This window comes from Streptosporangium becharense (assembly GCF_014204985.1).
GTDB lineage: Bacteria > Actinomycetota > Actinomycetes > Streptosporangiales > Streptosporangiaceae > Streptosporangium > Streptosporangium becharense.
The window spans coordinates 5,504,316-5,617,622 of record NZ_JACHMP010000001.1 but is presented as its reverse complement, the minus strand read 5'-3'; the positions used below and the strand labels follow the sequence as shown (position 1 = coordinate 5,617,622).

At 72.2% G+C, this 113,307-nt stretch carries 108 protein-coding genes and 1 pseudogene (2 of these 109 running past the window's edge); 72 read left to right on the top strand and 37 right to left on the bottom strand.

Features of this window, described 5'->3' with window-relative positions; genetic code table 11:
• Positions 1-846, bottom strand: partial view of a carbohydrate ABC transporter permease gene (locus tag F4562_RS24670; protein ID WP_184540920.1) — the 5' portion only. Its footprint begins 105 nt before the window's first position; only the first 846 of its 951 coding nucleotides appear in the window; it begins with the start codon at positions 844-846; its stop codon lies off the left edge, out of view.
• Between the two features lie 580 nt (positions 847-1,426).
• On the opposite strand from F4562_RS24670, the gene F4562_RS24665 reads away from it, so the two are divergent.
• On the top strand, positions 1,427-3,535 hold the full coding sequence (locus F4562_RS24665) for a prolyl oligopeptidase family serine peptidase (RefSeq protein ID WP_184540921.1): 2,109 nt from the start codon (positions 1,427-1,429) through the stop codon (positions 3,533-3,535).
• An 11-nt stretch (positions 3,536-3,546) separates the two neighbouring features.
• Here the strand turns inward: F4562_RS24665 and F4562_RS24660 are convergent, their stop codons facing one another.
• Entirely contained in the window at positions 3,547-4,446 is a 900-nt protein-coding gene (locus F4562_RS24660) for an ADP-ribosylglycohydrolase family protein (RefSeq protein WP_221206766.1), read from the bottom strand.
• Positions 4,447-4,703: 257 nt separating this feature from the next.
• On the opposite strand from F4562_RS24660, the gene F4562_RS24655 reads away from it, so the two are divergent.
• The 4 genes from F4562_RS24655 to F4562_RS24640 all read left to right on the top strand — a co-directional run bounded on the left by F4562_RS24655 (position 4,704) and on the right by F4562_RS24640 (position 9,682).
• Entirely contained in the window at positions 4,704-5,618 is a 915-nt protein-coding gene (locus F4562_RS24655; protein ID WP_184540923.1) for a LysR family transcriptional regulator, read from the top strand.
• Positions 5,619-5,917: 299 nt separating this feature from the next.
• A complete protein-coding gene (locus F4562_RS24650; RefSeq protein WP_184540924.1) occupies positions 5,918-7,336 on the top strand; it encodes an FAD-binding oxidoreductase in 1,419 nt (472 codons plus the stop codon).
• Between the two features lie 126 nt (positions 7,337-7,462).
• Positions 7,463-9,079 carry an MFS transporter gene (locus F4562_RS24645; RefSeq protein WP_311733943.1) on the top strand — a complete coding sequence of 539 codons (1,617 nt, stop codon included), beginning with the start codon at positions 7,463-7,465 and terminating at the stop codon, positions 9,077-9,079.
• A 234-nt stretch (positions 9,080-9,313) separates the two neighbouring features.
• A complete protein-coding gene (locus F4562_RS24640) occupies positions 9,314-9,682 on the top strand; it encodes a YybH family protein (protein WP_184540926.1) in 369 nt (122 codons plus the stop codon).
• Positions 9,683-9,966: 284 nt separating this feature from the next.
• Here F4562_RS24640 and F4562_RS24635 read toward each other — a convergent pair whose 3' ends face one another.
• The 3 genes from F4562_RS24635 to F4562_RS24625 all read right to left on the bottom strand — a co-directional run bounded on the left by F4562_RS24635 (position 9,967) and on the right by F4562_RS24625 (position 13,102).
• Entirely contained in the window at positions 9,967-11,064 is a 1,098-nt protein-coding gene (locus tag F4562_RS24635) for a ParB/RepB/Spo0J family partition protein (protein ID WP_246473550.1), read from the bottom strand.
• Positions 11,065-11,795: 731 nt separating this feature from the next.
• Positions 11,796-12,266: a VOC family protein gene (locus F4562_RS24630; protein ID WP_184540928.1), complete on the bottom strand. Its 471-nt coding sequence runs from the start codon at positions 12,264-12,266 to the stop codon at positions 11,796-11,798.
• Positions 12,267-12,412: 146 nt separating this feature from the next.
• Complete coding sequence (locus F4562_RS24625; protein ID WP_184540929.1) at positions 12,413-13,102, bottom strand: class I SAM-dependent methyltransferase; 690 nt, start codon at positions 13,100-13,102, stop codon at positions 12,413-12,415.
• Between the two features lie 283 nt (positions 13,103-13,385).
• Between F4562_RS24625 and F4562_RS24620 the strand changes: the two genes are divergently transcribed.
• The 16 genes from F4562_RS24620 (at position 13,386) to metK (ending at position 30,951) form a co-directional block, all read left to right on the top strand.
• Complete coding sequence (locus tag F4562_RS24620; protein ID WP_184540930.1) at positions 13,386-14,609, top strand: acyl-CoA dehydrogenase family protein; 1,224 nt, start codon at positions 13,386-13,388, stop codon at positions 14,607-14,609.
• A 119-nt stretch (positions 14,610-14,728) separates the two neighbouring features.
• Complete coding sequence (locus F4562_RS24615) at positions 14,729-15,352, top strand: isochorismatase family protein (protein ID WP_184540931.1); 624 nt, start codon at positions 14,729-14,731, stop codon at positions 15,350-15,352.
• A complete protein-coding gene (locus F4562_RS24610; RefSeq protein WP_184540932.1) occupies positions 15,349-17,238 on the top strand; it encodes an anthranilate synthase family protein in 1,890 nt (629 codons plus the stop codon). Before F4562_RS24615 ends, F4562_RS24610 begins: the two co-directional genes overlap by 4 nt.
• The gene (locus F4562_RS24605) at positions 17,235-17,597 is read left to right on the top strand and encodes a hypothetical protein (protein WP_184540933.1); all 363 of its coding nucleotides are present in this window, start codon (positions 17,235-17,237) and stop codon (positions 17,595-17,597) included. Before F4562_RS24610 ends, F4562_RS24605 begins: the two co-directional genes overlap by 4 nt.
• 128 nt (positions 17,598-17,725) lie before the next feature.
• Positions 17,726-18,565 carry a PhzF family protein gene (locus F4562_RS24600; RefSeq protein WP_184540934.1) on the top strand — a complete coding sequence of 280 codons (840 nt, stop codon included), beginning with the start codon at positions 17,726-17,728 and terminating at the stop codon, positions 18,563-18,565.
• 9 nt (positions 18,566-18,574) lie between these two features.
• On the top strand, positions 18,575-19,213 hold the full coding sequence (gene phzG, locus F4562_RS24595) for a phenazine biosynthesis FMN-dependent oxidase PhzG (RefSeq protein WP_184540935.1): 639 nt from the start codon (positions 18,575-18,577) through the stop codon (positions 19,211-19,213).
• Between the two features lie 32 nt (positions 19,214-19,245).
• Positions 19,246-19,767, top strand: coding sequence for a flavin reductase family protein (locus F4562_RS24590; RefSeq protein WP_184540936.1), 522 nt, complete (start codon positions 19,246-19,248; stop codon positions 19,765-19,767).
• Positions 19,768-20,089: 322 nt separating this feature from the next.
• A complete protein-coding gene (locus F4562_RS24585; protein ID WP_184540937.1) occupies positions 20,090-21,853 on the top strand; it encodes an amino acid adenylation domain-containing protein in 1,764 nt (587 codons plus the stop codon).
• Positions 21,850-22,122 (top strand): phosphopantetheine-binding protein, encoded by a 273-nt coding sequence (locus F4562_RS24580; RefSeq protein WP_184540938.1) that lies wholly within the window; start codon positions 21,850-21,852, stop codon positions 22,120-22,122. Before F4562_RS24585 ends, F4562_RS24580 begins: the two co-directional genes overlap by 4 nt.
• A 2-nt stretch (positions 22,123-22,124) precedes the next feature.
• The gene (locus F4562_RS24575) at positions 22,125-23,153 is read left to right on the top strand and encodes a 3-oxoacyl-ACP synthase III family protein (protein WP_184540939.1); all 1,029 of its coding nucleotides are present in this window, start codon (positions 22,125-22,127) and stop codon (positions 23,151-23,153) included.
• A gap of 153 nt (positions 23,154-23,306) precedes the next feature.
• Positions 23,307-24,407: a phenazine antibiotic biosynthesis protein gene (locus F4562_RS24570; protein ID WP_311733944.1), complete on the top strand. Its 1,101-nt coding sequence runs from the start codon at positions 23,307-23,309 to the stop codon at positions 24,405-24,407.
• The gene (locus F4562_RS24565) at positions 24,407-25,792 is read left to right on the top strand and encodes an aldehyde dehydrogenase family protein (RefSeq protein ID WP_184540940.1); all 1,386 of its coding nucleotides are present in this window, start codon (positions 24,407-24,409) and stop codon (positions 25,790-25,792) included. The genes F4562_RS24570 and F4562_RS24565 overlap by 1 nt, the downstream gene beginning before the upstream one ends.
• A 21-nt stretch (positions 25,793-25,813) precedes the next feature.
• The gene (locus F4562_RS24560; protein WP_184540941.1) at positions 25,814-27,628 is read left to right on the top strand and encodes a methyltransferase; all 1,815 of its coding nucleotides are present in this window, start codon (positions 25,814-25,816) and stop codon (positions 27,626-27,628) included.
• 58 nt (positions 27,629-27,686) lie between these two features.
• On the top strand, positions 27,687-28,178 hold the full coding sequence (locus tag F4562_RS24555; protein ID WP_184540942.1) for a PhzA/PhzB family protein: 492 nt from the start codon (positions 27,687-27,689) through the stop codon (positions 28,176-28,178).
• 202 nt (positions 28,179-28,380) lie between these two features.
• Positions 28,381-29,583 (top strand): 3-deoxy-7-phosphoheptulonate synthase, encoded by a 1,203-nt coding sequence (locus tag F4562_RS24550; protein ID WP_184540943.1) that lies wholly within the window; start codon positions 28,381-28,383, stop codon positions 29,581-29,583.
• 159 nt (positions 29,584-29,742) lie between these two features.
• Complete coding sequence (gene metK / locus F4562_RS24545) at positions 29,743-30,951, top strand: methionine adenosyltransferase (protein WP_184540944.1); 1,209 nt, start codon at positions 29,743-29,745, stop codon at positions 30,949-30,951.
• Positions 30,952-30,964: 13 nt separating this feature from the next.
• Here the strand turns inward: metK and F4562_RS24540 are convergent, their stop codons facing one another.
• Complete coding sequence (locus tag F4562_RS24540) at positions 30,965-31,726, bottom strand: SDR family oxidoreductase (RefSeq protein WP_184540945.1); 762 nt, start codon at positions 31,724-31,726, stop codon at positions 30,965-30,967.
• Positions 31,727-31,934: 208 nt separating this feature from the next.
• Here F4562_RS24540 and F4562_RS24535 point away from each other — a divergent pair, with 208 nt between their 5' ends.
• From F4562_RS24535 to F4562_RS24495, 9 genes are all read left to right on the top strand, one after another.
• Entirely contained in the window at positions 31,935-33,128 is a 1,194-nt protein-coding gene (locus tag F4562_RS24535) for a cytochrome P450 (RefSeq protein ID WP_184540946.1), read from the top strand.
• On the top strand, positions 33,125-33,343 hold the full coding sequence (locus F4562_RS24530; RefSeq protein WP_184540947.1) for a ferredoxin: 219 nt from the start codon (positions 33,125-33,127) through the stop codon (positions 33,341-33,343). Before F4562_RS24535 ends, F4562_RS24530 begins: the two co-directional genes overlap by 4 nt.
• Positions 33,344-33,412: 69 nt before the next feature.
• Positions 33,413-33,760 (top strand): MmcQ/YjbR family DNA-binding protein, encoded by a 348-nt coding sequence (locus F4562_RS24525; RefSeq protein WP_184540948.1) that lies wholly within the window; start codon positions 33,413-33,415, stop codon positions 33,758-33,760.
• Between the two features lie 247 nt (positions 33,761-34,007).
• Complete coding sequence (locus F4562_RS24520) at positions 34,008-34,208, top strand: helix-hairpin-helix domain-containing protein (protein ID WP_184540949.1); 201 nt, start codon at positions 34,008-34,010, stop codon at positions 34,206-34,208.
• 178 nt (positions 34,209-34,386) lie between these two features.
• Positions 34,387-34,845 (top strand): hypothetical protein, encoded by a 459-nt coding sequence (locus tag F4562_RS24515; RefSeq protein WP_311733945.1) that lies wholly within the window; start codon positions 34,387-34,389, stop codon positions 34,843-34,845.
• On the top strand, positions 34,845-36,260 hold the full coding sequence (locus F4562_RS24510) for a hypothetical protein (protein ID WP_184540951.1): 1,416 nt from the start codon (positions 34,845-34,847) through the stop codon (positions 36,258-36,260). Before F4562_RS24515 ends, F4562_RS24510 begins: the two co-directional genes overlap by 1 nt.
• Entirely contained in the window at positions 36,257-37,585 is a 1,329-nt protein-coding gene (locus F4562_RS24505; protein ID WP_184540952.1) for a VWA domain-containing protein, read from the top strand. Before F4562_RS24510 ends, F4562_RS24505 begins: the two co-directional genes overlap by 4 nt.
• Positions 37,586-37,597: 12 nt before the next feature.
• Complete coding sequence (locus F4562_RS24500; RefSeq protein WP_184540953.1) at positions 37,598-38,713, top strand: ATP-binding protein; 1,116 nt, start codon at positions 37,598-37,600, stop codon at positions 38,711-38,713.
• Positions 38,714-38,763: 50 nt separating this feature from the next.
• Entirely contained in the window at positions 38,764-41,664 is a 2,901-nt protein-coding gene (locus F4562_RS24495) for a DUF5682 family protein (protein WP_184540954.1), read from the top strand.
• On the opposite strand, the gene F4562_RS24490 is transcribed toward F4562_RS24495, so the two are convergent.
• From F4562_RS24490 to F4562_RS24480, 3 genes are all read right to left on the bottom strand, one after another.
• The gene (locus F4562_RS24490) at positions 41,636-42,250 is read right to left on the bottom strand and encodes a protein kinase domain-containing protein (RefSeq protein ID WP_221206768.1); all 615 of its coding nucleotides are present in this window, start codon (positions 42,248-42,250) and stop codon (positions 41,636-41,638) included. The two genes, F4562_RS24495 and F4562_RS24490, sit on opposite strands and share 29 nt — an antisense overlap.
• Positions 42,169-42,990, bottom strand: coding sequence for an SAM-dependent methyltransferase (locus F4562_RS24485; protein WP_184540956.1), 822 nt, complete (start codon positions 42,988-42,990; stop codon positions 42,169-42,171). The genes F4562_RS24490 and F4562_RS24485 overlap by 82 nt, the downstream gene beginning before the upstream one ends.
• A 450-nt stretch (positions 42,991-43,440) precedes the next feature.
• Entirely contained in the window at positions 43,441-44,553 is a 1,113-nt protein-coding gene (locus tag F4562_RS24480; protein WP_184540957.1) for a CapA family protein, read from the bottom strand.
• 432 nt (positions 44,554-44,985) lie between these two features.
• Here F4562_RS24480 and F4562_RS24475 point away from each other — a divergent pair, with 432 nt between their 5' ends.
• Complete coding sequence (locus F4562_RS24475; RefSeq protein ID WP_184540958.1) at positions 44,986-45,339, top strand: STAS domain-containing protein; 354 nt, start codon at positions 44,986-44,988, stop codon at positions 45,337-45,339.
• A gap of 160 nt (positions 45,340-45,499) precedes the next feature.
• Here the strand turns inward: F4562_RS24475 and F4562_RS24470 are convergent, their stop codons facing one another.
• Positions 45,500-45,673, bottom strand: a complete 174-nt coding sequence (locus F4562_RS24470) for a hypothetical protein (protein WP_184540959.1) — start codon at positions 45,671-45,673, stop codon at positions 45,500-45,502.
• A gap of 391 nt (positions 45,674-46,064) precedes the next feature.
• Here F4562_RS24470 and F4562_RS24465 point away from each other — a divergent pair, with 391 nt between their 5' ends.
• The 5 genes from F4562_RS24465 to F4562_RS24445 all read left to right on the top strand — a co-directional run bounded on the left by F4562_RS24465 (position 46,065) and on the right by F4562_RS24445 (position 52,197).
• Entirely contained in the window at positions 46,065-47,504 is a 1,440-nt protein-coding gene (locus F4562_RS24465; RefSeq protein WP_311733946.1) for a carotenoid oxygenase family protein, read from the top strand.
• 207 nt (positions 47,505-47,711) lie between these two features.
• Complete coding sequence (locus F4562_RS24460; RefSeq protein ID WP_184540961.1) at positions 47,712-48,440, top strand: hypothetical protein; 729 nt, start codon at positions 47,712-47,714, stop codon at positions 48,438-48,440.
• A gap of 155 nt (positions 48,441-48,595) precedes the next feature.
• On the top strand, positions 48,596-49,972 hold the full coding sequence (locus tag F4562_RS24455; protein ID WP_184540962.1) for a GAF domain-containing protein: 1,377 nt from the start codon (positions 48,596-48,598) through the stop codon (positions 49,970-49,972).
• Positions 49,973-50,212: 240 nt separating this feature from the next.
• A complete protein-coding gene (gene adh, locus F4562_RS24450) occupies positions 50,213-51,730 on the top strand; it encodes an aldehyde dehydrogenase (RefSeq protein ID WP_184540963.1) in 1,518 nt (505 codons plus the stop codon).
• A complete protein-coding gene (locus F4562_RS24445; protein ID WP_184540964.1) occupies positions 51,730-52,197 on the top strand; it encodes a DUF779 domain-containing protein in 468 nt (155 codons plus the stop codon). The genes adh and F4562_RS24445 overlap by 1 nt, the downstream gene beginning before the upstream one ends.
• 32 nt (positions 52,198-52,229) lie before the next feature.
• Here the strand turns inward: F4562_RS24445 and F4562_RS24440 are convergent, their stop codons facing one another.
• Entirely contained in the window at positions 52,230-53,036 is an 807-nt protein-coding gene (locus tag F4562_RS24440; protein WP_184540965.1) for a class II aldolase/adducin family protein, read from the bottom strand.
• A 154-nt stretch (positions 53,037-53,190) separates the two neighbouring features.
• On the opposite strand from F4562_RS24440, the gene F4562_RS24435 reads away from it, so the two are divergent.
• Positions 53,191-53,823 carry a helix-turn-helix domain-containing protein gene (locus tag F4562_RS24435; RefSeq protein WP_184540966.1) on the top strand — a complete coding sequence of 211 codons (633 nt, stop codon included), beginning with the start codon at positions 53,191-53,193 and terminating at the stop codon, positions 53,821-53,823.
• Here the strand turns inward: F4562_RS24435 and F4562_RS24430 are convergent.
• From F4562_RS24430 to F4562_RS24420, 3 genes are all read right to left on the bottom strand, one after another.
• Entirely contained in the window at positions 53,777-54,475 is a 699-nt protein-coding gene (locus F4562_RS24430) for an alpha/beta fold hydrolase (RefSeq protein WP_184540967.1), read from the bottom strand. The genes F4562_RS24435 and F4562_RS24430 overlap by 47 nt on opposite strands.
• 98 nt (positions 54,476-54,573) lie before the next feature.
• A complete protein-coding gene (locus tag F4562_RS24425) occupies positions 54,574-54,990 on the bottom strand; it encodes a RidA family protein (RefSeq protein WP_184540968.1) in 417 nt (138 codons plus the stop codon).
• 157 nt (positions 54,991-55,147) lie between these two features.
• Entirely contained in the window at positions 55,148-56,680 is a 1,533-nt protein-coding gene (locus tag F4562_RS24420) for an FAD-dependent monooxygenase (protein WP_184540969.1), read from the bottom strand.
• A gap of 75 nt (positions 56,681-56,755) precedes the next feature.
• On the opposite strand from F4562_RS24420, the gene F4562_RS24415 reads away from it, so the two are divergent.
• Complete coding sequence (locus F4562_RS24415) at positions 56,756-57,409, top strand: TetR/AcrR family transcriptional regulator C-terminal domain-containing protein (protein WP_311733947.1); 654 nt, start codon at positions 56,756-56,758, stop codon at positions 57,407-57,409.
• Positions 57,410-57,555: 146 nt separating this feature from the next.
• On the opposite strand, the gene F4562_RS24410 is transcribed toward F4562_RS24415, so the two are convergent.
• The 3 genes from F4562_RS24410 to F4562_RS24400 all read right to left on the bottom strand — a co-directional run bounded on the left by F4562_RS24410 (position 57,556) and on the right by F4562_RS24400 (position 59,397).
• Entirely contained in the window at positions 57,556-58,470 is a 915-nt protein-coding gene (locus tag F4562_RS24410) for a Sco1979 family transcriptional regulator (RefSeq protein WP_184540970.1), read from the bottom strand.
• A gap of 220 nt (positions 58,471-58,690) precedes the next feature.
• Positions 58,691-59,161, bottom strand: coding sequence for a MarR family winged helix-turn-helix transcriptional regulator (locus tag F4562_RS24405; protein ID WP_184540971.1), 471 nt, complete (start codon positions 59,159-59,161; stop codon positions 58,691-58,693).
• Complete coding sequence (locus F4562_RS24400; RefSeq protein WP_184540972.1) at positions 59,158-59,397, bottom strand: hypothetical protein; 240 nt, start codon at positions 59,395-59,397, stop codon at positions 59,158-59,160. The genes F4562_RS24405 and F4562_RS24400 overlap by 4 nt, the downstream gene beginning before the upstream one ends.
• A 352-nt stretch (positions 59,398-59,749) precedes the next feature.
• Between F4562_RS24400 and F4562_RS24395 the strand changes: the two genes are divergently transcribed.
• Positions 59,750-60,736 (top strand): alpha/beta fold hydrolase, encoded by a 987-nt coding sequence (locus tag F4562_RS24395; protein ID WP_184540973.1) that lies wholly within the window; start codon positions 59,750-59,752, stop codon positions 60,734-60,736.
• 184 nt (positions 60,737-60,920) lie between these two features.
• On the opposite strand, the gene F4562_RS24390 is transcribed toward F4562_RS24395, so the two are convergent.
• Entirely contained in the window at positions 60,921-62,420 is a 1,500-nt protein-coding gene (locus F4562_RS24390) for an Nramp family divalent metal transporter (RefSeq protein WP_184540974.1), read from the bottom strand.
• Positions 62,421-62,688: 268 nt separating this feature from the next.
• On the opposite strand from F4562_RS24390, the gene F4562_RS24385 reads away from it, so the two are divergent.
• From F4562_RS24385 to F4562_RS24330, 12 genes are all read left to right on the top strand, one after another.
• Entirely contained in the window at positions 62,689-64,056 is a 1,368-nt protein-coding gene (locus F4562_RS24385; protein ID WP_184540975.1) for an ABC transporter substrate-binding protein, read from the top strand.
• A gap of 2 nt (positions 64,057-64,058) precedes the next feature.
• Positions 64,059-65,015, top strand: a complete 957-nt coding sequence (locus F4562_RS24380; RefSeq protein ID WP_221206770.1) for a carbohydrate ABC transporter permease — start codon at positions 64,059-64,061, stop codon at positions 65,013-65,015.
• Positions 65,009-66,058 (top strand): carbohydrate ABC transporter permease, encoded by a 1,050-nt coding sequence (locus F4562_RS24375; RefSeq protein ID WP_184854795.1) that lies wholly within the window; start codon positions 65,009-65,011, stop codon positions 66,056-66,058. Before F4562_RS24380 ends, F4562_RS24375 begins: the two co-directional genes overlap by 7 nt.
• Positions 66,055-68,079 carry a beta-galactosidase gene (locus F4562_RS24370; RefSeq protein WP_246473549.1) on the top strand — a complete coding sequence of 675 codons (2,025 nt, stop codon included), beginning with the start codon at positions 66,055-66,057 and terminating at the stop codon, positions 68,077-68,079. Before F4562_RS24375 ends, F4562_RS24370 begins: the two co-directional genes overlap by 4 nt.
• Entirely contained in the window at positions 68,076-68,861 is a 786-nt protein-coding gene (locus tag F4562_RS24365) for an SDR family NAD(P)-dependent oxidoreductase (protein ID WP_184540977.1), read from the top strand. The genes F4562_RS24370 and F4562_RS24365 overlap by 4 nt, the downstream gene beginning before the upstream one ends.
• Positions 68,858-69,571 carry a FadR/GntR family transcriptional regulator gene (locus tag F4562_RS24360; RefSeq protein WP_311733948.1) on the top strand — a complete coding sequence of 238 codons (714 nt, stop codon included), beginning with the start codon at positions 68,858-68,860 and terminating at the stop codon, positions 69,569-69,571. Before F4562_RS24365 ends, F4562_RS24360 begins: the two co-directional genes overlap by 4 nt.
• Positions 69,568-70,713 carry a galactonate dehydratase gene (gene dgoD, locus F4562_RS24355; protein ID WP_184540978.1) on the top strand — a complete coding sequence of 382 codons (1,146 nt, stop codon included), beginning with the start codon at positions 69,568-69,570 and terminating at the stop codon, positions 70,711-70,713. The genes F4562_RS24360 and dgoD overlap by 4 nt, the downstream gene beginning before the upstream one ends.
• 2 nt (positions 70,714-70,715) lie before the next feature.
• Positions 70,716-71,372, top strand: coding sequence for a bifunctional 4-hydroxy-2-oxoglutarate aldolase/2-dehydro-3-deoxy-phosphogluconate aldolase (locus F4562_RS24350; protein WP_184540979.1), 657 nt, complete (start codon positions 70,716-70,718; stop codon positions 71,370-71,372).
• A 26-nt stretch (positions 71,373-71,398) separates the two neighbouring features.
• Positions 71,399-72,409, top strand: coding sequence for a sugar kinase (locus F4562_RS24345; protein WP_221206772.1), 1,011 nt, complete (start codon positions 71,399-71,401; stop codon positions 72,407-72,409).
• 170 nt (positions 72,410-72,579) lie between these two features.
• On the top strand, positions 72,580-73,113 hold the full coding sequence (locus F4562_RS24340; protein ID WP_184540980.1) for a PepSY domain-containing protein: 534 nt from the start codon (positions 72,580-72,582) through the stop codon (positions 73,111-73,113).
• Between the two features lie 100 nt (positions 73,114-73,213).
• Positions 73,214-73,423: a hypothetical protein gene (locus tag F4562_RS24335; protein ID WP_184540981.1), complete on the top strand. Its 210-nt coding sequence runs from the start codon at positions 73,214-73,216 to the stop codon at positions 73,421-73,423.
• A gap of 155 nt (positions 73,424-73,578) precedes the next feature.
• Positions 73,579-73,845: a hypothetical protein gene (locus F4562_RS24330; RefSeq protein ID WP_246473548.1), complete on the top strand. Its 267-nt coding sequence runs from the start codon at positions 73,579-73,581 to the stop codon at positions 73,843-73,845.
• Positions 73,846-74,090: 245 nt separating this feature from the next.
• On the opposite strand, the gene F4562_RS24325 is transcribed toward F4562_RS24330, so the two are convergent.
• Complete coding sequence (locus F4562_RS24325) at positions 74,091-74,720, bottom strand: nucleoside/nucleotide kinase family protein (protein ID WP_184540983.1); 630 nt, start codon at positions 74,718-74,720, stop codon at positions 74,091-74,093.
• Between the two features lie 312 nt (positions 74,721-75,032).
• Here F4562_RS24325 and F4562_RS24320 point away from each other — a divergent pair, with 312 nt between their 5' ends.
• Positions 75,033-75,476: an isoamylase early set domain-containing protein gene (locus F4562_RS24320; RefSeq protein WP_184540984.1), complete on the top strand. Its 444-nt coding sequence runs from the start codon at positions 75,033-75,035 to the stop codon at positions 75,474-75,476.
• 64 nt (positions 75,477-75,540) lie between these two features.
• Here F4562_RS24320 and F4562_RS24315 read toward each other — a convergent pair whose 3' ends face one another.
• Both F4562_RS24315 and F4562_RS24310 read right to left on the bottom strand, forming a co-directional pair.
• Positions 75,541-76,056, bottom strand: a complete 516-nt coding sequence (locus F4562_RS24315; protein WP_311733949.1) for a DUF6789 family protein — start codon at positions 76,054-76,056, stop codon at positions 75,541-75,543.
• Entirely contained in the window at positions 76,053-77,324 is a 1,272-nt protein-coding gene (locus F4562_RS24310; RefSeq protein WP_184540985.1) for an acetate/propionate family kinase, read from the bottom strand. The genes F4562_RS24315 and F4562_RS24310 overlap by 4 nt, the downstream gene beginning before the upstream one ends.
• A 268-nt stretch (positions 77,325-77,592) precedes the next feature.
• Between F4562_RS24310 and F4562_RS24305 the strand changes: the two genes are divergently transcribed.
• The 3 genes from F4562_RS24305 (at position 77,593) to F4562_RS24295 (ending at position 80,585) form a co-directional block, all read left to right on the top strand.
• Positions 77,593-79,311, top strand: coding sequence for an FAD-dependent oxidoreductase (locus tag F4562_RS24305; protein WP_184540986.1), 1,719 nt, complete (start codon positions 77,593-77,595; stop codon positions 79,309-79,311).
• Between the two features lie 5 nt (positions 79,312-79,316).
• Positions 79,317-80,069, top strand: coding sequence for a hypothetical protein (locus F4562_RS24300; RefSeq protein WP_184540987.1), 753 nt, complete (start codon positions 79,317-79,319; stop codon positions 80,067-80,069).
• Positions 80,070-80,198: 129 nt separating this feature from the next.
• Positions 80,199-80,585 carry an STAS domain-containing protein gene (locus tag F4562_RS24295; RefSeq protein WP_184540988.1) on the top strand — a complete coding sequence of 129 codons (387 nt, stop codon included), beginning with the start codon at positions 80,199-80,201 and terminating at the stop codon, positions 80,583-80,585.
• 120 nt (positions 80,586-80,705) lie between these two features.
• Here the strand turns inward: F4562_RS24295 and F4562_RS24290 are convergent, their stop codons facing one another.
• On the bottom strand, positions 80,706-80,924 hold the full coding sequence (locus F4562_RS24290; RefSeq protein ID WP_184540989.1) for an EF-hand domain-containing protein: 219 nt from the start codon (positions 80,922-80,924) through the stop codon (positions 80,706-80,708).
• A 154-nt stretch (positions 80,925-81,078) separates the two neighbouring features.
• Between F4562_RS24290 and F4562_RS24285 the strand changes: the two genes are divergently transcribed.
• From F4562_RS24285 to F4562_RS36445, 3 genes are all read left to right on the top strand, one after another.
• Complete coding sequence (locus tag F4562_RS24285) at positions 81,079-81,561, top strand: GNAT family N-acetyltransferase (RefSeq protein ID WP_184540990.1); 483 nt, start codon at positions 81,079-81,081, stop codon at positions 81,559-81,561.
• Between the two features lie 473 nt (positions 81,562-82,034).
• The gene (locus tag F4562_RS24280) at positions 82,035-83,102 is read left to right on the top strand and encodes a lytic polysaccharide monooxygenase auxiliary activity family 9 protein (RefSeq protein ID WP_184540991.1); all 1,068 of its coding nucleotides are present in this window, start codon (positions 82,035-82,037) and stop codon (positions 83,100-83,102) included.
• 142 nt (positions 83,103-83,244) lie between these two features.
• Complete coding sequence (locus F4562_RS36445; RefSeq protein WP_184540992.1) at positions 83,245-83,859, top strand: cellulose binding domain-containing protein; 615 nt, start codon at positions 83,245-83,247, stop codon at positions 83,857-83,859.
• A 96-nt stretch (positions 83,860-83,955) separates the two neighbouring features.
• Here F4562_RS36445 and F4562_RS24270 read toward each other — a convergent pair whose 3' ends face one another.
• From F4562_RS24270 to F4562_RS24260, 3 genes are all read right to left on the bottom strand, one after another.
• Positions 83,956-84,201: a type B 50S ribosomal protein L31 gene (locus tag F4562_RS24270; RefSeq protein WP_184540993.1), complete on the bottom strand. Its 246-nt coding sequence runs from the start codon at positions 84,199-84,201 to the stop codon at positions 83,956-83,958.
• Positions 84,202-84,204: 3 nt separating this feature from the next.
• A complete protein-coding gene (gene rpmG / locus F4562_RS24265; RefSeq protein ID WP_184540994.1) occupies positions 84,205-84,369 on the bottom strand; it encodes a 50S ribosomal protein L33 in 165 nt (54 codons plus the stop codon).
• Positions 84,370-84,444: 75 nt separating this feature from the next.
• The gene (locus F4562_RS24260; RefSeq protein WP_184540995.1) at positions 84,445-85,155 is read right to left on the bottom strand and encodes an aspartate/glutamate racemase family protein; all 711 of its coding nucleotides are present in this window, start codon (positions 85,153-85,155) and stop codon (positions 84,445-84,447) included.
• A gap of 77 nt (positions 85,156-85,232) precedes the next feature.
• Here F4562_RS24260 and F4562_RS24255 point away from each other — a divergent pair, with 77 nt between their 5' ends.
• The gene (locus F4562_RS24255; protein WP_184540996.1) at positions 85,233-86,123 is read left to right on the top strand and encodes a LysR family transcriptional regulator; all 891 of its coding nucleotides are present in this window, start codon (positions 85,233-85,235) and stop codon (positions 86,121-86,123) included.
• 510 nt (positions 86,124-86,633) lie between these two features.
• Positions 86,634-88,376: a sialidase family protein gene (locus F4562_RS24250; RefSeq protein ID WP_184540997.1), complete on the top strand. Its 1,743-nt coding sequence runs from the start codon at positions 86,634-86,636 to the stop codon at positions 88,374-88,376.
• 59 nt (positions 88,377-88,435) lie between these two features.
• Here F4562_RS24250 and F4562_RS24245 read toward each other — a convergent pair whose 3' ends face one another.
• The gene (locus tag F4562_RS24245; RefSeq protein WP_184540998.1) at positions 88,436-90,556 is read right to left on the bottom strand and encodes a protein kinase family protein; all 2,121 of its coding nucleotides are present in this window, start codon (positions 90,554-90,556) and stop codon (positions 88,436-88,438) included.
• A gap of 165 nt (positions 90,557-90,721) precedes the next feature.
• Positions 90,722-91,618, bottom strand: a complete 897-nt coding sequence (locus F4562_RS24240) for a hypothetical protein (RefSeq protein ID WP_184540999.1) — start codon at positions 91,616-91,618, stop codon at positions 90,722-90,724.
• 297 nt (positions 91,619-91,915) lie between these two features.
• Here F4562_RS24240 and F4562_RS24235 point away from each other — a divergent pair, with 297 nt between their 5' ends.
• On the top strand, positions 91,916-94,276 hold the full coding sequence (locus tag F4562_RS24235) for a Tex family protein (RefSeq protein WP_184541000.1): 2,361 nt from the start codon (positions 91,916-91,918) through the stop codon (positions 94,274-94,276).
• Between the two features lie 213 nt (positions 94,277-94,489).
• On the opposite strand, the gene F4562_RS24230 is transcribed toward F4562_RS24235, so the two are convergent.
• Both F4562_RS24230 and F4562_RS24225 read right to left on the bottom strand, forming a co-directional pair.
• Complete coding sequence (locus tag F4562_RS24230; protein ID WP_184541001.1) at positions 94,490-95,014, bottom strand: GNAT family N-acetyltransferase; 525 nt, start codon at positions 95,012-95,014, stop codon at positions 94,490-94,492.
• 151 nt (positions 95,015-95,165) lie between these two features.
• The gene (locus tag F4562_RS24225) at positions 95,166-96,605 is read right to left on the bottom strand and encodes a WGR domain-containing protein (protein WP_184541002.1); all 1,440 of its coding nucleotides are present in this window, start codon (positions 96,603-96,605) and stop codon (positions 95,166-95,168) included.
• A gap of 47 nt (positions 96,606-96,652) precedes the next feature.
• On the opposite strand from F4562_RS24225, the gene F4562_RS35215 reads away from it, so the two are divergent.
• Positions 96,653-96,898: a hypothetical protein gene (locus F4562_RS35215; protein ID WP_246473546.1), complete on the top strand. Its 246-nt coding sequence runs from the start codon at positions 96,653-96,655 to the stop codon at positions 96,896-96,898.
• On the opposite strand, the pseudogene F4562_RS36705 reads toward F4562_RS35215, so the two are convergent.
• Positions 96,781-97,242 (bottom strand): annotated as a pseudogene (locus tag F4562_RS36705) (DUF998 domain-containing protein); the annotation flags it as partial. The gene F4562_RS35215 and the pseudogene F4562_RS36705 sit on opposite strands and share 118 nt — an antisense overlap.
• A 350-nt stretch (positions 97,243-97,592) precedes the next feature.
• Between F4562_RS36705 and F4562_RS24215 the strand changes: the two are divergent.
• Positions 97,593-97,955 carry a MerR family transcriptional regulator gene (locus F4562_RS24215; protein WP_184541003.1) on the top strand — a complete coding sequence of 121 codons (363 nt, stop codon included), beginning with the start codon at positions 97,593-97,595 and terminating at the stop codon, positions 97,953-97,955.
• Positions 97,952-98,932, top strand: coding sequence for an aldo/keto reductase (locus F4562_RS24210; RefSeq protein ID WP_184541004.1), 981 nt, complete (start codon positions 97,952-97,954; stop codon positions 98,930-98,932). Before F4562_RS24215 ends, F4562_RS24210 begins: the two co-directional genes overlap by 4 nt.
• A 133-nt stretch (positions 98,933-99,065) precedes the next feature.
• Here F4562_RS24210 and F4562_RS24205 read toward each other — a convergent pair whose 3' ends face one another.
• From F4562_RS24205 to F4562_RS24195, 3 genes are read right to left on the bottom strand one after another with little or no spacing between them, the layout of a single operon-like run.
• Entirely contained in the window at positions 99,066-99,500 is a 435-nt protein-coding gene (locus F4562_RS24205; protein WP_184541005.1) for an SRPBCC family protein, read from the bottom strand.
• Between the two features lie 26 nt (positions 99,501-99,526).
• Complete coding sequence (locus F4562_RS24200) at positions 99,527-100,432, bottom strand: phosphotransferase enzyme family protein (protein ID WP_246473544.1); 906 nt, start codon at positions 100,430-100,432, stop codon at positions 99,527-99,529.
• On the bottom strand, positions 100,432-101,877 hold the full coding sequence (locus F4562_RS24195; protein WP_184541006.1) for a helix-turn-helix domain-containing protein: 1,446 nt from the start codon (positions 101,875-101,877) through the stop codon (positions 100,432-100,434). The genes F4562_RS24200 and F4562_RS24195 overlap by 1 nt, the downstream gene beginning before the upstream one ends.
• Positions 101,878-102,108: 231 nt before the next feature.
• On the opposite strand from F4562_RS24195, the gene F4562_RS24190 reads away from it, so the two are divergent.
• From F4562_RS24190 to F4562_RS24180, 3 genes are all read left to right on the top strand, one after another.
• Positions 102,109-102,393 (top strand): hypothetical protein, encoded by a 285-nt coding sequence (locus F4562_RS24190; RefSeq protein WP_184541007.1) that lies wholly within the window; start codon positions 102,109-102,111, stop codon positions 102,391-102,393.
• Between the two features lie 278 nt (positions 102,394-102,671).
• Positions 102,672-103,406: a glycosyltransferase family 2 protein gene (locus F4562_RS24185; protein ID WP_184541008.1), complete on the top strand. Its 735-nt coding sequence runs from the start codon at positions 102,672-102,674 to the stop codon at positions 103,404-103,406.
• 221 nt (positions 103,407-103,627) lie between these two features.
• Entirely contained in the window at positions 103,628-104,515 is an 888-nt protein-coding gene (locus F4562_RS24180; protein WP_246473542.1) for a nucleoside hydrolase, read from the top strand.
• 105 nt (positions 104,516-104,620) lie between these two features.
• Here the strand turns inward: F4562_RS24180 and F4562_RS24175 are convergent, their stop codons facing one another.
• Positions 104,621-104,986, bottom strand: coding sequence for an STAS domain-containing protein (locus tag F4562_RS24175; protein WP_184541009.1), 366 nt, complete (start codon positions 104,984-104,986; stop codon positions 104,621-104,623).
• A gap of 228 nt (positions 104,987-105,214) precedes the next feature.
• Complete coding sequence (locus tag F4562_RS24170) at positions 105,215-105,565, bottom strand: anti-sigma factor antagonist (protein WP_260315940.1); 351 nt, start codon at positions 105,563-105,565, stop codon at positions 105,215-105,217.
• A 132-nt stretch (positions 105,566-105,697) separates the two neighbouring features.
• On the opposite strand from F4562_RS24170, the gene F4562_RS24165 reads away from it, so the two are divergent.
• Complete coding sequence (locus F4562_RS24165) at positions 105,698-106,897, top strand: hypothetical protein (RefSeq protein WP_184541011.1); 1,200 nt, start codon at positions 105,698-105,700, stop codon at positions 106,895-106,897.
• A 239-nt stretch (positions 106,898-107,136) separates the two neighbouring features.
• Here F4562_RS24165 and F4562_RS24160 read toward each other — a convergent pair whose 3' ends face one another.
• Positions 107,137-108,477: an APC family permease gene (locus tag F4562_RS24160; RefSeq protein WP_184541012.1), complete on the bottom strand. Its 1,341-nt coding sequence runs from the start codon at positions 108,475-108,477 to the stop codon at positions 107,137-107,139.
• 132 nt (positions 108,478-108,609) lie between these two features.
• On the opposite strand from F4562_RS24160, the gene F4562_RS24155 reads away from it, so the two are divergent.
• Positions 108,610-109,002 carry a hypothetical protein gene (locus F4562_RS24155; RefSeq protein ID WP_184541013.1) on the top strand — a complete coding sequence of 131 codons (393 nt, stop codon included), beginning with the start codon at positions 108,610-108,612 and terminating at the stop codon, positions 109,000-109,002.
• Positions 109,003-109,416: 414 nt separating this feature from the next.
• Here the strand turns inward: F4562_RS24155 and F4562_RS24150 are convergent, their stop codons facing one another.
• Complete coding sequence (locus tag F4562_RS24150; protein WP_184541014.1) at positions 109,417-110,589, bottom strand: glycosyltransferase family 4 protein; 1,173 nt, start codon at positions 110,587-110,589, stop codon at positions 109,417-109,419.
• A gap of 35 nt (positions 110,590-110,624) precedes the next feature.
• Between F4562_RS24150 and F4562_RS24145 the strand changes: the two genes are divergently transcribed.
• The 3 genes in view from F4562_RS24145 to F4562_RS24135 are tightly spaced (at most 41 nt apart) and all read left to right on the top strand, a layout consistent with a single transcriptional unit that may run on beyond the window.
• Positions 110,625-111,482, top strand: a complete 858-nt coding sequence (locus tag F4562_RS24145; RefSeq protein ID WP_311733951.1) for a PIG-L deacetylase family protein — start codon at positions 110,625-110,627, stop codon at positions 111,480-111,482.
• A 34-nt stretch (positions 111,483-111,516) separates the two neighbouring features.
• The gene (locus F4562_RS24140; RefSeq protein ID WP_184541015.1) at positions 111,517-112,578 is read left to right on the top strand and encodes a lysylphosphatidylglycerol synthase transmembrane domain-containing protein; all 1,062 of its coding nucleotides are present in this window, start codon (positions 111,517-111,519) and stop codon (positions 112,576-112,578) included.
• Between the two features lie 41 nt (positions 112,579-112,619).
• Positions 112,620-113,307 carry the 5' portion of an ATP-binding protein gene (locus F4562_RS24135; RefSeq protein ID WP_311733952.1) on the top strand. The gene runs 2,693 nt beyond the window's last position, so 688 of the gene's 3,381 nt are visible here — the first part of the coding sequence; it begins with the start codon at positions 112,620-112,622; its stop codon lies off the right edge, out of view.

Genomic DNA, 113,307 nt, shown 5'->3' with positions numbered 1-113,307 from the left:
GTGGAAGTAGCTGAAGGCCTGCTGGTAGATGTAGTAGTAGATGACGCGGGTCTCCGGGATGGGCGCCTTGCCGCCGTACACGACCGCGACCGTGTCGAAGATCTGGAACGAGCCGATCAACGACACCACCAGCACCAGCGCCAGGATCGGCCGCAGGAGCGGCAGAGTGATCGATCGGAACATCCGCGTCTCGCCCGCGCCGTCGATCGCCGCACCCTCGTACAGATGCTGCGGTATCTGCAGCATCCCGGCGTAGAGCAGCAGCGCGGTGTAGCCGGTGTAGGCCCAGCTGTTGACCAGGGCCACCAGGGGCATCGCCCAGGTCGGGGAGTTGAACGACAGGGTCGTGTCGAGGCCGGCCAGGCCGAGGAGGTGGTTGACGAATCCGAGGTCGGGATCCAGCAGCCACGCCCACAACAGGCCGATCGTCACGTTCGGCACCAGCCAGGGGACCAGCAGCGCCGCACGCAGCACGACCGACCGGGTCAGCCGGTGCATCAACGCTGCCAGCCCCAGTGCGACCACCATCTGCGAGACGATGTTCACGACCACGTAGTAGCCCGTGACCTTCAGCGCGTTCCAGAACTGGTCGTCGTCGATCAGCTGTTCGTAGTTGTCGGTGCCCACGTACGACGGATCGTTGAGCAGGCTGTAGTCCGTGAACGAGTACCACACGCCCCGGGCCGTCGGGTAGGCGTAGAAGACCACGAAACCGACGATCACCGGCAGCAGGAACAACCACCCGACCAGCCGGTCGTCTCGTTTCCTCCGCGGGCCGCCTCCGCGGCCGAGGAGCCCCGAACGCTGGTCGGTCCCGGCATCGAGTCGTGTCCCAACCGCGTGCATGCGCACTCCTTCTCGATAGCCACTCACCGGCGCTCCAACGGTCCACCATCGGATAATAATGATGTAGGCTAGCGAAAATTTGTCAATACCTAATCATATGTATCGCCGATCAGCTCAAGGCCGGAACTCGCCGCACGAGGCGGCGTCCACCTTGCCCGGCGACGTCGTCACCGGTCCCGCGGCGCGACGGGGCCCGCGGCCGGGCATCGGGGTTCATGTTCCCCTCGTCCCGGGCCGGCGCGACGGAGCCGCCGGGCCGGCGAGGACCACGGCCGGCGGGTCGCGCACCGACGACGGCGGCCCGAGCCGGCGCGTCCCGCAACGCGACACCCCGGACCTCCCGCCCAGGCCGAAGTGTGACTGGATTTCCTTTGAAAATTGATAATCTCAAATGGTTGTATGTGCTTGGATATCGGCACGATTGTGGTGACGGCACGTGGACAGCGACAGCCGCGGCACCGATTCCGAACGCGGCTGCGGGCGTCGTCCGTGGCGCGTGCCCGCCGTCCGCGGTGAGGGCGGGGATCGGTGAACCGCGCGCGGTCGCGCCCGTGCCCGGCGACCGACGGAGGATCACTCGATGAGCACATTCGACCTGCCCCTGGAAGCCCCCGTGGCGCGGATCGACCCGGACAGCGGGTACACGATGCACGGCAGGCGGTTCGACGACCCCTACGCCTGGATGGAACGGCTCGACGACACGGAGACCCGGGCGTGGATCGCCGCGCAGGAAGCGGTCACGCGTGCCGTGCTGGACGCGGTGCCGGGCCGCGACCGGCTGCGGGAGGCGGTGACCCGGGCGACGCGTCACGCGCGGCTGTCGCCACCGATCCCCGCCGGACCGCCGGGACACGAGTTCCTGTGGCAGGCGGACGCCGACGACGAGAAACTCGCGTTCCTGCTGCGGCGCGGCGAGGACGCACCGCTTGAGACGGTGCTCGACCCCAACACCTGGGCGAGCGACGAGGCGCTGGTGTTCGCCGTGCCGTCACCCGACGGCGCACTGGTCGCCTTCGGGAAGTCCGTCGGCAGCACCCACGACGCGGTGATCCACGTGCTGGACGTCGAGACGGGGCGGCTGCTGCCCGACCGGCCCCGCGGCACGAACCACATGTCGGTGGCCTGGCGTCCCGACTCGTCCGGGTTCTTCTACACGGCGTGCCCGGAGCCGGGCGAGGTGCCCCCGGGCGACGAGGCGCACTGGAACGCCGTCTACGAGCACCGGCTCGGGTCGGACGCGCCGGCCCGCCGGGTCTTCGGCGACGACCACGACAAGGAGTACTGGTGCTCGGTGAAGGTCACCGAGTGCGGTCGCTTCGCCGTGCTGTACAAGTGGGACTACGTGCACGCCAACGTCGTCCACCTGCTGCGCCTCGCCGACGACGCGCTCCTGCCGGTCGCCCCCGACATGCGGTCCGTCAACCAGGTGCAGGTGATCGGCGACTCGGTGCTCGTCCAGACCAACCTCGACGCGCCGCGCGGCCGGCTGTGCGTGGCGTCGCTGAGCGCGCCGACCGAGTGGCGGACGCTCATCCCAGAGAACTCCGACACCCTGCAGACCGTCACCGGGGTCGGCGGACGGCTCTACGCCGTCTACTCCCGTGCGGCGTCGCACCGTGTGCAGATCCACGCCGAGGACGGCACCCACCTGCGCGAACTGGTGCTGCCCGCGCTCGGCTCGGTAAGCCGCAACGAGGGCGACGGCACCATCAGCGGCATCGGCGGCTCCTGGAGCGGCGACGAGGTGTGGGTGAGCTTCATGTCGTACGTGCAACCGCCGTCGGTCTACCGCTACGACTACGCGAACGACCGCCTGTCGCCGTACCACGTGCCCGACATCGGGCTCGACGCGTCGGAGTACGTGACGGACCAGGTCTGGTACGAGTCGTCCGACGGCACGCCGGTGTCGATGTTCGTCGTCCACCACAAGGACCTGCCCCGCGACGGGCGCCGCCCCGTGCGGCTGAACGGCTACGGCGGCTTCAACATCCCGCTGGAGCCGCGCTTCGCGGCGCTCAACGCCGCCTGGCTGGAGCTGGGCGGCGTGCTCGCCTTCGCGAACGTGCGGGGCGGCGGCGAGTACGGCCGCGCCTGGCACGAGGCGGCCTGCAAGACGCGGCGGCAGAACGCCTTCGACGACTACGTCGCCGCGGCGCGCTGGCTCGTCTCGGCGGGTTACACGACACCGTCCAAGCTCGTCTCGCGCGGCAACAGCAACGGCGGCCTGCTCGTCGCCACCACCGCCGTGCAGGCACCCGACGCGTTCGGGGCCGTGTACTGCCGCGCGGCCGTCCTCGACATGATGCGCTTCCCGACGTTCAGTCACCTGAGCTCGGCGACCGTCGAGTACGGCTCGCCCGACGACCCGGTCGAGGGCCCGTACCTGGCCGGGTACTCGCCGTACCACAACGTCCGGGCCGACGGCCGCTATCCCGTGATGATGTTCGCGTCGGCGATGAACGACCGGATGGCACCGCCGTACGACCCGCTCAAGATGGTCGCCCGGCTCCAGGCCGAGGCCAAGCTGGGCGGGCCCTACCTCCTGCTGCCGCTCCACGCCTCCGGGCACGGCGGCGGCACCACCCTGACCGCGCTCATCGAGCACGACGTCGACGAGCTCGCCTTCTACTGCCGGGCGCTCGGCGTCACGCCGCACTCACCGGACGAGGCGCCCGGTACGGCGTCGTAGGGGAGGTCCGGTCAGCGGTCGAGCGGCGGGACGCCCGCCCAGTCCGGCAGCGGCTCGCATCTTCTTCTCCACTCCGCGGGCAGCCGGTCGGCGTGCCCCGAGGAGGCGATGATGCCGCCGACGATGGCGCAGGTGGTGTCGATGTCGCCGCCGACCGCCGCGGTGGTCCACATGGCCGCCTCGAAGTCGTGGCGTTCGCGGGCGGTGACCCAGAGCGTGAAGGGGACGGTGTCCTGCGCGCTGATCCGGCTGCCGTTCCCCAGCGTGCGGGCGGCGAGGCCGGGGTCGTCGACGGCGAGCAGCCGCCGGGCCTCGGCGATGCCGTCGCGGACCATGCCGGGGGGCACGTGCTCGGCGATCCTGTCGAGGAATCCCTCCGCAGGGAGCCCGGGTTCCGTGGCGACCGTCGCCGCGGCGACGGCCACGGCCACGGCGCCGGCGACCCCCTCGGGGTGGGCGTGGGTGACCTCCGCCGACAGGACGGCCTGCCGGACGACCTCGGTGAGATCGTCGGCGAACCAGGCGCCGAGCGGCGCCACCCGCATCGCGGCCCCGTTGCCCCACGAACCCCTGCCCTCGAACAACTCGGCCGAGAGCGCCCGCCAGTCGCCGCCCCCGTGCACGAGGGGGAGCATCCGGACCATGGCCGCGCCGTATCCGCGGTGGGGTTCGTAACGGGCCGCGAAGCTCGCGGCGAGCCTGTCCTGGTCGATGACACCGTGGTCGGCCAGGACACGGTGGACGCAACACGCCATCTGGGTGTCGTCGGTCCACTCCCACGGGCCCGCCGGGGGCGTCCGGTCGGGGAACGACCGGTAGTTGGCCAGGGCGAAGAACTGGGAGCCGAAGGCGTCGCCGAGGGCCAGGCCGTGCAGGGAGACCGCGGAACGCGTAGAAGGGTTGGCTGCCATCGTCGTCATGGTAACAGCCTTGTTGATCATCACCGGCTCACGGTGTCGCCGATGCCGCGGGGCTTCGCGGATCTCACCGACCGCCGGAGGGCGTCACGCCGGCCGGACACGGTGACCGGGAGGCCGGACGCCGGCCGGTCCGTCCACCTGACCGGAGGGCCGGCCGCGGGAACGAGCGAACGGGTGTCCTGGCGCGCGACCGCACCGGGTCGCCGTCCGCCGCCCGGCCGGCGACCGCGTCACTAGCATGGTCAATCATGGAGCTGCGTCAGCTGGAGTACTTCGTGGCCGTGGCGGAAGAGGCGAGTTTCACCAGGGCCGCCGCGCGACTGTACGTGGCCCAGCCCGGCGTGAGCGCGCAGATCCGCCGGCTGGAGCGGGAACTCGGCCAGGAACTGCTCGACCGCACGGGCCGCACGGTGCGGCTCACCGAGGTGGGGACCGCGGTGCTGGCCCACGCCCGCGCCGTGCTGGACGGGGTCGCCGGGGTGCGCCTCGTCGTCGACGAGTTCACCGGTCTGATCCGCGGACGCGTCTCCATGGGCATGGTGCGCTCGTGCTCGTCGGTCGACCTGCCCACGCTGCTGGCGGACTTCCACAAGGACTATCCCGCGGTGGAGATCACCCTCTCCGAGGAGAACTCCGACCAGTTGCTGGACGGCGTCAGAAGCGGGCGGTTCGACGTGGCGATCGTCGCCGTGACGGCCGTGGACCCCCCGAACGTCGAGCTGCAGGTCATCGTCGACGAACCGCTCGTCATCGCGGTCAGCCACAGCGACCAGATGGCCAAGTGCTCCACCGTCACCATCGACGCCCTCCGCGACCGGGCGCTGATCAGCCTTCCCCGGGGCACCGGCATGCGGGCCTGCCTGGACGAGGCGTGCGCCGCCGCCGGCTTCGAGCCCCGGGTCGCCTTCGAGGTCAGCGATCCCGCCGTCCTCACCCAGCTGGCGGTCCGCGGTCTGGGGCCGGCGGTCCTCCCGGCGTCCATCGCCGCCGGGTATCCCGGGGAACTGCACGCGATCACCGTCACTCGGCCCCGGCTGCACGGACGCATGGCACTCGCCTGGCGGGCCGAGGGGCCCGTCGGCCCGGCGGCCCGGGTCTTCATCGACCACGCCCGGATCGCGCTGGCGGGCACACCGGCCCGTGAGGAGCCGGACGTCTCCTGAGCCCCGACCGGATCGGGAATACAGCGCGATATCCGATATGCGATATCCGAAATGCCACGCTCGCGGCCTGGGAAAACGCACTTCTTCCGGTGTATTCGCCGAACCGGTGAATACGACCGTGTTCTACGGGAACGGCGACCTCGTACCCCCAGCTGAAACGGCGTCATAACAACGGGTTCTGCCAGCGAGAAAGGCCGGGTCTTGGACGTACGATCCGAACCCGCCCAGGATGGGACGGAGGAATTGGGGGCCCGGCCGCGCACACAGGCCCGATAACGGCGAGTGAAGGACTGTTGCAGATGGCTTCTGACAGCACACGGAATGATTTCTCCGATCTGGAGAAGCAGGTGCGCGGCCCGCTGTTCCTTCCCGGGCGGGACGGCTACGAGGAGGAGCTCAGCGGTTTCCAGACCGGTTTCCGCCACCGGCCCGCGGTGGTCGTCGGCGCGACCGGCGCCGAGGACGTGCGCGCGGCGGTGCGGTTCGCCGCCGAGCACGGGACGGCGGTCGCGGTCCAGTCCACCGGGCACGGGGTGACGGTCCTCGACGAGGGCGGCGTGCTGATCACCACCGGGCGGATGTCCGGCGTCACCGTCGACCCGCGGGGTGGGTACGCGCGGATCGAGGCGGGAGCGCGCTGGGCCCAGGTGGTCGAGCGGGCCGAGCCGCACGGGCTGGTCCCGCCGAGCGGTTCCGCCGGGCACGTGGGCGTGGTCGGCTACACCCTCGCCGGCGGCATGGGCCTGCTCGCCCGCGAGTTCGGTTACGCCGCCGACCACGTGCGTTCCCTCGACGTCGTCACCGCCGACGGCGAGCTGCGGCACGTGACGGCCGACAGCGACCCCGACCTGTTCTGGGCCCTGCGCGGTGGGCGGGACAACTTCGGGGTGGTGACCAGCCTGGAGATCGACCTCCAGCCGGTCGAGCGCATCCACGGCGGCGGGATGTTCTTCGGTTCCGAGCACGCCGCGGCGCTCCTGGACTTCTTCCGCGAGTGGACCGCCCGGGTCCCCGAGACGATGACCGCGTCGCTGGGGATGATCGGCTACCCGCCGATCCCGGTGTTCCCCGAGCCGCTGCGCGGCAGGCACGTGGTGCACGTGCGCTTCGCCACCACCGACCTCACCGGGGGCCCCGCCCTGGTGCGGCCGTGGCGGGACGTCGCCCCGCCACTGCTCGACGAGGTCGGTGAGCTGCCCTACCGCGAGGCGGGGTCGATCTACCGGGAGCCGGACTTCGCGCACGCCTACGACGGCAACAGCGTGCTGCTGAGCGAGCTGGACCCGGCCGTGCTGGACGCGGTCCGTGAGCTGGCGGGCGCGGACGCGCCGGTGCCGTGCATCGTCGACCTGCGTCACCTCGGCGGTGCCCTCTCCCGTCCCCCCGCGGTACCGAACGCGGTGTCCTTCCGGGAGGCGCGGTACATCCTGCGGGTGCTGTCCTCACTCGACGGCCATGAGCTCGCGGACGTGCGCGCGGCGCACGAGCGGCTCTACGACGCCGTCTCACCGTGGACGCTCGGGCGGTCGCTGAACTTCGTGTACGGCGAGCGGGCCCCGGGCGACTTCCGGACCGAGCTCTACGAGAAGGCCGTCCTGGACAGGCTGGTCTCGCTCAAGGCGGTCTACGACCTGGCGAACCTCTTCCGGCGCAACCAGAACATCGAGCCCCCGGGCGGGACGCCCTCCGTGGGGAGCACCGGCGGAAAGCACCGCTGATCGACCGGGAGGGGCCGGGCCCGTGAGAAGGGCCCGGCCGGTGGGAGCCCGCAGGAACCGGAGAGAACCGCCACGAAAGGAGCCGCGCCTGCGACGACCGATGACTTCTCCCGCAGACAAGCAGAAGTGAATGACGACATGACTCCCTCAAGCAGAGACGTGAACCCGTGGGCCGCCCTGTCGGCGCTCTGCATCGGGTTCTTCCTGATCATGATGGACACCACCATCGTGAACGTCGCGATCCCCGGCATGCTGATCGACCTGAACGCCGATCTGAACCAGATCACCTGGGTCAACAGCGTCTACCTGCTCACCTACGCCGTGCCGCTCCTGGTGGCCGGCAGGCTCGGTGACCGGCTGGGCCGCAAACCGGTGTTCCTCACCGGTATGGCGATCTTCACCGCGGCGTCGCTGTGGTGCGGGGTCTCCGGCGGCGTGGAGACGCTCATCGCCGCCCGTGCCCTCCAGGGCGTCGGCGCCGCGGTGATGGCGCCGCAGACGATGGCCTTCATCACCACCCTGTTCCCCGACAACCGGCGTGGCGCGGCGTTGGGTGCGTGGGGCGCCGTCGCCGGTGTGGCCACCACGGTCGGCCCGCTGCTGGGCGGGCTCCTGGTCGGTACCGCCGGCTGGCAGTGGATCTTCCTGGTCAACGTGCCGATCGGCCTGCTCGGGCTGGTCCTGACGGTGCGGCTGGTGCCGGGCGGGCAACCGCGGCACAACCGGCGGTTCGACGTCGTGGGCACGCTGCTGTCCGGGCTGGGCCTGCTCGCGCTGGTGTTCGGCCTGCAGAACGGCCAGCACTACGGCTGGGGCACGGTCTTCGGGCCGGTCACCGTCACCGGGGTCATCGTCACCGGCGTGTTGTTGCTGGTCGCGTTCGTCGGGTGGCAGCGGTACAACCCCCGGGAGCCGTTGATGCCGCTCACGCTGTTCCGGCGGCGCAACTTCAGCGCGGCCACCGTCGCCGCCGCCTCGATCGGTTTCGCACTGACCGGCCTCTACCTGCCGGTGACCCTCTTCCTGCAGTCGGCGTTGCAACTGTCACCGCAGCAGGCCGGGCTGCTCATGGTGCCGATGGCGGTGTCCGGCGGGATCGCCGGCCCGGTCGCGGGCACCCTCTCCGACCGGATCAGCGGTAAGTGGGTGGTCCTGACCGGGTTCCTGATGTTCGCCGGGGGAATCGGGGCGGTCGCGGCGGTGACGCGGCCGGACGCGAACCCGTGGGTGGTGGCCCTCGCACTGCTGGTGTGCGGCACGGGAGCCGGATCCGCCTTCGCGCCGATGGCCAACGTCGCGATGAGCGGCATGCCGCCCGGGTTGATGGGTGCCGCGTCCGGCACGTACAACGCCGTCCGGCAGGTCGGCAGCGTCGTCGGCATCGCCGCGGTGAGCGTGCTGTTGCAGGCCCGGCTGTCGGACTCGCTGCGTTCCTCGGCCACCGCGGCGGCGGCGGACCTGCCACCCGGGTCGCGGCAGGAGTTCGTCGACGGGGTGAGCCGGGCGGGCACCTCGTCCGAGGGCTTCGGCGCGGCGCCGCCGGCGGTCGGAGACGGGCTCGCGGACCTGGCCGCCCGGACCTTCCACGAAGCGCTGGCGCACGCCGCCGGTACGACGCTGCTGCTCCTGGCCGGGGTGCTGGTGATCGGTTCGGTCGCGTGCCTGGCGATGGTCCCCCGAGACCGGGAGGAACACCGGACGCGGAAGGAGAAGGTGGAGGAGCCCGTCGGCGCCGCGCGCTGAGCGGCGGGAACCGGGTCACGGGTGGCAGGTGAAGAAAGGCCGGAAAACGGTTCCGGCACCCGACTGCCCGGGGCCCGGTGGTTCGCCGATATGGCCCGGCATCCGCTGGTTCAACGATTCATCGGCCCTGCGGAAAATCCAACTCATAAACCGTGCTTCTGACAGCGATCAGCACTGCCTATTGGAGTTCCGGCTTCCACTGCTCCACAGTTGAATGAAAGAGAGGATTCGACCATGACGGAAATCCGTGAACGCGCCACCACGCCCGAGGACCTGACCCGGCTGTTCGTGGAGCGGGCCAACGCCCGTGACGCCGACGGGCTGGCGGAGCTCTACGCACCCGACGCGGTGCTCGCCTATCCGCCGGGAGAGACGACCGTCGGCCGGGAGGCGATCCACGCCGTGCTCAAGCAGATGGTCGAGCACATCCCCCTGCCGTTCCCGGTGGAGGAGCCGCTGCCGACGGTCCACTACGGCGACCTGGCCCTGACCTCCACCCGCGCCTCCGACGGCACGGGCGGCCGGGTTCAGGTCGTACGCCGGCAGCCGGACGGCACGTGGCTGCGGGTCATCGACCGCCCCGAGATCCCCGACGAGACCTGACGGTCACCCCCGCGCTCACCGGGCCGGCCGGTGCTCCTCGGTGCCTTCGGTGCTCCTCGGTACCTCCGGTGCTCAGCCGTGCTCCTCGGTACCTCCGGTGCTCCTCGGTGCCCCCCGGTGCTCAGCCGGAGGGACGCCGGGGCTCACCGGGCCCCGCCGGATCTCCGATCTCCGGCGGAGCGGAGGCCGGCCCGGCGCCGCGTCTCACCCGCGGCCCCGGCCGACCGGAAGCGATCCCGGCGGCAGGGCATGCGGACGCGACGGCACGGCGCGCGCGTGCGGTGTCACGAGGCCGGGAAGGCGTCACCGGTCGCCCGGCACTCCAGCCGCGCCGCGATCTCGTTCCAGCGGGCCGCGACGGCGCGCGCCATGGCGGCTATCTTCGTGGCCTGGTGCGCGGGAGCCCGCATCACCAGGTCCGCCTCACGCCCGCGGATGATCCGGCCTTCCAGCCAGCGGACCATGGCCCGCCCCTCGCTGGTGTACCTGACGGCGGGGTCTCTCTTGAGGGCGTCGAGGGCGGCGCCGAGGTCCACCGGCTGCGACCCCGTGGCCGGTCTGCCGGGACGCGGTCCCGGTTCGCCGGGCGTCTCGCCGCCCGGCAGCGGGCTCTCCCCCCTGCTCAGCCGTTCGCGGACGTTCCGTGCCGTCTCGACGGAGATGCCGGCCGACTCGGCGATCTCACGCAGCGGGGCGTCCGGCTTCCGGGAGAGGATGTGGCAGGCCCGTAACCGGCCCTCGGCGGGGCTCAGCGGCCGGACCCGGCCGTCGCGGCCGACCCGGACGGCGGGCTGGGCGGTGTGCGCGGCGGAGTCCCGGCGCAACGCCCCGACGGTCTTGTTCGACAGCCCGACCCTGGCGGCGATCGCCCGGTCGGACCACTCGGGGAAGTTACGCAGGATCCTCCTCGCCGACTCCTTGCGGTCGGGCAGGGAGAGGGGTAAGCCGTGCTTGACGTTGGCCTCGACCGCCAGCACGAAGGCTTCCTTCTCCGACCCCTCGAAGTAGGTCACCTCGACGGTCTCGCGGTTGCTCAGCCGCGCCGCGTGCAGCCGGTGCATGCCGTCGACGACCTTCATCGTGGGGCGGTGCACGACGATCGGCGGCAGTTCGTCGACCTTCTCGGCCAGGACCCGGAGGTGACCCCGGTCGAGGCCGCCCAGGCGGGGCGAGTCGGCCTCCCGCAGGGCGGCGACCGGGACACGGGCCACCGGGCCGCCGGGGCACCCGCGCCGGACGGGCCCGGCGGAACCGCCGGGTGCCTTCGGCGAGACGGGTCGCGGGACGTCGGTGCCGCTCTGACCGGCTGTCGTCGGGTTCGCTGCCGTCAGGCCGGCTGTCGTCGGGTTCGCTGTCGTCGGGTTCGCTGCCTTGGTGGTCAATTCAACTCCTTCGTCACACGCGCCGCTGTCAACGCTTCGTCGGTGTCCTCCAGACCACTCCCGAGGATTCCGCCCCGAGATCCGGCGTGAGGGTGCGCGACCCGCGGTCCCCCGCTCTCGCGACCGGTCGGCGCCCGCTCTCGCGACCGGCCGGCATCCGGTCGGCTCCCGGCCCCCGTCTCCGACCGGCGCCCGGTCGGCGTGCGGCCGTTCACCGCCCGTCCTCCGCCCGGCACGCCACCGGGAGAGCGGTTTCTCCCGCACCCCGGCCTCCATGAATTCGCCGCCTGACCTCGACCGCCTCGCAGATAGTCGCTAAAGGACTCCTTAATGTATTTGTGATACGACGGATTGGCCTGAGAGTTTGCTCGAAACGCATTTTACCCCCGGGCATGACCTCGTTTCCTGACGGGTGTCGTGAGTGCACGGGGCATGCGCGTCGACACCCAGGGTCAACGTGTTCCGGTGACGGCCGGCGACACACCGGATTTCGCCACTCCCCCGGTGGAGGGCGGGTTCGGCACGGTTTTCACAGCGCGGTGCCGGACATGCGGGGTCCGCCTGGGAACAATCCGTCAACGGCAGATCTCCCATCAATCACGTCCTGCACCGGGATGTATGACGGACAGGCGTGCGGAAGCCCCGGCGGAACATGTTCCGCCGGGGCTTCGTGGTGTCCGTCCGCGCCGCCGTGGCCGGGGAGCCGCCGTGGCCGGGCCGGCGCCTCCGGATCAGGCGGGCCGTGAGGGCGGCGTGCGGTCCCCCGCCGGGGAGGCGACGGCGACGCGGTTGCCGCCGGGGTCGGCGACGTAGGCCACCCGCTCCCCCCACGGCATGACCGCGGGTTCGCGCAGCACCGGTACGCCGTCGGCGCGGAGTCGCTCGACGACGGCGTCGAGCGCGTCGACGAAGACGAACATCTCCATCCGGGCTCCGCCGTCCCCGGGATGAACCGCCAGGTCAGGCCGATCCCCGCCGCCCCCGGGACGAACCACGGGGTCGGGCGGCGGGTTCGCTCCGGAGACGGCGATCTCGTTCGCGCCGCGGCGCAGCCCGACGAAGCCGGGCTCGCCGGTGGCCGGGTGCCGGGTGTGCGGGACGAACCCGAGCCGCTCGTAGAACCGCGCGGTGGCGGAGACGTGACGGGTGTGGACGACGGGAAACGCGCGCCGACCGGCGGCGTGCTCCCCCGGACGCTCCACGGGAGGCTCCGCGACGTGCCGCTCCGCGGCTCCCGCGACTCCCGCGGTCCCCGCAGCTCCGATGGCTCCGGCGGCTCCCGCGATCCTCGCAGCTCCGATGGCTCCCGCGGCTCCGGCGGTTCCGGCGGTTCCGGCGGTCCCCCGGCTCACGCGGCGACCCTGTCGGCCTCGATCTTCCAGACCGGCAGCCGGGTACGCCCCTTCTCGTCGAGTTCCGGGTGTGCGCCGACCTTGTCGAAGAACTTCTTCATCGGGGCGGCCACGCCCGCGAACACCGATCGGGACAGGTCCGTGACGTGCCAGCCCGCGTCGGACAGGACGGCGCGCACGTCGTCCTCGGCCACGGCCAGCGGGGCGGGCATGCCCCCGGGGACGTCGGCGAAGCACAGCATGTTCAGGGTCGCGCCGGGCCTGGTGGCGCGGTGCAGCGCGGCGACGTACCGCAGGCGGCCCCGCTCGTCGAGGGTGTGGTAAAGCGCGCTGTCGAGCACGGTGTCGAACCGGCCCTCATACCCGGACAGGCTGGTCGCGTCCGCGACGGCGAACTCCACGTCCAGCCCCCGTGCCCGCTGCCGGGCCTGCTCGACGGCGGTGGACGCGGCGTCGACGGCGGTCACCCGGTAGCCGAGGCCGGCCAGGAAGACGGCATTGTCCCCGGGACCGCACCCGACGTCGAGTATCTCGCCGCGGAAACGCCCCTCACGCTCCATTTCGACCACCGCCGGCTGCGCCTCCCCGATGTCCCACGGGACGCTTTTGATCGCCGCGCCGGGCAGCAGGTCACCGCCTTCGTAAACGGCGTTGAAGTCGGCGGTCGTGAAGTCGTAGGTGCTCATGGAAAGCTCCTTTTCCGAGAATTCGGTGACGGCATCCAGAGTGGATGGGATCCGCAGAAGTATCGCCTTCAGCGTGAGCCGTGCGGAAGAACGCCGAAGGGCCACGACATCCCAACCGGGGAAATTCCCCGGTTGGACGGCGCCGGTCGGGTGACGGCAATCCCGGACCCCAGCACGGGGGCATGGACACCGGCACGGGTCGTCGTGAATGAATGGAAAACGGGGCCGACGGTCGTTTCCCCGCGAAGTCCGCGGCCATTCCCGTGAACAGAAAGGAACGAACATGCTGGTGGACACCAGAAACGATGTGACGGAAACGCCTCCGGGCCGGGTCCCGGGCCACGCCGAGCTCGTGGCGCGGGCGGCCGGTCTGCGGGCGGACCTCTGGGCGGACGCCGCGGAGAGCGAGCGCACGCGCCGCCTCACCGGACGGGTCGTCTCGGGGATCACCGAGGCGGGCCTGACGAGGCTCATGACGCCGCGGCGGCTGGGCGGCTACCAGACGAGCATCCGGACGTTGCTGGACGTGACCGCCGAGCTGGGACGCGGCTGCTGTTCCGCGGGCTGGGTGACCGGTGTCCTGAACGCGGGGAACTTCGTCGTGTCGCTGTTCCCGGAGACCGCCCAGGACGAGGTGTGGGGCACGAACCCGGACGCCCGGACCGCCCTGGTGCTGGGGATGCCCGCCAGGGGCGTGACGGAGACAGACGGCGGTGTCCTGGTCACCGGCCGGTGGGCCTACGCCTCCGGGTGCCGGCACGCCGACTGGATCGGGGTGCTCATCGCCGTGGGCGGCGGGTCGGGCGGGCCCGTCGTGCACTTCGCGCTGATGCGGATGGACGAGGTGTCGGTCGAAGACACCTGGCACTTCGCCGGCATGCGCGGGACCGGCAGCGACACCGTGGTCGCCGACCGGGTCTTCGTCCCCCGGCACCGCCTGCTGCCGTACCTGCCGGTCCTCAACGGCGAGACGGACGGGGTGGTCGACCCGAGCCACCACTACCGCAACAGCCTGACCGGCCTGTTCTCGATCGGCCTGATCGGGTCGCTCGTCGGCGGCGCGGAGGAGGCGTTCCGCTACGTCCAGGAGAAGGCGCCGACCCGTCCCGCGGCCGGTTCCACGTACGCGAACCAGGCGGAGTCGCCGACCCTCCAGCTCGACCTGGCCGCCGCCGCCACGAAGGTCGACTCCGCGAGGATGCTCGCGATGGGCATCACCGACAGGATCGACCGGTTCGCCGCGGCGGGTGAGAACCCGGACCTGGTGACCCGGGCCCGTGCCCGCATGGACTCGACCCAGACCGGCCAGCTCTGCCGCGAGGCGGTGGACCTGCTGCTCACCGCCTACGGTTCGTCGGCGTTCAACGAGGCCAACCCGCTCCAGCGGATCTGGCGCGACGTCAACGTCGGCAGCCGGCACGCGGGTTTCGGCATGGGCATCCCGCAGCAGGTCTACGGCCGCGCGCTGGTCGGCGGGGACCCGCGGGAGATCAGCCTCCTGGTGTGACCCGCGAAGCGCTCACCGGAATCCCCGGCGGCCGCGGAGCGCGGCGAAGCCCGCAGAAGCAGCCGCGGAGCGCGGCGAAGCCCGCAGAACGAGCACGTCTTCCCCTGAGAGGGTTCCCGATGGCCGGTATACCGCCGATCGACTCCTACCCGCTGCCGGACAGCCAGGCCCTGCCCGAGAACCTGGCGCGGTGGACCCCGCGTCCGGAGCGCGCGGTGCTCCTCGTCCACGACATGCAGCGTTACTTCCTCAACGTCCTGCCCGAACCGTTGCGCGGCACGCTGGTGCGCAACACGGCCCGGCTGCGCCGGCGCTGCGCGGCCCTGGGCGTGCCGGTGGCCTACACCGCGCAGCCCGGCGGGATGACGGACCGGCAGCGTGGGCTGCTCAAGGACTTCTGGGGGGCCGGGATGCGGACCGAGCCGGCCGACCGCGAGGTCGTGCCGGAGCTCACGCCCGCCCCGGGCGACCGGGTGTTCACCAAGTGGCGCTACAGCGCCTTCTTCGGCTCCGACCTGCTCGGATGGATGCGCGGAGCCGGGCGGGACCAGCTCGTCGTGTGCGGCGTCTACGCGCACGTCGGGGTGCTGGCCACCGCGCTGGAGGCGTTCACCAACGACATCCAGCCGTTCCTGGCGGCCGACGCGCTGGGCGACTTCTCCGCGACCCACCACCGGTTCGCGCTGGACTACGTGGCGCAACGCTGCGGGGTGGTCGTCTCCTCCGGGGAGGTGTTCGCGTGAGCGCCCCGGCCGTGGAAACCGGCCGCGACCTGCTCGGCCGGGTCCTGGCCCTGGAGACGCCCGCCTTCGCGCTGCTCCACCGCCCGCAGAGCGGCTCGCCCGACGCCGTCGACGTCCTGGCGGGAGAGGTGACGTCACCGGCCTCGCTGGCCGGCATCCCCCTGCCCGCGGCACCTCCCGGCCCCGGAGCGGCCCACGAGGTGCTGGTGGTCGTGCCGTACCGGCAGATCGCCGAGCGGGGCTTCACCACGCACGACGACGGCACGCCGCTGGTGGCGATGACGGTCGCCGAGCAGGCGAGCACGTCCCTGCCCGAGCTGGCGAGCCGGGTGCCGGACGTGCCGGCGCGGTTGAGCGACGGCCACTTCGACGTGGCGGACGACCGGTACGCCGAGACCGTCCGCCGGGTCGTCACCGACGAGATCGGAACCGGGACCGGCTCCAACTTCGTGATCAAACGCTCCTTCGTGGCCGACGTCGGCGACTACTCGCCGCGCACCGCGGTGTCGCTCTTCCGCCGCCTGCTGGAGCACGAGCAGGGTGCGTACTGGACCTTCGTCATCCACACCGGCCGGCGGACCCTCGTCGGCGCCACCCCGGAGCGGCACATCTCGCTCAGCGGTGCCACCGCCGTGATGAACCCGATCAGCGGCACCTACCGGTACCCGGCCACCGGGCCCACCCTGCGGGGCATCACCGAGTTCCTCGCCGACCGCAAGGAGACCGACGAGCTCTACATGGTCCTCGACGAGGAGCTCAAGATGATGGCGCGGATCTGCGACACCGGAGGCCGGGTCGTCGGGCCGTACCTGAAGGAGATGGCTCGCCTCGCCCACACCGAGTACCTCATCGAGGGCCGGACCGGGCGGGACGTGCGCGAGATCCTGCGCGAGACGATGTTCGCCCCGACCGTCACCGGCAGCCCGCTGGAGAGCGCGGCCCGTGTCGTGCGGCGCTACGAGCCGCAGGGGCGTGGCTACTACGGCGGCGTCGCCGCGCTGATCGGCCGGGACGCGGACGGGCAACGCACCCTCGACTCCGCCATCCTCATCCGCACGGCCGACATCGACCCGGGCGGCCGCCTGCGCCTGGGCGTCGGCGCCACGCTGGTGCGGCACTCCGACCCGGCGTCGGAGGTCGCCGAGACCCACGCGAAGGCGTCCGGGGTGCTGAGCGCGCTGGAGGCGGGCACCGCCCCCTTCGGGGTGCACCCCGAGGTGCGCGCGGCCCTGGCACGGCGCAACACCGGTATCGCGGACTTCTGGCTGCGTGACGGCACCGCCCGCCGGGCGGAGGTCGCCGAGCTGGCCGGGCTGCGGGCCCTGGTCGTGGACGCGGAGGACACCTTCACCGCGATGATCGGCCAGCAGTTGCGCGCGCTGGGCCTGTCGGTGACGACACGGCGTTTCGACGAGCTCTACGACTTCGACGGGCACGACCTGGTCGTGCTGGGGCCCGGCCCCGGCGACCCGCGCGCGACCGGCGACCCCCGGATCGCGCACCTGCGGTCGGCGGTGGACACCCTGCTCGCGGAGGACCGCCCCTTCGTGGCCGTCTGCCTCAGCCACCAGGTGCTCAGCCTGCGGCTCGGACTCGACCTGGTCCGCAGGCGGGTGCCCAACCAGGGGGTGCAGCGGGAGATCGGCCTGTTCGACGGCCGTGAGCGGGTGGGCTTCTACAACACGTACGCCGCGCGCAGCGACGAGGACGAACTGGACGTCGGTGGGATCGGCGTGGTGGACGTCAGCCGCGACCCGGAGACGTGCGAGGTGCACGCCCTGCGGGGGCCGTTCTTCGCCTCCATGCAGTTCCACGCCGAGTCGGTGCTGACCGTCGACGGCCCCCGCATCACCGCCGAGGCCATCCGGGGGGTGCTGGGCCGATGAGAGTGGACATCGCCTGGTGGGACCTGGACGGGTCGCCGCAGACCGTGGACTCCCTGCGGGAGCACCTGCGGGACGGGGCCGCCGAACCGTGGGCCGGGGTGCCCGGCCTGGTGCTGAAACTCTGGGTGGCCGACCGCCGGCGCAACCGGTGGGGTGCGGTGATGCTCTGGGAGGCGGACCGTCCCGCGGACGGGACGCTGCCGCCCAACCGCGCGGCCGAGCTGATCGGCGGGGCACCCGCGCACCGGCTGAGGTTCGACGTCGAGGCCACCGTCGAGGGCGTCCACTCGCTCGCCGCCCTGCACGGCCTCGGCCCCGCCCTCGCCCCTGAGTCCCCCGAAGCATCTCGAAGCCCCTGAAGCACGCCGGGCTCCCGCCAAGCCCTCCTGTCCCGAAGTCCTCTCGACCCGAAGTCCCTCCGAAGCCGCTGAAGTCCCCCGAAGCCCACGTTCCGAATCCGCCGCCGACCTCTCCGGGAGTTCCGCCCATGCACGAGTACCTGGTCGTGGACGCCTTCGCCCGCAAACCGCTCGAAGGCAACCCCGTGGCCGTCTTCTTCGACGCCGCCGACCTGACCGCCGGTCTGATGCAGCGCGTCGCCCGGGAGATGAACCTCTCCGAGGTCACCTTCGTCCTGCCGGCCGAGCGCGGCGGCGACGCCCGGATACGGATCTTCACCCCGGTCAACGAGCTGCCGTTCGCCGGGCACCCGATGCTCGGCACCGCCGTGGCGCTCGGCCTGGCCGCCAAGCGGACGCGCCTGCGGCTGGAGACCGCCATGGGGGTCATCCCGTGCGCGCTGGCCTTCGAGGACGGGGACGGCTCCGTGGCGGTCCGCATGCGGCAGCCGGTCCCCGAGTGGGGGCCGTACGAGCACGGCGCGGAGCTGCTGGCGGCGCTCGGCGTCGAGTCCTCCACGACCCCGGTCGAGGTCTACCGCAACGGCCCCCGCCATGTCTTCGTGGGGCTGGAGAGCGTGACGGCGCTGTCGGCCCTCCAGCCGGACCACCGCGCGCTGTCCCGCTTCCCCGACATGGCCGCCAACTGTTTCGCGGGCGAGGGCACGCGCTGGCGCACCCGGATGTTCTCCCCCGCCTACGGCGTGGTGGAGGACGCGGCGACCGGGTCGGCCGCCGGGCCGCTCGCCGTGCATCTGGCCCGGCACGGCCACGCCGGCTACGGCCAGGACATCGAGATCCTCCAGGGGGTCGAGATGGGCCGGCCGTCGCTCATGCTCGCCACCGCCGACGGGTCGAAAGACCGCGTCGGGCCGGTACACGTCGGGGGCCACGGCGTCGTCGCCGCCCGCGGCACCATCTACGTCTAGGGAGACGACGTGAACACCAGCAGGTTCGAAACCCTCACCGCCGAGACCGACCTCGGCTTTCCCGAGTACGAGACGCCGCCGCCGGAGCCCACGGACCTCATCCGGCGCTGGCTCGCCGAGGCGGCCGACCACGGTGTCCGCGAACCGCGCTCCCTGGCGCTGGCCACCGCGGACGCGCTCGGCCACGCCTCCAACCGCATCGTCACCTTCACCGGGTTCAGCCGGCGCGGCCTGGTCTTCACCAGCCACCGCGGCAGCCGGAAGGGCCGGGAACTGGCCGCCACCGGCTGGGCGTCCGGGCTGTTCTACTGGCGGGAGACGGGCCGGCAGCTGATCCTCTCCGGGCCGGTGACGCGGCTCGGCGACGCCGAGTCGGACGCGCTCTGGGCGGCCCGCGCGGCCCCGCTGCACCCCATGTCGGCCGCCTCGCGGCAGAGCGAGCCGCTGACCGACGTGCCGGCGCTGCGTGAGGAGGCCCGCCGCCTCGCGGAGACCGGCGGGCCCCTGCCTCGCCCCGACCGGTTCGCCGGCTACCTGCTGTCCCCGGCCGACGTCGAGTTCTGGTCCGCCGACCCGGACCGCCTGCACCGCCGGCTGCGCTACAGCCGCCGTCCCGGAGGGTGGTGCGCGACCCGCCTGCAACCCTGACCTCCGCGTCCCCGGCAGAGAGTGACGATGTCATGGAGCCCACGATCCTCACGAGCACGATGGCCCACGTGCCCGGCCCGGTGACGGTGGTGACCACCGTCGACGCCTCCGGGAGACGCTGGGGGTTCACCGCCAGCTCGTTCAGCTCCGTCTCCCTGGAGCCGCCCCTCGTCCTGGTCTGCCTCGGCAGGCGGGCCAGCACCCACACCGCCTTCACCGGCGTGCGCCACTTCCTGGTCAACGTGCTGGCGCACGGGCAGGTGGGCGTCGCGCGCCGCTTCGCCACCTCCGGGATCGACCGTTTCGCGGCGGGTGACATGGAGTCGTGCGAACTCGGCCTGCCCGGCCTGCCGGTCGCGTGCGTGCGGGTCGCCTGCTCCACGCACTCCGTCGTCGACGCCGGCGACCACAGCATCCTCATCGGCCGGGTCGAGGAGACCCACGTGAGCGGCCGGATTCCGCTGGTCTACTACAACCGGTCCTTCTCCCGGCCGGTGCCCGCCCGCGCCGCGGACGACCAGCGGCTGAGCGCACTGCACCTCGCCGGCTGGTGAGCCCCGGGGAGCGCGCAGCGGGCACCGCGAGCCCCGGGGCACGCACCGCCGGTACCACGAGCCGCCGGAGCACGCATCGCGAGCCACCGGGGCACGCACCGCGGGCACCGCGGCGGGAACCCCCGCCGTCCGGCCCGCCCGGGACGGACCCGGAGGTCATCCGGCCCACTCGGGAGAGACCCGGAGGTCATCCGGCCCACTCGGGAGAGACCCGGAGGTCATCCGACCCACTCGGGAGAGACCCGGAGGTCATCCGACCCGCCCGGGAGAGACCCGGGAAACGAACCGACACATCAGCCACCCAACCCGTAAGGGGAGCGCCATGAACTCCGTGAGCACGGACGGCGTCCGCCGCCCGGAAACCGGGCGAGGACCCTCCCGGACACTCGTCGAGATCTTCGCCGGCACCGTCGCGGAACACGCCGGGGACACCGCGTTGACCGCCGACGGGGACTCCTTCTCCTACCGGCGGCTCGACGACTGGTCACGCGCGGTCGGCGCGGAGCTGCGCTCGCACGGCGTGCGGCGGGGCGACCGGGTCGCCCTGCGGATGCCGCCGGGGGCCGAGGCCGTCGCGGCGATCCTGGGAATCCTGAAGGCCGGCGCGGCCTACGTGCCCCTGGACGTGCACAACCCGCCGTCCCGCAACCGGTTCGTCGTCGGGGACAGCGGGGTCACCGCGTTCGTCGGCGACCCGGACGGCTGCCTCCCCGGCGACGCCTCCCGGAGCACGCTCCGGGAGGCCGACGACGGCACCGTCCGGGGCACCGCCGGCGACGTCCTCCCCGACGCCGCCCGCCCCACCGCCCCAGGGGCCGCCGGCATCCCCGTCATCGGGCGGGAGCGGGTGGCGACGCTGCGGGACGCGCCGGTCGCGGCACCCGCGGGCTCCGACCGCGCGGACCCCCCGCCGGGCCCCGACGACACCGCGTACGTCATCTACACCTCCGGCACCACCGGCAGGCCGAAGGGCGTGCCGATCCACCACGGCGCGGTGGCGGCGCTGCTCGCGGCCGCGGCGCAGAGGTTCTCCTTCTCCGCCGCCGACCGGTGGCTGCTGTTCCACTCCGTCGCCTTCGACGTCTCCGTCTGGGAGATGTGGGGTGCGTTCTCCACCGGGGGCCGGCTGGTGGTGCTGCCGCACTGGACCGCCCGATCCCCGGAGGGCTGCCTGCGGGTCATCGCGGAGATGGGCATATCGGTCCTCAACCAGACCCCCACCGCCTTCGGGTCGCTCGCGGCGGCAGCGCTCCGTGAGAACGCGGACCTGCCCAGCCTGCGCTACGTCGTCTTCGCCGGTGAGAAGCTCCTGCCGGGCAAGATCCGCCCCTGGGCCGAACGGTTCGGGCTGGCGCGGCCGACCCTGGTCAACATGTACGGGATCACCGAGACCACCGTGCACTCCACCTTCCACGAGGTGACCGGAGCCGACCTGGAGGGGGACGTGTCGGTCGTCGGCCGTCCACTGCCCGGGTTCGCCCACCGGGTGATCACCTCCGACGGCCGGGACGCCGAGCCCGGGGAGCAGGGGGTGCTGTGGCTGGCCGGACCGCAGGTCAGCAGGGGCTACCTGAACCGGCCGGAGCTCGACGCCGAACGCTTCGCCGACATGCCGGCGCCCGGTGGCGGCCCCGACCTGCGCTACTACCGCTCCGGTGACCTGGTGAGCCCCACCGCCGGCGGCGACCTGGTCTACCACGGGCGTGAGGACCTCCAGGTGAAGCTCCGCGGGTACCGCATCGAACTGAGCGACATCGAGACGGCGGTGCAGTCCCACGACCTGGTCGCCGACGCGGTGGTGTGGGTGCGCGAGTTCCAGCCCGGCGACGAGCGCCTGGTGTGCGCCTACGTGCCGGCCGGCCCGACAGCCGGCACGACAGCCGGCGCGGGCACCGGAGCGGAGGCCGGTACGGGGACCGCGGTCGACGCGCGGGTGTTGCGCGACCACGTCAAGAACCTGTTGCCGTCCTACATGCGGCCCGCCGGCTACCGGCCCCTGCCACAGCTGCCCCGGACCGTCAACGGAAAAGTCAACCGGGACGAGGTCGCCCGGAAGTGGGAGGAAGGAAAGGAGAACGGCAGATGAGCAGAACGCGGACCACCGGCCCGGTGGCGGAGGTGCAGCGGCTGACCGTCGAGTGGACGGCCCGGGTTCTCGGAGAGCCCGAGGTGTCGCCACGGGACAACTTCCTGGACCTGGGCGGCCACTCCATCCTCGCCCTGCGTCTGTGCAGGTACGCCAAGGAGCGGCTGGGCGCCGAGTACGACCTGATGGTCCTCTTCGAGGAGGACCTCGCCTCGGCCGCCGCGGAGCTGGCGTCCCGGGTCCCCGGGGAGCCGATCGAAAAGGAGTGATCATGGCCGGTCCCATCGTGGATCTCGGAATCTCAAGCTTCGGCTTCGCCTACGGCGAGGACCGGGACGTGGCGTCCGCCGCGGGCGACTACGTCGCCAACCCCGAACGGGTGATCAACTGGGGTTTCCGCACCTTCCACCGCGCGGCCGACGACGTACAGGCGACCGACCTGGCGGCCGAGGCGGCGCGGCAGGCCCTGGACCGCGCCGGTGTGAGCGCCGACGCGCTGGACCTGGTCGTGCTCGCCACCTCCGACATGCCGGAGTACTCCTACTGGGACGGCGCCGCGGCCCTCGCCCGCGAGCTGAAGATCGAACGCACCCAGACCCTTCTGCTCAACGAGGGATGCGGAGGCGGCGTGCACGGGCTGTACTACGTGGCCTCGACCCTGGCGACGCAGCCGGACGCCGACACGGCGCTGCTCGTGGCCGTGAACAGGGTCAGCGAGTTCCACCGCAACCGGATGAACACCATCAACGCGGTGCTGAGCGACGCGGCCGTCGCCGTCGTCCTGCGGCGGGACCACCCGGCCAACCGCTGGCTGGCGACCGAGCAGTTCACCGAACCCGAGCACTGCGACCTGCTCCGCGTCGACTTCGGCGGCGCCGTCAACCCGGTGCCGCCGCAGGGCTGGTCGACCGTCGACGCTCCCGGCGGGCACGAGCGGATACGCGAGCAGTTCGGCGGTGACCCCCGTACGCTCCGCCGGTTCCTGGAGACCCGCTACGAACGCCTCCTGGAGGTGATCGACGGCGCCTGCGGGCGGGCGGGCCTCGGCCGGGACGACATCACCCACCTCATCTACCTCAACGACAGTGCCACGAGCATCGCCGCCGTCGCGGAGCCGCTGGGCATCCCCCTGGCGCGCACCAACGCCGACCTCGCGCCGGACCACGGCCACATGGGCGCCGCGGACCAGCTGGTCTCGCTGGGGGTGCGGCTGGAGAACGGCGACGTGGCACCCGGCGACGTGGTGGCGCTGTGCGGCATCTCGACCGGCCGCTGGTGCGCCACGTTGATCCGGGCGTAGCGGAACGCCCGGCGGACCCGCGTGCCGTGGCCGGCACTCCCCCCTCGGGTCCCCGATCCGCCGGGCATCCGCGTGCCCCACCCCTCCGGCCCGTCCCCGGGCCCCGACATCCCTCCGGCCCGTCCCCGGGCCCCGACGAAACGCGGAGGCATCGTGCTGCCGGCTGTCCCCGAAGTCCTCAACCTTCCCTTCGACGCGCCTCTCGACCCGGACGAGTTCGTCCGGGCCGCGATGGAGTGGCACTTCAACCCGGAGACCGGTTCCCCCTACTGGCTGGAACGGGCCCCGACCCTGGGGTTCGACCCGCGCGCGGACGTCAGGTCCCACCGGGACCTGGCGCTCTTCCCCAACGTGGCGGCGGAGCTGCGGGACGTCCGGGTGGAGGACCTGATCCCCCGGGGGTACGGCCCCCGCCCCGACGTGGTCGGCGTCTTCGAGAGCGGCGGCACCACCGGCGCACCCAAGCGGGTCGTGCTCCTGCGCGACTGGCTGGACCGGATGCTCGCGTGGAGCAACGCGAACCTGGACGCGCACGGGTTCGGCAGAGGAGCGAACTGGCTGGGGATCGTGCCCACCGGGCCGCACATCGTGGGCGAGTTCTTCCGCGGGTCCGCGACCACGCACGGCACCCACGGCTTCACGATCGACCTGGACCCGCGCTGGGTGAAGAGACTGATCGCGCAGGGCCGCGGGCACGACGCCGACGCGTACGCCGAGCACCTCGTCGACCAGGCCGAGTGCGTCCTGCGCTCGCAGGACATCGGCGTGCTCACCATCACCCCGTCCCTGCTGGAACGGGTGGCCCGGCGGGACGACCTGGTGAAACTGGTCAACGAGAAGGTGCGGGCCATCAGGTGGGGCGGCACCCGGCTCGACCCGGACTCCCGGCAGATCTACCGGACCGAGGTGTTCCCCGGAACCGTCCTGTGCGGCAACTACGGAAGCACCATGATCCTCGGGATGGCCGGCGAGCGGCCCGGCCTGCCGCCGGAGGGCCCCTGCGTCTTCGACGCCCCTGGCCCGCACGTGACGTTCTCGGTCGTCGACCCGCAGACCCTCCGGCCGGTGGGGTACGGCGAGCGCGGCCGGGTGCTGGTGAACCACATCAGCGCGTCGTTCCTGCTCCCGAACAACCTGGAACGCGACCTGGCGACCCGGATCGAACCGCCCGCGGGACGGGTCGGCGACTCCGTCGCGGACATCGCCCCGGTCGCGACGTTCGAGAACGAGACCGTCATCGAGGGGGTCTACTGATGACCCGGCCACCCGGCGGCCTGCTCCCCCTCGACGCCCTCGGGGCGAAGGGCCCGTACCGCTCGCAGAACCGCCTGACCGTCGCGGACGTGACCGGCGAGGGCGTGGCCGAACTGAGCCTCGTCCCACCGCTGTTCGTCGGACGCACCGTCACCGCCCTGCGCGAGGCGTCCCCTCCCCCGCCGGACGAGCGGGCCGCCCTGCTCACGCGCGCGGCCCGGCTCTTCGCGACCGCCGAACTCGGCGGCCAGTCGGCCGAGGACTACCGGCACGCGGTCAGCCGGGTGGGGGGCGTGCCGATCTCGGTCGTCCGGACGGCGGCGGAGTCCGTCGCGGCCCGCCTGTCCAGGGTGTACGAGAGCGTCCAGCAGGCGCGGCCCACCGGCACCGTGAACGACTGGCGCGACCCGCTCACCCGGACCGGCCGCGGCGTGTGGCTGCGCCGGGGCGAGGTGTTCGCCGTGCACGCGGCGGGCAACCACCCCGGCACCCACAGCCTCTGGCCGGAGGCGCTCGCCATGGGCTACCGTGTCGCGGTCCGCCCGTCCCGCCGCGACCCCTTCACCCCGCACCGGATCGTCACGGCCCTGCGCGCCGCCGGGTTCGGCGACGACCAGGTGGCGCTGCTGCCCACCGACCACGACCGGGCGGACGCCCTGCTCCGCGACGCCGACCTGGGCCTGGTGTACGGCGGCGAGGACGTGGTCCGCAAGTACGCCGGCGACCCGGCGGTGCTGCTGCAGGGGCCCGGCCGGTCGAAGATGCTGCTGACCGCCGACGTCGACTGGCGCGACCACCTGGACACGATCGCCGACTCGGTGAGCGGGCACGGGGGCACCGGATGCGTGAACACCACGGCGGTCTTCGTGCAGGGCGACCCGGCGCCGCTCTGCGCGGCGCTGGCCGAGCGGCTCGCGGGGCTGGTCGGGCTCCCCCCGCAGGAGGAGAAGGCGGTCCTGCCGGTGCTCCCGGCCGCCGCCGCACGCGCCGTCGAGGCGCACCTGCTCCACAGGGCGGCCGGCACCAGGCCGTGGCTGGGCGGTGACGGCGTCGTCGACGAACTGGGGGACGGCAGCGCCGCGCTGCGGCCCGCCGTCCACCAGCTCGACCGGCCGGACGCCCCGCAGGCGGGCGTCGAGCTGCCCTTCCCCTGCGTGTGGGTGGCGCCCTGGACTCCCCGGGACGGGATCGCGCCACTGCGGAACAGCCTCGTGCTCACCGCGGTCACCCACGACGACCGGCTGCTCGACCGGCTGGTCACGGAGCCGACCATCGGCAACGTCTACACCGGCGACCACCGCACCTACGAGATGCGGCCCGGACTCCCGCACGACGGGTACCTCGCCGAGTTCCTGATGCGCAGCAAGTCCGTCATCCGCGACTGACACCTCCCGAAGGAGAGAAGGATGAACCACGAGAACGCCCCCGGCGGCCGGGTCGTCGTCGACAACCTCCCCGCGAGCGGCCTGACCACGGCCGGCGGTCCCCGCGCCGCGACCGGCGAGATCGAGGACGTCCTGGCCGGGCACGACCAGGTCGCCCAGGCCGTCGTCGTCCCCTGGCCCCGCGCGGGCGAGGGCACCGGCCCGCCGGCGGCCGGTGACGGCACCCGGCTGGTCGCCTACGTCGTCCCGACCCCGGACGCCGCCGGCGGTGAGGCGCTCGCCGACGCGCAGGTCGACGAGTGGCAGCAGATCTACGACCGTCTCTACGGGGCGTCGCCCAGCACCGCGCTGGGGGACAACTTCGCCGGCTGGAACAGCAGCTACGACCGCCGTCCCATCGACCTGGACGAGATGCGTAAGTGGCGGTCCGCGACCGTCGAACGCGTCCTGGAGCTCGGCCCGCGGCGCGTCCTGGAGATCGGCGCCGGCAGCGGGCTGCTGCTCTCCCGGATCGCACCCGAATGCGAGAGCTACTGGGCCACCGACCTGTCCCCCGTCGCCGTGGACGACCTCGCCCGCCACGTCGGGGACGATCCCCGGCTCGCCGGCCGGGTCACCCTCCGTGCCCAGGGTGCCGACCGTGTCGACGGGCTTCCCGCCGGATACTTCGACACCGTCGTCGTCAACTCGGTCGTCCAGCTCTTCCCCGGCCCCCGCTACCTCGCCACCGTCATCGACCGGGCCCTCACCCTGCTGGCCCCCGGCGGCGCGCTCTTCCTCGGCGACATCCGCGACCTCAGGACCGTGGAGTACCTCCGCGCCGCCGTCGCGTTGCACCGCGACGACGGCGCCGACGCCGACGCGGTCGTCCGCGCCGCGCGCAGGAGCCGGGCCCGCGAGGAGGAACTCCTCGTCCACCCCGGCTACTTCACCGCCCTGGCCGACGCCCACCCGGCCGTCGCCGGGATCGACATCCAGCTCAAACGGGGCGACTACCACAACGAGCTCTCCCGGCACCGCTACGACGTCGTCCTGCACAAGGCCCCCGCCGCCGTCGAGGACGTCTCCGGCTGCCGCACCCTCGGCTGGGGCACGGAGGTGAAGGACATCGCCGACCTGGCCGGCCGACTGGCCGCGACCACGCCGCCGGTCCGGGTCACGGGCATCCCGAACGCCCGCCTCACCGGCGAGACGGCCGCCTGGCGGGCCCTCGCCGAGGGCGACGCCGCACGGGCCCGGCGGCTCCTCACCCGGCCCGCCGGCGACGCCGCCGACGCGCGAACCCCTGACCCGCACGCCGTCACCTCGCAGGCCGCCGGCTCACACACTCCCGGTCCGCACGCCGCCGGCCCGCACGCCCTCGACCCGCACGCCCTCACCGACGTCGCCGCGCGGACCGGCCTGCACGTCTCCCTCGTCCCCGACCTCGACCGCCCCGACCGTTTCGAGGCCGTCTTCACCCGGCCCCACCGCACCCGTACCGCGCTCACCGGCACCTGCCGCCCGGCGTCCGCCGCCCCACGCGACCTCACCGAGATCCCTGCCGTCACGCACCGCGCCGACGCCCTCACCGCACGCCTGCGGGCCTGGCTGGACGACCGTCTGCCCGCGCACCTGGTGCCCGCCGCCGTGGTCACCCTCGACGCGCTGCCCCGGCGGCCCGACGGCACGGTGGACCGGGGGTCGCTCCCGGAACCCGGCCCCGCGGACCCGGCCGCACGCCGTCCCCCCACGCCGCCGGGGCCCCGCACGGAAGCTGACCGCACGCCGTACCCACCCGCCGCCGTACCCCCGCACGCCGTACCCCCCGCCGCCGAAGCCCCGTACCGGAGCTGACCTCGGGCGACGGGCACCGAACCGATCAGATGACCACCACAGGAGAGGTGAGACAACCATGGCGCACGACATCGCATCCCCCCGCGTCCAGACCTCCGACGCGCAGGTGCGCGACCGCAACCGCGCCGTCGTCGAGCGGTACATGAACACCCGGGGCCAGGACCGTCTCAGGCGGCACCTGCTCTTCACCGAGGACGGGATCGGCGGCCTGTGGACCACGGACAGCGGCGAACCGATCGTCATCCGCGGCCGGGACCGGCTGGGCGAGCACGCCGTGTGGTCGCTGAGGTGCTTCCCGGACTGGGTCTGGACCAACGTCGAGATCTTCGACACCCAGGATCCCGACCGGTTCTGGGTCGAGTGCGACGGCGAAGGAAAGATCGTCTACGAGGGGTATCCGGAGGGTCACTACCGCAACCACTTCATCCACTCGTTCCTGTTCGAGAACGGGCGGATCAAGCAGCAGCGCGAGTTCATGAACCCCTGCCGGCAGTTCCGGGCCCTGGGCATCGACGTGCCGGAGATCAGGAGGGAGGGCATCCCCACGTGACATGCCCCCGTGCCCGCCGCGTCCGGCGCGTCAAACGCACCCGGTGCGTCCAGTGCACCCGACGCGTCCGGCGCAGCCGATACGCCTCGCACGCACGGCACGCACGGCACGCCCCGCGCGCACGACGCGCCTGGTGTATCCGCCGCGTCCGGCGCGCGGGGTTCCGGCCGACATTCCGCTCACCCTCCCAGAAGGACCCGTCGTGACACATTCCGTTCTGGACGTTCAACAAGCCGAGGCCCTCCAGCAACCCGAATGGAGCGACCCGTCGCAGGTCAGGCTCGTCCGGGAGATCCTCGGCTCCCGTCCCCCGCTGGTCGGGGCGGACGACGTGGACGCGCTCCGCTCCCTCCTCGCCCGGGTCGCCGCGGGCGAGGCCCACGTGGTGCAGGCCGGAGACTGCGCCGAGTCACCGCAGGAGTGCACCCCGCAGCACGTCCGGCGCAAGTCGGCCGTGCTGCACCTGCTGGCCGCCACCCTGAAGACGGCCACCCACGGGCCGGTGCTGCGCGTCGGACGCATGGCCGGCCAGTTCGCCAAGCCCCGCTCGAACCCGACGGAACGGGTCGGCGACCTGACGCTGCCCGCCTACCGGGGCCACATGGTCAACAGCCCGGACCCCGACCCGGAGAGCCGGCGCCCGGACCCGCTGCGCATCCTCACCGCCTACATGGCGGCGAGCGACATCGTGAAGCACCTCGGGTGGCACGCGCCGACCCCCCGGGTCTGGCCCGACGTCGAACCCCTGGTGTGGACCAGCCACGAGGCGCTGCTCCTGGACTACGAGATACCGATGATCCGCGAGTGCGGGGACGGCCGGCGCTGGCTCGCCTCCACCCACTGGCCGTGGATCGGGGAACGCACCCGCCGGCTGGACGGCGCCCACGTCGAACTGCTCGCCGGCCTCGCCAACCCGGTCGCCTGCAAGGTCGGCCCGGCGATGGGCACGGATGAGATCACCGCCCTGTGCGAGCGGCTCGACCCCCTGCGTGAGCCGGGCCGCCTCACCCTCATCGCGCGTATGGGAGCCGGCGCCGTCGGCGACCGGCTGCCCTCCCTGGTGGCACGGGTGCGCGCCGCGGGGCATCCGGTGATCTGGCTGTGCGACCCGATGCACGGCAACACCGTCGTCGCCCCCGACGGCAGGAAGACCCGCCTGGTGGACACCATGACCCGGGAGGTGCACGGCTTCCGGGACGCGGTGGCCGCGGGCGGCGGGGTGGCCGGCGGACTGCACCTGGAGACCACACCGGACCCGGTGACCGAGTGCGTCGCGGACGCCTCCGCCCTCGGCCTCGTCGGCGACCGGCACACCACCCTCTGCGACCCACGGCTCACCGCCCGGCAGGCCATCTCCCTGGTCGCCGCCTGGTCCCGGCCCGGCCCCCGGGGGCCGGCCCGCTGACACGGGCCGACCCCGACACCGGCCGCCCCACCGGCGCCGAACAACCCGCCGGCGCCGAACAACCCGCCGACACCGGCCAAGCCACCGCCACCGGCCGACCCGCCGACACCGGGCGGCCCGGAGGTCCACCACCCGACACCGACCATCTGGAGGACGAGTATGTCCCGTCGTCTGTTCACCTCGGAATCGGTGACCGAGGGCCATCCCGACAAGATCGCCGACCAGATCAGCGACACGATCGTCGACGCCCTCCTCCGTCAGGACCCGGACGCCCGGGTCGCCGTGGAGACCCTCGTCACGACGGGCCTGGTGCACGTCGCCGGGGAGGTCACCACCAGCGGTTACGCGGACATCGCGGCCCTGGCGCGCGACAAGATCCTCGAAATCGGCTACGACTCCTCCAGGAAGGGCTTCGACGGGGCCTCGTGCGGGGTGTCGGTGTCCATCGGCGCGCAGTCCCCCGACATCGCCCAGGGGGTGGACGCCGCCTACGAGGCCAGGATCGAGGGTGACCCGGACGAACTGAACCGGCAGGGTGCGGGCGACCAGGGCCTGATGTTCGGCTACGCCTGCGACGAGACCCGCGAGCTGATGCCGTTGCCGATCACCCTGGCCCACCGGCTCGCGCACCGGCTGTCGGCGGTGCGCAAGGACGGGCCCATCCCCTGCCTGCGGCCGGACGGCAAGACGCAGGTCACCGTCGAGTACGACGGCGACAGGGCGGTGCGGCTGGACACCGTGGTGGTCTCCTCCCAGCACGCCTCGGGTGTCGACCCGGTCTCTCAGCTGACCCCCGACATCCGCGAGTTCGTCGTCGAACCGGAACTGCGGGCGCTCGCCGAGGACGGCGTGAAGCTGGAGACCGACGGCTACCGGCTGCTGGTCAACCCCACCGGGCGGTTCGAGGTCGGCGGCCCGATGGGCGACGCCGGCCTGACCGGACGAAAGATCATCATCGACACCTACGGCGGCATGGCCCGCCACGGCGGCGGCGCCTTCTCCGGCAAGGACCCGTCCAAGGTGGACCGCTCGGCGGCCTACGCCATGCGCTGGGTGGCCAAGAACGTGGTCGCGGCGGGCCTGGCCGCACGCTGCGAGATCCAGGTGGCGTACGCAATTGGCAGGGCCGAACCGGTCGGCCTGTTCCTGGAGACCTTCGGCACCCACACCGTGGCGCCGGAGTCGATCGGCGAGGCCGTCGGCGCCGTGTTCGACCTGCGTCCGGCCGCGATCATCCGTGATCTGGACCTGTTACGGCCGATCTACGCGCAGACCGCGGCCTACGGGCACTTCGGCCGGGAGCTGCCGGATTTCACCTGGGAGCGCACCGACCGCGCCGACGCCCTGCGCGCCGCCGCGGGTGGATGATCGGCCTCTCCCCTCAGCCGCCGAACACGTCGCGTCTGCGGAACGGGGCCGCGGCGAAGCGGGCCGCCACCTTGGCCGGAGTGAGCCAGCGGACGTGGGCCCCGTTGCGGGCATGGGTGACCACCCGTTCGGCCAGCCAGGGGGTGACGGTCTCGACGCGGTCGGCCAGGATGTCGAAGACCTTCCTGGCCCGCTCCATCTCCCCGGGGTCGTAGCCGAGGGTCAGCAGGTCGGTGACCACCATGCCGGGACTGAGCAGGCCGGCCGACACCCCGGGGGGCACCTCCTTGACCAGGGAACGGGTGAGGAAGGTCAACGCCCGTTTGGTCGCGCCGTAGACGCTGAGCCCGGGGACCGTACGGCCGTCGCTGCCGAGGCCCTCCATGTTCCACAGGTGACCGCCGCCCTGGGCCGCCATGCCGGCCAGCGCGACCGCGGAGCCGTTGAGAGCACCGAGGAGGTTCACCGCCACGACCGAACGGGCCTCCTCCTCGGGGAGCCGCCACAGCGGAGCGCGGGTGTGGGAGACGCCGGCGTTGTTGACCCAGATGTCGACCCGGCCGTAACGGTCCGCTGCGGCGTCCCACAGCGTCTGGAGCTGAGCGCGGTCGGTGACGTCGGCGACCAGTGCCAGCACGTCGAGCCCGGCGGCGGCCTCCCGCACGGTGTCGGCCCGGCTGCCGCACAGCGCCACCCGGTGGCCCCGTGCCAGCAGGGAGCGGACCAGGCCGAGGCCGATGCCCCGGGAACCGCCGGTCACCACGATCGTCTTCATCCGTCCGTCCTCTTCTCCGGCGTTCCCCGCGACGTACCGCCCTTCCGGCTCACGACCTGCCACCGGGGATTGTTCAGCAGGCTGAGCGATTGAACGAAAATCAGCATACTGAACCGGACTCGCCGGTTTCGGGGCCGCCTCCGCGGACACCGGTCTGTATGGTCGGAATGGGGAAAACGATCATCTGCCGGTGACCCGAGGAGGTCGCATGCACGACATGTCGGCACCACCCCTGCACATGCGGAGGGACGGGTTCGGGCCCGCTCCGGAGCTCTCCGCGCTGCGGGACGACGAGGGAGTCGCCCGGATCACCACTGTCTTCGGCACCGAGGCCTGGCTGGTGACCAGGTTCGAGGACGTCCGCACGGTGCTGAGTCACCCGGAGCTGTACAGCAACGCTCTGGTGCCCCCGTTCCGGCCGCCGGGTGCACCGCCGGCCGGCGAGGAGGAGGTCGCCGAGGTTCGCGCGGGCAACCTGCTCGGCTCCGACCCGCCCGAGCACACCCGGCTGCGCCGGATGCTCACCCCGGAGTTCACCGTCCGGCGGATGCGCCGGTTGGAACCCCGGATCCGGGAGATCGTCGACGGCCACCTGGACGCCATGGAGCGTGGCGGCCCGCCCGCCGACCTGGTCGCGGACTTCGCCCTGCCGGTCCCGTCCCTGGTGATCTGCGAGCTGCTGGGCGTGCCGTACGGCGACCGGGAGGGTTTCCAGCGGACCTCCAGGCGGATGCTCGACGTCGCCCTGCCGCTGGAGGAGCGTGCGGCGGCGGGGTCGGAGGCCCGCGCGTACATCACCGGCCTGATCCGCACCGTCCGCGAGAACCCCGGCGAGGACCTGTTCGGGATGCTCGTACGCGAGCACGGCGACGACCTCACCACCGCCGAACTCGCCGGCATCGGCAGCCTGCTGCTGCTCGCCGGACACGAGACCACGGCCAACATGCTGTCCCTGGGCACGCTCGCGCTGCTGCGCCACCCGGACCAGCTCAAGCTGCTCCGCGACGAGCCGGAGCGGATCGACGCCGCCGTCGAGGAGCTGATGCGCTGGCTGAGCATCGTGCACTCCGGGATGGCGAAGGTCACCACCGCCGAGGTGCGGCTCGGCGATCGGACCATCGGCCCCGGCGAGGTCGTGCTCTGCTCTCTCCCCGCCGCCAACCGCGACCCCGCGCTCGTCCCGGACCCCGACCAACTGGACATCAGACGAGGCGCCATCGGGCACGTCGCGTTCGGGCACGGCGTCCACCACTGCCTCGGTGCCCCCCTGGCCCGGTTGGAGATGCGGATCGCGTTCCCGGCCCTGCTCCGGCGGTTCCCCGGTCTACGGCTCGCCGGCGACCCCGTGTACCGCTCCTTCAACGTCGTGTACGGCCTGTCCGCGATGCCGGTGGCGTGGTGAGCGGCCCGGGGGCCGGGACGCCGCGGATCCGCGCCGACCGGGAGGTCTGCATCGGCGCCGGCCTCTGCGTCATGACGGCCGAGGACGTGTTCGACCAGGACGACGACGGCCTGGTCGTGCTGCTGGAACCGGATCCGCCGCCCGCCGCCCGGGAGCGGGTGCGCCAGGCGGTCCGCAACTGCCCCTCCGGCGCGCTCTCCCTCGTCGAGGAGTGACCCTCCGGACGCCCTTTCCTCGCCGACGGGTCATCGAACAGATGAACCAATGTGTGCCATGCTGGAGCGGTGCCTGATTTCCACCGAGTCCTCGACCTCGCGACGGAGCTGCCGGGAGTCGAGCAGTCGGAGTCGTGGGGCACCCCGTCGTTGAAGGTCGGCGGCAGGATGTTCCTCCGCCGGCACGAGGATCCCGAGCTCGTCGCCGTCAAGGTCGCCCCGGACGAACGGGCCGCGCTCACCGCGGAGCGGCCCGACGTCTTCCTCGTCACGCCTCACTACGAGAGATATTCGTACATGCTGGTCAAGACCGCGGCGCTGGCCGACGACGAGCTCCGCGAGCTGATCACCGAGGCGTGGCGGATGACCGCGCCGAAGCGGCTGCTGAGGTCCCTGGACGAGACCCGCGCCACCTGACCCGTCAGGGCGTGCACACGGGGCAGGTTCCCCATACGTCCCCACATGTATCCGTATGTCCAGGTGAGCTCCGGCGGACTACGCGATCTTCGTCGGCCACCCGACATCGGGTGGCCAAACTGTCGGACCCTCCTGCCAACATCACCTGAGTCCGAGCGGCCCGGGACCCCCGGCGGCCGCCGCCGCGACGCCCCGCGTCCGTCCCGCCACCGGGAGAACCGGCGCGCCAGACCCGAGGAGGAACACCGTGGAAACCGACGAGAGCGACCTGCCGGAGGTGGGTGCCCCGGCGCGGCGCGCGCTGACCGGCGCCGGTCACACCCGTCTGGAGCGGCTCGCCGACGTCACCGAGGCCGAGTTGCTCGCCCTGCACGGCGTGGGGCCGAAGGCGGTGGGCATTCTCCGCGAGGCCCTTTCCCGCCGCGGCCTGTCCTTCCGCGGCGCATGACGGCGCCGACGGTGGCGCGATCGCCACTGACACCCCATGACACTGAATTTCCGGACGATTCGCCGGTCGTCCGCGGAGGTGCCGCCGGATCGACCGGCGCCGGCGGGCCGCTGAAGACTGGAGGGCGACGATCGTGAACGCGGAGGCACCCGCGTGGGAGCGGTGCAGCGTGACGCGCGTGACACCCCCCGTCCAGCCGCGCAAGCTGGCGAAGGTCCCCTTCGTCGAGCTGGCGGACGGCCGGTTGCAGGGGGTGGTGTCGAGCGGTTCGGACATCGACCGGGTGTACGTCTCGTCGATCACCGCCGGCACCCACGGTTACAACTGCAGCACCAACAACAACCGGCCGTGCGGCGGGCTGCGCGGCGCGCCGTGCAAGCACCTGCAGACGCTCGCCGAGGAGGCCGTGGTGCAGTACGGCGCCGACCGCGTCGCCCGCTACCTGCGGATCGAGGCCGGTGACGACGTGTCGTCCGGCGCCGACCTGATGCGCCGGCTGCGCGGCGGGCACGAGCCCACGCCGGCCGCGGTCGTGTTCAGCCGCTTCCTGCGCCACCTGACCTACCTGGAACTGCCCGGCACCGCGGCGCCCGTCGCCGAGATGCACTGGTTCCCCGCCGTGAGGGCGGTCCGCTGATGCTCGGGGTGCAGCTCACCGAGCTGCTCGACGGCATGCCGGCGGGTGTCGAGGAGGCTCTCGACCTGGTGGCGGGTTTCGACGACGCCCTGACGCACGGGTTCGCCCGGCTCGGCGAGGAGCGCGGCACGGCGCTCGCCGCCCTGGCGGGTTCCGTGGCGGCCACGCCGCTCGGCGAACGGGTGCGCGAGGCGTCCGGGAAGGTCGCCGCCGGATCGGTCTCGGACGAACACCTGGCGGCGCTGGCCGGGGCACGCACCGCCCTGTTCGGCGCGGTGCACGACGCCCTGCTCGCCCGCTTCGACACCGCGCTCGGGCGGGCGAGGGCCCCGTGGGAGGAGCCGCCGGAGGCGGCGGCGCCCGCGGCGGAGAACCTGCTCGGCGGGTGCCGGTCGTGGCTGCTCGAACTGGCGGTCACCGGCTGGCGGGGCGTCGACCACGACCTGGTCTCCGCCGCGGACCAGACGGTCGAGGCACTGCTGGCCGAGCCGGGCCTGCGCCGCCTGGCGGTGCTGCTCGACGGCCTGGCCGCCGAGCTGCGGGCGTCCAGCCCGGTCGCGACGATGGAACGCCTGCCCGTCCGGCGGTGGGCCGACCTGTGGTCGCGCGCGCTGCTCCTGGCCCGCCCCGGCGGCCTGTCCGGCGCGGTCCCGTCCGCGGAGACCGTGTCGGGGCGGCTGCTGGTCCTCGGCGCCGACGTCCACGAGCACGGCACCGCGGTCCAGGTCCAGGTGCACGGCGTGCTGGAGCCCGCCGGCGGCGAGCCGCCCCGGCTGGTGCGCACCGCTGTCACCTCCGCGAAGGTGGACACCATCGTCGGCCCGGCGCTGTGGCGGCTGCTGGGCGGTCACCCCGTGCTGCTGACCGCGTTGGCCGAGCGCCGTGCCCTGGACGTCACCGACCTGCCCCTGCTGGGCGGCGGAGACCTGGTGTGGCACGACGACCGGGCCCGCGCGGGTGAGCCCGCCGACCCGTTCACCACCGCCCGGCTCCTGCTCGGCGGGGCTCTCGCCCCCGCCGTGCCGCCCCTGGAGCGCCATCCGGTGCGCATCGCCGAACCGGTGCTGGTGGAGGGCTACACCGCGACGGCCGGCGACGACGGCGCGACCGTCACGTTCGACCTGGGCGGCGGCACCCTCGCCGTGGACGTCGACCGCCTGCCGGCCTGCGGCCCGCTCACCCCCGAGCTGGTCGCCGCCTCCTCGGCGTGCCTCGGCCTGGTCCGCTGGGACGGCGGCCGGTGGACGCTGCAGCCCCTGGCGGTCCAGGCGACGGTCAAGCGTAAGACGGTCGCGGCGCACACCGGAGACTGGGCGTTGGGTCCCACGGATCCCAAGGTCGTGAAAGCCGAGGCCAAGGCCGGCGACGCGGTCGCCGTGCTGCGCGAGCGAGCCGGACGGTTGCTGAGACGATGAACGAATCCCCGATCGGCGCCGACGCCAACCGGCGCCAGGTGCTCTACTGGCGGCTGCTGTCGCGGCTGTTCGACGCCGACGAGCAGCCCGCCCTGGAGGCGGCGAGCGTGGCCGTCGTCGACGACCTCGGGCTGCCGGCCGCGCTGCTCGACCCGTCGGTGTCGGTGGACAACCTCGTGCAGCGCTTCCCGGAGCTGAGCGCCGAGCTGCGCGGCCTGATGGCGGCGGAGGGCCTGCCCTCGGGCGACGCCCCGCCCGGGGAGGCCGAGGTGCGCCGGGCGGCGCTGGTGTCGAAACTCCTGCTGAACGTGTTCGCCACGGGGTCGGGTGACGTCACCGCCACCGACCTGGCCCGGTGGAAGCAGGACGCCGGCTGGCTGGAGCAGGCGCTCGGGGCCGAGCCCGGCAGGCTGCACACCCAGCCCGGCGGAAGTGAACTGGCGGGTGTCCTGACCGGCCTGGAGGGCGACCTCGTCCGCCGCATGCGGCTGCGCGAGGTGCTGGCCGACCCGGCGCTGGCCAGGCAGCTGACACCCAGCATGTCCCTCATCGAGCAACTGCTGCGCGACAAGGCCAACCTGTCCGGGGTGGCCCTGGCCAACGCCAAGGCGCTGATCCGCAGGTTCGTCGACGAGGTCGCCGAGGTGTTGCGCACGCAGGTCGAGCAGACCAGCGTGGGCGCCGTCGACCGGTCGGTGCCGCCCAAGCGGGTGTTCCGCAACCTCGACCTCGACCGCACGATCTGGAAGAACCTCACCAACTGGAGCCCGGACGACCAGCGGCTCTACGTCGACCGGCTGTACTACCGGCACACCGCCAGGAAGACCACGCCGTCCCGGCTGATCGTGGTGGTCGACCAGTCGGGGTCGATGGTCGACTCGATGGTGAACTGCACCATCCTGGCGTCGATCTTCGCCGGGCTGCCCAAGGTGGACGTGCACCTGATCGCCTACGACACGCGGGCGCTCGACCTGACCCCGTGGGTGCACGACCCGTTCGAGGTGCTGCTGCGGACGAACCTCGGCGGCGGCAACGACGGCCCCGTGGCCATGGCCCTGGCCCGGCCGAAGATCACCGAACCGCGTAACACCGTGATGGTGTGGATCTCCGACTTCTACGAGTTCGACCGCTCCCAGCCCCTGTTCGACGGCATCCAGGCGGTGCACCGTTCGGGCGTGAGGTTCATCCCGGTCGGCTCGGTGAACAGCTCGGGGCACCAGAGCGTGAACCCGTGGTTCCGCCAGCGCTTCAAGGACCTGGGCACCCCCGTGATCTCAGGTCACATCCGCAAACTCGTGTTCGAGCTCAAGAGCTTCCTCACCTAGGAGATCCCGAGAATGACCGACGACATGCTCCGCGCTCCCGCCGAGGTCAAGTACGCCGACGAGCTCGACTGGCTGGAGTCCGTCGACGACGGCCCCAAGCCGTTCTCGTGGCGGCTGAGCCCGCGGATGGTGCGGCTGTTCGTGCTCGGCTCCGAACCCTCCGACGGGCTCGACCGGGAGATCCCGCAGAAGTGGTTCGGCGACCGCAGCTTCGTCGAGCGCAGCATCGTGACGCTGGCGTCCGACCGCGGCCTGCTGCTGATCGGCGACCCGGGCACCGGCAAGAGCTGGCTCGCGGAGCTGCTCGCGGCGGCCATCTGCCGCAACTCGACCCTCGTGGTCCAGGGCACGGCCGGCACCACCGAAGACCACATCAAGTACTCATGGAACGTCTCCATGGTGATCGCGAAGGGGCAGTCCCGCGAGTCGATGATCCCCTCCCCGATCATGACGGCGATGGAGCGGGGCGTGATCGGGCGCTTCGAGGAGCTGACCCGGTCGACCAGTGACGTGCAGGACGCCCTGATCTCCATCCTGTCCGAGAAGTACGTGTCGATCCCTGAGCTCGACGACGACAACATCGTGTTCGCCCAGCCCGGGTTCTCGATCATCGCCACGGCCAACAGCCGCGACCGGGGGGTGAACGACCTGTCGTCCGCCCTGAAGCGGCGGTTCAACTTCGTCCGGATCCCCGTGGTGACGAGCAAGCGCAGCGAGGCGGAGATCGTACGTTTCCGCACCACGGAGCTGCTGCGCCGGCACCGGATCGAGCTCGACGTGCCGCCCACGCTGCTGGACGTCCTGCTGCAGAGCTTCGCCGACCTACGGGCCGCGGCGTCGTCGGCCGCCAGTGACGACGAGAAGCTGGAGTCGGCGCTGTCCACGGCGGAGCAGATCGGCGTGCTGGAGGACGCGATCCTGCACAGCCACTTCTTCGGCGACCGCACGCTGCGGGCCCAGACCCTGGCAGGTTCGCTGGTGGGCTCGCTGGCCCGCCGCACCCCGGAGGACCTGGCCATCCTGAACAAGTACTGGCACGGCGTCGTCGAACCCCGCAGCAAGCGGGAGGGCGGGCCGTGGCAGGACTTCCTCGAAGGCGGTCGCCAGGCGATCGCCACGCTCTCTTGACGTCCTCCCCCCGCCTGCGGGCGGGGGTGCCCATCATCCGAGGAGATTCGATGAGCCCGGCGAGCCCAGCTCCCTTCGGCGCACTGCGGCAGCAACTGCTCGACGCCGCCTCCGCCTTCGCCGGCGCCCCGGACGCCCTGGCCGGCATCCTGTCGGGCATGGTCGACGACGTCGACCGAGCGCTGCGCGAGGAGCTTGAGATCTTCCCGGTGTGCCACCACTCACCGGCCTCCGCGCTGGCCATGGCGCGGCGCCTGCGCGAGAAACAGCCCAAGGTGATCTACCTGGAGCTGTGTGAGGACCTGCGTCCGCTCCTGGAGGAGCTGCGCAACTGCCGCCTCCCGGTGGCGTTGCAGGCGTTCGCCTCCGACCTCGACGGTTTCCCGGCCGGCTGGGGGCCGCTCAGCGTCGTGGCGCCCGTCACCGAGGCGTCGGCCGAGTACCAGGCGATCGCCTACGCCCTCGACACGCCGGACGTCGAACTGGTGCTGGTGGACCGCTCGGCGGACCACGTCTTCCAGTGGCTGCCCCGCGAGCCGGCCGAGCCCGCGGCGGCCGACGGCGGCGACGGGAACGACACCGCCGGAAACGACACCGCCGGAAACGAGGAGGAGGCGGCCCTGCACGGTGACGCCGTGGGCGTCGAGATCGGCGACCTGCGGCCCCGGTTCGCGGAACTGGAGGAACACCTGCTCCACCACGGCAGGGTCCGGCACTGGTCGGAATGGTGGGACCAGTACGTGGAGCAACCCCTGGCCGGCGCGGACTACGACACCTACCGGCAGGTCATGGTGCTGATCGGCAGCCTGTTCCGGCGCCTGCGTCCCTCCGGTGACGACCGGCACGCCCGCGACGAAGACCGCGAGCGTTACATGTGGACCCGCATGCGCGAGCACCTCGCCGCCTCGGGCGCCGACCCGGCGCAGTGCCTGTACGTCTGCGGCGCGTTCCACGCGGCCAGCCGGGTCGAGCAGTTCGGCCTGGCCGCGGAGGCTCCGGCGTACGACATCAGCCCCCGGACGGCCACCCGCTGGCAGTACGGGCTCATCCCGTCCAGCCACTCCGCCGTCGAGGCCCAGTTCGGGCTCGCCTCCGGCTCGGTGTCGGTCGCCGCGGCCACCTGGACCAAGGCGGTGGCGCGCAGCGGCGTCGCCCCCTTCCGGCTCGAAGGCCAGCGGGGTGCCCGCGCGCGCCGGCCGCGCACGGTGGCGCCGGTGGAGCCGGGACCGGTCACCGACCGGCTGTCCGGTTTCCTGTCGGCCCCGCCCGCGCTCGACGGCCTCGACGAGGCCGAGCTGCTCGGGTGGTGCGTCGACATCGTGCGGCTGGCGCGCCGCAACGGATACCTGGCGAGCACGGCCGACGCCATCGCCGTGTTCGAGACGTCCATCCTGCTCGCGGGGCTGCGCAACCGGGCCCGTCCCACGCCCTACGACTTCGCCGACGCGGCGGTCACGTGCATCGAGAAGGACGTGGTGCCGGGCCGCCGCGACGTGCGGCGGCTGTGTGAGATCCTCCTGGGCGGCGACCGCGTCGGCCAGGTCGGCTACCACGCCCTCCCGCCGCTGGCCCGCGACGTGTACGACCGGCTGAGCCCGCTGGGGGTCGATCCGGAGAAGCGCACGGTGCAGCGGGCACTGCTCGACCTCGGCACGAACCCCGAGCTGGTGCCCTGCTCGAACGTGCTGTGGATCCTGCGCCGCCTGCTGCCCGAGGGGGCGGTCCGCCCCATCATGGGCACGCGCCGGCTCGGCGAACGGTCCATCCAGGAGAGCTGGGATCTGGCGATCGGCCGCCACCAGCGGTCGATCATCGAGCTGGGGTACGAGGGCGTCACCGTCGAGCAGGTGCTGGAGCAACGGCTGCGCCGCACCGTGTGGGCGCCCGAGGCGACCGCCGCCGACGCCCTCGCGGCCGTGGAGGACGCCATCGTCTACCTGGGCGGCCGGCGCTTCGCCGACGAGCTCGGGGCACGGGCCGTGGAGTTGCTGGCCGCCGAGCGCACCGTGGACGACGCCCCCGAGGTGCTGCGCCGGATCCGCCGGCTGCTGGCCCACTACCGTGCCACGGAACCGGTGCTCCCGGCGTGGTGCGAGGCGTTCGTCGCCGGCGGGTACGCGCACTACTGCACGCTGCTGCCGACCTCCTTCGTGGACGACGACACCGGCGTCCGCCAGGTGGCCGCCGTGCTCGGCTTCCTGCTCACCATGGAGGGTCTCGCGCTGACACTGGGCTGCGACCGCGCGCAGCTCGAACTCGCGGTGCGGCAGTCCCATCCCGAGGCGCCCGCCAAGGTGGCGTTGCTGTGGGCCGCCCAGTCGCAGCTCGGCCTGCTGTCGACGGCGGAGCTGCGGGAACGGTGTGACGGGCTGCTGGCCAACCCGCTGGTCGTCCCGGCGTTCCCGCAGTATCTGAGCGGGTTCGTCCAGGCGCTGGAACCCGTCCCCGCGCTGACCCCCTTCGTGGTCGAGGTGATGTCCAACGCCTTCGCCCGGTTGCCCGACGCCGTCCTGCTCCCGTGGCTGCCCATACTGATCACCACGCTGCGCGACCAGGCCCGTGAGCTGGTGCCCGTGCTCGTCCGTGAGGCGGGCCGCACCTTCCCGGCCGGCCTGCACGCCCTCGACGCGTGGGTGCCGCCCTGGTCGGCGCGGTCGGCGCGGACGGCTCTGGAGACGGCGGGGTCAGCGGCGACGGCGTCCGCGGTGGCCACGACGGCGGGAGCGGCCGGACCGGTGACCGACCTGCTGGCCGGTCACCCCGCGGCGTGCGACGCCGTGGCCGCGCTGCTCGGATGCGACGCCGGGTGGCAACCGGTCACGCAGGCCGCCGGGCCTTCCGGTCACCGTGAAGCCGGCCACCGGGAGGCCGGTGAGCTGCTGGCGCGGTATCCCGCCACCGCCGGTGCCGTCGCCGGGCTGCTCACCTCCGTACCGGGCCGGAGCGGCTGACGAGGGCTCGGACGGCCGCGACCCGGCGGAGGAGACGGCCGAGGGTTCCGGGTTCTCCCGACCTGCCCGGCCCCGGAGCGTCGCTCACCGCCCTGAGAGCGGTCGGCCTGTCCTGCGGGCCCGGTCTCTCCACCCGGGCCCGCAGTCCTGGAACGGGTTTTCCCTCGCGGATCAGGTGTTCGAGGATCCGCCGTGCCGACGGCCGCCGAGCTGGGTCCTTGGTGAGGCACTCGACGAGGAGGCTCCGCAACGGCGCCTCGATCCCGTCGAGGTCAGGCTCCTCGTTGAGGAACCTGTCGAAGGTGGTCGCGAGGGGGGAGCCGTCGCCGAACGGCGGCCGGCCCGTGGCCGCGAAGGCGACGGTGGAGACCCAGGCGAACACGTCCAGAGCGGAGCCGGCTTCATCACCGGAGAGCTGCTCGGGCGCCGGGTAGGCGGGCGTGCCGGTGAACGCCTTGGTCGTCACGAAGATCTCGGCAAGGACACGGCCGATGCCGAAAACGGCTACCGCTTGCGGGCCATCCCGCCGTACATCAGTCGCTGGCCCACGGTCAGTTCCGCGGAGACGGGCTCGTCGGGCCGCCACAGGGGCAGCGGGACGACGCCCGGTTCGAGGAGCTCGAACCCGTCGAAGAAGGCAGTGATCTCCTTCTCCGTGCGGAACCGGCCGGTGCCGAGCAGCGCGAGGAACTTCTGCTCGGCGTCACGCGAGTCCTGGCTGGAGGCGCAGAAGTGGGTGATGAACAGGTGACTGCCCGGCGGGACCGCCGCCATGTACGCCTCGACGATTCCCCGCGGGTCCTCGTCGTCGTGCAGGTGGTGCAGGATGCCGACCAGCAGCACGCCCACCGGCCGGTCGAAGTCGATGAGCCTGGTGACCTCCGGGTCGGCGAGGATCGCCGCCGGGTCACGCAGGTCGGAGGTGACGACCGCCGTGCGGTCGTTCTCCGCCAGCAGTGCCCGGCCGTGGGCCAGCACCATCGGGTCGTTGTCGACGTAGACGACCCGTGACTCCGGGTTCGCGCGCTGCGCGACCTGGTGGGTGTTCTCCACGGTCGGCAGGCCCGAGCCGAGGTCGATGAACTGGGTGATGCCCTGGCCCGACAGGAACCGCACCCCTCTGCCGAGGATCCGCCGGTTGTAGGTCGCCACGTCGTAGATCTCGGGGACGACCTTCACGATCTCGGCGACGAAGGCCCGGTCGACCTCGAAGTTGTCCTTGCCGTTGAGGACCACGTCGTAGGCCCTGGCGATGCTGGGCCTGGTCGTGTCGATGCCGTACTTGTGCTCGTCCTGCCTGCCGGCCACGGGGGAGTCCTTCCTCATGGTCCCAGTGTGGTCCGGATGATCATATTGTGCGGAAGACGTGAAATGCGGTCTTTCATCAGGGAAGCCGATGAATGCACCTCTCAGAGCCGAACCACCGTCTGCGGCGGGTGCGGTGAGTCGCCTTGACGATACGCCTGGCCTTGACGTTCAAAGAGGAACCGAGCGCTGCTCGGCCTAGCGAACGTTCGCTCCGGGGAAGAACGGCGGGATCGTCCCCACGAGATAGAGAAGCCAGGCCACGTTCGCCAGCGAGGCTGCGTAGAGGTCCGCAGATGAACCGGTCACATACGTGACCTCCTGCTAGAGGTGGTGACAGAACACTGTGTACGGTATGAGGCCCACCCATGCCACTTTCGAGGGTCGGCGGGACCTGAGAACAGCCGGTCGCCGGAGGCCACCGATCGCCGTCGAGAACAGCCGGTCGCTGGGAGCCGTCGGCGGCGTCCTTCAGTCCCGGCGCAACGTGAGCACCCCGTCCGGTTCGAGGCCGACCCGTGCCCCGAAGCCGCCGCCGATCCGGTCGAGGAGTCCCCGCAGCCAGTGGGAGTCCTCCTGCGAGGCGTGGCGAAGCCGCATCCGGTGCGCCTGCAGGGGCACCATCCTCAGCCCGGCCAGCTCCCCCGAACCCGGCTCCAGCGACACGAGGTACAACAACCGCAGATCGTCCCGGTACCGCTCGTTACCCGTGATGCCCTCGTAGTCGTCGACCAGGTCACCGCAGCCGTACAGGATGAGCCTGCCGTGGTACACCTCGATCGGGCGGGGATGGTGCGAGGAGTGCCCGTGCACGACGTCGACGCCGCCGTCGACCAGCCGGTGCGCGAAACGGACCTGTTCCAGGGGGATCCGATAGCCCCAGTTGGAACCCCAGTGGACGGAGGCGACCGCGACGTCACCCGGCCGCTTCTCCCGCCGCACCCGGTCCGCGATCGCGGCCGCCGCGGCGGTGGACGGTTCAGGGACGACGTCGACACCGGCCCGGTGCCGGGTCGCCGCCCAGTCCGTCGGGATGCCGCTGGACGGCAGCCCGAACGAGAAGACCAGCACCCGGCCCCCGTGCCCGTCCGGGACGATCGCGGGCCGCCGCGCCTCGTCCGCGTCCCGGCCCGCCCCGGCCGTTCGCAGTCCCGCACCGGCCAGGACGTCGAGCGTCTCCCCGAGCCCCGGGCGGCCGAAGTCCAGCACGTGGTTGTTCGCCAGCGCGCAGACGTCGGGCCGCACCTCGGCCAGGCAGGGGAGGTTTCCGGGGTTCATCCGGTAGTGCACGCCCTTTCCGGGGGCGAACTCGTCGCTCCGCGTGACGCTCGTCTCCAGATTCACCACCCGGACGTCGAGCGTGGCCTCGTCGAGCACCCACAGGGCGTCCCCCCAGGGCCAGGAGAAGCCGACCGGACGCGGGATCCGGCCGTTCACCGCCTCCGCCAGCTCGACGTACGACCGGGCGTCCGAGATGTACGCCTCCCGCAACGCCGGGTCGCCGGGGCAGGGGAGGATCTGGTCGACGCCGCGGCCGAGCATGACGTCGCCGCACAGGAACAACGTCACCGGACCGGCGCGCATGTCTCCATGGTAAGCACGGCCGGGCACCCGGCCGGGGCACCCACCGGCCCCGTGCCCCTGCTCCCGCTCCCCCTCTCACCCCGGCCGCGGGCAGGTGACGGGTGACGAGGGCAGGTGAGAGGCGGCAGGCGACGGCCAGGGGACGGGCGGCCGGTGACAGGTGACGACGGCGGGTGACGGGTGACAGGTGACGACGGGCGGCAGGTGACGACCGGGTGACGGGCGGCCGGTGGCGACGGCGGGCCCGGCCCGCAGTCTGCGCTGCGATGACCTGGACCGGCCACCTTTGCGACTTTCAGGACCTTCGGCCCTAGGATCCCGCTCGCCCGCCCATCAGACTGGAGGGACGACTCGGTTCAGGAGCGTTCCTCCGTGCACCGAGGTGATCCGACGCCGATCGACCCGGTCGGCCCTGCCCACCGGAGTGGCCAGATGAGCATCGTCCTCGCCCGTCCGCCGCGACGGGGCCCCTCCTTCGGCGTGTCCGTCAAGGCCGACGGCACCGGGAAGAAGGTGGTGACGGCCTGCGGGGAGGTCGACATCGCCACCGCTCATCTGCTCGACGCCCACCTCGGCCGGGCCAGCCGGGACTGCGGCGAGGTCGTGGTCGACATGACCGGGATCTCCTTCATGGACGCCTCGGGGCTGACCGCCCTCATCCACGCCGACAACCGGGCCCGCGCGCGCGGCGTCCGCCTCCGGCTGGCCCGCGTCCCGGACCGGATCGCCCGGTTGTTCCGTATCACCAGGCTCGACGAGCGGTTCGACATCGCCTGCGAGGGGTGACCGGCGGGCGGAGAGAAGCCTCGGCCGACATGCGAACGCCCCCGGCCCGGTGCCGGGGGCGAATGATTCCGTGATCGGGATAGCCGACCCGTTCGGCCGGCGGTCGACCGGCCGTTGGGATCGGCGCAGGCCGCCCGAGCCGGTCAGCAGTCGATGTCGGTCAGCAGTTGACCAGGTCGGCGCAGGCCGCCTGAGTCGCGAGGTCGCGGAGCTGGTCGGCGAACGCGAGCGCCTGCTCAGGCGTCATACGAGGCTCGGTGCCGACGTAGAAGACCACGATGTCGCCGCTCGGCGAGGTCGTGGCGATGAACGGTAGGGACGAGGAAATGGTCATGATGGAGCCATTCTTCCCTGTCCCCCCGACAATTCGCATGTGCTTAACGTCCGGCGGGTCGCGTCCGTGCGGTGCTCGCCCATGCGGCGCGTCCATACGGGCTCACCCGTACGGCCCTCTTCCATGCGGCACTTGCTCGTACGGACGCCCTCGGACGGCCCCGCCCGCACGGACGGCCCCACGGACGGCCCCACCCGTACGGACGTCCCCCGGACGGCCCCGCCCGTATGGTGCCCGGTCCCGGGGACCGGCGGTTCCGGAAGCCGCCACCGGGACTTGTCCCTCGTTTGGCATGCCGGGAGTGGAGGTTCACGGCCACCGCGTGCCACGGTTGAGAAGGACGACACCCGGCGGCCCGTGCCGTCCCGGCCCTGACGGGAGGTGTCCCACCGTGACTCCTTTCTACCTGCGGGGGTTCCTGGCGCCGGTGCCCGACGAGACGGACGCCTTCGACCTGCCGGTGACCGGTGCCCTGCCACCGGAGCTCACCGGCCGTTACCTCCGCAACGGCCCCAACCCGCTCCCCGGGCGGGATCCCGGCCACTGGTTCGCCGGTCCCGGGATGGTGCACGGTGTGCGGCTGCGCGACGGCCGCGCCGAGTGGTACCGCAACCGGTGGGTGCGGACCAGCGCGTTCACCAACGGGGCACCGTTCGTCCGCGACGACCTCTCCGTGGACCTGGCCGCGGTGCCCGCGAACACCCACGTCGTCCCGCACGGGAATCGGATCCTCGCGCTGGTCGAGAGCGGCCTGCCCTACGAGCTCACCCCCGAACTCGAGACGGTCGGCCCGTGCGACTTCGGCGGGCTGCTCACCACCGCCATGACGGCGCACCCCAAACGCGACCCGGTGACCGGCGAACTGCTGTTCTTCGGCTACGGTTTCCGGCCGCCGTACCTCACCTACCATCGCCTGTCGGCGGACGGGAGGCTGGTGGAGAGCCGGGAGATCCGGGTGCCGGGGCCGACGATGATGCACGACTTCGCCATCACCACCGGCCACGTCGTCTGGATGGACCTGCCCGTCGTGTTCGACATGGGGCTCGCCGCCACGGGCGGGATGCCGTATCGCTGGGACGACCGGTACGGCGCGCGCCTGGGGGTCATGCCACGGGCCGGAGCCACCGCGGGCACCGAACCCGCCGAACCCACCGCGGGCACCAATCCCACCACGGGCACCGGACCCACCACGGGCACCGGACCCACCGACGCCACCGACGCCACCGACGCCACCGACGCCACCGACGTGATCTGGTTCGACATCGACCCGTGTTACGTCTTCCACACCGCCAACGCCCACGAGGACCTCTCCGGCCGCGTCGTACTCGATGCCGTCCGCTACGCCCCTGCGGCGTTCGCCGCCGTGTGGGAGGAGATCGGCGGCGACGCCGACCCTGCCGCCGCAGCGGCCGCGAAAGGCGCGGCCCGGCTGCACCGGTACGTCCTGACACCCGGTGCCGGGGTGCGTGAGGAATCGCTCGACGACCTCGACGTGGAGTTCCCCACGCTGAACGACTGCCGCACCGGCGACCGGAACCGCTACCTGTACGCGGTCTCCGCCGAGGCGATCGTCAAGTACGACGTGCGGACCGGGGCGAGTGCCGTCCACCGGGTGAGGCCGGATCGCATGCCGGGCGAGGCCGTGTTCGTCCCCGGCCGCGAGGCGCACGGGGAGGATGAGGGCTGGCTGCTGTCCATCGTCACCGGCGGCCCGGGTATCGCCTCCGAGTTGCTGGTCCTGGACGCCTCCGACCTGTCGCCCGTGGCGTCGGTGCGGCTGCCGCGGCGTGTGCCCGCCGGTTTCCACGGGTCCTGGATCTCGGACGCCTGACCCGGCCCAAACCCGCGGCGAAGCCCCACGAACTCATCGTGAAGCCGCGTGAAGCATCATGAACCCGTCGTGAAGTCGCGTGAAGCACGGTGAACCCACCGTGAAGCCGCGTGAACCCACCGCGAGCCCTGGGAACCCACTCCGGATGGAGCCATCCGGCCCGGCCCGCGCTTTCCCTCCTCCCCCGTCGCGTGTGAGGATCCCCGTGTGAAATTCAGCAAGAACGCGGGACGGGAGCCGGAGGTGGCGGAGGGCTGGCGGATGCCCGACGGCCGGACACTGGTCGGCGGGCCGACCACACCCTTGAGCACCACGCTGCTCCACCTGCACGGCATCCTCGGCCCGGACGGTGAGCCGCTGACCGTCCAGCGCGTCTACTACGTGCTGGACGCCTCGGGAGCGCTGGACCGGGTCTACGACACGACGACGGTCTCGGTGGAGTTCGAGCTGTCCGCGACGACGTACCGGGTGGAGGGCACCACGCTGTACGCCTACCGCTCCGCGGTCGACAGCCACGTGCGGGAGAGCAGGCACGAGCGGCGGGTCGAGCACGCGGGGCTGGTCCCGCTGCCTCCGCATGAGGTGCCGTCGCCGGAGCTGGTCGGTGCCGCGCTCGCCGACCTGGAACGGCGGGAGGAGGGACGGGCCGCGACGGACAGGGGGTCGCACGAGGCCCTGCGGGCGTCGTTCGTCGCGGCGCTGCCCGACCGTCCCGGGCGGGAGGCGCTCGACCTGGAGCTGACCCTGGAGGGCGATCGTCCCGTCGTCCGGTTGGACGGGCGTGTCCTGTGGCGGGCCCCCGAGACGGAATTCCCCCATCGGACGCTGATGTTCCTGCTGCGATCGGCGCTCTCCGCCGCCTGGCGCGACCGGCCCGCCGACATCGTGCCGTCGCCGGACATCCTCGCCCACCCCCTCTGGGACCCGTGGAACTGACGGCCGCCGGGTCGGGCCCGTTTTCGGGCCGGGTGATCCGGGCGGCTCACGGCCGGGCGCTCCCCATGGGGAAAATGTGCCGTTCGGAGGGGATGCGTCACGACGGGTGATGAGGCATCATCACCGTAACCGTTCCCGGGTTTTGAGGTAGGCCGATGGAAGGAAGCCAGCCGCTGCGCCTGCAACGTGCCCGCCTGGAGCTGGAGTGGGCACGCTGGGTCGAAGGCGGGTCCGGACGTGCGCACGGCCCGCTCCGGGAGGAGATCGTCGACTCCTGGAGCCGGTCGATCGCGACGGTCCGGCCCGAGCAGGACAGCGCACCCGAGGCCGGTGAGGCCCACCACCGCTGGCGGCACTCGCCGCTGCGCGAGCCGCTGGGAGCGGTCGCCGAGGAGCTGCGCGCCATCGCCGACGACGGCGGCTTCATCGCGGCGGTCACCGACGAGACCGGCACCATCATGTGGACCTACGGCGGCCGGGTCATGCGGCGGCGGGCCGAGGCGGTGAACTTCGCCCCCGGGGGCCGCTGGGACGAGCAGGCGATGGGCACCAACGCGCTCTCCCTCGCGCTGCGCACCGGCCGCCCCACCCAGGTGTTCTCCGCCGAGCACCTGGTGCGGGCACTGCACGGCTGGGTCTGCTACTGCGCTCCGCTCCGCGCTCCCGGTGGCCGGATCCTCGGCGTCCTCGACCTGTCGAGCACCTGGGAACGCTCGCACCCGCTGGCCATGCCCGCGCTGCGCACCCTGGCCGGGGCCATCGAGAGTCACCTGGCCGAACGGATGCGCTCCGCGGCACCGGTCGCCCTTCCGGTGCCCGGCTCCGTCCGGCTCGGCGGTTCCGGCGCTTCCGACGGTTCCGATACCCCCGACGTCTCCGGTGCCCTCGGCGGCTCCGATACCCCCGGCGGCTCCGGTGCGGGCGGCGCCGACCGTCCCGGCGTCAACGGCTCCGGCCTGCGGCTACGCACCCTCGGCGAGGCGGAGCTGACGCGCGACGGCCTTCCGGTGCGGCTGCGTCCGCGCCAGCTGGAGATCCTCACGTTGCTCATCCTCGAAGGACAGTCCGGGCACACGGGACGCGGCATGTCCCCCGAGCGGCTCCGGGACGAACTGTACGGGGAGCGGCACGTCACCCCGGCCACGCTCAAGGCCGAGGTCTCCCACCTGCGGCGGGCCCTGGCGGGTGCGCTGTCCACCCGGCGTTACGAGCTGACCGAACCGGTCGGCTGCGACGCCGCCGAGGTGCTCGCCGCCCTGCACGCGGGACGTGTCGAGGAGGCGGTCCGGCGCTACGGCGGGCCGCTGCTGCCGTGGTCGGACGCCCCCGGCATCCGCACCTGGCGCGAGCACATCGAGGTCGCCGTGCGCGAGGCCGTGCTCCGCTGGGGCGGCCCCGGGCCGGTGCTCCGCCTCGGTGAGCTGCACCCGTACGACCTGCAGATCCAGGAGCGGGCCCTGACGGTCCTGGCGCCCGACGACCCCCGCCGTGCCGTGGCGCTGGCCAGGTACCGCACAGCGCTCAACGGCTGACGCGCACTCACCGGCTGACGCGTGCTCACCGCGAGGCGGCGACGACCGCACGCGCGTGGCGCCGGTCCCCCGGGATGCCCGGTACCCCGGCATGCCCGATAACCCGGGATACCGGCGACCCTGGAGGCCGAACGCCTCGTCCGGGACCCGCGGCGACCGCACGCGCGTGGCGCCAACCTTGCGCCAACCTCACGCCTTCATCGTTGGCCGTGTTACGACCGTGTGAAGGAGAGCGAAACCATGGTTTACGCAGCGCCCGGCTCCGAAGGCAGCATCGTCGCCTACGCCTCCCGGTACGACAACTTCATCGGCGGCGAGTGGGTGCCCCCGGTCGACGGCGCCTACTTCGAGAACCCGAGCCCGGTCGACGGGCAGACCTTCACCAGCGTGGCGCGCTCCACCGCCGCCGACGTCGAGCTGGCGCTGGACGCCGCCCACAACGCGGCCGACGCCTGGGGACGGACGTCCCCGGCCGAGCGGGCGAACATCCTCAACCGGATCGCCGACCGCATCGAGGAGAACCTGGAGCGGCTCGCCGTCGCCGAGACCTGGGAGAACGGCAAGCCGGTACGCGAGACGCTCGCCGCGGACCTGCCGCTCGCCGTCGACCACTTCCGCTACTTCGCCGCGGCCGTCCGCTCCCAGGAGGGCGGCATCAGCCAGCTCGACGACGACACCGTGGCCTACCACTTCCACGAGCCGCTCGGTGTGGTGGGCCAGATCATCCCCTGGAACTTCCCCATCCTGATGGCGGTGTGGAAGCTCGCCCCCGCCCTGGCAGCGGGCAACTGCGTCGTCCTCAAGCCCGCGGAGCAGACCCCGGCCAGCATCCTGCTGCTGGTGGAGCTGATCGCCGACCTGCTCCCGCCGGGCGTGGTCAACGTCGTCAACGGGTTCGGCGCGGAGGCGGGCCGCCCGCTGGCCTCCAGCCCGCGCGTGGCCAAGGTCGCCTTCACCGGTGAGACCACCACCGGGCGGCTGATCATGCAGTACGCGTCCGAGAACATCATCCCGGTGACGCTGGAGCTGGGCGGCAAGAGCCCCAACATCTTCCTGCCCGACGTCACCGCCGCGGACGACGACTTCCTGGACAAGGCCGTCGAGGGTTTCGTGATGTTCGCCCTGAACCAGGGTGAGGTGTGCACCTGCCCGTCGCGGGCCCTGATCCACTCGTCCATCTACGACGAGTTCATGAGCCGCGCGCTGGAGCGGACCAGGGCCATCGTCGGCGGCGACCCGCTCGACCCGGCCACCATGATCGGTGCTCAGGCGAGCAACGACCAGTACGAGAAGATCCTCTCCTACATCGACATCGGCCGGCAGGAGGGTGCCGAGCTGCTGACCGGCGGCGGCCCGCGCACGGTCCCGGGCCTGGAGGGCGGCTACTACATCGAGCCGACGGTCTTCCGGGGCACCAACGACATGCGGATCTTCCAGGAGGAGATCTTCGGTCCGGTCGTGTCGGTGACGACGTTCGACTCCGAGGACGAGGCCCTGAAGATCGCCAACGACACCCTGTACGGCCTGGGGGCCGGGGTGTGGACCCGCGACGGGAACACCGCCTACCGGTTCGGCCGGGCGATCAAGGCGGGCCGGGTGTGGACCAACTGCTACCACGCCTACCCGGCCCACGCGGCGTTCGGCGGTTACAAGCAGTCGGGCATCGGCCGGGAGAACCACCGGATGATGCTGGACCACTACCAGCAGACCAAGAACCTCCTGGTCAGCTACTCGCCGAAGAAACTGGGCTTCTTCTGATGAACGGACCGGAGCCCGGCTCCGCCGTCGGCGGGCCGCACCCGCGGGCGCCCCTGCCGGCGTCCCCCCACCCGCCCCGGGTGGAGCGGGTGCGGCTCGCCCCCGCCGCCGAGGAGCTGCTGGACCGGCTCCGGCGGCGGCACGGGCCGCTGATGTTCCACCAGTCGGGCGGGTGCTGCGACGGCAGCGCACCCATGTGCTATCCGAGGGGCGAGTTCCGGGTCGGCGCGGCGGACGTGCTCCTGGGCGTCGTCGCCCTGGACACCCCCTTCTGGATCAGCGCCTCCCAGTTCGCCTACTGGCGGCACACCCATCTGACCGTGGACGTCGTCCCGGGGCGGGGCAGCGGGTTCTCCCTGGAGGCGCCCGAGGGGGTGCGCTTCCTCATCCGCTCCCGGCTGTTCACCGACGAGGAGGCGCTGCGGCTCCTCGACGAGCCTCCCCCGCCCACCGGGGCCGACGTCTGAGCGGACACCGCCGGGGCCTTCCCCTCCCGCCCTCAGTCGAGGACGTCGGGCTCCTGCTCGAAGACCAGGTCCGCCAGGAGCCGGAAGTTGTGGCGGGCCATGTTGGCGCTGCCGAACTGGCGGTGCGCCAGCACCGCCTCCTCCCGGCTCATGACGCGGGGCCGCCCGGCCGCGTCGGCCAGCAGCTGCATCTGGCAGGCGCGCTCCATGGCGATGAACCACCAGGCGGCCTCCTCGACGGAGCGGCCGACGGTGAGCAGGCCGTGGTGACGGAGGACGGCCGCCCGGCGGTCGCCGAGGCGGGCGGCGATGCGGCGGCCTTCGGCCTTCTCCAGCACCAGGCCCTTGTACTCGTCGAAGACCACGTGGTCGTCGTAGAACGCGCACGACTCCTGGATGATCGGGTCGAGCGGGCGGCCGAGGGAGGCGAACGCGCGGCCGTGGACGGTGTGGGCGTGGGCCACGGCGGTCACGTCCGGGCGGGCGTCGTGGATGGAGGAGTGGATCCAGAACGCGGCCTTGTTGGTGCGGCGTCCGCCTTCGACGACGTGCCCCCGCTCGTCGAGGAGGAGCAGGTCGCTGACGCGGATCCTGGAGAAGTGCACCGCGTACGGGTTGACCCAGAACCGGCCGGGGAACTCCGGGTCTCGCGCCGTGATGTGGCCGGCGATGCCCTCGTCGTAGCCGTACCTGGCGAAGATGCGGAAGGCCGCGGCGAGTTGCCGCTTGCGGTGCAGCCGCTCCTCGGCGATCGAGCCCGCCCGTTCCGGAAGGGCGGGGAGGTCGAGTTCTTCGGCGGGCCGCGGGCCGGCCTCGCGGATCTCGGCGTCGGTCTTCATCTGCCGCCTTTCATGTCGTGCTCCGGGACCGCGCGGCCTGGAACAGGAACAGCCTAAATGGCAATATAATTTGCCTCACGGGCAAAAGGAAGGGTTCTCCGGCGTGAAGGCCACGGCCGTCCGCCGGAGTCTTCCGGGCGTGTAACGTCGCCCCATGGAGAACGGCTCGGACATCGACCTTCTGGTCGCCCGGCGGCTACAGGCGCTGCGCACCCGCAGCGGCATGACGCTGAACGCGCTCGCCGAACGGACCGGGTTGTCCGCCCCGTACCTGTCCCGCCTGGAGAAGGGCGAGCGCCAGCCGTCCGTCGGCACCCTGCTCCAGCTCGCCAGGGTCTACGGCGTCTCGGTCGGCGAACTGGTCGAGGGGCGGCCCGGCGGCGACTACCACCTGCTGCGCGCGGCCGACGCGACGGCGCACCAGGGACGGGACGGCCGCTACACGGTGCTGAGCGGCCCGCGCGCGGCCGTGTCCGTGATGCGGGTGGAGCTTCCGCCGGGCAGCCGCTCCGAGGAGGCCCGGCACGCGGGCGAGGAGTGGCTGCACGTGCTCTCCGGTCGCGCCGGGTTCGTCCTCGACGGCGAGCCCGTCGTCCTGGAGGAGGGCGACGCCGTCCACTTCGACTCCGGCCGCCCGCACAGCCTGGCCAACGAGGGCGACGGCACGGTGACGGTGCTGATCGTGTCGACGGCGGCGCCCACGCCCGCCTCCCATCCGATGCCGCCGGCGTCCCGGGAGGCTACGCCGGTGACAGCAGCTCGGCGACCAGCCGCCCGGGATCGGTGACGATCGCCATGTGACCGCAGCCGTCCAGGGCGACCACCCGGAAACCCCGCCGGGCGGCGTCGGCGGCGACGTCGTCGAAGTGCGGCTGGCCCGTACAGTGCAGGTAGGTGACCGGGATCGAGGAGAGCGCCTCCTCGACCCCCGGACCGACGGGCTCCTCGTGGGTCAGCCGCGACTGCGGCGTGGCCCTGGCCGCGAGCCAGTCCAGGTCCGCCGGGTCGGTCACGCCGAGCGCCGCGAAGTCCATCGGCGCGACGGCCCAGGACGGCCCGCCGTCCGACGGGACGAACGCCTCGCGCAGCCAGGACAGGATGTCGAAGGCGGACTGGCCGGCGCGCGGGACGAAGGCGTCGACGTAGACGACCCGGGAGATCCGCGCGCCGGCGACGGCGCTCACGCCGGTCACCACCATCCCGCCGTAACTGTGCCCGACGAGGACGGCGTCGTCGATCTCCTCCCACTCCAGGAGCCGGGCGATGTCCTGGACGTGGGTGCCCAGGCCGACCCCGGGGCCCGCGAGATGGTGGCGGTCGCCGAGTCCGGTCAGACTCGGCGCCAGGACGCGGTGCCCGGCCGCCTCCAGCGCCGGACGCACGCGTCCCCAGATCCATCCGCCGCCCCAGGAACCGTGGACGAGCACATACGTCGCCATGGCGCACCTTTCTCCGCGGCGCCGGTCACCCGGTGACACGGCCGCCGTGCCGGACAGCATCTCCGAGCACGCCTCACACGGTCAACCTTTAAGGCAATTTAAATTGCCTCAGAGGCATGATCCGGAATCGCGACGACGACCTCCACCTCGATGAGGAACTCCGGCGCGAAAAGGGCGGGCACCGCCACGAGCGTGCTCGCCGGCGGGGCGGTGACCCCCTCGCGCAGCGCGCCGATGATGACGGGCGCCAGGTCGGGCACGTATTCGACCACGTAGACGGTCTCCTTGACGAGGTCGGAGCGGGTGGCGCCGACCGAGGCGAGACAGGCGTCCAGGTTGCGGATGATCTGCGCGATCTGCGCGGCGTGGTCTCCCCTGCCGACCGGTTCGCCGTTCTCGTCCCAGGCCACCTGCCCGGAGACGTACGCGAGCCGGCGCCGCTCGGCGACGGTCACCTGGGTGATGAGCTGAGGCAGCGCGTGGACGCCGGCGGGGTTGACGCGTGTCACGGACATATCGGATCTCCTGGGCAGGGGGCGAAGGGCGGGGGCAGGGGGGAGGGAACGAAGAGCGGGGCGGGGAACGAAGGCGAGGCAGGGACAGGGGGCGAAGGGCGGGGCGGGGGCGAGACAACGGTCGGGCGGGGGAGGGAGAGCGGGGGCCCGTACGGGGTCAGGCCGCTCCGGGGAGCGGCGCGGGGTACAACGTGGAGAGCGCCTCCAGGGCGGTGGTGCCGAGCGCCGCGTCCGACGGCTGGTCGCCCGCCCACCACACGTGGCCGTCGGGGCGGATCAGCACGGCTCCGGCCGTCGACCATCCGGGCCGCGGGGCCCCGGTCAGGGTTCCGGAACGGACCTCGATTCCGAGAGCGCGCGCCCGCGGTCCGGCCGCCTCCAGCGCTCCCCCCGCGAGGCCGGCACCGGCCGGGGCGGTGCCGGAGAGGTCGAGCAGCAGGGGGCGGCCGGTGCGCAGCAGGTCGTACACGCGGGCCTCCGGATCACCCGCCAGGTACAGGTCCGGGGTCCTGGTACCGGTGAGGGGGTGCGCCGACGGGCCGGTGGACGGGTAGGCGACGTCGAGTGCGGACAGCCGCCGGGCGAGGTCGAGCGAGAGCTCCGGATGGTCCGCGACGAGACGGCAGAGGAGTGAGCGGAGGCCCCGCCCGGCGGGGGAGAACCCGGCGAGGAGCGCGGTCTGCGCCAGGCTGCTCTCCAGCAGCGCGGCCCCCACCGGGTGCCGCTCGGTGTGGTAGGTGTCCAGCAGTCCGTCCGGCGCCTGCCCCCGGATCCGCGCGGCCAGCTTCCAGGCCAGGTTCATCGCGTCCTGCACGCCCACGTTGAGCCCCACCCCGCCGGTGGGGAAGTGCATGTGCGCGGCGTCCCCGGCGAGCAGGACCCGCCCCCTGCGATACTCGGCCGCCTGCCGGGTGGCGTTGCCGAAGCGGGAGAGCCAGACCGGGTCGCGCATCCCGAAGTCCTCCCCGGCGACGCGGGTCACCGTCTCCCGGAACTCCCCGAAGGTCAGGTCGGTGCCGGCGACGTCCTGCCCGGCCGGGTCCACGCCGACGAAACGGTGCAGCCCGCCCGGCAGCGGCACGGCCATCACCGTGCCCTCGGCGCCGTGCCTGAAGAACCCGGGCGGCGGCGGGGCGTCGAGACGGACGTCGCCGAGGTAGCCGACGATCGTGGCGTCGCTGCCGGGGAAGGCGATGCCGGCCGCCCGGCGTACCGTGCTGCCCGTTCCGTCGCAGCCGACGACGTACTCCGCCCGCTCGGCGTAGTCACCGTCGGGGCCGGACACCTCCAGGCCCACCGACGCCTCGTCCTGCCGGAGGCCGGTCACGGCGTGCCCCCGGCGGATCCGGACCCCCAGGTCGAGGGCGTGCCGTTCCAGGATCTCCTCGGTGCCCGCCTGCGGGTAGAGGAGCGTGAAGGGGTACGGGGTGTCGAGCGGCCGGAAGTCCAGCCGGTGCTCCAGGCCGCCGAAGTGGCCGGTCGGCAGCTTGATCCCTTCGTCGAGGAAGGGACCCTCCAGTCCTCGCATCGCGAACACCTCGATCGTGCGGGGATGCAGCGTCAGCGCCTTGGAGTGCGGGCTGCGCTCCGTCCGGCGTTCCAGGAGGAGGACGGGCAGTCCGGCTCTGCGCAGTTCGCACGCTGCCCAGAGGCCGGTCGGCCCGCCTCCGACGACGATTACCTGTTCCACGAGGACTCCTTGGTCAGTGACCAACAATGGCGACCAGTACACTTGGTCAGTGACCAAAGCGCAAGTGGGTGAGACGTGACGACCACCCGGCGGCAGGACGAGATCGTGGAGGCCGCCCTCGGCCTGCTGGACGAGAGAGGCGCCGACGCGGTGAGCCTGCGGGCGGTCGCCGACCGGCTCGGAGTGCGGCTCAACACGGTCTCCTGGCACGTGAAGACCAAGGCCCGGCTGCTGGAGCTGATGGCCGACGTCATCCTGGCCGACCTGTCCCTGGACGACCTGCCGGACGACTGGGAGCAGCGGATACGCGAGATCACCCGCAGGTACCGCGGGGCCCTGCTGGCCCACCGCGACGGCGCGCGGATCGTGGCGGGCACCTACGCGGCCGAGCGGCACACCCTGCGCACGGCCGAGGCGATGGTCGCCTGCCTGCTCTCGGGCGGGCTGCCGGAGAGGGACGCCGCGTGGGCGTGCTGGGTCCTGGTGTACTTCACGCTGGGCCTGACCCAGGAGGAGCAGGGGGCGTCCGAACTCGCGGACACCCTCGCCGAGGCGGTCTCCCCGCACGCGCATCCCGCGTTGACCCGGGTGTTCGGCCATCTGGCGGGCGGCACGTTCGCGGAGCGCCACGACTTCGGCCTCGACCTGATCGTCAGGTCCCTGCGCACCGGCGCGTCCGCCGGCCCCGCGTGGGAACCGGCACGGACGCCCGGCGGCGACGGCCGGTAGGAGACCGTCCCGGAAGCCGGTCGGGTGCGCCTTGAGAGTGGGTTGAGGACGCCGACGCGTCGCAGGTCATCCTCCAGTGCCGCCGTCCAGCATCGTCCCCGGACATGCGGCCGGGAGACGGCGGCTCCGGACGGAAGACGGCGGCGTCAGTCCGCCAGCTCCGCGCGCAGCCTCTCCAGGAACCGCTTGCTCTCGGCGACCGAGTACGCCTGGACGCACAGGCGGTCCATGACCTGCATGTAGTGGTCGGTCTCCTCCAGCTTGTCGACGTAGAGCGCGCTGGTGAGCTGTTCCATGTAGACCACGTCGGGCAGGTCACGCTCCGGGAACCGCAGGATGGAGAACGGGCCGCCGGCGGCGGCGTGGCCGCCCCGGTCGAACGGCATGATCTGCAGGCTGACGTTGGGCAGCTCGGTCGCCTTGAGCAGGTGGTCGACCTGGTCACGCAGCACCTGCGGCCCGCCGATGGGGCGCCGCAGCACGGCCTCGTCCATCACCGCCCACAGCGCCGGCGCGTCCGGCCTGGTCAGCCGCTCCTGGCGGGCCATCCGGAGCGCGACGCGGCGGTCGACCTCGTAGGGGGAGGCGCCTCCGTGCACGAGCATGATGACCGCGCGCGCATACTCCGGGCTCTGCAGGAGGCCGGGGATGAACTGCACCTCGTAGGTCCGGACGACCGAGGCGGCCTCTTCGAGGCCGACGTAGACCTCGAACCAGCTGGGGAGGAGGTCGCCGTACTTGTGCCACCAGCCCGGGGCGTTCGCCTGGCGGGCCAGCGCGAGCAGCGGGGCCCTCTCCTCGATATCGGTCACCCCGTACAGGGTCAGCAGGTCGGCGACGTCGCGCTCCTTGAAACCGACCCGCCCCAGCTCCAGGCGGCTGATCTTGGCGTGTGAGGCCCGGATGGCGTAGCCGGCCTGCTCCCGGGAGATGTCCTTGGCCGTGCGGAGCCGACGCAACTGGGCACCGAGAAGAATGCGCAGGATGGTGGGGCCACCACCACCCGGCTGGGCGAGGATTCCGCCCTGGGTCACACTCTGTTCGGCACTCTGTCTCGCCATGCCGGCTCCCTGTCGTACCTTTTGCCCGATACACCAGTTTCACATATCCGGCGAGCGGCCAACCACGCCGCCGGTGCGCACATACCGTTGCACGTGCAGCTGTAATTGCACAATGAAGAAAAAGGCACTTTAAGGATACGTTTTCCCGCCAGTTCTTCTGTCCGAAAAGGTGCCAGGCTCCAGACGGGGAGTCGCTGCGGCGCCTTCAAGGGATTCCGGTCTAAGACTGCACCCCACCCGCCGAGTCGGCCTCGAGATTCTCGATCAACCGCGAGAGCGTCAGCATGAATCCCGTCACCTCCTCCTCGGTCAGCCCGCGGGTCACCACCGCGTTGACCTCGCCCGCGGCCCGGACGAGATCGCTCTCCAGCTCCCGCGCACGCCCGGTCAGAGTGATCAGTACCCGGCGGCGGTCGGCGGGATCGGCGGCGCGCTCGACGAGGCCGTCACGCTGCATGCGCTGGAGGGTGTGGGCCATGGTCGACTGGTCGATCCGCACCCGTTCGCAGAGCTGGTTCTGGGTCAGCCCGTCCTGCTCGTAGAGGGCCAACAGCTGGGCGAACTGGCCCGGCACGACGCCGTGCGGCGCCGTGCGGGCCCGCAGGGCCTGGGCGAGCAACCGCCCCAGGTGGTTCACCTGATACCCGAGGGAGGAGTGACGGTGCAGCGGCTCCCCGGCTCCGGCGGTCATGCCCGCCCCCCGCGACGCCGCAGGGACCGCCGGATCTTCGGCCACTGCCACAGGGCCACCCCGGACAGGATCAGAGCCGGGATGAGGACCCAGCGGATCATGAACTGGGCGGGCGAGCCCGGCGGGGGGGTGAGGTAGACGTACGCGACGACGGCGAAGCCGGCGACCAGGTGAGCGAGGCGCTGGGCGTCGCGGACGCACTTCGGGCCGACCCGCCGTCGGGATGCTGTGACCATTGCTCCACTCCAATATATGGCTTGCCATGTAAATTACATGGCAAGCCATATGATGTCAACGTGAACCTGCCCACGGCCGGAGCGAACGGGGCCGCCCCGGCCGTGGGCGAGAGCCGGGCCGGGACGTGAACCGGAAGCGATCCAGAACGCGAGCGGGAACCGATACCGCGGCATGACGGGATCATCCCCGGGTCGCACGGCGCAGGCCGGAGATCATGTCCTTTCGGCCGCCCCGACCGGCCGAAGGGCCGATACATCCGGAACCGTCCCACTGAGACGCTGACCGACGGCGACCGGCGACCGCGGGCCGCCCGGTGACACGCCACCGCACTCACACGGAAAGCGAGGACACATGAGCAAGGCCGGATCCGGGCGGGAACGACCGGCGCGACGGAGATGGCTGCGGTGGACAGGGCGGGTGCTGGGCGGGGCACTGGTGACGCTGCTCGTCCTGGCGGCGGCCGGTTACGGGGCGGAGACGATCGCCCAGGGCGGCGACGCCACCCGTCATCCGGCGCCGGGCAAGCTGGTGGACGTCGGGGGCCACCGGCTCCACCTGCGCTGTGTCGGCTCGGGGAGCCCGACCGTGATCCTGGACGCCGGCTGGGGCGAGGCCTCGGCCACCTGGGACGACGTGCAGACCGCGCTCGCCCGCCGGTCGCTGCGCTCCTGCTCCTACGACAGGGCCGGATACGGCTGGAGCGAGGCCGGACCCGGCCCGAGGGACGCCACGCGCGCCGCCGAGGAGCTCCACACGCTGCTGGAGCGGGCCGGGGAGAAGGGCCCGTTCGTGCTGGCCGGTCACTCCTACGGGGGGCACGTCCTGCGGATGCTCGCCCACCGCCATCCCGAGCGGATGGCCGGGATGGTGCTGGTGGACGTCACGGAGGCGTCCGAACCGGCGATCGCCGCGACCCGGGACCTGACCTCGGTCATCGTCGGGCAGATGCGCCTCTACCAGGCCGCCGCCCGGATCGGCCTGGCCAGGCTGTTCGGTGACCGGCTGGCGGTGGCCGACTCCCCGGCCCTGGCGACGAAACACGCCCCGGTCGTCTACGGCCCCGGTTCGATGGGCACGGCGGCCGAGGAGGCGGCGTCCTTCGTGACCAGCTCCGAACAGGTCCACGCCACCGAACGCCCCGGGGAGTGGGGGGAGAAGCCCGTCGTGGTGATCGGCGCCCGCGGGAGCATGTCCGCCGGCTACTACGAGGGGGTCGCCCGGCTGTCCGCCCACGGGCGTTACGTGGCCGCCGGGACCGAGCGGCACTACATCCACCTGGCCGAGCCGGAACTGGTGGTCGGGGCCATCGCCGAGGTGGCCGCGGCGAGCCGCCCGTGACACACGCCCTGATCCGTGACACGCACCGCCACCCGTGACACGCGCCACCCTCCGTGACACGCGCCGCCCCGCGCTCCGACGACCGGGCCGGATGCGGACCGACCACCGGCCGGGTGGCCGGGGCCGGCGACCGGGTGGCCGGGTGGCCGGGGACGGTGACCGGCCGCCCCCGGCCGCTTCGGGGTCAGCCGAACGTCACCAGCGGGTCGCCCACGAAGTCGGCGATGAAGTTGACGAAGAAGAACCCGAAGAACAGGAAGTTCAGCACCAGGACCACGTAGTGCCACCAGCGGGGGCGGGCGGGCCGGGGCAGCTTGGAGTTGAGGTACATGAGCAGGAACGGGTAGATCAGCGCACCCAGGTTCGACATGTTGGCCGACCACTGCACCAGGCTCACCGGGAGCGCCAGGTGCAGGACGACGGCGATGACGACCAGCAGGCCGATCATGAACGGGTAGTAGAACCGGCGGGGGTCGCCCTCGACGAGCGCCCGCAGCCGGGGGCTGGTGGCGTGGGCGGCGTCGGTCGTCACCCGGACCATGGCCTCGAAGATGCCGAGCTGGGTGGAGAAGAGGATCAGCACGCCCAGGACCAGCGCGCCGACGAACATCGCCCGGCCGTACTCGGCGCCCATGACGGTCGCGACGAACGTCGGCACGTCCGCCTGGGTCGGCCGTCGGCCGGACAGCTCCACGGCCCTGGCCATCAGGATGGTCGGCAGCAGCATGCCGAGCAGGGCTCCGATGAAGAAGACGCCCCACATGTCGATCAGCAGCAGGCGGTACCACCGGCGCCAGCGGGCGGCGTTCGGACGGTCGTCGGGGAAGGTCACCCCGCTGGCCAGGAGCTCCTTGCGCGGCCCGCGCATGCCGGCGAGGAAGCCGGCCCGGTAGCCCATGCCGTAGCCCTTGTCGCGGTAGTGGCCCATGACGTACCAGTTCAGCCCGGAGGCCAGGGCGGTGAACCCGGCCAGCCCGCCGAGCTGGGTCGCGGTGATCCCCGCGGGCGGCGCGGCGGGGGTGACGAAGCCGCGGATCGCCTCCCACCAGATCCCGAACGGCACCACGAACAGGTCGATGAGCAGCAGCCCGACCAGGATCGCACTGATCATGACCCAGTTGGCCAGCTCCAGGACCCGGCTGATCCGCCGGGCGGCCGCGGTGATGGCGAAGACGAGCACCAGCAGGGCGATCGCCCACAGTCGCGGCTCCTCAGCGCCGGCGGGGGCGATCTCGCCGTGGACGAGCGCGTAGACGCCCTGCCCGGCGGAGGCGGCCCAGCCTCCGGCGATGAAGGCGAAGATGACGATGAAGACCGAGAGCGGCACCCAGATCCGGAACCCGGGCGGCACCCGCCCCCAGCCGACCACCGGCACCTCGCCGGTCGCCATGACATACCGCGAGCACTCGACGTTGTAGAACGTCTGCAGGACGGCCGAGACCAGGATGACCCAGCCGACCCCGACGAACCCGTACTGGCCGACGGCCTGCGGCCCCAGCAGCCACTCACCGCTGCCGATGGAGATGCCGAGGGCGATGAGGCTCGGGCCGACGGCGTATTTGAACAGTTCCACGGGTCCGAGCCGGGAGACGTGGAAGACCTCCTCGGGCTCGGGCAGGTCCGCGACGGCGAGGTCCGGACGGCTGACCCCGAGCGGGTGGGAGGGGTGGATGACATCGGTCATGGCGACCCTCCAGGGCGTGTGAGACCCCCTCATTCCGACAGTGCCCCTCGGCGCGCGCATGGGCAAGACCCCGGCGACCGAGACGTCGACAGCGATGATCGGCAGCAGGTCAGAGGGCATGTGTCACCTAATGTAACGACCTGGAAACACCCTTGTATTATTAATAAAATACGACTAATCTCCCCCGGTAATCGGATCCTGCAGGTCTGCACGGCACGCCCGGAAGCCCTCCACCGGGCATCTCCTCTCGTTCACAGGGAGTCTCAGCATGGGATCGAAGATTCCAAGGGCGACGCGGCTGGCGGCTGTGGCCGCCACCGTCGCGGCGATGGGCCTGACCGCGGCCTGCGGCGGCGGCTCGACCGGCGTCCCCGCCGCCGGACCGGCCTCGGCCCCGGCGAGCGGCGACCCGGCCAACCCGGTCACGCTGAAGTTCTGGTCCTGGGTGCCCGACATCCAGAAGGCCGTCGACGCCTTCAACTCCGCCCACCCCGGCATCAAGGTCCAGCTGGAGACCATCACCGCCGGCCCCGACGGCGGCTACGCCAAGATGCTCGCGGGCGTCAAGGCGGGCAACGCCCCCGACATCGCGCAGGTCGGCTACGACTCCCTGCCCTCGTTCCTGGTCAACGGGGCACTGGAGGACATCACCCAGCACGCCGCGCCGCACGCGGCGAAGTTCGTCGACTGGCAGTGGCAGACCGGCGTCTTCGGCGGCAAGGTCTACGCCATCCCGCAGGCCAGCGGGCCGATGGGCTTCTACTACCGCAAGGACCTGTTCGACAAGTGGGGCATCCAGCCCCCCAAGACCTGGGACGACTTCGCCGCCGCGGCCAGGACGATCCGCCAGAAGGACGAGGACGCCTACATCTCGACCTTCGCCGCCAACCAGGCCCCCTGGATGATCGCGCTCGCCCAGCAGGCCGGGCAGGAGTGGTTCTCCACCGAGGGCGACGCCTGGAAGGTGACGATCGACAACCCCGACACCCGCAAGGTCGCCGACTACTGGCAGAAGATGCTCGACGACAAGCTGGTCAAGACCGAGGCCGACATGTCGAACGCCTGGTACAAGGACCTGCAGACCGGCGGCATCGTCGGCTGGATCGGCGGCTCCTGGGGTGACGCGATCATCCGCGGCAACGCCCCGAAGACCTCGGGCAAGTGGGCCGTCGCCCCGATCCCGCAGTGGCCCGGCGCCTCCGCGTTCACCTCGGCGAGCTGGGGCGGCGGTTCCGCCTCCGCCGTGCTGAAGGGCACCAAGCACCCGGCCGAGGCCACCACCTTCGCGGTCTGGCTCAACAGCGACCCGCAGAGCGTCAACATCCTGCTGTCGGCGGGGTACGGCTGGCCGTCGATCAAGGACACCGGCCAGATCACCAACCTGCAGAAGGACGACACGGTCTTCCCCTTCTACGGCGGCCAGAACATCTGGGACGTCTTCAAGGAGGCCGACGCGGCCGTCAGCAGCGACTGGCGCTGGCCTCCGGTGAGCGACGCGCTCTACGCCTCCGTCACCGACAACGCCAAGGCCGCGGTGCAGGGCGAGGGCACGCTCGCCGACGCCTTCGCCAAGACCCAGCAGGCGATGGTCGAGCAGCTCAAGGCCAAGGGCCTCAACGTGGCGACGGGAGGCTGACGGTGACGGGGGTGCTGCACAAGGAGAAGCCCGACGTCAGGACGGGGGCGGACCACGGCCGTCCGCGGCACCCCCGCCGCTCCCGGTCGCACGTCGCGGTGTTCGTCGCGCCGTTCTTCGCGGTCTTCGCGCTGTTCTTCCTGGCGCCGATCGGCTACGCGGTCTACCAGAGCTTCTTCAAGCTCACCAGCAGCGGCCTCGGCCTGACCGAGCCGACCCTCGACTTCGCCGGGCTGGACAACTACGTCACCGCGCTGACCTCGCCGGCCTTCGTCGGCAGCGTCGGCCGGGTGCTGCTGTTCAGCCTGATCGAAGTCCCGATCATGGTGGTCTGCGCGCTGGCGCTGGCCCTGCTCCTCGACTCCGCCCAGGCGCGCTTCCGGGCGTTCTTCCGGGTCTCGTTCTTCCTCCCCTACGGCGTGCCCGGTGTGATCGCCTCGCTGCTGTGGGGCTTCCTGTACGTGCCGCAGACCAGCCCGCTGATCGACATGCTGGCCGCGGCGGGCCTGCCGCACGACTTCCTCGGCCCCGACACGGTGCTGCTGGCCATCGCCAACATCTCCACCTGGCAGTTCGCGGGCTACAACATGCTCGTCCTGATCGCCGGGCTCCAGGCGATCCCGCAGGAGCTGTACGAGGCGGCCCGGGTCGACGGCGCGACCGAGCTGCGGATCGCCTGGCACGTCAAGGTGCCGCTGGTGCGTGCCCCGCTCGTCCTGATCACGGTGTTCACCCTCATCGGCACGCTCCAGCTCTTCGTCGAGCCGCTCGTCCTCAAACCGCTCACCACGGCGATCAACAGTGACTACACGCCCAACCTGGCCGCGTACAACCAGGCGTTCGCCCAGAGCAACATCCACCTCGCGTCCGCGGAGGCCACACTGATCGCGATCATGTCGTTCGTGATCTCGTTCGGGTTCCTCCGCCTCGTCAACCGGAAGGGGAACCGGGCATGGTGAGGCGGATCCGCCCCTCCACCGTCGTGGTCCTGGCCCTGCTGGGTGCGGCCACCGTCTACTTCCTGCTGCCGGTCGTCTGGGTGCTGGTCGCGGCCACCAAGAGCTCGGCCGACCTGTTCGGCACCTTCGGTTTCTGGTCGCCCGACCCGCAGCTCGGCGCCAACCTCTCCCGGCTGTTCGGCACCGACGACGGCCTGTTCGGCCGGTGGATCCTCAACAGCTTCCTGTACGCCGGCGTGGGTGCCCTCATCGCCACCCTGTTGTCGGCCTGCGCCGGGTACGCGATGGCCAAGTACCCCTTCCCCGGCCGGGAGGCGCTGTTCAACCTGGTGCTCGCCGGGGTGCTCGTGCCGGCCACGGTGCTGGCGCTGCCGACGTACCTGATCTTCAGCCAGGGCCTGTTCGGCCGGTGGATCCTCAACAGCTTCCTGTACGCCGGCGTGGGTGCCCTCATCGCCACCCTGTTGTCGGCCTGCGCCGGGTACGCGATGGCCAAGTACCCCTTCCCCGGCCGGGAGGCGCTGTTCAACCTGGTGCTCGCCGGGGTGCTCGTGCCGGCCACGGTGCTGGCGCTGCCGACGTACCTGATCTTCAGCCAGGTGGGCGTCACCGGCACCTTCTGGTCGGTGCTGCTGCCCAGCGTGGTCAGCCCCTTCGGGGTCTACCTGGCACGCATCCAGGCCAACGCGGCGATCCCCGACGCGCTGCTGGAGTCGGCGCGGCTGGACGGCGCCGGGGAGTACCGCATCTTCTTCCGGATCGCCCTGAAGATCATGAGCCCGGCGCTCGTCACGATCTTCCTGTTCCAGTTCATCGGCGTCTGGAACAACTACTTCCTGCCCTTGGTCATGCTCTCCGACCAGCGGCTCTACCCGGTCACGCTGGGTCTGGCGCAGTGGAACTCGCAGACCTTCCGCGACCCGGCGTTCTACGAACTCACGGTCACCGGCGCCGCCGTGTCCGCACTCCTCCTCGTCCTCACCATGGCCTCGTTGCAACGCTTCTGGCGCGCGGGGCTGACCGCAGGGAGCGTCAAGGGTTGAACAGCAGGATCACCCACCTCTACGACCGGCTCGACGGCCTCGGCTTCGGCGCCGACTACAACCCCGAGCAGTGGACGCCCGGCGTCTGGCGTGAGGACGTGCGTCTCATGCGGGAGGCCGGGGTCACCATCGTCACGCTCGGCATCTTCTCCTGGGGCACGGTCGAGCCCTCCCCCGGCACGTACGACTTCGGGTGGCTCGACGAGGTCATGGACCTGCTCGGCGAGGCCGGGATCGCGGTCTCCCTGGCCACCGGCACCGCCTCCCCGCCGTCGTGGATGCCCCGGCTCCACCCGGAGACCCTGCCGGTCACCCGCGACGGGGTCACGCTCCGGCCGGGCTCGCGCCAGCACTACTGCCCCAGCTCCCCCGTCTACCGCGACGCCGCTGTGGCGCTCGCCCGGCAGCTCGCCGGGCGGTACGGCGGCCACCCGGCCCTGGCGCTGTGGCACGTCGGCAACGAGTACGGCTGCCACCTGGACGAGTGCTACTGCGAGGTGTCGGCGGACGACTTCCGGCGCTGGCTGCACGGGCGGTACGGCGACCTCGACACGCTGAACGACGCCTGGTCGACGACCTTCTGGAGTCAGCGCGTCACCGACTGGGCCGAGGTGCACCCGCCCCGGACGGCCCCGACGCTGACCAACCCCGCGCAGGAGCTCGACTTCCGGCGCTTCAGCTCCGACGCCCTGCTCGCCTGCTACCGGGCCGAGCGCGCGGCACTGCTGGAGCTGACCCCGGACGTGCCGGTGACGACCAACATCATGGGCCTGTGGCGGTCGGTCGACTACTTCTCCTGGGCGGAGGAGTTCGACATCGTGGCGCTCGACATCTACCCGGAGCCGAAGGACCCCCGGGCCCACATCGACGCCGCGTTCTTCCACGACCTGATGCGCTCGCTGCGCGGCGGGCAACCGTACCTGATGATGGAGAGCGCACCCGGCGCGATCAGCTACCGGCCGCCGAACCGGCCCAAGCACGCGGGCCTGAACCGCCTGTGGAGCCACCAGGCGGTGGCGCGGGGGGCCGACGCGGTCATGTACTTCCAGTGGCGCGCCTCCGCGGGCGGCGCCGAGAAGTTCCACTCGGCGATCGTCTCCCACGGCGGTACCGACAACCGGATCTTCCGCGAGGTCTCCGCGCTGGGTGCCGAGCTGGGCGACCTGCGCGACGTGACGGGCTCGCGGATCCACGCGGACGTCGCGATCGTGCACGACTGGTCGAACTGGTGGGCCCTGGAGCTGGACGCCCGGCCGGGTGAGCTGAAGCTGCCCGAGCGGCTGCGCGCGCACTACACACCACTGTGGCGGGAGAACGTCACCGTGGACGTGGTGCCGCCCACGGCCGACCTGTCGGGCTACCGGCTCGTGGTCGTGCCCAACCTCTACCTGTGCTCCGACGCCGCCGCGGACAACCTCCGCGAGTACGTCCGGGCCGGCGGACACCTGCTGGTGTCGTTCTTCAGCGGGATCGTCGACGAGTGCGACCGCGTCCGCCTGGGCGGCTACCCGGGTGCCCTGCGCGAACCGCTCGGGCTGCGGGTCGAGGAGTTCTGGCCGCTGAGCGACGGCGAGCACGTCACGCTCGTCCCCGGCGGGGCCGGAGGGTCCGATGGGGCCGCGGGGTCCGGTGGGTCCGGTGGGTTCGGTGGGTCCGCGGACCTGTGGGCCGACCACATCGTGCCCGAGGGCACCGCCGAGCTCGCCCGCTACGGCGACGGCCCGCTGGCCGGGCTGCCCGCGGTCACCCGGAACGCCTTCGGCGCGGGCACCGCCACCTACCTGGGCACCCGCCCCGACGAGGAGACCATGCGCGGGGTCGTCCGCGACACGCTGGCGCTGGCCGGGGTCTCCCCCGCCGTCGCCGGGCTGCCCGACGGGGTCGAGGCGGTCGTCCGGGTCGCCGGGGACGGCCGGCGGTTCCTGTTCCTGCTCAACCACGGCGACCGGCCGGTGCGGGCCGCGGGCGTCGACCTGGCGCCCCACGACGTCGCGGTGGTCCGCCGGGAGGCGACGGGATGAACCACGCCTACGGGGGAGCCGGCCCGGACCGGGCCGGCGGGGCGGTGACGGGCCGCTTCGGCGGCAGGACCGCCGTGGTGACCGGAGGCGCGTCCGGGATCGGCGCGGCGACCGCCAGGCGGCTGGCCGCCGAAGGCGCGGCCGTGCTGGTCGTCGACGTGTCCGAGGCCGGGGAGGCGCTGGCGGCGGAGCTGCGCGCGGACGGCGGCCGGGCCGGTTTCCTCGCGGGGGACGTCTCCCGCGAGGACACCTGGGACCGCGTCGCCGGGTGGGGACCGGTCGACGTGATCGTCAGCAACGCGTACACCGTCGATGTCGCACCCGCGCACGAGACCTCGCTGGAGTCGTGGAACCGGCAGATCGGCGTCAGCCTCACCGGGACCTTCCTCGCGGCCCGGCGGCTCCTGCCCGATCTTGCCCGTACCGGCGGCGCCATGGTAATCACCTCATCGGTGCACGCCCTCGTCGGCCTCCCCGGGCATCCCGCCTACGCGGCGGCCAAGGGCGGTCTGACGGCGCTGACCCGGCAGCTCGCGGTGGAGTACGGCCCCGCCGTGCGCGTCAACTGCGTCATCCCCGGCCCGATCATGACCCCGGCCTGGGACCGGGTCGACGAGGAGGGCCGCGCGGACAGCGTCAGGGCGACCGTGCTGCGCAGGTTCGGCTCCCCCGAGGAGGTCGCCGCGGCCGTCGCCTTCCTGGCGTCGCCCGAGGCGTCGTTCATCACAGGGGCGTCGCTGGTCGTCGACGGCGGATGGAGCGTAGTGAAGGACTCGGCATGATGGCGGTGTACAGCGGGCGGGGCCTCCACGGGCAGACCGTCGAGGCGCTCGCCGCGATGATCTTCAGCGGTGAGTGCAGGGAGGGGGACGGCCTCGACGTCGTCGCCCTGCAAGAGAGGCTCGGAGTCAGCTCGACCGCGCTGCGCGAGGCGATGAAGGTGCTCACCGCCAAGGGGCTCATCGCGGCCCGGCCCAAACTGGGCACCTACGTCCGCCCGCGCTCCGACTGGAACCTGCTCGACGGCGACGTGATCCGGTGGAAGTTCGCCGGCCGCCCCGACCACGGCTTCCTGCGCGACCTGCACGAGCTGCGGGCCATCGTCGAGCCGCCGGTCGCCAGTCTGGCCGCGCGACGCCGCACCCCCGAGCAGCTCGCGGAGCTGCAGGCGGCGCTCGACCGGATGGCGGAGGCCGGCGTGGCCGGTGACCCGGCCGCGGTCGTCGAGGCGGACCTGCGCTTCCACCGGGCACTGCTCGCGGCGGGCGGCAACGAACTGCTGGTCCGCATGGAGGTCGTGATGGGGGCCGGGCTCGCCGGGCGTGACCGGCTCGTGCACGGCTCCCACGACAGCGACGACCCGGTGCCCAGCCACCAGGCTGTGCTCGACGCCATCAGGGCGGCCGACGCCGCGGCCGCCGAGGCGGCGATGCGCGAGCTGCTGGCCAAGGCGTGGCACGACGTCGAGCGCCTGCACCTGGAGACCACGTGAAGATCACAAGGATCGAGACGTTCCTCGTCCCGCCCCGCTGGCTGTTCTGCCGGGTCGAGACCGACGACGGCGTCGTCGGCTGGGGCGAGCCGGTCGTCGAGGGCAGAGCCGAGGTCGTGCGGGCCGCGGTGGACGTCCTCGGCGAGTACCTCCTCGGCCAGGACCCGCTGCGCATCGAGGACCACTGGCAGGTCCTGACCAAGGGCGGTTTCTACCGGGGCGGCCCGGTGCTGTCCAGTGCGGTCGCCGGGCTGGACCAGGCGCTGTGGGACATCGCCGGCAAGCACTACGGCGCGCCTGTGCACGCGCTGCTGGGCGGGCCGGTCAGAGACCGCGTCCGGGTGTACGCGTGGGTCGGCGGCGACGACCCCGGCGAGCTGCGCGAGGTGATCCAGGAGCAGGTCGAGGCCGGGTTCACCGCGGTCAAGATGAACGGCTCCGGCATCATGGCCAGGTCCGTCCCGGCCGCTGAGCTGGCCGCCGTCGTCGAGCGCGCGGAGATCGCCAGGTCGGTGCTCGGCCCCTCCCGCGACTTCGCGATCGACCTGCACGGGCGGGCCGGCACGGCCAGCGCACGGCGGGTCATCGCGGCGGTGGCGGACCTGCACCCGATGTTCGTGGAGGAGCCGCTGGCGCCGGAGTACCTGCACCGGCTCGGCGAGCTGACCGCGTCGACCGAGGTGCCCATCGCGCTCGGCGAACGCCTGTACTCCCGCTCGGACTTCCTGCCCGCGCTGACCTCCGGGCTCGCCGTGGCCCAGCCCGACCTCTCGCACGCCGGCGGCATCTCGGAGGTGCGGCGGATCGCCGCGCTCGCCGAGACGTTCGACGTGCAACTGGCGCCGCACTGCCCGCTGGGGCCGATCGCGCTGGCCGCCAGCCTCCAGATCGCCTTCGCCACCCCGAACTTCCTCATCCAGGAGCAGAGCGCGGGCATCCACTACAACGAGGGGGCGGAGCTGCTCGACTACGTCCTCGACCCGGCGCCGTTCGCCTTCGTCCGGGGGCACGCCCACCGGACGCCGCTGCCCGGCCTCGGGGTGACCGTGGACGAACGGGCGGTGCGGGAGGCGGACCGGCGGCCCCACGCGTGGCGCAACCCGCTGTGGCGACACGACGACGGATCGATGGCGGAGTGGTGACGATGAACATTCCCGACGCGACCGGCCAGGTCGCCCCGGCCGGCCTCCTCGACCTGCTCCGGGCCCGCCGGTTGCTGGCCATCATCCGGGGGCGTGACCCCGAGGCGTCGTTCCGCACGGCGTGCGCGCTCGTCGAGGAGGGCGTCGACATGCTGGAGGTGTCGCTGACCGGCGCCGGGGCCCTGGACGTCATCGCCCGGGTGCGCGCCGAGTTGGACGGCGGTGTGGTCCTCGGCGCCGGAACGGTGCTGACCGCGGCCGACGCGGACGCCGCCGTCGCGGCCGGCGCGGGTTTCGCGGTGACCCCGGCCATGGGCGACGGGTCGCTGCGCGCCGTCGAGCTCGGTGTCCCCGTCCTGATCGGCGCGATGACCCCGACCGAGGTGTGGAACGCGGTGGGGGCCGGGGCGACCGCGGTCAAGGTGTTCCCCGCGTCGGCGGGCGGGCCCGGTTACCTGTCGGCGCTGCGCGACCCCTTCCCTGCCGTGCCGCTCGTCCCGGTCGGCGGGGTACGGGCCGACCAGGTCGGTCCGTACCTCGACGCGGGAGCCGTCGCCGTCGGCGTGGGCTCACCCCTCGTCGGGGACGCCCCGCACGGCGGTGACCTGACCGCCCTGCGCGGGCGTGCCCGCGCCTTCCTCGAAGCGGTCGGGTCGTGACCGGCGGCGCGGGAGACGAGCGGCCCGTGACCGGCGGCTCCCGGAACGACCGGGCCGCGACCGGCGGCTCCTGGAACGGCGGAACCGCGACCGGCGGCGAGACCCCGTTCGACGTGCTGACCCTGGGCGAGACGATGGCCTGCCTGCACGGCTCCGGACCGCTCCGCCTCGGCGGCGACCTCACCCTGTCGATCGCCGGCGCGGAGACGAACGTCGCGATCGGCCTGGCCAGGCTCGGCCACACCGCCCGCTGGGCGGGTGTCGTCGGCGCCGACGAACTCGGCGCCCTGGTGCTGCGCACACTGCGCGCCGAGGCCGTGGACACGGGCACGGTCCGGATCGACCCGGAACGGCCGACGGGCCTGCTCATTCAGGAGAACCGGATCGGCGACGTCTCGCGCGTCCACTACTACCGGTCGGGCTCGGCCGGGTCGGCGCTGGGCATCGCCGACGTGACGGCCGCGCTGACGGCCGGCGGGCCGCCCGGGATCCTGCACGTCACCGGGATCACCCCGGCGCTCGGACCCGGGCCGAGGGCTGCGGTCGAGCACGCCGTACGACGGGCCCAGGAGCTCGGCACGCGCGTGTGCCTCGACGTCAACCACCGCGCCCGGCTCTGGGACGCCGCCGCGGCGTCGGCCGTGCTCGGCCCGCTGCTGCCGTACGTGGACGTGCTGGTCGCCTCGTATGACGAGTTGCCGATCGTCGCCCCCGGCGGAGCGGGGGACGCGCTGGCCGCGGGGGTGGCCGAGGTGGTCGTCAAGCACGGGTCGGCGGGGGCCGAGGTGTGGGCGGGCGGCGAGCACGTGCGGCTGCCCGCACGCCGGGTCCCGGTGGCGAGCACCATCGGGGCGGGGGACGCGTTCGTGGCCGGGTACCTGTCCGGCCTGCTGGACGGCCTGTCACCGGCCGGCCGGCTGGAGCGGGGCGTCACCCTGGGCGCGTTCGCGGTGGCCACCCACGGCGACTGGCACGGCCTGCCGACACGGGAGGAGCTCGGCCTGCTCTCCCTCGCGGCGGGCGACACCGTCCGCTGACGTGGCGGGAGCACCGGAGCCACCGTGAAGAGTCGCGGCGGGAGCACTGGAGCCGCCGTGCAGGGCCGGGCCAGGCCGGGCAGGGCGTTCAGGGCCGGGCCGGAGGGCTTAACCTTCCTTTAGGGTTCTCGCAGCGCGGCTCTAACGGGGTGGGCGGCACTCTCGAAGACATGCGGAAGACGACCAAACTCACCATCGCCACCATCGGACTCCTCGCCGCCGTCACCGGCGGTGGCGCGGCGGCCTTCGCCGGAGACACCTCCCCCACCCCGACCCCCGTCCCCTCGGACGCCTCCCCCACCCCCGAAGCCGGCGAGGCCCAGGCGAAGATCCAGCGCGACGCGGCCATCAAGATCGCCCAGGACAAGGTGCCCGGTGCCCGGCTCGTCTCAGCCGAGTTCGAGGACGACGACGCCCCCGCCGCCTGGGAGATCGAGCTGCGCCAGGGGGACGTCGAGCACGACTTCGACATCGACGCGACCACCGGCGCGATCCTGAAGCAGGATCAGGAGACCGAGACCGGCGACGACAAGAACGAGGCGGACGACGACGCCGACGACCAGAACGGCCAGAACGGCCAGGCCGCTCAGGGCGGGCAGGACGACCGGGATGACGACGTCGACGACAAGAACGAGGCGGATGACAACGACGCCGACGACGACAAGAACGATGCCGATGACAAGAACGACCGGGACGACGACTGATCGTTGAGCGCTCGGCCCCACCGGTGACCCGGTGGGGCCGCCGGTCTCCTGCCGTGATCCCGGCCGGAATCTACGGCCGAGGCGGGGGTATGGGGAGCGGATGAGTGTTGAGGACGAACTTCGCCAGGTCGAGGAAGACATCGAGAGGCTCCGTGCCGAGGTGAGCGAGTTGCGCAGCCAGGTCGGAGAACTGGGTCCGGGCGACGCCGTCGACCGGTCGCTGTTGATCAACCAGGCCGACGACCAGGAGACCCTCCTCGGTGAGCTGGAAGCCCGCCGCGAGAGGCTGCTTCAGCGCCTCGAGCCCTGACCGGCCGAGCCGCAGGCCCCGCCCGGCCGGGGTTTTCATCCGGATACGAGAAGCATGACGTGCAATATGTCGCACTCGGTTATTCGACATCTCCCGGGGTAACCATTACAGCGAACCACCATCAGGGGGATGAAATGATCAGTATGCTTCACAAAATGGGCGTGAAGTCCGGGATGATGTACACCGCCGGAGTCGCCTCGATCGGCCTGTCGTTCGCCTCGTGGCTGACGTCGCAGATGGCTGAGAAGGCGGGCACGGACCGGGCCGACCGATGGGGGATCTTCATCGGCGAGTGGGCACCCACCTTCTTCGCGCTGGGCATCGCCCTGCGCATCGAGGAGACCCACCGCGAGACGATGCCGACGGAGGAGACGACCGGTATGTACGGCGAGACGAGGATGCCTTCGCGCGCCGGGGTGTAGCGGTCCCGCGATCGAGCGACGGTGAGGCGGGACGGGCCCGGCCGGGCTCGTCCCGCCTCACCGTTCCGGCGGAGCGGGCCCGGACCGATCGCACCCGGGCGGCCGGAACGGGGCGACCGCACCCGGGCGACCGGAACCGGAGACCCGAACGAGGCGACCGCACCTGGACGGCCGGAAGGTGCGGGAACCGTGACACGGGCCGGTGACGCCGTCGGGAGATGCGGGAAACCACGTGCGGCCGACCGTCAGACCCGGGTGACCAGCGCCGGGTGCCGGGGATCGTCGACGCGGACGACCACGTCGGCGGAGCGCGCCGGCGCCGTCTCCTCCGCGTAGCGCGCGTAGGCGGGCAGCGTCCACCGCCACTTCTCGGGGGTCCGCCGGGCCAGCGCACCCGGAGAGAGCCACAGGTGCACGGTCAGCTCGAACGGCAGTCCCCGGCCCAACAGCAGCGGGCCGTCCAGCAGCAGCACCCCGCCCGGGGGAAGGGTGACGTACGGCGCGCGGGTGGCCCGGTCGGTGACGGCGTCCCACAACGTAGGCAGCACCTTCCCCGACCCGCCCGGGTCGAGCGGGGCCAGGACCTCGCGAACCAGGCCCCCGTAGTCGTACCAGTCGGTGTAGAAGTTGTCCGGGTCGGTCCGGCCGAACTCGAACCGGAGCGACGCCGGACGCAGGAAGTCGTCCGCGGAGACCCGGAGCACCTCACGGCCACGGAGACGGAGCGGGCCGGTCAGCGCGTCGGCGAGATCGCCCGGTCGCGCCGCCGGGGCCCCGTCGAACGCGACCCGTACCCAGGAGTCGCGAGGCGCCGCGGCCACCCGGTCGGCGAGGTCCTCGGCCAGCGAGGGCAGGGATATCGGCTGTGCGTCCACTCCACCATCCTGACCGACGGCGGGTGATGTCCGTTTCGCCGGGATCAATCCCCTCCGGAGACGGTCGCCCCCATCCCCAAGTCAAGATCGCACGTGATGCGGGCCAAAAATCACCCCGCCCGGGTTGTCGCATGGCTACGCGCGGTAACCAACCAGGTGGACCGACGGCTCGGTCGTGACCGGGCGTCGATCTCCCGCTCGTGCTCCCTCCGTGAGGGCACGCTCGGGGGAGCCGGCGTGACCTTCACGTCTTCCCTCAAACAAGATCACGGTGAACCATGCACGGCGGACAGCGATGTCAGGAGGACTTCAGTGATCAAGCGCGGTAAACCCACCAAGAACGGGCAGGTCAAGATCACGTTCACCATCCCTGAGGGCAACGGCCACGGCGGGGTGTCCGTGGTGGGCGACTTCAACGACTGGGACCCCTACGCCCACCCGATGCGGCGCGGGGAGGACGGCACCTACCAGGTGAGCCTCGTCGTGCCCGCACACCAGCCGATCCGTTTCCGCTACCTCGCGGACGGCGGCGTGTGGTTCGACGACGCCGACGCCGACCACCACGACGAGCACGGTGGCCGCCTCGACCCGATCAGCCGGATCGACCCGATGGCCCTGCCGGAGGCCCCGGTCAAGCCCGCGGCCAGGCGCACCGTCAAGAAGCCCGCGCCGCAGACCCTCGCCACACAGGCGCTCGCGTCGCCGCAGACCCTTACGAACGGCTCGTCGGCCGTCACCCCGATGGCGGCCTCGTAACGGCGGGCGTACCGTTCACCGGGTGTCCGGGACGGACGCCCCGCTCTCCGGACGGGGCGGGGTGTCAGGAGACGGAGGTCTCCGCCGCCCCCGGCCGCCGTTCACCGGGGTCGCCTCCCCCCGTTCCCGGCCCGTCCTGCGGAGCGGCGCGCAGCCGGTTCACCGCCAGGGCGAGCATCGTCCCGTAGACCACGTGGCCGGCGGCCATCACCGCCGGGCGTCCCGGCCGGTCGCGGGAGATCGGCGGCAGGATGCCGAGACCCGGCACCCAGCCCTGGTAGCTGACGACCCAGATCGCCAGCCCGTAGGCCGCGCCGAGCGCCACCGGGACGCGGCGCCCGCCGGAGGCCAGGGCCAGCAGGGCACCGCAACCGGAGCCGAAGCCGAAGTGGGTGACCGCACCCAGCACACCTTCGCCCTGCTTGGGCCGGTGCTTGTACCCGGGGAGGAACGCCCGGGCGATCCGCTTGGGCGGCTGGTCCGGCATCAGGCCCGCCCGCGTCCCGGCGAGCATCACCACGCTCATCACCGCGGTGGCGAACGCTCCGCCCGCGGCCCCCTTCACCAGATCACGCTTCACGGCCGGCCCCCTTTCTCCGCCTCGGTCCCGTTTCCCGGCCCGACGCCCGTCTCCGTCCCGGCACCCTTCTCCGGTCCGGCGTCCGTCTCCGTCCCGGCGTCTGGCCGGTCTCCCCTCGTCCCGGGGCCCTCGCGGTGTTCCTCCGAGGCGCGGTCGAGTACGCCGAGGGTGTCGCGGGCGAGCTGAAGCTCCTCACGCGGCCGGACCACCAGCACGGGAACAGCCGCGTCCGGCGCGCTGACCGGCCCGTCGGCGTCACCATCGGCTGCATCAGCGGCGTCCCGGACCGGCGGGCGGACGCCGACGAGCGCGAGCCGGCGGCAGACCGCGTCGCGGACCTCCGGCTGGTCCCAGCCGATCTCCCCGGTGAAGACCAGTGCGTCCAGCCGGTCCAGACTCGTCGCGGCGGCGGCGATCTCCCGGCTGACCCGGTGCGCGAACACCGACAAGGCCAGGGCGGCGGCGGGGTCGTCGGAGTCGACCAGTTCCCTGGTGTCGCCCGACTTGCCGTCGGAGAGCCCCAGCAGGCCGGAGCGGTGCTCCAGCCCCTCGCGGAGTTCGTCGAGCGAGAGCCGGGAACCGGACAGCAGCCACATGAGCATGCCGGGGTCGACGCTGCCCGACCGTTTGCTCATCGGCACCCCCTCCAGGGGGGTGAACCCCATCGAGGTGTCCACGCTGCGGCCCTCGCGGACCGCGCACACCGAGGAGCCCCCGCCGAGGTGGGCCAGGACGACCTGCAACGTCGCGGCGGGCCGCCGGAGCAGCTCGGCGGCCCGCCGGAGCGTCCAGGCGTAGGAGAGCCCGTGGAAGCCGTAGCGGCGCAGCCCGTACCGGCTCCGCCACTCGGCGGGCAGCGGGTAGGTCGCGGCCTCCTCCGGCAGGGCCGCGTGGAAGGCCGTGTCGGGGCAGAGCACGTGCGGGACGCCGGGCAGCCGCCGCCGCGCGGCCTCGACGAGCGCGAGCGCGGGCGGCACGTGCAACGGGGCGAGGTCGGCGTACCGCCGCACCGCGGCCAGCACGCCGTCGTCGGCGACCGTCGGTTCCCGCACGGCCTCGCCGCCGTGCACGAGGCGGTGGCCGACCGCCACCGGATCGCAGCCGGGGGCGGCGTCGAGGAAGTCCGCGATCACCTGCGCGGACGTCCCGGGATCGGGGCTGTGCTCACTGTGCTCGGTGCGCAGGACCCGGTCGCCCCGGACGAGGTGGAGCTGGAGGCTCGACGATCCCGCGTTGACGGTGAGCACCGCCGGATCAGTGATTCCCATGCCTGCCGCGTGCCCGGGCCGGCGACCGGCAAACGAGCCGCCCGCCGGAACCGGACCTCCGACCGCCGCCCGGCGTGCGAGCCACCGCCCCGGCCGGCGTGTCGCCGCCTCCGGCATGCGCGCCATCACTCCGGCAAGCATGTCGCCGCTTTTCCGGCAGGCGAGCCACCGCCCCGGCCGGCGTGTCGCCGTTTCAGCGTCGGGAGGGGGGTATGGCGGTTTCCGAACGGTCGGCACGACGAGGATCCAGGCCGGAAAGGGCTTGACCATGACGATGCACTCCTTCTGGCTGGAAACCGCACCGGGCCGGCCGTACCCGGAACCCACGGGAGACGTGGAGGTGGACGTCGCCGTCGTCGGCGGCGGGATCGCCGGCCTGAGCGCGGCCTGGGAGCTGACCAGGGCGGGCCGGTCGGTGGCGGTGCTGGAGGCCGGCCGCGTCGCCGCGGGCGTCACCGGCCACACCACGGCGAAACTGTCGTCGCTGCACACCCTGATCTACGCGCGGCTGAGCGCGTCGGCGGGGACGGAGGCCGCGCGGCTGTACGCCCGGTCGCAGCAGGAGGCCGTCGAGCACGTCGCGCGGACCACCGCCGAACTCGGCGTCGACTGCGATCTCGAACCGGTGCCCGCCTTCACCTACGCCGAGAGCGACGAGACCCTGGAGCAGGTCCGCGCGGAGGCGGAGGCGGCGCGCGAGGCGGGCCTGGCGGCCTCGTTCGTCACCGGAACCCCGCTGCCCTTCCCCGTCGCTGGGGCGGTCCGCGTGGAGGGGCAGGCCCAGTTCCACCCGCGCAGGTATCTGCTGGGGCTGCTGGAGGCCATGACCGCCCGCGGGGCCCTCGTCTTCGAGAACAGCCGCGTGGTCAAACTGGACGAGGGCACGCCGTGCCGGGTGACCACGGCCGGCGGGACGACCGTCACGGCCCGGGACGTAGTGGTCGCCACGCACTACCCGGTGTTCGACCGTTCGCTGCTGTTCACCCGGATGGAGCCCCACCGCGAGCTGGTCGTCGCCGTGCCGATCCCCGCGGACCGCGACCCGGGCGGCATGTTCATCACCACCGAGCAGGGCACCCGCTCGGTCCGCACCGCGCCGTACGACGGGGGACGCCGCCTGCTGATCGTCACCGGCGAGTCGTTCAAGCCCGGCACCGGCGGGGTCGGCGAGCGCTTCGCGCGCCTGGAGGCGTGGACCGCCGAACGGTTCGGCGCCGACCGGATCACCTACCGGTGGGCGGCCCAGGACAACGGCACCACCGACCGGCTGCCCTTCGTGGGGCCGCTGCACCCCGGTGCCCGGCACGCCTACGTGGCCACCGGGTTCGGGGGGTGGGGCATGAGCAACGGCGTCATGTCCGGTCTGCTGCTGGCCGCCCTGATCAGCGGGGAGGAGCGGCCGTGGAGCGGGCTCTACGACCCCCGGCGGCTGCACCCGTTGCGGGAGGCGGCCCAGATGGTGAAGTTCCAGGCGTCCGTCGCCAAGCACTTCGTGGGTGACCGACTGGGTTCGGGGCCGGTCGGCGCCGTGGCCGACCTCGGACGGGGACAAGGCGCGGTCCTCAAGGTGGGCGGCCGACGCTCGGCCGTCTACCGCGACGAGAACGGCGAGATCCACGCGGTCTCGGCGGTCTGCACCCACCTGGGATGCGTCGTGGGCTTCAACGACGCCGAGCGTACGTGGGAGTGTCCCTGCCACGGTTCCCGGTTCGGCGTGGACGGCTCCGTGCTCCAGGGACCCGCCGTCGATCCCCTCCGGCGGCTCGACGTCGACGCGGACGGGAACATCAAGGACAGCACGGACAGCACGGACAGCACGGACACGGTCGTATCAGGTGACACGACCGCGGACGCCGACGGGGACACGGGCGTTGCCGCGGACGGGAACGCGGGCGCGACGAGGAACGCCAATGCGGGCACGAACGCGGACGCGGCCGGGAATGCCGACGCGGACACGGACGCCGACGGGGACGCGGGGAGGAAGTGACAGCCATGGGTTTCAGGCGGCCGGACCTGGCGGAGATCGCGCGCGCGGTGGCCTACCGGACCGCGCGGGCCCGGGGCGGCCGGGCGTTGCACAAGGACGGCGCCTCCTTCTCCGCCACACTCCGCGTGGTGGACCATCCCCGTCTCGGGGTGCCCGCCCTGGACGAACCCGGCGAGCGGGAGGCGCTGGTCCGCTTGTCGCGGGCGACCTCACTGACGAAATCCCTGCCCGACGTGCTCGGACTGGCCGTGCGGTTGCCGGGCGGCGGAGGCGCCGGGGGCGACCTGGACATTCTGATGTCCACGAGCACCTGGCCGAGGTGGATGCCGTTCCCGAGCCTCGGCTTCTCCTCGTCGGTCTACTCGACGCTGATCTCCTACGACCACCCGGACGGGCCGCTGCGGCTCCTCGCCGTCCCGGCCGAGCGGGGCCGGAGGATATCGGCGGACCTCGACTCCCTGGTGGCGGCCGTGGCGGACAGGCCGCTGGAGTTCGCGCTCGGCGTCGACCACGCCCGCAGGCATCCGCTGGGACGGCTGGTCGTGCACACTCCGCTGCCGTGCGACGCCGGCGAGCCCAGGGGGTACGACCCGATCTTCAACGGGCATCCCGCGCTGCGGCCGTACGGGTGGCTGCGGACCGCCAGGGCCGGCGCGTACGCAGGGTCACGGAACGCCAGAGCCGCAGGTGACAGGCCTGTCCCCGGTGGAGACCGGCGTCCGGCGCAGCCTGTGGAGGCGGGTGCCCGCACCCCCTGACCGACCAGGTGCTCGCACACCGGCCGTTGAACTGTCGCGAACGACGGGCGTACGGTGGGGTAGTGGCTCTGTCCACGCGCGGCTCCCAAAAAGGGCGCTGTTCCCAGCGGCCGCAGACAGTGGGGCAAGATGACTCGACTCTCCGTCACCGTGGATGCCCATCCACACTTCTCCGTCGTAACGCTTCTCGGTGATCTGGACAAGTCCTCGGCGCCTCAGCTCGAAGAGAAACTCGCCGAGCTGATGCGGCGCGGCCACACCTACCTGATCGTCGACACGGCGAAGCTGGGGTTCTGCGACTCCACCGGCATCTGGGTGCTGCTGACCAGCCTGCGACGCGCCTACGAGCAGAAAGGCTGGCTGCGCCTGGCCGGCGTCCACGGCTTCCTCGGCCGTCTGCTGGACCTGACTCGGCTGCGGGAGGCGTTCCCCATCGACCCCAGCGTCGAGGAGTCGATCCGCGAGGTCTCGCACGGGCGTGCGGCTTCCAACGGAAGCGTCTCCGCCTTCCGCTGACCCGGCATCCCCGGCCGTTCTTCTCGTTCCCTCCTCCCTCCGCGTGATCCCGCACGTTCTCTCCACACGCCCCGGCCGACGCCGTGCCGGGCAGGTCCCCGGCCGGGGCGCCGGGCACGGTCAGTCGTGGGCGACCAGGCGGACGAACTCCTCGAAGGAGAAACGGCCGTCGCCGTCGGAGTCGGCGTCGCGGCTGAGCGACCCGATGGCCTCCGCGGGCAGGGCGGGGAAGCGCTCGCGGAGCTCCTGCTCGGTGATGTAGCCGTCCCCGTCGGAGTCGATGGCGGCGAACTCCTGCCTGAGCTCCGTCAGCCGCTCACCAGTGGGCTCCGTCGACATGGTGGTCCGCCTTCCTGGATGTCCCGCACTCGATCAGCAGACAACTTACGGGAGCGGTCCCCCGTCCGGCTACATGACCCCGTATGCGGTGTTCCGATAGCGATCGACCGTTCTACCGGTGGGTTCATCCGGCCGGAGTGCGTAGACTGCGTCGATGATTCGACCTGCGACACCGGCCGACGTTCCGGCGATCATCGACATGATCCGCAAACTGGCGGAGTACGAGAAGGCGCTGGACAAGGTCGAGACCACCCCCGAGATGCTCCACGACGCGTTGTTCGGCGACTCCCCCGCCGTCTTCTGCCACCTCGCCGTCGACGGCGAGGACGTCGCGGGGTTCGCGCTGTGGTTCCTGACCTACTCGACCTGGGTGGGCAAGCACGGTATCCACCTGGAGGACCTCTTCGTCCACCCCGACCACCGCGGGCACGGGTACGGCAGGAAACTGCTCGCCGAGCTCGCCCGGATCTGCGTGGAGCGCGACTACGGCCGGTTGGAGTGGGCGGTCCTCGACTGGAACACACCGGCCATCGAGTTCTACCATTCGCTCGGCGCGGGCCCCCTCGACGAGTGGATCCCGTACCGGATCACCGGCCCGGCGCTGGAGAAGCTGGCCGCCGTGGAGGACGTGCGGTAGGGCCGCGCACCCGCCCGGGTGACGGTCCGCAACGCGGCAGCCGCCGAAGAGCCGTCTCATCCGGAGATGGCCGGTCGGTCATCACAGCAGGCCGTTCCGGCGCAGAAAGCCGTTCCGCAGAGAAGCCGTTCCCGCGGAGAAGACCGTGCCGGTCGCCGCGTGGAAGACCGTTCCGATGGAGAAGGCCGTTCCGGTGACCACCCGGAACGGCCTTCTCCATTTCACCGGCGGGCCGCGTGCCGCGTTTCCCCTCCCGTGCGCGCGGCCCTTTTCGGCATCGTGGCGAACCGTGAACCTTTCATCCGCCGTGACCCCGTCACACCCGCGATGAGCTGCGCCGACAGTCCGGAAGATCCTCCTGCGGAAAGCGCTTCGTTTACAGCCTCGTGGAGTCGGCCTAGAGTCCGTCTCGCGTGAGCGCCTCACCGCCGTTGATCGGTTATTCGTCATCCCTCAAAAGGGAGGGTAATTCCGTGAGCAAATGGCGAAGTACGGCTGTCGCCGGTGTGGCCGCGTTCATGACCGCGCTGCTCGCACTCGTCCTCGTCCCGCAGCCCGCCTCGGCGCACGGCGCCATGATGGTGCCCGGCAGCCGGACCTACTTCTGCTGGCAGGACGGTCTCACCCCACAGGGGAACATCGTCTCCATCAACCCGGCGTGCGCGGCGGCGGTGGCCGAGAGCGGGGACAACTCGCTGTACAACTGGTTCAGCGTGCTGCGCTCCGACGGTGCCGGACGCACCCGGGGGTTCATCCCCGACGGCCAGGCGTGCAGCGGCGGCAACCCCGGCTTCAGCGGGTTCGACCTGCCGCACGCCGACTGGCCGGTGACCCACCTGACCGCGGGGGCGTCCATCCAGTTCAGGTACAACAAGTGGGCCGCCCACCCGGGCTGGTTCTACCTCTACATCACCAAGGACGGCTGGAACCCCAACCAGGCGCTCACCTGGGACGATCTGGAGTCGGAGCCGTTCCACACGGCCGACCACCCGCCGAGCGTCGGCTCGCCGGGCACCAACGACGCCCACTACTACTGGAACGCCACGCTGCCCTCGGGCAAGTCGGGCCGCCACATCATCTACTCGGTGTGGAAGCGTTCGGACAGCAACGAGACCTTCTACAACTGCTCCGACGTCGTCTTCGACGGCGGCGACGGCGAGGTGACCGGCGTCGGCCGGACCGGCCCCACCCCCGGCCCGACCCTGACGCCCACCGCCACCCCGACGGTGACGCCGGGCGGCCCCGGCAGCTGCACCGCCACCTACCGGACCGTCGGCTCCTGGCCGGGCGGCTTCCAGGCCGAGGTGACCGTGCGCAACACCGGTTCCTCCGGCATCAACGGCTGGACGGCGACCTGGACGCTCGACGGCGGCAGCGGGATCAACAGCGTCTGGAACGCCACCCACACCGTCTCGGGGTCGACCGTGACGGCCAGAAACGCCGACTGGAACCGGACGATCGCCGCCGGTGCCTCGACCACCTTCGGTCTCACCGGGTCGGGCACCGCCGGGTCCCCCAGCGTCACCTGCACCAGTCCCTGACCCGGCGCGGTCCCCGCGGCTTCCCACGACTTCCCGCGGGGACCGCGCCACATCCGGGAAGAGACAAGCGCGCCACGTCCGGGAAGCTCGGGAAACCCGGCAAGCGCGCCACATCCGGGAAGCTCGGGAAGGAGGGATGCCCGTGCCGCCCACGGGGAGGATCGCGTCCCTGCTGGGCCTGCTCGTGCTCGGCGCGGCGCTGACGTTCGTCGCGGTGTCCTGCGCCACCCGCACGTACGACCCCACCCATGGCCCCGCACACGATCCCGCGCACGGCAGGGCACATCCGCTCCCGCCGGGACACGGGGCCGCCCTGCCACCGGGACACGGGGCCACTCCCTCGGCAGGGCACGCAACCGCCGCACCGGCCGCGTCCGCGACCATGGGGGCGATCGCCTCTCCGGGGGCGACGGCGGACGGCTCGGCCGCGCCGTCCGGGCGACGGGGCATCTCCGCCGCCGGATGCGAGGCCACGGTCACCCTGGTGGAGTCATGGCCGGGTGGCTACCGGGGCACGGCGACCATCGGCAACCGCACGGGACGGCCGATGCGCGACTGGTACATCCAATGGATCATGCCGTTGGGGACCACCATCACTCAGGCGTGGAACGGCACGCACATGCAGAGCGGGCCTGTGGCGATGATCCACGCACCCGTGGAGAAGCCCAACCTGGCCGCGGGGGCGACCGTCTCGGACATCGGGTTCGTCGGCACCGCCACCGTGCCCCCGACCTTCACCGAGATCACCTGCGGTTAGCCACGCGCGGCGTGCCCGGCTCGGCGACCGGCGTAGCGCTGCTTGAAGCGTCCGGCATAGTGCTGGCCCGGCATAGCGCCGCCTGAAGCACCCGGCTCAGCGACCGGCGTAGCGCTGCTTGAAGCGCTCGACGCGGCCGGCCGTGTCGAGAATGCGGCCCCGCCCGGTGTAGAAGGGGTGGCTCGCCGACGAGACGTCGACGTCGACCACCGGGTGGACGTCGCCGTCCTCCCACTCGACCGTCCGGCTGCTCGCGACGGTGGAACGGGTCAGGAAGGCGAAACCGGCACTCGGGTCCCGGAAGACGACCGGCCGGTACTCGGGGTGGATGCCCTTCTTCATGGTTTATCGGTCCTCTCGGAATGGAACGTGCTGGCGGACGATCGGGTCGTACTTGGTGAGGGTGAGCCGGTCGGGATCGTTGCGCCGGTTCTTGCGGGTCACGTACGTGTAGCCGGTGCCCGCGGTGGACCGGAGCTTGATCACGGGCCGCGTCTCGTTTCTGGCCAAGGTCGGCTCCTCCCGAGTCGGTGTTTCGTCGTACGGGCCCGATAACCGTTTTCACCACCGGGGCATTCCCGGCTTTCACTCCAGGGGCGTTCCCGGCGCCAGCGCCAGGTCGATCGCCTGCTCGACGTGGATCCTGGTGGAGTCGAAGACCGGGATCGGGCTGTCGCCGGGACCGATGAGCAGCGTGATCTCGGTGCAGCCGAGGATCACCGCCTGGGCGCCGCGGTCCGCGAGGGTGGAGATGATCCGTCGGTAGCTCCTGCGTGAGGCGTCCTCGACCCGGTTCATGGTGAGTTCCCGGTAGATGACGTCATGGACCAGCGCGCGGTCGTCCTCGTCGGGGACGACCACCTCCAGACCGTGGGCCCGCATGCGGTCGCGATAGAAGTCCATCTCCATGGTGTAGCGGGTGGCCAGCAGCCCCACGGTGGTGATCCCCGCGGAGGTGATCCGGCTCGCGGTGGCGTCGACGATGTGCAGGAACGGCACGCCGATCTCCGCCTCGATGACGTCGGCCACCCGGTGCATGGTGTTGGTGCACAGCAGCACCATGTCGGCGCCGGCCCGTTCCAGGGCCTGGGCCGCCTCCGCGAGCGTCCGGCCCGCCGCGGCCCAGTCGCCGGCCCGCTGCATGGCCTCGATCTCGGCGAAGTCGACGGTCAGCAGCAGGCTGCGGGCACAGTGGTGGCCGCCGAGGCGGCGCCGGGTCTCCTCGTTCAGCAGACGGTAGTACTCGGCGGAGGATTCCCAGCTCATCCCGCCGATGAGACCGATGGTTCGTGTCATGGGCGCCAGCCTCGCGGATGACCGGCCCCATAGGTAGACGTGAACTTGTTGGCGCCGACCCAAGGAATACTTATGCCGTGGACGCCCACCGTTTGCTCGTCTTCCGGCAGATCGCCCGTTCGGGGTCGATCGGGGCCGCGGCCCGCGTTCTGGGCTGGACCCAACCGGCCGTCAGCCAGCACCTGCGCCACCTGGAACGGCAGGCCGGGCTGCCGCTCGTGCTTCGACGTCCCCGAGGGATCCAGCTCACCGAGGCCGGCCGGACGCTGCTGGGGCACGCCGACGCCCTCGCCACCCGCCTGCACGCCGCGGCCGACGAGATGAACGCGCTGGCCCAGTTGGAGGGGGGCACCGTCAGGCTGGCCGCCTTCCCCTCGGCCGGCGCCACCGTCGTCCCGGCGGCGATGAGCCTGCTGGCCGCGCGCCACCCCGCGCTGGACGTCCGCCTGCTGCAGGCCGAACCACCCGAGGCGCTGGAGCTGGTCACGGTCGGTGAGGCGGACCTGGCCGTGACCTTCGCCCATGACGGGCAGCCGTTCACCGTGCCCTCCGGACTGGTGGCCCTCCCCGTGGGGGAAGACCCGGTGCGGCTGGTCCTGCCCAACGGGCACGCGCAGGCGGAGGCCGCCGCGGTGGACCTGCGGAGTCTGGCCGCCGACAGGTGGATCGCCGGTTGCGAGCGGTGCACCGCCCACCTGGAGCGGCTCTGCCTGGCCGCCGGTTTCACACCGGACATCCGGCACGGCAGCGACGACTACGTGGTCGCCCAGTCGCTGATCGCCCACGGTCTCGGAATCGGGCTGCTCCCCCAGCTCGCGTTGGAGGCGTTCCACAACCCCGGTGTCACCGCCCGCGAGGTGCCCGGACTGCGGCCCCGGGCCCTCCACGTGGTCCACCACCGCGAGGCGGGCCGGACCCCCGCGGTCCGCGCCGCCGTCCGGGCCGTCCGCGACGCGATCGCGGGCTGACACCGCGCGGCTGCCCCGGCACCCGTCTTCCCCGGCCCGGCCCGTGACTGCAGGGCCGGGGGTTCGGCGTGGTCGCCTGCGGACATCGCTGGACGTCGGCGAACACCGGTGGCACAGCGAGAACCGACCGGGCCGGAGCGGCGTCTACATCGCTGTGCGGACCGGTCACCGACGATCCGCCGAACCGCGGAGGGACAGGATGGACCACACCGGGAACACCGGAGACGAGACCGGGAAGAACGCGAAGGACCAGCGACCCCCGTGCCCCCGGTGCGGCGGGACCCGGGTGGTCCCGATCCGATACGGGTACCCGCACTTCCTCAGGGATCCGAAGCAGGCTCCGCCGAAGGGGCAGTTCGTCCTCGGCGGTTGCGTTCCCCGCCCGGAGAGATGGGCCTGCCCGGCGTGCGACACCAGGTTCGGAGAGGCACCCGAGACGGACGGCACCGGCCGCCCGGACTCCACCCCGGGGTAACCTCCCGGCCATCCGGCACCGGTTCGATGTCCCCCATGGCCTGGCCGCACACCGACATCGTCGGACCGGACGTCAGCCCCCCGGTCACCGTCTACGGCACGGTCTCCACCGGATCCGGCGGCGAACTCGCCCACGAGGGCAACCGGGTCCCCGACATCGTCGCCCTCGACGAGCGGCGGCTGGTGGTCGGCTGGCGGGCCGGTGTCCGGGACGCGCTCGACCCCACCCCGACGGACCAGGGTTCGATCATGTTCGCCCGGTCGGACGACGGGGGCCGGAGCTGGACGACGGACACGCTGGCCCCAGCCACCGCCACCCGGCGCTACCACTACGTGATCTTCCTGAACGACGCGGGGACACTGTACGCACTGCTCGGCGTGATCTCCGTCGAGCGGGACCGCGACCGGGAGGGCCGGGTCGACGGCTTCCCCACCCGGCTGGAGGTCCGCAGGAGCACCGACGGCGGCCGTACCTGGACCGATTTCCCCGTCACCGTGAACGTGCCGGACAACGGCAGGGGCGTGGTCGTCGCGGGCAAGCCGCTGCGCGCGGGCGGGCTGTGGCTCGTCCCGTACTGGCGGCACGCGGGCGGCACGACCAGGGCCGGGGTGCTGCGCTCGTCCGACCTGGCCGCCTGGACCTCCGGCGGGCTCGCGGAGAACCCGCCGGGCATGGCGGTGGAGGAGCCGCAGATCGCCCTCTCCCAGGACGGCTCCGGTGCCCTGGTGATGGTGACCCGTACCCTGGACCTGACCGGCGGCACCTCCCCGGCGGCCCGCGACGCACGCTACCGGACCGGCACGGCCCACTGTGCCACGGCGACCAGCACCGACATCGGGCTGACCTGGTCACCGCTCACGCCGGACGAGAACCTGCCCAATCACTACGTCAAGACGTTCTTCACCCGTGACTCCGCCGGCCGCCATCTGGCGATCTTCAACACGCTGGCCGGACCGTTCACCGGCCCCGCCACCGGCAAGCCCGACCAGTACCGGGAGGTCCTGTACTACAAGGTCAGGCGGCCCGGTGAGCCCTGGGAACCGGGCCGGTTGCTGGCCGACGGCACCCGGCTGACCCGCGGTGCCGCCCGCGGATGGGACGTCTACGCCAGCGCTGACGAGTACAAGCCGGGACGGTTCTTCGTCGTCTGGGAGCACAACCAGACCGATATCAGAGTCGCCCGACTGGACATCACCCGGCCGATGGACGACGTCCCCCTCGCCGCGGGCGACTGGACCCCGGGTGCGGGTCCGGCACCGGGCTGGACGCTGGCCGGCGGGGCACGGGCGACCCGGGACGGGCTGCGGCTGCGGAGCACCGGCACCGGGGTGTCCCGGGTGTCCTTCGCGCTCGACCCGGCCCTGGGCTGCGACTTCACCCTGGAGTTCCGGGGCCGGGTGGACGACGACAGTGCCCTCGACCCGCGGACCGGCAGCGGCGTCTGCCTCGGCGCGAAGGTCGCCAACGGCGCCCGGCGGCTCATGCTGACGGTGCAGCGGAGCGGTGTGTGGACGATGCGCAAGGGCTCCACCGTCTGGGAGAAGGTCCACCCGCTGGACGCCGCCGGGCGACCCGCCACCTGGAAGGTGCGGGTCGACAGCGCCGGAACCGCCCACCTGTTCCGTGACGGCGCCGACACCGGGGCGACCTGGGTCGTCCAGGACAGCCGGGAGAGACCCCAGGTCACGCACTGGGTGACCGGCACCCCGGGCGGCAACGCCGCCGGGGCCACCCTGGAGTGGACCAGGCTGACCCCGACCTTCGGCACGCTCCCCTAGCTCCCGGCGCGGATCCTGCCACGACACCCCGGCCCCGCTCGCCCCCGGCGCGAACCCCGCTACGGCGTTCCCAGCTTCCACGCGCTGAGCTTGCCGTCGGTGCTGCCGAGCACCACGGTCACCATGCCGCCGACCTCCGCCACCGCCATGCTCGTGCCGGTGATCTCAAGGCGGATGGGGGTACCGACGGGGACGCCCGTCTCCCAGTCCCACACGCGGATGGTGGAGTCGGGATGGTTGGAGTAGGAGACGATGACAGGGCGCCCCGCCAACCGGGTCACGGCGACGCCGGAGACGGTGCTCTCGTGTCCGACGATGGGCCCGCGCAGGGGATTGCCGGTGGCCAGGTCCCAGCGACGCACGATGCCGTCCTCACAACCTGTCACGATCACCGGCTGTCCACCCACCGTTCCCAGTGCCAGGTCCAGGACGGGTTTCCCGCTTCCCCACCCCGCTGCTCCGATGCGCTCGTCCGTTCTGACGTCCCACACCCCGACGGCGGAGTCGGCGTCGGGGCACACCTTGACCAACCGGTCGTCCAGCGTGCCGAACGCCGAGGGGCCCGCGCAGCGGGACGGGGTGATGGGCAGGGAGGCGAGGTCGGATCCGTCCAGTTCCAGTAGCCAGTCACCCCCGGACTCGACCGCGGCGATCTTTCTGCCGCCCAGGTCCAGCGCGCCGATGGTGAAGACTTCGTAGTCACTCTTGACGGGCTGGCCGACGGGGTCGCCGGTGGCGAGGTCCCACCGGCGTACGGTCTTGTCCTCACTGCCGGACAGCAGGACGGAGCGTCCACCGTGGGCGGTGACGGCCAAGTCGTAGATCTTTCCCTTGTGCGCCTTGATGGGCGAGACCGCGGCCTTGCCGGTGTCCAGCCTGAGCAGGTCCACCGTGCCCTCGTCCCCTGCGGCGGCCACGATCGGCACGCCGCCCGCTTCCGCGATCGTCACCGACTGCACCCACGGGTCGCTCAGCGTCGCGGTCCACAGGGGCGTGCCGAAGTCGGAGCCCGGAGAGGCAGGAGCGGTGGAGGGGGGCACGGCCAGGGCCGCGGCCGTCCCGGCTGTCACGTTCTGGCGGGTTCCCTCCGCGGCCTCCTCACCGTTGAGGAGGTTCACGGCGACCGTCGCGGAGAGCACCAGGACCAGGACGCCGGCCACCCCCGCCGCCCACGGCCACCGGCTCCGCCGGGGAGCCGCCGCCTGCGGAGTGAACGGCGACTGAACGGCCGGTCTTCCCTGCGGACCAGCCGACGGGTGAGTGACCAGCCCGTCCCGGGGACCGAACGATGCACCCTGCGGGGCGAACGGGGCACCCTGGACCATCCCCGATCCGCCCGCCGGGCCGAAGGGCGGATGAGCGGCCGGGCCCGGCAACCCGTGGACGGCCTGGCCCGGATGCCCGTGGACGGCCCGCGACAGAGCGAACATCACCTCGTTCGCACTCGGACGACGCCCCGGATCGCCGTCCAGACAGGCCGGCAACCACCCACGCAACGGCTCGGGAACACCCGACAGATCCGGACCGGACCCACCCGAGAACATCACCCCGGTGGCGGCGAACACCACGGTCGCCGCCCACCCGAACACATCACCGGCCGGCCCCGCCACGAACCCGGCCACCTGCTCCGGCGCCACGAACCCCGCGACACCCACCGGCCCGCCGACCCCGGCCGCCCCCAACGCCCGAGCGACCCAGACCCCGGTCACCCTGACCCCGTCCGGGCCCAGCAACACCCGATCCGGCCCGAAACTCCCGTGCACCACCCCCGCCGCATGCAGACCCGCCAGCGCGGCGACCGTCTCGGCGGCCACCCGGACCAGCATCTCCCCCCGCAACGGGCCACCCCGCGTCACGACCTGCCCCAGCGACTCCCCGCCCACCAACTCACCGGCGACCACCGGCACACCCTCGACCACCGCCGCGGAGACCACCCCGGCCACCCCCGGCACCACCACCCCCCGAACCGCCTCCACCTCACGCACGAAACGCCCCCGCACCTGCCGCCCCTGCGGCAGCCGGACGTTCACAACCGTGAGCGCCACCCGCACACCGGCCGCGGACTCGGCCAGATAAACACTCCCGCGACCGTCCTCCTCCAGCAGACCCAGCAACCGGTACTCACCCAGCCGATCCGGCCTCCCCGGCGGCAACGGCCACGACGCGACCTCCCCCCTCATCGCACCGCTCCACGACCACGGACCCCGCAACGCCGACCACCCGGATCACCCGGATCACCCGGATCACCCGCGTGAAACTCGATGAAAATCATGCGCCAAGACAACACCCACCGATTTGAAGTTCACTGCACCACACTTGTGATCCGCAAGAAGAGGTGCGGCGCCTCACGCGAGTTCCCAGTCGACGGCGACCTTCTCCGGGTCCTCCGGGGCGATCCTGACCGGCAACCGGGTGCCCGGCAACGTGCGGTGCAGGTGCTCCGGCGGCACCCGGTGACCGATCCTGACCTGATACGGCGCGCGGCCGTCGCCCGGCTCCACCCGCAGCACGAACCCGACGATCGGGTCGCCGTTCTCCGCGGTCATGCCGCCGGTCGAGAAGGTGCCCTCGACGGTGGCGGTACCCGGCAGGCCCCTGGCGATGAGGTCCGCGGCGGAAAGACGCTCGGTGGCCGGCGGCCCGGCCTGGGCGGGGAAGGTGCTCCAGTCGACGGTGAGCCGGTCCGGGTTCGCCGGATCGACCCGCACGGCGAGGGCCGTCCCGGGCAGGACGGCCCCGACGAGGAGCCGGGGCAGCCGCTCACGGTGCGAGACCCGGTAGGGGGCCGTCCCCTCGGCGCGCACGTCCAGTTCGAAGGCGACCACCGGCGTGTCGTTGACGGTCATGCCGGTGTCGCGCATGGAGACCACGATGGCGGTCGCGGGCAGCCCTCCGGTGAGGAGGTCGTCGTTGCCCCGCACCATGTCGCCGACCATGGCGAAGAGCCCCCCGAAGGACGAACCGCCGCCCGGCTGACCGCCGGAGAAGCCGCCCGCCTTTCCTCTGGAGGCGCCGCCCGGCTGACCGGCACCGAGGTCCGACATCACGCTGCGCATGACGCCGGCCTGGTAGGACGTCGTCGCCATCACGATCCCCGCAGCCATGACGACGCCTCCGGCCACCAGTGCCGGAACCCCCCACGAGGGGAACGGCCAGATCATCATCATGCCCATGAACCCGGCGATCTCCAGAACGAGGCCCACCCCCGCCATGACCATGCCGAGCTTGACCGTCCGCGCCATCGCCGTTTCCCTTCTCGATGCCGATCACCGCCGGCCGACCGCCGGTTGACCGCCGGCCGACCGCCGACCGTGACGCGGACAGGTAACGCCGGACCGCTTGCGCACCGGTTGCACCGGGATTGCGTGCTCTTTGCCGTCTCCGGCGACTGCGGGCCCGTCCCGCGGCCACCGCGGCCCCGTCCCTCCGGTGACCGCGGACCCGTCCCGCGGCCACCGCGGCCCCGTCCCTCCGGCTCCCCGGCCCGGCACGGGGGTGACGCGGTAGCTTGGGGACGCCATCACAGAGGAAGAGAGATCGTGACCACGTCTATTCATCAGCGGATCGCCGACGAGCTGGGTGTGCGCGAGCGGCAGGTGCAGGCAGCGGTGGAGCTGCTCGACGGCGGGGCGACCGTGCCGTTCATCGCCCGCTACCGCAAGGAAGTCACCGGCATGCTGGACGACACGCAGCTGCGCACGCTGGAGGAGCGGCTGCGCTACCTGCGGGAGCTGGAGGAGCGGCGCACCGCGATCCTGGAGTCGATCCGGAGCCAGGGCAAGCTTGACGACGTCCTGGAGGCGCAGATCCTCGCGGCCGACTCCAAGGCCCGCCTGGAAGACATCTACCTTCCCTACAAGCCCAAGCGACGGACCAAGGCGCAGATCGCCCGGGAGGCCGGTCTCGAACCGCTCGCCGACGGCCTGCTGAACGACCCGTCGGTCGACCCGCGGGCCGCCGCCGCGGCCTTCGTGAGCGAGGGGGTGCCCGACGCCGCCGCGGCGCTCGACGGGGCCCGCGCGATCCTCGTCGAGCGGTTCGGCGAGGACGCCGACCTGGTCGGCGAGCTGCGCGAGCGGATGTGGTCCAAGGGGCGCCTGGTCGCGAAGGTCCGCGAGGGCAAGGAGGAGGACGGTGCCAAGTTCTCCGACTACTTCGACTTCGCCGAGCCGTTCACCAAGCTGCCCTCGCACCGGATCCTGGCGATGTTCCGCGCGGAGAAGGAGGAGGTCCTCACCCTCACCCTTGAGCCCGAGCCGGAGCCCACCGGCACGTACGAGGGGCGGATCGCCCACCGCTTCGGCATCTCCGACCAGGGACGGCCCGCCGACGCGTGGCTGGCCGACACGGTCCGCTGGGCCTGGCGCACCCGCGTCCTCGTCCATCTCGGCATCGACCTGCGCATGCGCCTGTGGCAGGCCGCCGAGGACGAGGCGGTGCGCGTGTTCGCCGCCAACCTGCGCGACCTGCTGCTCGCCGCCCCCGCCGGCAGCCGCGCGACCATGGGCCTCGACCCTGGTCTGCGCACCGGGGTGAAGGTCGCGGTGGTCGACGCGACCGGCAAGGTGCTGGCCACCGACACGATCTACCCCCACGAGCCGCGCCGCCAGTGGGACCAGTCGCTGGCGACCCTCGCCGCGCTGGCCAGGAAGTACGACGTGGAGCTCGTCTCGGTCGGCAACGGCACCGCCTCCCGGGAGACCGACAAGCTCGCCGGCGAGCTGGTGAAGCTGGTTCCCGGGCTGACCAAGGTGATGGTCTCGGAGGCCGGGGCGTCGGTCTACTCCGCATCCGCATACGCCGCGCAGGAGCTGCCCGGCATGGACGTGTCGCTGCGCGGCGCCGTCTCGATCGCCCGGCGACTCCAGGACCCGCTGGCCGAGCTGGTCAAGATCGACCCCAAGTCGATCGGCGTCGGCCAGTACCAGCACGACCTGGCCGAGACGAAGCTCTCCCGCTCGCTCGACGCGGTGGTGGAAGACTGTGTGAACGCGGTCGGCGTCGACGTCAACACCGCTTCGGCACCGTTGCTCACCCGGGTGTCGGGCATCGGCGCCGGGCTGGCCGAGAACATCGTCCAGCACCGCGACGCCAACGGTCCCTTCCGTTCCCGCAGGGCGTTGAAGGACGTGCCCAGGCTGGGCCCGAAGGCGTTCGAGCAGTGCGCCGGATTCCTGCGCATCCGCGGCGGCGACGACCCGCTGGACGCCTCCAGCGTGCACCCCGAGGCGTACCCGGTGGTGCGGCGGATCCTGCAGCGTACCGGCGGCGACATCACCGCCCTGATCGGCAACGGCACGGCGCTGCGCGCACTGAGGCCGCAGGACTTCGTCGACGACACCTTCGGCCTGCCGACCGTCACCGACATCCTGTCCGAGCTGGAGAAGCCCGGCCGCGACCCCCGCCCGGCCTTCAAGACCGCCACCTTCAAGGATGGCGTGGAGAAGATCTCCGACCTGCGGCCCGGCATGCTGCTGGAAGGCGTGGTCACCAATGTCGCCGCGTTCGGCGCGTTCGTCGACGTCGGCGTGCACCAGGACGGCCTGGTGCACGTCTCGGCGCTGTCGCACACCTTCGTCAGGGATCCGCGCGAGGTGGTCAAGCCCGGTGACATCGTCCGGGTGAAGGTGCTCGACGTCGACATCCCGCGCAAGCGCATCTCACTGACCCTCCGCCTGGACGACGAGGCCAAGCCCGCGGGGCAGCGCGGACAGCAGGGCGGCCCGCGCGACCAGCAGGGCGGCGCCCGTCGCGACGGCGGCGACGGGCAGCGGGGCCGGGGGGACCGCCGGCAGCAGGGCGGCGGCGACCGCCGCCGCCAGGAACGTGACATCCCCGGCGGCGCCATGGCCGAGGCCCTGCGCCGGGCCGGCCTCGACGGTTCCGGCGGAAAGCGGTAGACGCGACAGACACGGTAGACGCGACAGGCACAGCGGACACGACAGGTCCCGTGGCCGCCCCCGGCGTCACCCGCCGGGGACGGCCCGCACCGGAAGAGGGGCCGGAGACCCGGGCGTGCCCGGCGGGCACGGGCCGGCCTGACCAGCCCAACCCGGCCGGGGTGAGCCGGGGTGAGCCGGGTCGGGTCGGGTCGGGTGGGTCGGCCGGGGCCGTCAGCCGGCGAACTCCGCGGCGAGCAGGCCGAACACCGCCACGTCGGCGAAGGAGCCGGCCACCCAGGCGTGCTCGCGGAGCGTGCCCTCGCGCTGGAAACCGGCCTTCTCCGCGGCGGCGATCATCGCGGTGTTGGTGACGAGCGTCTCCAGGCCCAGCCGGTGCAGGCCGCGGATCCGGAAGGCGTAGTCGCACAGCAGCCGCAGCGCCTCGGGGGCGTACCCCCGGCCGCGCGCCTCCGGCAGCAGCGAGAAGCCCAGGTGGCCGTTGCGGTTGAAGGCGTCGATGCCCCACACGAGGCCGCACCCGAGCAGTTCCCCGGAGAGCGACTCGACGGCGAAGTCGACCTTGTCCGCGTCGGGCTCCCGCTTCTCGTACGCGGCGACGGCCTGCTCGACCGTCTGGGGCAGCCACGGCGTCGCGATGGCACCGACCTCCGTCTCCACGTCCTCGTGCAGCCGGTGCAGGGTGACGATGTCGTCCTTGGTGAGAGCCCTCAGCAGGACCCTGTCTCCACGAAACATGCCTGCACCATAGCGCCACGGACACCGGCTTTTCCGCTCAAAAAACCCTGGCCCGCCGAGCCGGAGACCGGCGGGCCAGGTCGAAGCGCGGGACGTCGCGAACGTGAACCGCGCCGAAGCGCGGGCCTCGTGGACGCGATCCGCGGACGGGTCAGCGCAGGCGCCTGATGTCGCCGTACGCGCGGTAGAAGCCGCCCCGCTCCGACAGGCGGACGCCGTCCACCAGGTAGCGTGCCCCGGCCTCGCGCACGTCCTTGGGGAACTGCACGTTCCGCAGCGAGTCGTAACCCCCGCTGACCACCCGTACCCGCAGCCGATCCCCCTCGCGGACGCACTCCAGGATCACCCCGTCGGCGCCGGAGGGGTCGTCGAACGCCACGGTCTCCAGCGTGGCGGTCGCCTCGACCGCGGTCAGGCTCGCGGCGGCCTTGACATCGACCGGCTTGGGCACGTTGCCCTCCTGGGCCGCCCTGATGGCCGTCTCGGTGGCGTCGATGCAGGCCAGGCTGCCGTCGGTGGTCACGATGTAGAGGCGGTCGTCCAGGTACTGCATGGAGAAGGCCGAACCGCAGCCGGTGGCGAGCTTCCACAGACGCTCGCCGCTCTGGTCGAAGCAGTAGATGGAGGAGTGGCTGTCACCGGCGAAGACGTAGCGTCCGCCGGGGGCGGTGGCGCAGGAGAAGACGGTGGCGTCGCAGTGGTAGACCGCCTCGGAGGCGCCGTCCGACTTGCGCAGGCGGTGCACGGCGCTCCGCGAGGTGCCGGCGTAGACCGAGTCGTCCTCCTGCCAGCCGAACAGCACGGCGCCTTGCAAGGGCGTCTCCCAGACCGGGGTGCCGTCGGCCGCGTCGTAGCGGGCCACCCCGGTGGAGTGCCCGTGGTAGACGGCGTCGTCGTCGCAGCGGACCATCCACGCCGAGTCGCCCCGGCCCTTGCGGGCCCACTGGAACTCGTCCTCGTGGTCGATGGTGGTGATCCGGCCGGCCCGGTCGGAGACGCCCAGCACCCCCTCGTGGATGTCGAGCCAGTAGATGTCGACGTCCTCGGCGATCTCGTACGCGACCCGGGGAACCTTGCCGCTGAGGTCGTAGACCTTGCCGTCGTCGGCGCCCGCGTAGATCCAGAAGTCGTCGGCGACGATGCACTTGACGCCGTCGGGCAGGCGGAAGCGGCCGGTGACGGTGCCACCGTGGGTGACGGTGTAGACGTCGCCGTTCTGGTTGCCGACCCAGCAGCGCTCGGCGTCGACGAAGATGCCGAACGCCGCCGCGCCGCTGGCGAAGCGCCACAGCACCGGAGCCTGGGAGGCGGTGGAGCGGACGCTCTCGATGCTGCGCCGGGTGACGGCGCGGCGCTGGCGCACGCCCTGGACCGCGGGGGCGTACCCCTTGCGGAGCTTCTCGCCGACCTTCTTCGCGGCGGCGGCCTGGGCCTTGGCCTCGGTGGCGAAGGCCGATGTCTTGGCCTGACCGGTCTCGCCGATGCGGCCGTACCTGACCGTCACCTGCGTTCCGTCGAGCACGACCTCGTAGAACTTGTGCGAGCCCCCGCCGTCCTCCGACAGCTCCAGGTACGTGCTCTGCGTGGCCATGCTCCACCTCTCCGTTGATCGATTGCTCGGGAGCGTACGGCATCCAGGTGACAAATCCCGAAAAGTACGGAGGAGAACTCTCGACCGGTGCCCGACCGGGCCGGGCACCGGCCATCAGGCCCATCACGGTCAGCGCCGCGACCTCGAAGCCCACCACCAGCCGCTGCGTCACCCCCGCGGGGATGTCGTCGTTGGTCAGCTCCACCCCCAGCATCCGCACCGCGTACGGCAGGACCACCAGGACCAGCACGCCCAGTGCGGCCAGGCTGAGCAGCCGCACCGGCCGGGCGTAGGGGGTGCCCGCGTGCCGTCCGGCCAGCAGGAGCCCGGCGACCGGCATCACCATGAAGGCCACGAACGCCGCGTACCGGTGGATGCCTCCGGACATCGACAGCGGCACGCCGGGCGCGTCGGTCGGGAAGGCGCCGACCAGCAGCATGCACAGGCCCCAGAGCCCGACCAGCAGGGCGGCTCCCCGGTTCTCGCGGTGCCGGGACAGCAGGGCGGCGATGACCGTCGCGGCGGCGGCGAAGAGGGTCAGCGAGAGGGGGAGCAGCCAGCCGTCCGCCTCGAAGGCGTACTCACTGATCACGGTGTGCACCGGGTCGAGGCCGGTGGCCACGTGCAGCCCGAGCATGGTCGCGGCCCCGGCACCGATCGCCGCGTAGCCGCCGAAGATCATCCTGGTTCCGGTGAGCGCCTGCTGTCCCATGGCTCAACCATGGCGACGGACGGGATGCCGGAACATCCGAGACAGCCCCCGGCCGCCCCTGACCGATCCCGGAGCGACCCCGGGACGCGGGGGTGCCCACCCTCCGGGGATGCCCCCCGCGCCGGGGCCGTGAGCTGGGAGGCTACCGCCGGGGGTAGGGCCGGCCCTCTCAGGGTCGTCCCTGTCGGGGTAACCCTTTCCGCAGCCGTCTCATGAGGCCACCCCGGAGGGGCCCGCTTGACGTGGAGCGCGCTCTAAGGGGCAAGGTGGTTCCCATGGGGATGACCATCCAGGAGGCCGCCCGCAAGTCGGGGCTGAGCGCGCACACGCTGCGCTACTACGAACGCATCGGGCTCATCCACGAGGTCGGCCGGAACGCCGGCGGGCACCGCAGCTACACGGCGCCGGACCTGGAGTGGCTCCGCTTCCTCACCAGGCTGCGCGCGACCGGCATGCCGATCGCCGACATGTGCCGCTACGCCGAGCTGCGCAGGCGGGGCCCGGCGACCCTCGCCGAACGGCGACGGATGCTCCAGGCCCACCGCGCGCGGGTCGAGGCACGGATCACACAGCTGACCGGGGATCTGACGGTCCTCGACGAGAAGATCGATTTCTACATCACGCGGGAGAACCAATGAACAAGCGCCGCCTCGGGCAGGGGGGTCCGGAGGTGTCGGCCATCGGGCTCGGCTGCATGGGCATGTCGGAGTTCTACGGCCGGGCCGACGAGACCGAGTCGATCGCGGTGATCCATCGCGCTCTCGACCTGGGGGTGAATTTTCTTGACACCGCAGACATGTATGGAAGGGGACACAACGAGGAACTGGTCGGACGCGCTGTCTCGGGCCGCCGGGACGAGGTGGTGCTCGCCACCAAATTCGGCATCGTCAGGACCGACGAGGAGGCCGGCCGCCGGATCGACGGCAGTCCCGAGTACGTGCGCCGGGCGGCCGACGCCTCGCTGCGCAGGCTCGGCGTGGACCACATCGACCTGTACTACCTGCACCGCCGGGACACGACGGTGCCGATCGAGGAGACCGTGGGGGCGATGGCCGAGCTGGTCGCCGCCGGCAAGGTCGGCCGGATCGGCCTGTCGGAGGTGAGCGCGGAGACCCTGCGTAGGGCACACGCCACCCATCCGATCTCCGCGCTGCAGAGCGAGTACTCCCTGTTCACCCGCGGGCTGGAGGAGGAGATCCTGCCGACCGCCCGGGAGTTGGGCGTCGCCCTGGTGGCGTACTCGCCGATCAGCCGGGGGCTGCTCGGCGGCACGCTGCCCCCGGCCGAACAGCTGCCGGAGGACGACTTCCGCAAACACCACCCACGCTTCGCCGGGGAGAACGGGGCCGCCAACGAGGCACTCGTCGCGGAGGTCCGCGAGATCGCCGACGAGGTGGGCTGCACCCCGGCCCAGCTCGCGCTGGCCTGGCTGCTGACCCGCGGTGAGGACGTCATCCCCATCCCGGGCACCAAGCGGTTGCGCTACCTGGAGGAGAACGCCGCCGCGGCCGGCATCGCGCTCACCCCCGAGCAGCTCGCCTCCCTTGAGGCGGCCGTGCCCGCCGGAGCGGCCCGCGGTGACCGGTACGCCGACATGTCTCCCGTGGAGAAGTGACCCGGCGTGCTCGCCCCGCCCCCGGCGGGGGACCTCGCTCCGCCGCTCCGGACGACCGGCGCAGTGCCCCCGCCCCCGGCGCGCCGATCCCGTCATGGCCGTCACCGCGTCACCCCAGGCACGAGGCACCGCGTCACCCCAGGCGCGAGGCGAGGATCCCGGCGCGGGCGAGCTGCACCTGCCGGGCCTTCTTGGCGGCGTAGCCGAGCAGCGGGCGGGCCCAGGCGTGCACCACGAGGAGATCCTCGACCTCGGTCCCGCCGTCCTTGTCGTTGAGGGTGAAGCGGTAGTCCAGGCGCACCCCGCCGGGGCTGTCGACCTCGCCCTCCACGGTCTGCGGCGTGCTGCGGAGCGTAACCTTGATCATGTTGTCGTACTTGACGACGCCGAGGAAGGTGAACCGCTCGACCGAGGTGTATCGGGTCTCGCGCTCCCCCTGCTGGACGTCCTTGACCGCTACCACCAGTGGGGAGAGGCCCACGTAGCTCTGCGGCTGGCTCAGGTGCGCGCGCAGCGCCTCCGGCGTGTTCCGGACGTGAAAGGTGTTGCGCAGCGTGATGTTCGGCATGTTCCCTGTCCCCGTTGGAAGATCTTTTAACGGGAGACACTAACGGGTTCGGCCATGTACCAGCGGGCCGATTCCTCACCCCGGGTCAGGGAGTCGAGCCTGCGCGGCAGCTCCCGGCGGGAGAAGGGGTCGGCGCCCGCGTTGCGGATGTGGATGCCCACCGCGTAGACGTCGCGGATCTCCATCAGGGTGGAGTAGCCGGCCCAGGAGCGCAGGTCGCTGCCGTACGCGTCGGCGAAGGCGTCGACGTCGGCGGCGGTCAGGCCGAAGCGTCGCTGGCCGTGGTAGGTGTGGACCAGGTCCCACTCGCGGGGACCGACCGCGACGCCGTCCCAGTCGCAGAGCACCACGTGGCCGTCGGCGCAGCGCAGCAGGTTGTCGATCCAGGCGTCGCCGTGCAGCAGCACCGGAGAGCGGTCCACGACCAGGCCCGACCAGCGGTCGGTCAGCTCCTCGATGCGGTCGCGCAGCCAGGCCCGCTGGCACGGGGTGAGCTCCTCGGAGCGTTCCACCGCGCGGCGCACCTCCGCCAGCGGGTCGGCGAAGCGCTTGAGCGCCACCGGCGGCACCGGCAGCAGGTGCAGGCTGCGCAGGATCCTGCCCAGCTCGGTGGTGGTGGGCCGCCCGCTGGAGGGGACGTAGTGCCAGAAGGTGACGACCCTGCCCTCGTGCACCACCGGCTGGTCGGAGATCTCGTCGGCCGGACGCACCGCGGGGAACCCCTGCTCGGCGAGCCAGCGGGCCACCGCGAGCACCAGCGGCAGCCGGGTGAGCGCGTTGGGGGCGGTGGCGATCCTGACCACGATCTCACTGCGCAGCTTGAAGACGGCGTTGCTGCGCACCCGCAGCAACTCGGCGTCCCGGTGGTCGATCCCCAGGCCCTCGCAGACCTCACGCAGGACCGTGAACGCCTCCTCGGCCAGCGCCCCCATCAGCCGGTCACCACCGGCGGCGCGCCGGTGACCAGGTCGGTCAGGCGGCGCACCGCCGCCGCCCGGTGCCTGGCCGGTGGCACCTGTGCCAGCAGCGCCCGCGCCCGGGTCAGCACGATGGAGGTGCGGTGCTCGGGCGGGACCTGGAGCAGGGCCTTCTCCGCCAGAAGGCAGGCGTCGTCGACCTTGCCGGCGCGGACCATGTGCGCCGCCTGGTCGAGCAGGATGAGCACCGGGTCGATGGCGTACGGGCTCGACGGCCCCGGAGTCCATTCCACCTGCTCCCCCAGCTCCATCAGCGTGCCGATCCGGTAGAACTGCAGCCGTCGTTCCGAGAAGCGGAAGGCCAGGTGGTCGTGGCCCTCCGGCGGCATCCGGGAGAAGATCCGCTCCGCCTCGGCCAGCGCCACCCGGGCGGCCTTGTGCTCGCCCATCCGCGCCAGGGCCCGCGCCTCGGCCGCCGCGCCGAGCGCCGCCGGCGAACTGGGGGCGTTGCCCGCGAGCATCCTGGCCTCGCGCGCCAGCCGCACGGTCTCGGCCAGGTCGCCGTAGTAGTACGGCAGCATCGCCTGCTGTGCCCGGACGAGGGCCCGCAGCCGCACGTCGCCCATGTCGTCGGAGGCGGTGCGGGCGGTGCCGTACCAGGCGTGGGCCTGGCGGGTGTCGCCGAGCTTCATCAGCGCATCGGCCGACAGCAGCGCCAGCATCACGGTGGCGTTGAGCAGGCGGCGCTGGGCCATCGCGGGCTGGCGGGCCGCGCAGAGCGCGCGGACGTCCGACAGCTCCAGCATCAGCCGGTAGAGCATCGGGACGGGAGCGCTGCTGATGTACTCGCGGCGGTAGCGCAGCACCTGCTCGTCGAGCCGGTCGAGCTGCTCCTCGGTGACGGTGGTGGCGGCGAGCGTACGGTCGAGATCCTGGCGGGTCCGCTCGACCTCGGCCAGCAGACGCCCGTTCATCACGGGCCGGGAGCCGAGCAGCGCCTCGTGGAACAACGCCCGCCGCTCCACGTCGTCGGCGGCGGCGGTGTGCTCCTCCAGCCGGTACGGGGTGCGGCTCTCGCCACCGGACACGACCACGACCCTGGCCCCGCCGCCGTCCTCGCAGTAGTCGCCGGCCAGGCCGAGCCGAACCGCGTTGGCCCGGTAGAGCCGCGCCAGCAGGTCGATCGTCTGCGGGCGGGGCCTGGCCCGGTTGTTCTCCCAGGCGTTGAGCAGGTCGATGCTGGCTCGCGCCTCACCCAGGTCCTGGCGCTCGCAGAGCTCCTCCAACTCCTGGACCGCCTGCCTGGCCGACCATCCCCTGGCCAGGCGGTGGGCCTTCAGCAGGCTCACCCCGCAGCAGCCGTGCACGGCCTGCGTGATCTGCCAGTGCGTCCACTGCCTCGCTTCGGCCTGCTCCCGCCATCGTCGCGCGCACGCGGGCGAATGCTCACCACGGGCCACGGCGCCTCCCGGTCGCTGTTTACCGAAGATTAACGAGAGCGCACCGCAGAGTGAGCTCACCTGTGCGTTGCATTCCCTTTATTCGTGGTTTTCCCACGGAACAGCGTCGGGTTTCCGGTGTATTCCACCGATACGGAGAGGGGAATGCCCCGGGGATGATTGCCTGACCTGCCCACGAACCCGCACTCTGCAAGACAAACACGTCACCAGCGTCCTCCAGGAGTGATCCGGATGATGGCAGAGCGCGGCGAAGCCGTGGACCACCTGCGGCGGCTGGCCGCCCAGTTGGAGGCACACGCCTTCCAGGTGCGTCTGAGGTCGCCCACGGGGCTCCACCCACGACTGCAAGTGATCAACCCGATGGTCCCGGCGAGAACCGAGGACGTGCTGGCCGCCCACGAGGAGGACGGCGAGTGGTGGTTCTGGCTCTCCTGGGCCGGCCGGATCGGACAGGCCGAAGACGTCGCCACGGCCGCTGAGCGTGTGGCCAGTGTTCTCCATGTGATACGCAGATAGGTGATTCTTGGGCGCCACATGGGTAACACCCGGTGATCAAGCCCAGAATGGAGCGGGACATGAAAAGGATCCAGGTCGTGCAACGTCCGCGTCCGCCCCGTGAGCCGGTGCCGCTCGACCTGCGGAGCCCCTCGGGGCGGCCGCTCCCTTTCTGACCCGCCCCGACCGCGGCTCACGCCGCCCCGAGGCCCGGAGCCGGAGTCGCAAGGTCTCCCTTGCAAAGGGATTTGCAAGAATCCTTCAAGTGCCCTGCAGGCGCCTCGGGAGACCTTGTGACCATGAAGAGCGCCCCTTTCAGCTTCAGCGTCACTGTGATAGTCCCCGCCATGAACGAGGCCCGGAACCTGCCGCACGTCTTCGCGACCCTGCCGTCCTGGATCGACGAGGTGATCCTGGTCGACGGGAACTCCACCGACGACACGGTGGCCGTCGCCCGGTCGCTCCGCCCGGACGTGCGCGTCGTCACGCAGACCCGCCGGGGCAAGGGCAACGCCCTCATCGAGGGGTTCGCCGCCGCCACCGGTGACGTCATCGTCATGATCGACGCCGACGGGTCCACCGACGGCCGGGAGATTCCCGCCTTCGTGGCCGCGCTGGCCGAGGGCGCCGACTTCGCCAAGGGCACCCGCTGCCTGCCCGGTGGCGGGTCCGACGACATCAGCCCGATCCGCTCGCTCGGCAACGCCGCGCTCACCAAGCTGACCAACCGGCTGTACGGCACCCGCTACACCGACCTGTGCTACGGCTACAACGCCTTCTGGGCCCGTCACCTGGACGCGCTCGACCTCGACTGCGACGGTTTCGAGATCGAGACGCTGATGAACATCCGCGCCGCCCAGGCCGGGCTGGTCATCAGCGAGGTCCCGAGCCACGAGCGCAGCCGCATCCACGGCACCAGCAACCTGAACGCCGTCCGCGACGGCCTGCGGGTCCTCCGCACCATCCTGCGCGAGCGCGACAGGCGGACCGTCCGCCGGGTCAAGCTCCAGCAGGAGCACGCCACCGCGGCCTGACCCCCGGCGCTCCCGGCACGTCCCTGACCCACCTGACGTCTTCGACACACCCGACACCCCCGGCGCCCCCTCCCCGGCGCCTCCTCCGGCCGCTTGTCCCGGTCTCCGCGGCGAACGACTCGATCGGCGTTCCCGTCGTTCCGTACGATCAAGGCGCGGTACGGACAACCGCGCCCGCCGCTCGTCGGCGCCGCCCCCGCAACGAAAGGTCGCGCCGTACGATGCTGGATCTGCTCTTCGACATGGAGACCCAGGATCCCGACGATGTGCTGACCCTCTGCCTGGTCGCCTGCCATCCGGCCGTACGGCTGCGCGGAGTGACCCTCACCCCCGGATCTCCGGCCCAGGTGGGGCTGGTCCGGCGCGTGCTGCGACTGCTGGACCGGGACGACGTCCCGGTGGGCGCCGAGGACCCCGGCACCGGCAAGGACCACGTGTCGGCCTTCCACCACCGCTGGCTCGGCACCCCTCCCCCGTCCCAGCCGGACGCCTCACCCCCCGACCTGATCGCCCGGACCCTGGAGCGTCACCCCGACGCCGCGCTCCTCACCGGCGCGCCGCTGCGCAACCTCGGCAGGCTGCTCGACGAGCGACCGGAGGCACGACTGAGCCGGTGGGTGGCCCAGGGCGGGTTCGCCGGCGACAACGTCGTACCGCCCGAGCACCGGCTGCCGAAGTTCGAGGGCCGCGACGCGTGCCCGACGTTCAACTTCAACGGCGAGCCCAGAGCGGCCCGGCGCGCCTTGTCGTCGGGCGAGCGGATCGGGCGACGCGATCTCGTCTCCAAGAACGTCACCCACGGCGTCCGCTACGACCGGGAGTTCCACGAGCGGCTGCGACCGTACCGGGACCGCACCGCAGGGCTCGGCCTGATCTTCTCGGGCATGGAGCGTTACCTGCGCAAGCGGCCCGCGGGGAAGCTGCTGCACGATCCCACCGCGGCGTGCGTGGCCGTCGACCGCACCGTCGCCTCATGGGCGGAGGTCGAGGTCGTCCGGGAGGAGAGCGGCGCGTGGGGCGTGCGTCCGGCCCCCGGCAGCCGGACGTTCATCACGGTCGCGCTCGACCACGAGCGGCTCTTCGAGATCTTCGTCGGCGAGGGCGTGTAGGTCCCGGTCGCTCCGGACCCGCCCGGCCACCGCGGGACCACCGCCGTCCGCGGTCCCTCCGGGCGAACCGAGCGAACCGGGTGGACCGGGGGCCGGCTCCGGCCGTCAGGCGGCCTCGAGCGCCTCGGAGACGGAGGGGAAGACCTCGAACACGTGGATCAGCCCGGCGAGGGTCAGCCTGCGGGCCAGGTTGCCCTGGATACCGGTGAGGATGAGCCGGACCCCCTCGTTCAGGCCCTGGTGGCGCGCCTGGAGCAGCTCACCGATCCCGGAGGAGTCGCAGAAGGTGAGCGCCGACAGGTCGAGAATGAGGATCGGCGCCCGCAGGGACTTCCAGGCCCTGGTCATTTCCTCCCGAAGCACCGAGGTATGGCAGTGATCGAGCTCCCCGCTCGCCCGCACCACGAGTGTCGTGCCGTGTAACCCCGACGTGGCGGCGAAAACCGGCTCCGGTTCGTTTCCCGCGAACATCCCCAACCTCTGCCCTGACCTCCACAAGAAACACCACTGTCTCATATCGGGCTGCCCGACCTGACAAGGTGTGACCCCTGTCAGCCGGTTACAGGGAGACTTGTCCCCCCGTGAACCGTCGCCTCACCGGCTCACCCGCGCTCTCCCCGCACGCCGTCATCCGCCCTGCCCGGACCGGCCGGCCCGCCCGCTGCACTGCGGGCTCACCCGCGATCTCCCCGTACCCCGTCATCCGCCGCCGGGCGGCGTGACCGCCTCCTCCGCGGTGTCCCGGACGTCGAACAGCTCCCCCAGCCCGAGCAGGTTCAGCCGCTCCCGCATCGTCGTCGGCAGGCCGGCCAGAACGAGCGACCCGGCGACCGCGCGGACGCGGGTGAGCGCGTAGATCAGCACGCCGTACCCGGTGGAGTCGCAGAACGACACCCCGCCGAGGTCGATCACGAGGCGCCGGCCGCCCTCCGTCCGCAACGCGACGTCGATCTCCTCCTTCAGCAGCTGGGACGACAGGTAGTCCAGGGATCCCCCCGCGTGGAGGATCATGCCGTGGCGCCGCCGGTCGACCCTGAGCTGGAATTCCAGTTCCTCCCGAACGGACTCCCCCGTACATCCGGCATCGGTCTCCCCCCTCTCGCCAACGTCCCAGGTGCCCCCCGCGGATGGATTTAATCTCGGCCGACACCGCTCGCGGATTACGTACCGGACAATGGCGACATGGTGCAGCCGCGTCCGACGGCGATCGCGATCGTCGGCATCTCCCTGCTCGCCGCGTGCAGCGCGAACGGCGCGAACGGCCCGATGCCCGTCCCGTCCCCGGCCCGGACGTCGCAGGGGGTGCCGTCGTCAGGCCCCCCGGCGGTCCCGGACCCGACGGCGACGGGGGCGACCGCCGCCTCCGCGGCGTGGACGGCCGAGACGGGCGCCAAACTGTCGGGACGGACGGCGTTGCTGGACGTGGCCGCCACCGGTCCCCGGGACGTCTGGGCCGTCGGCTACCAGGACAGCGCGGAGGACCGGGAGGGCACCCCGGCCGCCGTCCGATGGGACGGGAACCGGTGGCGCGAGGTGACGCCGCCCGCCGCCGACGTCCACCACCTGGAGGGGGTCAGCGCGGCCGGACCGAACGACGTCTGGGTGGTCGGCAACGGGCTCGGCGCGTTCGCCGCGCGCTGGGACGGACGGGAGTGGACGGCGCACAGCCCCTTCGGGGTGGCGCAGGACTACCGGATGGCCGACGTCGCGACGGGCGGGGGGAGCGCGTGGTTCGCCGCGAACGGCCCGTCCGGAGCGGTCGTCCTGGAGTGGAGGGGCGGGAGGTTCCACAACGTGCTGAGCACGGGGGGAGACCTGGAGGCGATCACCGTCAAGGAGGGCCACGTGTGGGCGGTGGGCACGAGCGAGAACCGGACGCCGCTGGTCTGGCACGGCACCGGCGGCGTGTGGGAGAGCGCGCGGACGCCCCCGGTGCCCGGTGGCAGGCTCGACCGGGTCTGGCAGATCTCCCCGTCGAACGTGTGGGCGGTCGGGCGGATCACCGTCGAGCCGGGTGGCGACGCGGCCCGTCCACTGGTCATGCGCTGGGACGGCGGTGACTGGACGGTGGTGGAGGTGCCGGTCGCCCGCGGGGCCCTGCACGGCGTCACCGCGTTCGGCCCCCGCGACCTGTGGATCAGCGGAGTGGACGCCGACCACTCCGGGCAGGCGCTCTTCCTCCACTTCGACGGCGCGACCTGGAGGCGTGAGTACGGCCCGTTGTTCCGGGTCCGCGCCGGGGAGCAGCAGTACGAGGAGAGCGACGACGTCGGCCGCACGGGCATCGCCCGGGTGCCGGGGACCGGTGCGCTGTGGGCGGTGGGCTCGGTGGGCTGGGGCGACGACGAGGACGCCTTCGTGCTGCGCCGTCGCGGCGGGTGAGGCCGGCCCGCCGGAACGGATCCCGGGCGTGACTCCCGGATTCGGCTTCCGGGGGTGCCTTCGAGCGCGGCTTCTGGGAACGGCGCCGGGGGTGGCCGGAAAAACCGGCGAAAAAGTCAGTGGCGTGCCGTAGTCTCTCTCAAACTCCGACAAAGAGGGAGTGCGACATGAAAAAGGTCCTCATCCTCCAGAAGCCCCGGCCACCTCGCAGACCCACGCCTCTCGACCTCCGCACGCCCTCAGGACGTGCGCTTCCCTTCTGACAGGAACAGCCGGTTCACGAACCACAGGACCACGCCGAGCGCGACCAGCCCACCGGCGCGAAGGTAGATGTCGGCGCCGCGTCCCGTGACCGGCAGCGCCAGCACGGCGCAGACCACCGCGCCGAGCACCGGCATCCAGGTGGGAGCCCTGAAGTGGTAGTGCTCCACCCGTTCCCTGCGGAGCACCAGCACGGCCACGTTGACCATCGTGAACACGCACAACAGCAGGAGCACCGTGGTGTCGGCCAGGGTGCTCACCTCTCCGGTGGCCACCAGTATCGCCGCGATGCCCACGGTGAAGACGATCGACACCCACGGGGTGGCCCGCGTCGGGTGAACCGCCGCGAAGAGCCGCGGCACGATGCCCTCTCGTGCCATGCCGTAGACCAGGCGTGACGCCATGATCATGTTGATCAGCGCGGTGTTGCCCACCGCGAGCAGCGCGATGAGCGCGAACAGCTTGGGCGGGAAAGCGAATCCGGCGACCTTGACGACCTCCAGCAGCGGGCCGGAGGAGGCGACCAGGGTCTCGGTGTCGACCAGCATGGTCGCGGTGAAGGCGACCGCCATGTAGATGAGGGCCGTGACGACCAGCCCGCCGAAGAGCGCGCGGGGGAAGTCGCGCTGCGGGTCCTTGGCCTCCTCGGCGAGGTTGACCGAGTCCTCGAAACCGAGCAGGGCGTAGAAGGCCAGGGCCGTGCCGCCCAGGACCCCGAGGAAGGCGCCGTTGGCGGGGTGGAACTCCAGCGCCCGTGAGGGCTCGCCATCGCCGGACAGCAGCGCGTAGACCCCGATCGCCATGATGACCAGCAGGCCGAACGCCTCGATGATCGTCAGTACCACGTTGACCTTGACGGACTCGGAGATCCCGGCGAAGTTCACCAGCGTGATCAGGCCGAGGAAGAGGAACGCCCCGACGACGACCGGCAGCGTGACGAACTCCGCGAGATAACGCCCGCCGAAGGCTCGCGCGGCGGCGCTCGCCGAGGTGACGCCGCTCATCATGACCGCGAAGGCCACAATGAACGTGAGGAAGGGGATGCTGAACGCTTTATTCACATACAGCGCAGCACCTGCCGCACGGGGATATTTACCGACAAGTTCGGCATACGAGGTCGCCGTCAGCGCGGCCAGTATGAAGGCGATGAGGAAGGGCAGCCACAGCGCTCCGCCGACGTTTCCCGCGACCTTCCCCACCAGGGCGTAGATCCCCGCTCCCAGGATGTCGCCCACGACGAACAGCAGCAGCACCCGGCGCCCGATGACCCGCTTGAGCGAGTGCTGCTCAGAGCCCGGACCGACCGTCATCTCAGCCATACCGCGCCCTTACCCGGCACGAGGCACGAATCACGCACTGTTACCCAGACCTTGCCGTAAGCACAGTGAAAGTGATCCGCAAGGAGGCACCCTTACCGTTCTTCTTGTCACAAGAAGCAATGAAAGGCAAAAATGTTCAGCCCCCTTTTCTCCCGCCGCATCGGTCTCGTCACCGCGGGAGTCGCCCTCATCTCCCTCACCGCCGCCTGCGGCGGCTCCGCCAACAGCGAGATCTGCAACGGAGCCGCGTGGTCGAAGGCCTTCTCGGACTACACCGCCTCGGCGACGGCCGCCGCCGCCGACGCGAACAAGCTCAACGAGGCCAACCAGAAGCTCTCCAGCGACCTGAAGGACCTGGCGGCCAAGGCCGACGGCGAGCTGGCCACCGCGCTCACCGAGTTCGCCGACAGCTTCGGGTCCCTCAAGATCGACGCGAACGACCCGGCCGCCACGGCGACAGCGGCCAGCTCGTTCAGCGCCAAGATCCAGGAGGCCGGCACCAAGCTCGCGGCGGCCTGTTCCTGATCCCGTGCCCGCCTGACCCGGCGGACCCCTCGGGGTCCGCCGGAGCGGGTGCCTCCCGGCGACGGAAGGCACCCGCGGAGGGCACCCGGTATACGGCCGTCGCTCCGCCTGCGGGGGGCAGTGCGGGGCGGCGACCGTAGCGGACGTCTCACGCAGGAGCCCCTGCCGCCGCACGGCAGGGGCTCCTGCGCGTTCCCGCCGCCCCGGAGCGCCGCCACGCCGTCGCCTCGGAGCCCGCCGGATCCGGCCGGATCCGGCCGCCGGAGCGCGTCAGGTCCCGGGAACGCGTCAGGTCCCGGGAACGCGTCAGGTCCCGGGAACGCGTCAGGTCCCGGGAACGCGTCAGGTCCCGGGAACGCGTCAGGTCCCGGGAGCGCGTCAGGTCCCGGGAGCGCGTCAGGTCCCGGGAGCGCGTCAGGTCCCGGGGGTGCGGCGGGTCCGGATGGCGCGGGCCTCCTCGTAGCAGCGCTCGAACCCCTCCAGCACCGCCGGCCAGGAGCTGCGGACCGGCTCGGTCTCACGGTTGTGGGCGGCGATCGACTCGCGCAGCTCGCGGTCGCGGACCAGCCGGGCCACCGACGCCACCAGGTCGTCGAAGCTCCGGCCGAGCAATCCCTCCTTCCCCTGCCGGACGAAGTCGGCCACGCCGCTCTGCGCGCGGGCCACCACCGGGACCCCGGCCGACCTGGCCTCCAGCGCCGCCAGGCCGAAGGACTCGCGGGGCGCGGGTGCGACGAAGACGTCCGCGGAGACGAGCAGCTCCCGGATCCGGTCGCGGTCGTAGCGGCCGGGGAGCGACACCCAGCCGGTCATGCCGTTGGCCCGCAGGTAGCGCTCCATCTGCGCGCGGGCCGGGCCGTCCCCGACGACGGTGGCCCGCATGGGCCTGTCCCCCGGCACCCTGGCGCGGGCCTCCTTCAGCAGCCTGAGCAGCCGCACCGGTTGCTTGCGCGGCGCCAGCCGCCCCACCGCGACCACGTGCACCGGCTCCTCACCCGACCGGCGTCCTCCGGAGTCGGCGCCGTTCCCCTCAGCGTCCGCACCGTGCCATGCGGGGTCGGCGGCCGGGCGCCAGGCGGAGACGTCGAGCCCGTTGGAGACCACGTGCACCGGCACGCCGGGGCCGGCGACCGCGCGGATCGGCCGGGCGGCGGCCTCGCTCACCGCCGTGCCCACCAGTCCCCAGCGCTGCCACCCGTACGCCGCCCGGAGCCCCCGGTAGATCGCGCGGGTGACCGGGTCCCACATGCTGTGCACGGTCACCACCACGGGCAGCCCTGCCCGCACGGCCGCCCGCACGCCCATCCAGGCGAACGGCGAGACCGCCCCGGTGTGCACGTGCACCACGTCGGGACGGCGGGCCGTCATCAGCCGGAGCATGTGGCGCACCCCGAACGGGTGGACGGGCAGGTCGAACGGGAGCTTCGCGACGATCCTGTGCACACCCGGCAGGGGTTCCCCGGGGGTCGCGGTGGCCACCTCGACCTGGTGACCCGCCTGGCGCTGCGTCCGGATCAGGTCGGCGACCTGAACCTCGATCCCGCCCAGGCGGGGCAGGTAACAGTCACTGACGTGGAGGATCCTCACCGTGCCAGCGTAGCCCCGCATGAGATCATGCCTGCGTGCCCTCTGCGGCGCATCCGAAGCACGCGAACGGAGTGAGCCTGATCGACACCGTCAAGACAGCAGTGTTCTTCCACGCCCACCCCGACGACGAGGCCCTGCTGACCGCGGGCACCATGGCGATGCTCGCCGCCGAGGGGCACCGGGTGGTGCTCGTCGTGGCGACCTCGGGCGAACGGGGGCAGGCCGACATCGAGCCCGGCGAGGAGCTGGGAGCCACCCGCCTGGCCGAGCTGTACAAGTCGGCGGCGGTCCTCGGCTGTGCCCGGGTGGTGAACCTCGGCTACGGCGACTCCGGGCTGGCGCCCGACGGCGGGATCGCTGAGGAGCGGCCCGGCGACGCCTTCATCGACGCCGACACCGAGGAGGCCGCCCGGCGGCTCGCGGCCGTCCTCACCGAGGAGGGAGCCGACCTGCTGACGATCTACGACCCGGCGGGAGGCTACGGGCATCCCGACCACGTCCAGGTCCACCGGGTCGGCGGCCGGGCGGCGGAGATCGCGCGGACCCCGATAGTGCTGGAGGCCACGGTCAACCGCGACCCGCTGCTGCGGGCGCTGAGACTCGTGCGCAGGTTCTACCCCAAGCTCGACATCCGGGCCTTCGAGCGGGCCTACTCCCCCGGTGAGACGATCACCCACCGGGTCCCCGTACGGCGCTTCACCCGCCAGAAACGGGCGAGCATGGCGGCCCACGCCTCCCAGGCGACCGGCGCCGACACCCGCACGCTCGGGGCGTTCCTCAAGATCCCGTGGCCGCTCTACCGCCTCGTCTTCGGCACCGAGTGGTACGTCCGCCGCGACGCCCCCCTGGGGTCCCGGCTGAGACACCCCTTCGAAACTCCTCCCAAGGGATGACTCCGGAACCGGCAAACTAGGTCAAGGGGGTGCCATGAAGAACAAGCTCATTCAGATCGTGCTGTCAGTCGCGTCGCTGGCGCTGGCCGTCACGCTCGTGGTCTTCATGCCCCAGATCGTGGAGGCCCTGACCGGCAAGCAGGTCTCCTGGCCGCAGATCGGTGCCCAGTTCGCCGCGCTGAGCCCCCAGGCGGTCGCGCTGATGGCCGCCGTCTGGCTGCTCAGCCTGCTGTCCTACACGTTCGTGCTGACCGCGTCGCTGCCCGGCTTGACCCACCTGCAGGCGTTGACGCTGAACGCCGGCGGCAGCGCGGTGAGCAACCTGCTCCCCTTCGGAGGCGCGGCCGGGGTGGCGGTGACGTTCGCCATGACCCGGGGGTGGGGCTTCCCGGCCCGCGCCGTGGTCGTCTCCACGCTGACCAGCGGCATCTGGAACACCTTGTTCCGTTTCCTGCTGCCCGCGGCGGGCATCGCGGCCCTGCTCGCCAGCGGGCAGACACTCAGCCCCGCGGTGACCAACGCGGGCCGGGTGGGCGTGCTGTCCATCCTGGCGCTGGTCGCGGTGGTGACCGCCGCGCTCTACTGGGACCGCGCCGCCGACCTGCTCGGCCGGTTCCTGGACGCTCTCGCCCGGCTGCTTCCCCGCGGCGTCCGTCCCGCCGGGAACGCCGCCTCCGAGGCGCTGCACAAGCTGCGCGCCGACACCTCCGAGATCGTGCGCAGCCGCTGGCCCGGCCTGACCCTGGGCATGACCTTCTTCCTGGGCTTCCAGTGGCTGATCCTGGTCGTCTGCCTGCACGCCACCGGCGCCTACCCCGGCCTCGCCCAGTCGATCGCCGCCTTCGCGCTCTCCCGGGTGCTGACCACGGCATTGGTGACTCCCAGCGGAACGGGGATAATGGAGGCGGGGACGATCGGCGCTCTGGTCTTCTTCGGCGCACCGCTCGATTCGGCCACCGCCGCGGCGTTGCTGTTCGGGTTCTGGACCTACACTGTCGAAATCCCCTTCGGTGGGCTGGCGCTCGGCGCGTGGGCATTCCTGCGCCGGCGTGAGACCGCCACCCCGGCCCCGGAAAAGGAGCCGATCAGCCGCTAGATTGGGAAATATCTTGTGTGTCGTTCGAAGGCCCGCATAGCGTGGCGGCTGACATGGTGGCGTTCCGGGTTCTCGGTCCGGTCGAGGCGCATTCCGGTGAGGACGAGCTCGACCTAGGCGGGCTGCGGCAGCGTGCCGTCCTGGCCCGCCTGCTCGTGGCACGCGGTCAGGTCGTGCCCGTCGACTCGCTGCTGTACGACCTGTGGGACGACGACGCGGCCAAGGGTGCCCAGTCCGGCCTGCAGGTCTACATCTCCCGGCTGCGCCGGGTGCTGGAGCCCGGCCGCCCCCGTGGGGGCCCCAACCGGCTGCTGGTGACGGTGGCCTCCGGCTACGCGCTGCGCGCCGCCCCCGAGCAGGTCGACGCGCTCCGCTTCGAGTCGCTGGTGCGCAGCGCCGGTGAGCAGCTGGAGGGTGACGACCCCGCGTCCGCGCGGGTCAGCCTGGAGAAGGCGCTCGGGCTGTGGCGCGGCACCCCGTACGCCGACTTCGCCGACCAGCCGTGGGCGGAGGCCGAGGTCAACCGGCTGGCCGAGCTGCGCCTGGTGGCCCGCGAGCGGCACGCCGACAGTGCCCTGCGCATGGGCCTGCCCGCCGAGGCCGTGCCCGACCTGGAGGCGCTGACCACCGAGCACCCGCTCCGCGAGGAGGGCTGGCGGCTGCTCGCCCTGGGGCTGTACCGGTGCGGGCGGCAGGGCGACGCGCTGGCCGCGATGCGCAAGGCCCGCA

What these genes read in the sequence shown, in the direction of transcription:
- F4562_RS24665 (WP_184540921.1), top strand. Translation starts at nt 1,427, where the DNA reads ATGAGCACATTCGACCTGCCCCTGGAAGCCCCCGTGGCGCGGATCGAC.
- F4562_RS24660 (WP_221206766.1), bottom strand. Translation starts at nt 4,446, where the DNA reads ATGGCAGCCAACCCTTCTACGCGTTCCGCGGTCTCCCTGCACGGCCTG.
- F4562_RS24655 (WP_184540923.1), top strand. Translation starts at nt 4,704, where the DNA reads ATGGAGCTGCGTCAGCTGGAGTACTTCGTGGCCGTGGCGGAAGAGGCG.
- F4562_RS24650 (WP_184540924.1), top strand. Translation starts at nt 5,918, where the DNA reads ATGGCTTCTGACAGCACACGGAATGATTTCTCCGATCTGGAGAAGCAG.
- F4562_RS24640 (WP_184540926.1), top strand. Translation starts at nt 9,314, where the DNA reads ATGACGGAAATCCGTGAACGCGCCACCACGCCCGAGGACCTGACCCGG.
- F4562_RS24625 (WP_184540929.1), bottom strand. Translation starts at nt 13,102, where the DNA reads ATGAGCACCTACGACTTCACGACCGCCGACTTCAACGCCGTTTACGAA.
- F4562_RS24620 (WP_184540930.1), top strand. Translation starts at nt 13,386, where the DNA reads ATGCTGGTGGACACCAGAAACGATGTGACGGAAACGCCTCCGGGCCGG.
- F4562_RS24615 (WP_184540931.1), top strand. Translation starts at nt 14,729, where the DNA reads ATGGCCGGTATACCGCCGATCGACTCCTACCCGCTGCCGGACAGCCAG.
- F4562_RS24605 (WP_184540933.1), top strand. Translation starts at nt 17,235, where the DNA reads ATGAGAGTGGACATCGCCTGGTGGGACCTGGACGGGTCGCCGCAGACC.
- F4562_RS24600 (WP_184540934.1), top strand. Translation starts at nt 17,726, where the DNA reads ATGCACGAGTACCTGGTCGTGGACGCCTTCGCCCGCAAACCGCTCGAA.
- F4562_RS24590 (WP_184540936.1), top strand. Translation starts at nt 19,246, where the DNA reads ATGGAGCCCACGATCCTCACGAGCACGATGGCCCACGTGCCCGGCCCG.
- F4562_RS24585 (WP_184540937.1), top strand. Translation starts at nt 20,090, where the DNA reads ATGAACTCCGTGAGCACGGACGGCGTCCGCCGCCCGGAAACCGGGCGA.
- F4562_RS24580 (WP_184540938.1), top strand. Translation starts at nt 21,850, where the DNA reads ATGAGCAGAACGCGGACCACCGGCCCGGTGGCGGAGGTGCAGCGGCTG.
- F4562_RS24575 (WP_184540939.1), top strand. Translation starts at nt 22,125, where the DNA reads ATGGCCGGTCCCATCGTGGATCTCGGAATCTCAAGCTTCGGCTTCGCC.
- F4562_RS24565 (WP_184540940.1), top strand. Translation starts at nt 24,407, where the DNA reads ATGACCCGGCCACCCGGCGGCCTGCTCCCCCTCGACGCCCTCGGGGCG.
- F4562_RS24560 (WP_184540941.1), top strand. Translation starts at nt 25,814, where the DNA reads ATGAACCACGAGAACGCCCCCGGCGGCCGGGTCGTCGTCGACAACCTC.
- F4562_RS24555 (WP_184540942.1), top strand. Translation starts at nt 27,687, where the DNA reads ATGGCGCACGACATCGCATCCCCCCGCGTCCAGACCTCCGACGCGCAG.
- metK (WP_184540944.1), top strand. Translation starts at nt 29,743, where the DNA reads ATGTCCCGTCGTCTGTTCACCTCGGAATCGGTGACCGAGGGCCATCCC.
- F4562_RS24540 (WP_184540945.1), bottom strand. Translation starts at nt 31,726, where the DNA reads ATGAAGACGATCGTGGTGACCGGCGGTTCCCGGGGCATCGGCCTCGGC.
- F4562_RS24535 (WP_184540946.1), top strand. Translation starts at nt 31,935, where the DNA reads ATGCACGACATGTCGGCACCACCCCTGCACATGCGGAGGGACGGGTTC.
- F4562_RS24510 (WP_184540951.1), top strand. Translation starts at nt 34,845, where the DNA reads ATGCTCGGGGTGCAGCTCACCGAGCTGCTCGACGGCATGCCGGCGGGT.
- F4562_RS24505 (WP_184540952.1), top strand. Translation starts at nt 36,257, where the DNA reads ATGAACGAATCCCCGATCGGCGCCGACGCCAACCGGCGCCAGGTGCTC.
- F4562_RS24500 (WP_184540953.1), top strand. Translation starts at nt 37,598, where the DNA reads ATGACCGACGACATGCTCCGCGCTCCCGCCGAGGTCAAGTACGCCGAC.
- F4562_RS24495 (WP_184540954.1), top strand. Translation starts at nt 38,764, where the DNA reads ATGAGCCCGGCGAGCCCAGCTCCCTTCGGCGCACTGCGGCAGCAACTG.
- F4562_RS24485 (WP_184540956.1), bottom strand. Translation starts at nt 42,990, where the DNA reads ATGAGGAAGGACTCCCCCGTGGCCGGCAGGCAGGACGAGCACAAGTAC.
- F4562_RS24480 (WP_184540957.1), bottom strand. Translation starts at nt 44,553, where the DNA reads ATGCGCGCCGGTCCGGTGACGTTGTTCCTGTGCGGCGACGTCATGCTC.
- F4562_RS24475 (WP_184540958.1), top strand. Translation starts at nt 44,986, where the DNA reads ATGAGCATCGTCCTCGCCCGTCCGCCGCGACGGGGCCCCTCCTTCGGC.
- F4562_RS24470 (WP_184540959.1), bottom strand. Translation starts at nt 45,673, where the DNA reads ATGACCATTTCCTCGTCCCTACCGTTCATCGCCACGACCTCGCCGAGC.
- F4562_RS24455 (WP_184540962.1), top strand. Translation starts at nt 48,596, where the DNA reads ATGGAAGGAAGCCAGCCGCTGCGCCTGCAACGTGCCCGCCTGGAGCTG.
- adh (WP_184540963.1), top strand. Translation starts at nt 50,213, where the DNA reads ATGGTTTACGCAGCGCCCGGCTCCGAAGGCAGCATCGTCGCCTACGCC.
- F4562_RS24445 (WP_184540964.1), top strand. Translation starts at nt 51,730, where the DNA reads ATGAACGGACCGGAGCCCGGCTCCGCCGTCGGCGGGCCGCACCCGCGG.
- F4562_RS24440 (WP_184540965.1), bottom strand. Translation starts at nt 53,036, where the DNA reads ATGAAGACCGACGCCGAGATCCGCGAGGCCGGCCCGCGGCCCGCCGAA.
- F4562_RS24435 (WP_184540966.1), top strand. Translation starts at nt 53,191, where the DNA reads ATGGAGAACGGCTCGGACATCGACCTTCTGGTCGCCCGGCGGCTACAG.
- F4562_RS24430 (WP_184540967.1), bottom strand. Translation starts at nt 54,475, where the DNA reads ATGGCGACGTATGTGCTCGTCCACGGTTCCTGGGGCGGCGGATGGATC.
- F4562_RS24425 (WP_184540968.1), bottom strand. Translation starts at nt 54,990, where the DNA reads ATGTCCGTGACACGCGTCAACCCCGCCGGCGTCCACGCGCTGCCTCAG.
- F4562_RS24410 (WP_184540970.1), bottom strand. Translation starts at nt 58,470, where the DNA reads ATGGCGAGACAGAGTGCCGAACAGAGTGTGACCCAGGGCGGAATCCTC.
- F4562_RS24405 (WP_184540971.1), bottom strand. Translation starts at nt 59,161, where the DNA reads ATGACCGCCGGAGCCGGGGAGCCGCTGCACCGTCACTCCTCCCTCGGG.
- F4562_RS24400 (WP_184540972.1), bottom strand. Translation starts at nt 59,397, where the DNA reads ATGGTCACAGCATCCCGACGGCGGGTCGGCCCGAAGTGCGTCCGCGAC.
- F4562_RS24395 (WP_184540973.1), top strand. Translation starts at nt 59,750, where the DNA reads ATGAGCAAGGCCGGATCCGGGCGGGAACGACCGGCGCGACGGAGATGG.
- F4562_RS24390 (WP_184540974.1), bottom strand. Translation starts at nt 62,420, where the DNA reads ATGACCGATGTCATCCACCCCTCCCACCCGCTCGGGGTCAGCCGTCCG.
- F4562_RS24385 (WP_184540975.1), top strand. Translation starts at nt 62,689, where the DNA reads ATGGGATCGAAGATTCCAAGGGCGACGCGGCTGGCGGCTGTGGCCGCC.
- F4562_RS24375 (WP_184854795.1), top strand. Translation starts at nt 65,009, where the DNA reads ATGGTGAGGCGGATCCGCCCCTCCACCGTCGTGGTCCTGGCCCTGCTG.
- F4562_RS24365 (WP_184540977.1), top strand. Translation starts at nt 68,076, where the DNA reads ATGAACCACGCCTACGGGGGAGCCGGCCCGGACCGGGCCGGCGGGGCG.
- F4562_RS24360 (WP_311733948.1), top strand. Translation starts at nt 68,858, where the DNA reads ATGATGGCGGTGTACAGCGGGCGGGGCCTCCACGGGCAGACCGTCGAG.
- F4562_RS24350 (WP_184540979.1), top strand. Translation starts at nt 70,716, where the DNA reads ATGAACATTCCCGACGCGACCGGCCAGGTCGCCCCGGCCGGCCTCCTC.
- F4562_RS24340 (WP_184540980.1), top strand. Translation starts at nt 72,580, where the DNA reads ATGCGGAAGACGACCAAACTCACCATCGCCACCATCGGACTCCTCGCC.
- F4562_RS24335 (WP_184540981.1), top strand. Translation starts at nt 73,214, where the DNA reads ATGAGTGTTGAGGACGAACTTCGCCAGGTCGAGGAAGACATCGAGAGG.
- F4562_RS24330 (WP_246473548.1), top strand. Translation starts at nt 73,579, where the DNA reads ATGGGCGTGAAGTCCGGGATGATGTACACCGCCGGAGTCGCCTCGATC.
- F4562_RS24310 (WP_184540985.1), bottom strand. Translation starts at nt 77,324, where the DNA reads ATGGGAATCACTGATCCGGCGGTGCTCACCGTCAACGCGGGATCGTCG.
- F4562_RS24305 (WP_184540986.1), top strand. Translation starts at nt 77,593, where the DNA reads ATGACGATGCACTCCTTCTGGCTGGAAACCGCACCGGGCCGGCCGTAC.
- F4562_RS24300 (WP_184540987.1), top strand. Translation starts at nt 79,317, where the DNA reads ATGGGTTTCAGGCGGCCGGACCTGGCGGAGATCGCGCGCGCGGTGGCC.
- F4562_RS24295 (WP_184540988.1), top strand. Translation starts at nt 80,199, where the DNA reads ATGACTCGACTCTCCGTCACCGTGGATGCCCATCCACACTTCTCCGTC.
- F4562_RS24290 (WP_184540989.1), bottom strand. Translation starts at nt 80,924, where the DNA reads ATGTCGACGGAGCCCACTGGTGAGCGGCTGACGGAGCTCAGGCAGGAG.
- F4562_RS24285 (WP_184540990.1), top strand. Translation starts at nt 81,079, where the DNA reads ATGATTCGACCTGCGACACCGGCCGACGTTCCGGCGATCATCGACATG.
- F4562_RS24270 (WP_184540993.1), bottom strand. Translation starts at nt 84,201, where the DNA reads ATGAAGAAGGGCATCCACCCCGAGTACCGGCCGGTCGTCTTCCGGGAC.
- F4562_RS24260 (WP_184540995.1), bottom strand. Translation starts at nt 85,155, where the DNA reads ATGACACGAACCATCGGTCTCATCGGCGGGATGAGCTGGGAATCCTCC.
- F4562_RS24250 (WP_184540997.1), top strand. Translation starts at nt 86,634, where the DNA reads ATGGCCTGGCCGCACACCGACATCGTCGGACCGGACGTCAGCCCCCCG.
- F4562_RS24245 (WP_184540998.1), bottom strand. Translation starts at nt 90,556, where the DNA reads ATGAGGGGGGAGGTCGCGTCGTGGCCGTTGCCGCCGGGGAGGCCGGAT.
- F4562_RS24240 (WP_184540999.1), bottom strand. Translation starts at nt 91,618, where the DNA reads ATGGCGCGGACGGTCAAGCTCGGCATGGTCATGGCGGGGGTGGGCCTC.
- F4562_RS24230 (WP_184541001.1), bottom strand. Translation starts at nt 95,014, where the DNA reads ATGTTTCGTGGAGACAGGGTCCTGCTGAGGGCTCTCACCAAGGACGAC.
- F4562_RS24225 (WP_184541002.1), bottom strand. Translation starts at nt 96,605, where the DNA reads ATGGCCACGCAGAGCACGTACCTGGAGCTGTCGGAGGACGGCGGGGGC.
- F4562_RS24215 (WP_184541003.1), top strand. Translation starts at nt 97,593, where the DNA reads ATGGGGATGACCATCCAGGAGGCCGCCCGCAAGTCGGGGCTGAGCGCG.
- F4562_RS24210 (WP_184541004.1), top strand. Translation starts at nt 97,952, where the DNA reads ATGAACAAGCGCCGCCTCGGGCAGGGGGGTCCGGAGGTGTCGGCCATC.
- F4562_RS24205 (WP_184541005.1), bottom strand. Translation starts at nt 99,500, where the DNA reads ATGCCGAACATCACGCTGCGCAACACCTTTCACGTCCGGAACACGCCG.
- F4562_RS24200 (WP_246473544.1), bottom strand. Translation starts at nt 100,432, where the DNA reads ATGGGGGCGCTGGCCGAGGAGGCGTTCACGGTCCTGCGTGAGGTCTGC.
- F4562_RS24190 (WP_184541007.1), top strand. Translation starts at nt 102,109, where the DNA reads ATGATGGCAGAGCGCGGCGAAGCCGTGGACCACCTGCGGCGGCTGGCC.
- F4562_RS24185 (WP_184541008.1), top strand. Translation starts at nt 102,672, where the DNA reads ATGAAGAGCGCCCCTTTCAGCTTCAGCGTCACTGTGATAGTCCCCGCC.
- F4562_RS24180 (WP_246473542.1), top strand. Translation starts at nt 103,628, where the DNA reads ATGCTGGATCTGCTCTTCGACATGGAGACCCAGGATCCCGACGATGTG.
- F4562_RS24175 (WP_184541009.1), bottom strand. Translation starts at nt 104,986, where the DNA reads ATGTTCGCGGGAAACGAACCGGAGCCGGTTTTCGCCGCCACGTCGGGG.
- F4562_RS24165 (WP_184541011.1), top strand. Translation starts at nt 105,698, where the DNA reads ATGGTGCAGCCGCGTCCGACGGCGATCGCGATCGTCGGCATCTCCCTG.
- F4562_RS24160 (WP_184541012.1), bottom strand. Translation starts at nt 108,477, where the DNA reads ATGGCTGAGATGACGGTCGGTCCGGGCTCTGAGCAGCACTCGCTCAAG.
- F4562_RS24155 (WP_184541013.1), top strand. Translation starts at nt 108,610, where the DNA reads ATGTTCAGCCCCCTTTTCTCCCGCCGCATCGGTCTCGTCACCGCGGGA.
- F4562_RS24140 (WP_184541015.1), top strand. Translation starts at nt 111,517, where the DNA reads ATGAAGAACAAGCTCATTCAGATCGTGCTGTCAGTCGCGTCGCTGGCG.